94 protein-coding genes and 2 pseudogenes (1 of these 96 cut by a window edge) are annotated in these 115,343 nt (G+C 63.9%); 39 read left to right on the top strand and 57 right to left on the bottom strand.

Going from position 1 to position 115,343, the window contains the following annotated elements; translation table 11 throughout:
- The 15 genes from EA798_RS02050 to glnE all read right to left on the bottom strand — a co-directional run.
- Window positions 1-629 carry the 5' portion of a DUF6625 family protein gene (locus EA798_RS02050; protein ID WP_122097882.1) on the bottom strand. It extends 280 nt beyond the left edge of the window, so the window shows 629 of its 909 coding nt (coding positions 1-629); the start codon lies at window positions 627-629; its stop codon lies off the left edge, out of view.
- Between the two features lie 3 nt (window positions 630-632).
- Complete coding sequence (locus EA798_RS02045) at window positions 633-1,598, bottom strand: glycosyltransferase (protein ID WP_122097881.1); 966 nt, start codon at window positions 1,596-1,598, stop codon at window positions 633-635.
- The gene (locus EA798_RS02040; RefSeq protein ID WP_122097880.1) at window positions 1,591-2,427 is read right to left on the bottom strand and encodes a hypothetical protein; all 837 of its coding nucleotides are present in this window, start codon (window positions 2,425-2,427) and stop codon (window positions 1,591-1,593) included. The genes EA798_RS02045 and EA798_RS02040 overlap by 8 nt, the downstream gene beginning before the upstream one ends.
- Window positions 2,428-2,498: 71 nt before the next feature.
- On the bottom strand, window positions 2,499-3,389 hold the full coding sequence (locus EA798_RS02035; RefSeq protein WP_167462866.1) for an AarF/UbiB family protein: 891 nt from the start codon (window positions 3,387-3,389) through the stop codon (window positions 2,499-2,501).
- Window positions 3,390-3,426: 37 nt separating this feature from the next.
- Window positions 3,427-4,563, bottom strand: a complete 1,137-nt coding sequence (locus EA798_RS02030) for a glycosyltransferase (RefSeq protein ID WP_122097878.1) — start codon at window positions 4,561-4,563, stop codon at window positions 3,427-3,429.
- Window positions 4,550-6,304 (bottom strand): carbamoyltransferase family protein, encoded by a 1,755-nt coding sequence (locus EA798_RS02025; RefSeq protein ID WP_122097877.1) that lies wholly within the window; start codon window positions 6,302-6,304, stop codon window positions 4,550-4,552. Before EA798_RS02025 ends, EA798_RS02030 begins: the two co-directional genes overlap by 14 nt.
- Before the next feature lie 12 nt (window positions 6,305-6,316).
- Entirely contained in the window at window positions 6,317-7,762 is a 1,446-nt protein-coding gene (locus EA798_RS02020; RefSeq protein ID WP_122097876.1) for a BUD32 family EKC/KEOPS complex subunit, read from the bottom strand.
- A complete protein-coding gene (locus tag EA798_RS02015; RefSeq protein ID WP_122097875.1) occupies window positions 7,762-8,505 on the bottom strand; it encodes a lipopolysaccharide kinase InaA family protein in 744 nt (247 codons plus the stop codon). The genes EA798_RS02020 and EA798_RS02015 overlap by 1 nt, the downstream gene beginning before the upstream one ends.
- Window positions 8,502-9,236, bottom strand: a complete 735-nt coding sequence (locus tag EA798_RS02010; RefSeq protein ID WP_122097874.1) for a lipopolysaccharide kinase InaA family protein — start codon at window positions 9,234-9,236, stop codon at window positions 8,502-8,504. Before EA798_RS02010 ends, EA798_RS02015 begins: the two co-directional genes overlap by 4 nt.
- Window positions 9,236-10,042: a lipopolysaccharide core heptose(I) kinase RfaP gene (gene rfaP, locus EA798_RS02005; protein WP_122098169.1), complete on the bottom strand. Its 807-nt coding sequence runs from the start codon at window positions 10,040-10,042 to the stop codon at window positions 9,236-9,238. The genes EA798_RS02010 and rfaP overlap by 1 nt, the downstream gene beginning before the upstream one ends.
- A 40-nt stretch (window positions 10,043-10,082) precedes the next feature.
- Complete coding sequence (locus EA798_RS02000) at window positions 10,083-11,204, bottom strand: glycosyltransferase family 4 protein (RefSeq protein ID WP_122097873.1); 1,122 nt, start codon at window positions 11,202-11,204, stop codon at window positions 10,083-10,085.
- Window positions 11,204-12,205 carry a lipopolysaccharide heptosyltransferase I gene (gene waaC, locus EA798_RS01995; RefSeq protein ID WP_122097872.1) on the bottom strand — a complete coding sequence of 334 codons (1,002 nt, stop codon included), beginning with the start codon at window positions 12,203-12,205 and terminating at the stop codon, window positions 11,204-11,206. The genes EA798_RS02000 and waaC overlap by 1 nt, the downstream gene beginning before the upstream one ends.
- Window positions 12,206-13,240 (bottom strand): lipopolysaccharide heptosyltransferase II, encoded by a 1,035-nt coding sequence (gene waaF, locus EA798_RS01990; RefSeq protein ID WP_122097871.1) that lies wholly within the window; start codon window positions 13,238-13,240, stop codon window positions 12,206-12,208. It lies immediately after the preceding gene.
- A 78-nt stretch (window positions 13,241-13,318) separates the two neighbouring features.
- The gene (gene ilvE / locus EA798_RS01985; protein WP_003301609.1) at window positions 13,319-14,242 is read right to left on the bottom strand and encodes a branched-chain-amino-acid transaminase; all 924 of its coding nucleotides are present in this window, start codon (window positions 14,240-14,242) and stop codon (window positions 13,319-13,321) included.
- A 48-nt stretch (window positions 14,243-14,290) separates the two neighbouring features.
- A complete protein-coding gene (glnE, locus tag EA798_RS01980; protein ID WP_122097870.1) occupies window positions 14,291-17,236 on the bottom strand; it encodes a bifunctional [glutamate--ammonia ligase]-adenylyl-L-tyrosine phosphorylase/[glutamate--ammonia-ligase] adenylyltransferase in 2,946 nt (981 codons plus the stop codon).
- Window positions 17,237-17,502: 266 nt separating this feature from the next.
- Here glnE and aceE point away from each other — a divergent pair, with 266 nt between their 5' ends.
- Both aceE and aceF read left to right on the top strand, forming a co-directional pair.
- Complete coding sequence (gene aceE, locus EA798_RS01975) at window positions 17,503-20,148, top strand: pyruvate dehydrogenase (acetyl-transferring), homodimeric type (protein ID WP_106157410.1); 2,646 nt, start codon at window positions 17,503-17,505, stop codon at window positions 20,146-20,148.
- A 24-nt stretch (window positions 20,149-20,172) separates the two neighbouring features.
- On the top strand, window positions 20,173-22,179 hold the full coding sequence (gene aceF / locus EA798_RS01970) for a dihydrolipoyllysine-residue acetyltransferase (RefSeq protein WP_122097869.1): 2,007 nt from the start codon (window positions 20,173-20,175) through the stop codon (window positions 22,177-22,179).
- A gap of 106 nt (window positions 22,180-22,285) precedes the next feature.
- Here the strand turns inward: aceF and EA798_RS01965 are convergent, their stop codons facing one another.
- Window positions 22,286-22,774: a hypothetical protein gene (locus EA798_RS01965; RefSeq protein WP_122097868.1), complete on the bottom strand. Its 489-nt coding sequence runs from the start codon at window positions 22,772-22,774 to the stop codon at window positions 22,286-22,288.
- Window positions 22,775-22,923: 149 nt separating this feature from the next.
- On the opposite strand from EA798_RS01965, the gene EA798_RS01960 reads away from it, so the two are divergent.
- On the top strand, window positions 22,924-25,596 hold the full coding sequence (locus EA798_RS01960; protein ID WP_122097867.1) for a bifunctional diguanylate cyclase/phosphodiesterase: 2,673 nt from the start codon (window positions 22,924-22,926) through the stop codon (window positions 25,594-25,596).
- A 112-nt stretch (window positions 25,597-25,708) separates the two neighbouring features.
- Complete coding sequence (gene msrA / locus EA798_RS01955; protein WP_122097866.1) at window positions 25,709-26,356, top strand: peptide-methionine (S)-S-oxide reductase MsrA; 648 nt, start codon at window positions 25,709-25,711, stop codon at window positions 26,354-26,356.
- A gap of 415 nt (window positions 26,357-26,771) precedes the next feature.
- On the opposite strand, the gene EA798_RS01950 is transcribed toward msrA, so the two are convergent.
- The 9 genes from EA798_RS01950 to bioB form a co-directional block, all read right to left on the bottom strand.
- The gene (locus tag EA798_RS01950) at window positions 26,772-28,550 is read right to left on the bottom strand and encodes an acyl-CoA dehydrogenase C-terminal domain-containing protein (RefSeq protein ID WP_122097865.1); all 1,779 of its coding nucleotides are present in this window, start codon (window positions 28,548-28,550) and stop codon (window positions 26,772-26,774) included.
- A 137-nt stretch (window positions 28,551-28,687) separates the two neighbouring features.
- Window positions 28,688-29,977, bottom strand: coding sequence for a GGDEF domain-containing protein (locus EA798_RS01945; RefSeq protein ID WP_122097864.1), 1,290 nt, complete (start codon window positions 29,975-29,977; stop codon window positions 28,688-28,690).
- 150 nt (window positions 29,978-30,127) lie between these two features.
- Window positions 30,128-31,933: a phenylacyl-CoA dehydrogenase gene (locus EA798_RS01940; protein ID WP_106157403.1), complete on the bottom strand. Its 1,806-nt coding sequence runs from the start codon at window positions 31,931-31,933 to the stop codon at window positions 30,128-30,130.
- A 361-nt stretch (window positions 31,934-32,294) separates the two neighbouring features.
- Window positions 32,295-32,543, bottom strand: a complete 249-nt coding sequence (locus tag EA798_RS01935; RefSeq protein WP_106157402.1) for a hypothetical protein — start codon at window positions 32,541-32,543, stop codon at window positions 32,295-32,297.
- A gap of 64 nt (window positions 32,544-32,607) precedes the next feature.
- Window positions 32,608-33,315, bottom strand: a complete 708-nt coding sequence (gene bioD, locus EA798_RS01930; RefSeq protein ID WP_122097863.1) for a dethiobiotin synthase — start codon at window positions 33,313-33,315, stop codon at window positions 32,608-32,610.
- Between the two features lies 1 nt (window position 33,316).
- Complete coding sequence (bioC, locus tag EA798_RS01925; protein ID WP_122097862.1) at window positions 33,317-34,111, bottom strand: malonyl-ACP O-methyltransferase BioC; 795 nt, start codon at window positions 34,109-34,111, stop codon at window positions 33,317-33,319.
- Window positions 34,104-34,829 carry an alpha/beta fold hydrolase gene (locus tag EA798_RS01920; RefSeq protein WP_122097861.1) on the bottom strand — a complete coding sequence of 242 codons (726 nt, stop codon included), beginning with the start codon at window positions 34,827-34,829 and terminating at the stop codon, window positions 34,104-34,106. The genes bioC and EA798_RS01920 overlap by 8 nt, the downstream gene beginning before the upstream one ends.
- Window positions 34,822-36,000 (bottom strand): 8-amino-7-oxononanoate synthase, encoded by a 1,179-nt coding sequence (gene bioF, locus EA798_RS01915; RefSeq protein WP_122097860.1) that lies wholly within the window; start codon window positions 35,998-36,000, stop codon window positions 34,822-34,824. Before bioF ends, EA798_RS01920 begins: the two co-directional genes overlap by 8 nt.
- A 120-nt stretch (window positions 36,001-36,120) precedes the next feature.
- Window positions 36,121-37,179 (bottom strand): biotin synthase BioB, encoded by a 1,059-nt coding sequence (gene bioB / locus EA798_RS01910; RefSeq protein WP_058064937.1) that lies wholly within the window; start codon window positions 37,177-37,179, stop codon window positions 36,121-36,123.
- 93 nt (window positions 37,180-37,272) lie between these two features.
- Between bioB and EA798_RS01905 the strand changes: the two genes are divergently transcribed.
- Entirely contained in the window at window positions 37,273-37,977 is a 705-nt protein-coding gene (locus EA798_RS01905; protein WP_122097859.1) for a ComF family protein, read from the top strand.
- Window positions 37,978-38,048: 71 nt separating this feature from the next.
- The gene (locus EA798_RS01900; RefSeq protein ID WP_122097858.1) at window positions 38,049-39,023 is read left to right on the top strand and encodes a serine/threonine protein kinase; all 975 of its coding nucleotides are present in this window, start codon (window positions 38,049-38,051) and stop codon (window positions 39,021-39,023) included.
- 128 nt (window positions 39,024-39,151) lie between these two features.
- On the opposite strand, the gene EA798_RS01895 is transcribed toward EA798_RS01900, so the two are convergent.
- Window positions 39,152-39,991, bottom strand: coding sequence for a 23S rRNA (adenine(2030)-N(6))-methyltransferase RlmJ (locus EA798_RS01895; protein WP_106157395.1), 840 nt, complete (start codon window positions 39,989-39,991; stop codon window positions 39,152-39,154).
- Window positions 39,992-40,126: 135 nt separating this feature from the next.
- Here EA798_RS01895 and EA798_RS01890 point away from each other — a divergent pair, with 135 nt between their 5' ends.
- Together EA798_RS01890 and EA798_RS01885 are read left to right on the top strand one after the other, a co-directional pair.
- Window positions 40,127-41,170: an NAD(P)H-dependent flavin oxidoreductase gene (locus tag EA798_RS01890; protein ID WP_122097857.1), complete on the top strand. Its 1,044-nt coding sequence runs from the start codon at window positions 40,127-40,129 to the stop codon at window positions 41,168-41,170.
- An 82-nt stretch (window positions 41,171-41,252) separates the two neighbouring features.
- The gene (locus tag EA798_RS01885) at window positions 41,253-41,738 is read left to right on the top strand and encodes a sterol desaturase family protein (RefSeq protein WP_122097856.1); all 486 of its coding nucleotides are present in this window, start codon (window positions 41,253-41,255) and stop codon (window positions 41,736-41,738) included.
- Between the two features lie 7 nt (window positions 41,739-41,745).
- Here EA798_RS01885 and EA798_RS01880 read toward each other — a convergent pair whose 3' ends face one another.
- From EA798_RS01880 to fni, 5 genes are read right to left on the bottom strand one after another with little or no spacing between them, the layout of a single operon-like run.
- Window positions 41,746-42,672, bottom strand: a complete 927-nt coding sequence (locus tag EA798_RS01880; RefSeq protein WP_106157392.1) for a phytoene/squalene synthase family protein — start codon at window positions 42,670-42,672, stop codon at window positions 41,746-41,748.
- Window positions 42,669-44,174: a phytoene desaturase gene (locus EA798_RS01875; protein ID WP_122097855.1), complete on the bottom strand. Its 1,506-nt coding sequence runs from the start codon at window positions 44,172-44,174 to the stop codon at window positions 42,669-42,671. The genes EA798_RS01880 and EA798_RS01875 overlap by 4 nt, the downstream gene beginning before the upstream one ends.
- The gene (gene crtY / locus EA798_RS01870; protein WP_122097854.1) at window positions 44,171-45,340 is read right to left on the bottom strand and encodes a lycopene beta-cyclase CrtY; all 1,170 of its coding nucleotides are present in this window, start codon (window positions 45,338-45,340) and stop codon (window positions 44,171-44,173) included. The genes EA798_RS01875 and crtY overlap by 4 nt, the downstream gene beginning before the upstream one ends.
- The gene (locus EA798_RS01865) at window positions 45,330-46,616 is read right to left on the bottom strand and encodes a glycosyltransferase (RefSeq protein ID WP_122097853.1); all 1,287 of its coding nucleotides are present in this window, start codon (window positions 46,614-46,616) and stop codon (window positions 45,330-45,332) included. Before EA798_RS01865 ends, crtY begins: the two co-directional genes overlap by 11 nt.
- A 19-nt stretch (window positions 46,617-46,635) precedes the next feature.
- A complete protein-coding gene (fni, locus tag EA798_RS01860; protein WP_122097852.1) occupies window positions 46,636-47,676 on the bottom strand; it encodes a type 2 isopentenyl-diphosphate Delta-isomerase in 1,041 nt (346 codons plus the stop codon).
- Window positions 47,677-47,834: 158 nt separating this feature from the next.
- Here fni and EA798_RS01855 point away from each other — a divergent pair, with 158 nt between their 5' ends.
- From EA798_RS01855 to selO, 5 genes are all read left to right on the top strand, one after another.
- Window positions 47,835-48,725, top strand: a complete 891-nt coding sequence (locus tag EA798_RS01855; protein ID WP_122098168.1) for a polyprenyl synthetase family protein — start codon at window positions 47,835-47,837, stop codon at window positions 48,723-48,725.
- 102 nt (window positions 48,726-48,827) lie between these two features.
- Window positions 48,828-50,630, top strand: coding sequence for an acyl-CoA dehydrogenase (locus tag EA798_RS01850; RefSeq protein ID WP_122097851.1), 1,803 nt, complete (start codon window positions 48,828-48,830; stop codon window positions 50,628-50,630).
- Between the two features lie 135 nt (window positions 50,631-50,765).
- Window positions 50,766-52,511 (top strand): potassium/proton antiporter, encoded by a 1,746-nt coding sequence (locus EA798_RS01845; protein ID WP_106157386.1) that lies wholly within the window; start codon window positions 50,766-50,768, stop codon window positions 52,509-52,511.
- 126 nt (window positions 52,512-52,637) lie between these two features.
- A complete protein-coding gene (gene mscK / locus EA798_RS01840; RefSeq protein WP_122097850.1) occupies window positions 52,638-55,928 on the top strand; it encodes a mechanosensitive channel MscK in 3,291 nt (1,096 codons plus the stop codon).
- Window positions 55,929-56,016: 88 nt separating this feature from the next.
- Window positions 56,017-57,477 carry a protein adenylyltransferase SelO gene (gene selO / locus EA798_RS01835; protein WP_122098167.1) on the top strand — a complete coding sequence of 487 codons (1,461 nt, stop codon included), beginning with the start codon at window positions 56,017-56,019 and terminating at the stop codon, window positions 57,475-57,477.
- 38 nt (window positions 57,478-57,515) lie between these two features.
- Here the strand turns inward: selO and EA798_RS01830 are convergent, their stop codons facing one another.
- The 5 genes from EA798_RS01830 to EA798_RS01810 form a co-directional block, all read right to left on the bottom strand.
- Window positions 57,516-58,706, bottom strand: a complete 1,191-nt coding sequence (locus EA798_RS01830) for a hybrid sensor histidine kinase/response regulator (RefSeq protein ID WP_122097849.1) — start codon at window positions 58,704-58,706, stop codon at window positions 57,516-57,518.
- A 2-nt stretch (window positions 58,707-58,708) separates the two neighbouring features.
- Entirely contained in the window at window positions 58,709-59,311 is a 603-nt protein-coding gene (locus tag EA798_RS01825) for a chemotaxis protein CheB (RefSeq protein ID WP_106157383.1), read from the bottom strand.
- Window positions 59,308-60,126: a CheR family methyltransferase gene (locus EA798_RS01820; protein WP_106157382.1), complete on the bottom strand. Its 819-nt coding sequence runs from the start codon at window positions 60,124-60,126 to the stop codon at window positions 59,308-59,310. The genes EA798_RS01825 and EA798_RS01820 overlap by 4 nt, the downstream gene beginning before the upstream one ends.
- Before the next feature lies 1 nt (window position 60,127).
- The gene (locus EA798_RS01815) at window positions 60,128-63,637 is read right to left on the bottom strand and encodes a response regulator (protein WP_122097848.1); all 3,510 of its coding nucleotides are present in this window, start codon (window positions 63,635-63,637) and stop codon (window positions 60,128-60,130) included.
- Between the two features lie 202 nt (window positions 63,638-63,839).
- Window positions 63,840-63,998: a YqaE/Pmp3 family membrane protein gene (locus tag EA798_RS01810; protein ID WP_015275395.1), complete on the bottom strand. Its 159-nt coding sequence runs from the start codon at window positions 63,996-63,998 to the stop codon at window positions 63,840-63,842.
- Window positions 63,999-64,432: 434 nt separating this feature from the next.
- Between EA798_RS01810 and EA798_RS01805 the strand changes: the two genes are divergently transcribed.
- Window positions 64,433-65,425, top strand: a complete 993-nt coding sequence (locus EA798_RS01805; RefSeq protein ID WP_122097847.1) for an SDR family oxidoreductase — start codon at window positions 64,433-64,435, stop codon at window positions 65,423-65,425.
- A 5-nt stretch (window positions 65,426-65,430) separates the two neighbouring features.
- Here EA798_RS01805 and EA798_RS01800 read toward each other — a convergent pair whose 3' ends face one another.
- Both EA798_RS01800 and EA798_RS20860 read right to left on the bottom strand, forming a co-directional pair.
- Window positions 65,431-65,628, bottom strand: a complete 198-nt coding sequence (locus tag EA798_RS01800; protein ID WP_122097846.1) for a hypothetical protein — start codon at window positions 65,626-65,628, stop codon at window positions 65,431-65,433.
- A gap of 86 nt (window positions 65,629-65,714) precedes the next feature.
- Window positions 65,715-65,810, bottom strand: a pseudogene (locus EA798_RS20860) (MBL fold metallo-hydrolase); the annotation flags it as partial.
- A 187-nt stretch (window positions 65,811-65,997) separates the two neighbouring features.
- On the opposite strand from EA798_RS20860, the gene EA798_RS01790 reads away from it, so the two are divergent.
- The 4 genes from EA798_RS01790 (at window position 65,998) to EA798_RS01775 (ending at window position 70,212) form a co-directional block, all read left to right on the top strand.
- Entirely contained in the window at window positions 65,998-67,377 is a 1,380-nt protein-coding gene (locus EA798_RS01790; protein ID WP_122097844.1) for an NfeD family protein, read from the top strand.
- Window positions 67,367-68,125 carry a slipin family protein gene (locus tag EA798_RS01785; RefSeq protein ID WP_106157376.1) on the top strand — a complete coding sequence of 253 codons (759 nt, stop codon included), beginning with the start codon at window positions 67,367-67,369 and terminating at the stop codon, window positions 68,123-68,125. The genes EA798_RS01790 and EA798_RS01785 overlap by 11 nt, the downstream gene beginning before the upstream one ends.
- A complete protein-coding gene (locus EA798_RS01780; RefSeq protein WP_106157375.1) occupies window positions 68,126-68,629 on the top strand; it encodes an LEA/WHy family protein in 504 nt (167 codons plus the stop codon).
- A 311-nt stretch (window positions 68,630-68,940) separates the two neighbouring features.
- Complete coding sequence (locus EA798_RS01775; RefSeq protein ID WP_122097843.1) at window positions 68,941-70,212, top strand: OprD family porin; 1,272 nt, start codon at window positions 68,941-68,943, stop codon at window positions 70,210-70,212.
- Between the two features lie 104 nt (window positions 70,213-70,316).
- Here EA798_RS01775 and EA798_RS01770 read toward each other — a convergent pair whose 3' ends face one another.
- The 10 genes from EA798_RS01770 to kdgD all read right to left on the bottom strand — a co-directional run bounded on the left by EA798_RS01770 (window position 70,317) and on the right by kdgD (window position 82,353).
- Window positions 70,317-70,646 (bottom strand): DUF3325 family protein, encoded by a 330-nt coding sequence (locus EA798_RS01770; RefSeq protein ID WP_122097842.1) that lies wholly within the window; start codon window positions 70,644-70,646, stop codon window positions 70,317-70,319.
- Window positions 70,643-72,169 carry a PepSY-associated TM helix domain-containing protein gene (locus EA798_RS01765; RefSeq protein ID WP_122097841.1) on the bottom strand — a complete coding sequence of 509 codons (1,527 nt, stop codon included), beginning with the start codon at window positions 72,167-72,169 and terminating at the stop codon, window positions 70,643-70,645. Before EA798_RS01765 ends, EA798_RS01770 begins: the two co-directional genes overlap by 4 nt.
- Window positions 72,166-72,462, bottom strand: coding sequence for a DUF3649 domain-containing protein (locus EA798_RS01760; RefSeq protein WP_122097840.1), 297 nt, complete (start codon window positions 72,460-72,462; stop codon window positions 72,166-72,168). The genes EA798_RS01765 and EA798_RS01760 overlap by 4 nt, the downstream gene beginning before the upstream one ends.
- A 49-nt stretch (window positions 72,463-72,511) precedes the next feature.
- Window positions 72,512-74,632 carry a TonB-dependent siderophore receptor gene (locus EA798_RS01755; protein ID WP_122097839.1) on the bottom strand — a complete coding sequence of 707 codons (2,121 nt, stop codon included), beginning with the start codon at window positions 74,630-74,632 and terminating at the stop codon, window positions 72,512-72,514.
- A 151-nt stretch (window positions 74,633-74,783) separates the two neighbouring features.
- Window positions 74,784-75,674, bottom strand: a complete 891-nt coding sequence (locus EA798_RS01750; RefSeq protein ID WP_122097838.1) for an aldose 1-epimerase — start codon at window positions 75,672-75,674, stop codon at window positions 74,784-74,786.
- Between the two features lie 133 nt (window positions 75,675-75,807).
- Window positions 75,808-76,737 (bottom strand): 2-hydroxyacid dehydrogenase, encoded by a 930-nt coding sequence (locus EA798_RS01745; RefSeq protein WP_122097837.1) that lies wholly within the window; start codon window positions 76,735-76,737, stop codon window positions 75,808-75,810.
- A 93-nt stretch (window positions 76,738-76,830) separates the two neighbouring features.
- The gene (gene garD / locus EA798_RS01740) at window positions 76,831-78,384 is read right to left on the bottom strand and encodes a galactarate dehydratase (RefSeq protein WP_122098166.1); all 1,554 of its coding nucleotides are present in this window, start codon (window positions 78,382-78,384) and stop codon (window positions 76,831-76,833) included.
- Window positions 78,385-78,494: 110 nt separating this feature from the next.
- On the bottom strand, window positions 78,495-79,835 hold the full coding sequence (gudD, locus tag EA798_RS01735; protein WP_122097836.1) for a glucarate dehydratase: 1,341 nt from the start codon (window positions 79,833-79,835) through the stop codon (window positions 78,495-78,497).
- 93 nt (window positions 79,836-79,928) lie between these two features.
- Entirely contained in the window at window positions 79,929-81,371 is a 1,443-nt protein-coding gene (locus tag EA798_RS01730; RefSeq protein WP_122097835.1) for an aldehyde dehydrogenase family protein, read from the bottom strand.
- Between the two features lie 70 nt (window positions 81,372-81,441).
- Complete coding sequence (kdgD, locus tag EA798_RS01725) at window positions 81,442-82,353, bottom strand: 5-dehydro-4-deoxyglucarate dehydratase (RefSeq protein ID WP_042921940.1); 912 nt, start codon at window positions 82,351-82,353, stop codon at window positions 81,442-81,444.
- A 440-nt stretch (window positions 82,354-82,793) separates the two neighbouring features.
- On the opposite strand from kdgD, the gene EA798_RS01720 reads away from it, so the two are divergent.
- From EA798_RS01720 to EA798_RS01705, 4 genes are all read left to right on the top strand, one after another.
- The gene (locus tag EA798_RS01720; protein WP_122097834.1) at window positions 82,794-84,185 is read left to right on the top strand and encodes an enolase C-terminal domain-like protein; all 1,392 of its coding nucleotides are present in this window, start codon (window positions 82,794-82,796) and stop codon (window positions 84,183-84,185) included.
- Window positions 84,186-84,213: 28 nt separating this feature from the next.
- Window positions 84,214-85,194: a tripartite tricarboxylate transporter substrate binding protein gene (locus EA798_RS01715; RefSeq protein WP_122097833.1), complete on the top strand. Its 981-nt coding sequence runs from the start codon at window positions 84,214-84,216 to the stop codon at window positions 85,192-85,194.
- Between the two features lie 67 nt (window positions 85,195-85,261).
- Complete coding sequence (locus EA798_RS01710) at window positions 85,262-85,759, top strand: tripartite tricarboxylate transporter TctB family protein (RefSeq protein ID WP_122097832.1); 498 nt, start codon at window positions 85,262-85,264, stop codon at window positions 85,757-85,759.
- Window positions 85,760-85,769: 10 nt separating this feature from the next.
- A complete protein-coding gene (locus tag EA798_RS01705) occupies window positions 85,770-87,290 on the top strand; it encodes a tripartite tricarboxylate transporter permease (protein ID WP_122097831.1) in 1,521 nt (506 codons plus the stop codon).
- A 34-nt stretch (window positions 87,291-87,324) separates the two neighbouring features.
- Here EA798_RS01705 and EA798_RS01700 read toward each other — a convergent pair whose 3' ends face one another.
- Complete coding sequence (locus EA798_RS01700) at window positions 87,325-88,467, bottom strand: L-talarate/galactarate dehydratase (RefSeq protein ID WP_122097830.1); 1,143 nt, start codon at window positions 88,465-88,467, stop codon at window positions 87,325-87,327.
- Window positions 88,468-88,572: 105 nt separating this feature from the next.
- Between EA798_RS01700 and EA798_RS01695 the strand changes: the two genes are divergently transcribed.
- Window positions 88,573-89,487 carry a LysR family transcriptional regulator gene (locus tag EA798_RS01695; RefSeq protein WP_122097829.1) on the top strand — a complete coding sequence of 305 codons (915 nt, stop codon included), beginning with the start codon at window positions 88,573-88,575 and terminating at the stop codon, window positions 89,485-89,487.
- Between the two features lie 34 nt (window positions 89,488-89,521).
- On the opposite strand, the gene EA798_RS01690 is transcribed toward EA798_RS01695, so the two are convergent.
- Complete coding sequence (locus EA798_RS01690; protein WP_020305722.1) at window positions 89,522-90,079, bottom strand: thioesterase family protein; 558 nt, start codon at window positions 90,077-90,079, stop codon at window positions 89,522-89,524.
- A 107-nt stretch (window positions 90,080-90,186) separates the two neighbouring features.
- Between EA798_RS01690 and EA798_RS01685 the strand changes: the two genes are divergently transcribed.
- The 9 genes from EA798_RS01685 (at window position 90,187) to EA798_RS01645 (ending at window position 98,475) form a co-directional block, all read left to right on the top strand.
- On the top strand, window positions 90,187-91,173 hold the full coding sequence (locus EA798_RS01685) for a GlxA family transcriptional regulator (protein WP_167462864.1): 987 nt from the start codon (window positions 90,187-90,189) through the stop codon (window positions 91,171-91,173).
- Window positions 91,174-91,349: 176 nt separating this feature from the next.
- Window positions 91,350-92,066, top strand: a complete 717-nt coding sequence (locus EA798_RS01680) for an AzlC family ABC transporter permease (protein ID WP_045159822.1) — start codon at window positions 91,350-91,352, stop codon at window positions 92,064-92,066.
- Window positions 92,056-92,364, top strand: coding sequence for an AzlD family protein (locus EA798_RS01675; RefSeq protein WP_122097827.1), 309 nt, complete (start codon window positions 92,056-92,058; stop codon window positions 92,362-92,364). Before EA798_RS01680 ends, EA798_RS01675 begins: the two co-directional genes overlap by 11 nt.
- A 381-nt stretch (window positions 92,365-92,745) precedes the next feature.
- Entirely contained in the window at window positions 92,746-93,561 is an 816-nt protein-coding gene (locus EA798_RS01670) for an NAD-dependent epimerase/dehydratase family protein (RefSeq protein ID WP_122097826.1), read from the top strand.
- A gap of 39 nt (window positions 93,562-93,600) precedes the next feature.
- Window positions 93,601-94,491, top strand: a complete 891-nt coding sequence (locus EA798_RS01665) for an SMP-30/gluconolactonase/LRE family protein (protein ID WP_122097825.1) — start codon at window positions 93,601-93,603, stop codon at window positions 94,489-94,491.
- Window positions 94,492-94,568: 77 nt separating this feature from the next.
- Window positions 94,569-95,540, top strand: coding sequence for a TRAP transporter substrate-binding protein (locus tag EA798_RS01660; RefSeq protein WP_003282654.1), 972 nt, complete (start codon window positions 94,569-94,571; stop codon window positions 95,538-95,540).
- Window positions 95,541-95,598: 58 nt separating this feature from the next.
- A complete protein-coding gene (locus EA798_RS01655) occupies window positions 95,599-96,126 on the top strand; it encodes a TRAP transporter small permease (protein ID WP_122097824.1) in 528 nt (175 codons plus the stop codon).
- Entirely contained in the window at window positions 96,126-97,406 is a 1,281-nt protein-coding gene (locus EA798_RS01650; protein WP_122097823.1) for a TRAP transporter large permease, read from the top strand. Before EA798_RS01655 ends, EA798_RS01650 begins: the two co-directional genes overlap by 1 nt.
- Window positions 97,407-97,569: 163 nt before the next feature.
- A complete protein-coding gene (locus EA798_RS01645; RefSeq protein WP_122097822.1) occupies window positions 97,570-98,475 on the top strand; it encodes an EamA family transporter in 906 nt (301 codons plus the stop codon).
- Between the two features lie 61 nt (window positions 98,476-98,536).
- Here EA798_RS01645 and EA798_RS01640 read toward each other — a convergent pair whose 3' ends face one another.
- The 3 genes from EA798_RS01640 to EA798_RS01630 all read right to left on the bottom strand — a co-directional run bounded on the left by EA798_RS01640 (window position 98,537) and on the right by EA798_RS01630 (window position 101,774).
- Window positions 98,537-99,289 carry a FadR/GntR family transcriptional regulator gene (locus EA798_RS01640; RefSeq protein ID WP_106157352.1) on the bottom strand — a complete coding sequence of 251 codons (753 nt, stop codon included), beginning with the start codon at window positions 99,287-99,289 and terminating at the stop codon, window positions 98,537-98,539.
- Between the two features lie 116 nt (window positions 99,290-99,405).
- Complete coding sequence (gene treF / locus EA798_RS01635) at window positions 99,406-101,010, bottom strand: alpha,alpha-trehalase TreF (RefSeq protein ID WP_122097821.1); 1,605 nt, start codon at window positions 101,008-101,010, stop codon at window positions 99,406-99,408.
- Window positions 101,007-101,774 carry an SDR family NAD(P)-dependent oxidoreductase gene (locus tag EA798_RS01630; protein WP_122097820.1) on the bottom strand — a complete coding sequence of 256 codons (768 nt, stop codon included), beginning with the start codon at window positions 101,772-101,774 and terminating at the stop codon, window positions 101,007-101,009. Before EA798_RS01630 ends, treF begins: the two co-directional genes overlap by 4 nt.
- A gap of 204 nt (window positions 101,775-101,978) precedes the next feature.
- On the opposite strand from EA798_RS01630, the gene rarD reads away from it, so the two are divergent.
- Window positions 101,979-102,869, top strand: coding sequence for an EamA family transporter RarD (rarD, locus tag EA798_RS01625; protein ID WP_122097819.1), 891 nt, complete (start codon window positions 101,979-101,981; stop codon window positions 102,867-102,869).
- A gap of 16 nt (window positions 102,870-102,885) precedes the next feature.
- On the opposite strand, the gene EA798_RS01620 is transcribed toward rarD, so the two are convergent.
- Entirely contained in the window at window positions 102,886-103,410 is a 525-nt protein-coding gene (locus EA798_RS01620) for a glycine cleavage system transcriptional repressor (RefSeq protein ID WP_106157348.1), read from the bottom strand.
- Window positions 103,411-103,628: 218 nt separating this feature from the next.
- Between EA798_RS01620 and EA798_RS01615 the strand changes: the two genes are divergently transcribed.
- From EA798_RS01615 to EA798_RS01590, 6 genes and pseudogenes are all read left to right on the top strand, one after another.
- Complete coding sequence (locus EA798_RS01615; protein ID WP_122097818.1) at window positions 103,629-105,809, top strand: malate synthase G; 2,181 nt, start codon at window positions 103,629-103,631, stop codon at window positions 105,807-105,809.
- 553 nt (window positions 105,810-106,362) lie between these two features.
- Window positions 106,363-107,631: pseudogene (locus EA798_RS01610) on the top strand (methyl-accepting chemotaxis protein); the annotation flags it as partial.
- 19 nt (window positions 107,632-107,650) lie between these two features.
- A complete protein-coding gene (locus EA798_RS01605) occupies window positions 107,651-108,832 on the top strand; it encodes a porin (protein ID WP_122097817.1) in 1,182 nt (393 codons plus the stop codon).
- A gap of 11 nt (window positions 108,833-108,843) precedes the next feature.
- Window positions 108,844-109,248: a phosphate ABC transporter substrate-binding protein gene (locus EA798_RS01600; RefSeq protein ID WP_122097816.1), complete on the top strand. Its 405-nt coding sequence runs from the start codon at window positions 108,844-108,846 to the stop codon at window positions 109,246-109,248.
- Between the two features lie 181 nt (window positions 109,249-109,429).
- A complete protein-coding gene (locus tag EA798_RS01595; protein ID WP_106157343.1) occupies window positions 109,430-111,364 on the top strand; it encodes a putative nucleotidyltransferase substrate binding domain-containing protein in 1,935 nt (644 codons plus the stop codon).
- Complete coding sequence (locus tag EA798_RS01590; protein WP_106157342.1) at window positions 111,361-112,068, top strand: 3'-5' exonuclease; 708 nt, start codon at window positions 111,361-111,363, stop codon at window positions 112,066-112,068. The genes EA798_RS01595 and EA798_RS01590 overlap by 4 nt, the downstream gene beginning before the upstream one ends.
- Before the next feature lie 177 nt (window positions 112,069-112,245).
- Here EA798_RS01590 and EA798_RS01585 read toward each other — a convergent pair whose 3' ends face one another.
- From EA798_RS01585 to EA798_RS01575, 3 genes are all read right to left on the bottom strand, one after another.
- The gene (locus EA798_RS01585) at window positions 112,246-112,764 is read right to left on the bottom strand and encodes a hypothetical protein (protein WP_015275352.1); all 519 of its coding nucleotides are present in this window, start codon (window positions 112,762-112,764) and stop codon (window positions 112,246-112,248) included.
- Window positions 112,765-112,860: 96 nt separating this feature from the next.
- A complete protein-coding gene (locus tag EA798_RS01580) occupies window positions 112,861-114,630 on the bottom strand; it encodes a sodium:solute symporter family protein (RefSeq protein ID WP_106157341.1) in 1,770 nt (589 codons plus the stop codon).
- A 3-nt stretch (window positions 114,631-114,633) separates the two neighbouring features.
- The gene (locus EA798_RS01575) at window positions 114,634-114,897 is read right to left on the bottom strand and encodes a DUF4212 domain-containing protein (protein ID WP_003282672.1); all 264 of its coding nucleotides are present in this window, start codon (window positions 114,895-114,897) and stop codon (window positions 114,634-114,636) included.
- Window positions 114,898-115,343: the final 446 nt, after the last annotated feature.

The following is a 115,343-nucleotide window of genomic DNA, read 5'->3' as shown; positions in this document are numbered from 1 at the left end:
GTACTGAATGCCTCCTTAAATTCACTACATCTGCGCCAAGGATTGAGCTTACCGACAAGATTGAATAGAGGCTTCGGGAAATTCTTACGCCAAATAAATATTCGGCTAAACGCTCCTTCGTCCAACGCGTGATGCTGCTGGTCAGCCAGCCGCTCGCGCCAGTTTGGAATAAGCATAAAGGCCTCACGCATGCGCGTGTTGTTTTTTAATAAGCACAAATGACCGGAAACGCGACGCGCATGCGTAGATAAAAGCTCGTATCGAGCCAAGCGATCAAAATTAAAGTATTCACGCAAACGCCCGTAAACGACGTCTATATCTCCAAACGCCCAAAAGTCATATCCATCGAGATCTTCGCAATGAATATAACCTAAAGCTTGTTTAATATCACAAAGCTTGTAAGGGTTTTCAGGAGAAAATCGTATTCCTAAGCGTTCACTGACCAAAGCACAGTAATTGGAGTAGCTAATCTCTTTCACACGCACGTTGGCAGGTAGATTTTCAGGCACTCCGCAATCACTGAAAAACAACCAATCAATATCTGAGTTTTCTGCGCAACTGCGAATAAATAAATGCATCCAAAATGGCCAACGACCAAAATAGGGGATAATAAAAAGAATCGAAGGCATTCCTTATATCCCCCAGCGCAATCGTTGGCGTTGCAACCAGCCTATATGACACCAAGGCCGTAAAGGCGCCTGCATTGCATGTACAACCTCACGCCCTAACAGATCAAAGCTAAAACGGCGCTGAACCAACTCTTGTCCACGACAAGCAATTTCATTTGCTAACTGCTCATTCTCGCGCAACAACGCCAACTTTTTTCGAAACTCGTCCAGATTCCGATAAAGTACCAAGTTATTCATATCTATAAAACCTAAGGCTCGGCTCTCCTCTTCCCCTTGATCGTATGCAAAGAGCACACAACCACAAGCCATAGCCTCAAAGTTCTTAATCATATATTCGCCCATACCAACATCGGCGCTAACGAAAAAACGTATGCGGTTAAGCGTATGTAAATAGGCGTCACCTGAATTGGTTCGCATGACCTGCAACGGCTCCACTGCGCCAATAGCATCCAACATCGCCTTGCGGCCGCTATACGCCACGCTTTTTGTGCTACCGACGAAAGCCAGTTCAATATCACGGGCAAGCTTTAAATCACGTAGCTTCTGATCATATCCTTTGGCAACAAAAACTGCGTCAACTCCCTCGGAACGCAACCTTTCCGCGACTTTAAAACCCGACGAAATCACACGTACCCACGGCAGTTGACGGTAATGCTTAGAAAAGAGCCCTGCATACTTGCATTTTATATAATTCTGATACGCATCATGCTCAAGAATTACAATATTTGGGAGCGTACGGAGAAACGCAACCTGGCGTATTTCTTGCTTAAAACGCAAAAAAAACAGGATCCGATCATATTTTTCAATCTGCACATGTCGTGAAAAATAGCGTTTCAGATTAGCCTGCTCATCTCGCCCGAGCCATCGAATATCGCAATCGCAGTTCTGGGCGATCGCATCATATAAACTATCCAGAATAACTCGCTGATCTTTTTGCACTAGAAACAAAACTTTAAGTCGGCTACTCATGCATGCTCCTGCGGAGCGCGGAACTCCAGCCATAATGAAAATGATCTATGCAAGCGCGCATCCGTGCCAGAGGCAACGCCAGACGATTCTCTCTCCGCCCCATTGAGCGCTTTGAGGAAAACGACTCTTCCACTATCTCTCCGCCAACTCTAACCCTGGACGCGCGCATTTCCAGAGTGCGTATTTTCGCGCCTGCTTGTGTCATGGCGAAGCGGAGCAGACGCTCGGAATGGAGTCCTCGGCCCAAGACTTTGCAGAATGGTAGAACTTGCTCAATGCGTCGACCATAGGCCCCGTAGACCGCGCGCCCACAAATAGCGAAACGATCATTCAACCCATTCCACCATTGCCAGTGCGGTATATAAATGGCGTTCGGCCGTGCCAGTACGGCTGGTAGCACAAAATCTGGCAGTGCATCATGATATAAAAGGTCGGGACGAAGAAAAATCACAACATCGGGTTCATAGTCGTCGACGCGACTCGTCACGGCGTGAAGCGAGTTGAGCTGATGCACGAGGTTAGAGAGCGATTTGAATTCGTCCCCCCAAACATCGCCATAGGATTTAATACGTTCGAAATCCCAACGTTCCAGGCACTCGCCAGTCACTTCGAGAATGCCAAGCATGTCATTGAATGCGCGATAGTTTTCTTCTCCAAGAACCCCAAGCTCTCTTGACCTAGGATTGTTAATTAGGAGCGGTTCATAGAAATGATAGAACGACTCAACTTGTGCGCCTGAGGGTAAGCGCCGATAGATGTTTTTTTCAATTGAAGGAAAGCAAACAGACGAGTTCCGCGGCAAACCAAAATACGCAAGTGCAATTCTCATATAGCCCTGCAAACTTAACCCAATCTAAGAACGTTATCCGCAGTAGGCCTGCCGACCGATCAAGTCACGCTTTAACCGAGCTGATTTGCGGCTCGCATGGACCCATCAGCAGTTTCCTTTAATTTCTGCATGATCTCACCGGAAATTACAATACCGTGCTCAAACCGCCTTCTAAATTTATTGTTAACCAGCGCCTCGAAACGCTCCTTGCGACTTACCTTTGCTGTCTTGAAGCGTTGATAGATACGCAAGAATCGCTCATCAAGAGGAAAACCCTTCCGCTTGGCCACCAAGCCCAGCACCCATTCATCATATATCTGCTCATCAACGAAATGCGAAAACCAAAAATGAAAAAAGTATCCCAGAGAAAATGCGAGAGCAAAGCATGGGTCACTATTGTCAAAGGCACAGCACTCAAGGTCAATAAACCGCGCATTTTCTTGTTGATCTCCTAACATGATATTGCTTGGATGGGGATCCATATGTATGAAGCCTGAATCAAGCATGCGATAGAAGAGATCAACTACCTGAGAGGCTACCCACTCGCCGGCCCCTGGAGTTTTTACCATTATTTCGTCAACCGTGCGCATTCCGGAAAGGAACTCAATCAACAAATACTCGTCTCGCGCTAAGCTGCGGCGCCCATAGCCGAATCCATAGACCTTGGGCACCAGCCCGCTACCATTAAGGCGACTAAGATTAAGAAACTCATTGCTCAGACAATAATCACCAGTCGGAACAATTCCAAGCTTACGGCGGACTAGTCTTTTCCACCCTTGTAGACGATTACATTTAAGGACGGCCGGCTTGCTATTGATCAGATAAAGCGCTCTATAGCCTTTTGGGTCCTCCAATAATAGAGCATTTTCGTTTCCTTTAAGGAAGGACTCTACCCACTCTCGCTCTGATAGCAAGTCGGAGCTGTAATGAAACACATGCTTCGAATAGACTACCTTATCCATTTTCTTTAATAGTCGACTAAGGCTAATCATAGTTTCCCTAAATGATGCCTAGTCTACGGATCCAGCGCTGGAATATTTCTTGGGCCTTGCCATAGGAGAATTCTTGGGTGAGTTTTCTCCTTGTATAATCTTTATATTGCTCGAGCAAATCGTGTTGCTTGCAGCTTTTGGAAAGATAAGTAGCGAGACATTCCGCGTCCCCTAGACGAAACAGTTGTGCGCAGCTGCCAACAACTTCACGCGCGCCTCCGCTATCGCTGCAGATTACCGGCACCCCGGCTACCATGGCCTCCAGCAGCACCATGCCGAATGGCTCATGGTCGGATGTCAGAGCAAAAACGTCGAACGCTTTGAAATAGCGTCGGCCATTTGGTACTTGGCCAAGAAAGCACACTACTTCGCTGATGCCCAGCTCCACCACCAGCGCCTTGAGCTCTGCTTCCAGTCGACCGCTGCCCATAATCGCCAAGAGGCTATTTCCCCGCAGCTGGGGCAACGCGAGCGCGAAGCCCCGAATAAGCGTCGCCTGATCCTTGTCAGGATGCAGACGCCCCACGTTCCCAACCACCCAAGCATCGCGGGGCAACCCCAAGGCTTCCCGGGCCTCTTCACGTGACACCTGCTCCGCTTGCACCGTCTCTACATCAATACGGTTGTAGAGCGTCTCGATGCGCTCAGCCGGCCAATCAGGGAGGCACGCACGAATATCGTCGCGTACGGCATTAGAGACGCCTAGCAAAGCCAAACGCTTTCGAAAGAAGTTCGCAAATACTTGACGCGAACGCCGCCGGTAGTCACCGAAAGCATGATGAACACCAATTACTGGCAACGCGGTGCCCAGCAAAGCTCCATATATTGGCTTGAAGCGATGGGCGATACAGAAGGCAAATTTACGTGTTGCGGCGATCCTGTGAATATCGCGAATTGCCCGCAGCTTCAGACCGCGAACCTCGCGACTGCTGTAATTGAGGAAGATCACCTCATCCGAAGCCGAGCCTCGCACAACTTCATCGCTTGGTGCCCCGGTTAGATAGACGGTACAGACTTTGTACTGCGTCTCAACGAAAAGCGCGGCGTATTGCCGCGCGCAATCGAGAAACGGGCCGTCATAGCCGTGGCAGAACTGCAGCACCCATCGCTGCGCCTGATCAGGTAGCCGTTTAGTTGTCGTCATACCAATCCTTACCGTCCTTGACCACGAGGATGTCCTCCATGATCAGGTACTGCAGGTCCGAGCCGTAGAACATGTTCAGCGCATCGGTCGGCGAGCAGATCATCGGTTCGCCGCGGCGGTTGAGCGAAGTGTTCAGCGACACGCCGTTGCCGGTGAGTTTCTCCAACTCCAGCATCAGGTCGTACCAGCGCGGATTGAAGCGGCGCTCCAACACCTGGGCACGCGAGGTGCCATCCTCGTGCACCACTTCGCCCACACGCTCCTTCCACTCCTCGTTCACCTCGAAGGTGAAGGTCATGAACGGGCTCGGGTGATCCACCTTGAGCATCTTCGGCGCCACGGTGTCGAGCATCGACGGGCAGAAGGGTCTCCAGCGCTCGCGGAACTTGATCTGCTCGTTGATGCGGTCGGCGACGCCCGGCACGCTCGGACAGCCAATGATCGAGCGACCGCCCAGCGCACGCGGGCCGAATTCCATGCGCCCCTGGAACCAGGCCACCGGGTTGCCGTCGACCATGATCCTGGCGATGCGCTCGGGGGTGTTGGCGATCTGCTTGAACACCGGCTTGTTCGGATGCCGGGCACAGGCAGCGATGACATCTTCGTTTGAATAAGACGGGCCGAGGTAGACGTGCTCCATCTTCTCTACCGGAACGCCGCGCTGCACCGACACATAGGCCGCCGCACCGACAGCGGTTCCAGCATCACCGGAGGCGGGCTGGACGAACAGCTCCTTGACCTCCTCACGGGCGATGATCTTCTGGTTGAGTTTGACGTTGAGCGCGCAACCGCCGGCAAAGGCGATCTTGCCGGTCTCGCGGATGATGTCACCGAGGTAGTAGTCCATCATCTCCAGCGCAAGCTTCTCGAACAGCGCCTGCATGCTGGCCGCGTAATGAATGTACGGGTCGTCGGCGATATCGCCTTCGCGCTTGGGTCCCAGCCACTCGATCAGCTTGGGCGAGAAGTAGTAGCCCTTGCCCTTCTCCTTGTAGCGACGGAAGCCGATGACGTTGGCGTATTCGGTATTGATGGTCAGCTCGCCGTTCTCGAAGGTCGCCAGGCGCGAGAAATCGTACTTGGCCGCGTCACCGTACGGCGCCATGCCCATGACCTTGAACTCGCCATCGAGCATCTCGAAGCCGAGGTATTCGGTGATCGCGCCATACAGTCCGCCCAAGGAGTCCGGGTCGTAGAATTCCTTGATCTTGTGGATCTTGCCGTTCTCACCCCAGCCGAAGAAGGTGGTGGCGTACTCGCCCTTGCCATCGATGCCGAGAATCGCGGTTTTCTCGGTGAAGCCGGAGCAGTGATAGGCGCTGGCGGCATGCGCCAGGTGATGCTCGACCGGTTGGATCTTGACCTTCTTCAGGTCGAAGCCCAGCTGCTGGAGACACCATTCGATGCGTTTCTTGTAGCGGTAATAGCGGCGGTTGCCCATGAGAATGGCATCCAGCGCGCGATCCGGTGCGTACCAGTAACGCTTGGCATAGTGCCAGCGCGCCTTTTCGAAGATGCTGATGGGGGCGAACGGGATCGCCACCACATCGACGTCGGACGGTTTGATGCCGGCCTGCTCCAGGCAGAACTTGGCTGACTCGTAGGGCATGCGATTCTTGGCATGCTTGTCGCGCACGAAGCGCTCTTCTTCGACGGCGGCGATCAGCTTGCCGTCGATATACAGGGCGGCGGAAGGATCATGACTGAGGGCGCCGGAAAGGCCGAGAATCGTCAATGCCACGGGTATTGCCTCTTAATCTTCGATGCTGGTGCCGGGCACCGCGGGTAAACGTTGGTCAAGCAGCCGGTACAGGGCGCTGTCGGTCGGCCAGTTGCGCAGGAATCGCGCACGGTCCTTGGCATACGCCCGAGCGAAGCTGGCATCGCCGCCATGCTGCTGCACGGCATCCAGGTCGATTAACGACCAGCGATCATGCTCCCAGAACAGGTTGTGCCCTTTGAGATCACCATGACTGATTCGCTCGCGGATCAGTGCCGCGAACAGCCGGTCCAGGGCAACCAATTCCTGCTCTGGAGGACAGCCATCCAGATATGGCTGAAAACGCGCAATTATATCTTCTCCGCGCAGCAATTCGGTAATCAGCCACGCCGGCCCGCGCATCCACAGCCAGCGGCGCTCGATCACGGCCAGCAAATGAGGAGTGGCGATCCCGAGAAAATCGAGCCGATTACCCTCGACCCAGCTGTGCCAGGCGCGGCTCGGCCGCCAGAAGCGCTTCAACCAATGCAGCGGATTCTTGATGTTGTAGCGCTTGATAAGCAGGGCCCGGCCGCCCAGTTCGCATTGCGCAACTGTAGCTGCACCACCGGTTTTGAAAAGCCGGCCCTGGGCGATGCAAGCGTCCGGATCAGCCAACAGCGAGTGCAGCGCGGCCGCCTCTTCACGCCTAACCACCTGCGCCCCGAACGGGCCGATACGCGCACTGAAGAGACTGCAGTCTCGGGCGATCTTCTTCAGAAAATCGTTTAGCCGCCAGTTACGAGTCTTGTGAACCTGCTTGAGCAACGCCTCCAGCGGCAGGGCGTGCTCGCTGTTGGTCAGCAGATAAGGCACCAGCAGCTCTTCGATGAACGGCTCGATCTCTGCCGGTAGCTGAGCGAAGAAGACGCCAAGATTCTCCAACACCCGCTCGCGCGACAGAGGGCGCCCGGGCGTCTCCGCCTTTACACCGCCGCCGTCGACCACGTAGAGCTGACCGTCGGCCTTGAGGAAGTTGTCAAGATGCAGATCCGCCTGCCAAAGGCCTTGCGCATGCATCCTGGCGATCAGCTCAAGCGCCTCACCGAGCACGCTACGCTGCCCGTCCGTCAGCACAGGCTCCGCCTCGACGGAGCGCCAGCTCTCCCACAGACTTTCGGCGGAATCGAGCCAGTCGAACAGCAGCCAGCCACCCTCACCCTCGTGCCAGCCCTGCCCCACCAGCTCAGGAGTTGGCAAATGCTGGTCGATCAGCAGCTTCGCACCAGCCAGCTCACGCCGGTAATGACGCTGCGCCTTACCACCCACCATCAGCTTGGCAAGGACCTGGCGACCGCTCCAACGCGCGCGACCGACATAGCGCTGGCCGGGCAGGATGCGCAGCCACGAATCGACATGCAGACTTGCCTCACCCGATAGCTCGACGAGCGCAGGGCAGGCTGGCTCGCGACCCGCGACCGCCAGATCAGCCAGCCTCATCAGTGCCCCTCCTTGGCTTCGCGCCGGCGCTGCAACTGCAGCAGCCATGGCTCGACCAGGCGAGGATCGTCCAGATAGACACTCAGCAAGTGCCGCACGCCCTGCTCACCGATGCAGCTTGCACGCCGCAGGAGCGGTTCCAGATCCTTGATCCGGTCGCGCCGCCCCAACAACAGAGGACGGGTTTTTTCCAGGTCGATCAGGCAAGCCTGCCAATGTCCGTCCTGCTCACGGAGAAAGATGTGCTTGGGATAGAAGCAGCCATGCATCTGACCGGCCTGATGCAACGTGTGCGCCAGCGCACCGACCGCACCGATGATGGCTTGGCGTCGAGATTCACTCAGCTCGGGCCATCGTTTCAGCCAGCCGTCCAGATCCGCCCAGCCATCCAGCGCACGCGTCAGGAGAATTGCACGCCTTTCGCCATCAATCTTGCGCTGCCCGAAGAAGCTGGCCTGAAGCGCCGGCACGCCAAGCTGCGCATAACGACGGATATTGCGGAACTCCCGGGCAAAGGTCGGCTCACCGAACGGGTGCGCCAGGGTGCGGGTCAGATGATTGCTCTGCCGCTTGAGGTAGAACGCCGAATCATCGAGCTCCAGCCTGAAAACACAGCTCCAGCCGCCGCGCTCGACATTGGGCTCATCCACCGCCGTCAGCTGCACCGACCAGAGCGCATCGAAACTCGCCAGGCCATGGCGCTCGAGTGTCGGACGGTCAGCCTGCGCAATGAAATCGTTCATTCCCGCCCCTGGAAATAATTCAGAATCTGCCGGATGCGCGGCTTGTCCTTGTCAACCAGTCGCTTTCGCTGGCAATACTGCAGATAGAACCGCAGGCGCTGGGTTCGGCTGAGCTGGTACTTGGCCACCTTGTCCAGACATGCCAGGTCTTTGACGATACGCCGCTGCAGAAACGGACCATGCCAGAAGGCACCCGTAGGGCAGTCGATCAGATACAGACGACGCTGCGGATCGACGAGCAGGTTGCGCCACTTGAGGTCATTATGGGCAAAGCCCCGATCGTGCATCGCTCGTGTCGAGCGCGCCAATTGCAGGCTGACCTCCTGCACCCAGCGCGGATCGCGGAGACGGGCATCGTGAGTGGCCGCCAGCAAAGCCAGATCATCGGTTTGCTCCAGCTCACGCGTTATCAGGGCGCCACGGAGAAAAGCACCGCCGCGCCGCTCCATGCCATAAGCCACGATCGGCGCAGTGGGGATGCCCCAACGGCGAAAAAGCATCAGGTTCTGCCACTCCGCCTTGACCCGCGGGCGCCCGAGGTAACGCCGCAGGCCTTTGCCCGCACCGGAATAGCGTTTCACGTAATAGCGCACCCCGTTGCGCTCGACACGAATGACTTCTGAAAGTGGGTCCTTGGTAAGCCGTTCACCTTCCAGCGCGAACACGCTTGCGAGACTGCCGAAATCATCATGCAGGTCGGCGTACGCAGGGTCCAGCGTCCAACCGGCCATCAAAGCGCATCCCCGTAGCGCTGCTTACGATCCAGTAGCTTTTCCGCCCTGCGCTGCAGCCACGCCAGCAAGGCAGCCTCGTCGCGCAGGACTTCACGCAGCGGCCGCTGGAAGTAATCACGCAGAAAGCGCAGCTTGTCACCTCGGGTCAGGCCGATCTCGAGGGCCGAGAAGTACAGCCCGGCCAGGTCCTTGTTGCGCCAGCGAACAGGTGTGTGAGTGCGAGTCTGGGCGCGGTGCAGGTCGATCAGCGACAGGCGGAAGTCACTTGCTGTCACCGGCCTGTCTGTATGCAGCAGAAAGTGGCAGATGTAGAAATCGCGGTGGTTGACCCCGGCGCGGTGCATGGTGCCGGCCATGCGGGCGACTTCGGCGATCAGGGCGCGCTTGAGTGCCGGCCGTGGCGGCTGGTCGCGCCAGTTAGCCGAGAAATCCTCGAGGCTGACAGTCGGCGCCAGCTCTTCCGTGATGATGAACGAGTGCTGGCTGGCCGGATTGCCCCCGCGTTCGCCGTAAGCCACCGCGGTCATGGTCGGCACACCCACTTCTTGCAGCCGCTGGATCGCTCGCCACTCTTGGCCCGCACCAAGCACGGGCGCCTTGGCCGTGAGCAGGTTCTTGGCAATCTCGCCCCAGCCGATGCCGCGATGAATCTTGACGAAGTAACCGCGCCCGGCAACCTCGGTACGCAGCGTGCGGCGACCTTCCAGTTCCCGGTAGACCTGGCCCTGCAGACGCTCGACCTCTTCGAAGGGGTCCTTGCCCTGCCACAGGCTTTCGAACGGCTCTGTCAGCATCAGGCGCATGGTGCCCCCAATGACGGCGCCCGCAGGAGACACACGACGCTCATGCGTTTTCCCCGAGAATCACGTCGGCGGCCTTCTGCGGCATCGAGTAGAGATCGGCCGTCTCGGCAAAGGCCAGCGCGTTGCGGCTCCAGGCCGAGCGCTGCGCGTCATCGGCGAGCATCTGCGCCAGCATCAGGTCGAGCATCTGCTGCTCGAAGGGGCTGGGCACCACGCGACCGCAATCGGCATCGGCGATGTAGTGGGCATAGCCGCACACATCGCTGACCAGCACCGGCAGCCCGGCGACCAGCGCCTCGAGCAACACGGTGCCGGTATTTTCGTTATAGGCCGGATGGATCAGCAGATCGGCACCGAGCAGAAAGCGCGGAATGTCGCTACGCCCCTTGAGAAACTCGACCATGCCGGAAACGCCCAGCGCCTTGGCCTGCAGCTTGAACGGCTTGGGATCGTCCTGACCGATCACCAGCAGCCGGGTGCGCTGGCTCAGTTCGCGCGGCAATGCGGCAAGCGCTTTGAGACTGCGGTCCAGACCCTTGGTCTTGAAACCTGAACCGATCTGCACCAACAGCAGCTCCTCGGGCCGCACTTCGAACTCCTCGCGGAACTCGGCACGGATCTGCGCGGCATTGGCCGGCGCGCGGCGATCCTGGGCGATGCCCGGCGGCAACAGGTGAAAGCGTTCGGCGGGTGTGGCGTAGTGCTTGACGAACAGCGACTGCTGCACCTCGGAGATCATCAGGATTTCGGTCTTCGCCTCGGGCGCGAACACCGCGCGCTCGTACTCGGCGAAGTGTTTGTAGCGCCCCCAGCGCCGATAGATCGGGTTGCGCAGCGTCTGCGCCTTGTCCTCGAAGCAAGGGTCGGCGGCGTAGTACACATCGAGCCCGGGCATCTTGTTGAAGCCGATCACGCGGTCGACCGGCCGCTTGGCCAGATCCGCCTCGACCCAGACAGTGAAGCGCTCGTTGCGGGTGTGGTTGAACAGCGCCTTTACCGGGACGATCAGTACCTCGAAGCCTTCAGGCACGTCACCTTCCCAGATCATCGCGTAGACGCGGATCGAGTGGCCGCGACGCTGGCATTCGAGGGCAATGCGCATGAAATCGCGCTGCAGCCCGCCAAAGGGAAAGTACTTGTAGAGAATGAACGCCAGTTGCATCAGACGGACTCCGGGGCCCGCAGCAGGGCTTTCAGTTCGGTGACGACGCGCTCGGGGCGCAAATCGTCGAAACAGGGCTTATGCCGATCACCGCGACCGGCATTCGGCCCGCTCGCGCACAGGTGCACCTGAGAGCGCCCATAGGCGCCGACTCGCCCGGGCAGGGTCGGACCATAAAGCGAAATGCTCGGCACATCCAGCGCCGCGGCCAGGTGGCCGAGACCGGTGTCCACCGCGACGCAGGCGCGTGCACCGGCGATGACCCGGGCGACACCGGCAAGATTGAGCTTCGGCAGCACCGCGGCGTTGGCTATGCCGCTGACGATGCGTTCGGCCCGCGCCTTCTCCTCGGCATTGCCCCACGGCAGGCGGATCGCCCAGCCGAAATCGCTCATGCGCTCGGCCAGCTCGCGCCAATAGGCTTCCGGCCAGTGCTTGCTCGGCCAGGTGGTGCCGTGCAGAAACAGCAGGTAGGGCTGGGCGCTGGGCGCCGCCATCTGCTCGCGATCGAGCCCGTAGTCGGCAACATCCTGCGGCAGCGCATAAGCGAGCGCCTGAGCGAACAGCTGACGCACCCGCTCCAGCGCATGCTGGTCACGCGGCACTGCGTAGCATCGGTCATAGAAGCGTGCGGCGATGGGCTCACGCGCGGAGTCCCGGTCCAATCCGGCGACCGGAGCCTTGACGTAGCGGGTCAGCCAGGCGCTTTTCAGCAAGCCCTGGGCATCGATCACCAGGTCGTAACGGCCTTCCCGCAGGCGTGCCTTGAAGCGCTGCCATTCACCGTTGCGCAGGGTCTGCAGCGGGTGCTTGCGCCAGCGACGAATCGCTACCGGGATCACCTGGGCCACCGCCGGATGCCAGGCCGGAATCTCGGCGAAGCCCTCCTCCACCACCCAGTCGAACTGGATGCCGGGCAGCGCCCGCTGCGCATCGGTCAGGGCCGGCAGGGTATGCACGACATCGCCCAGCGACGAGGTCTTGACCAGCAGGACCTTCAATCAGCGTACCTCGACCGACTGCGGGACCAGACGATCCAGCGCCTCGATCACCGCGCGCGGCTTCAGCTCGCGCATGCAATTGTTGTGGCCGAAGCGGCAGGTGCGCTCGAAACAGGGGCTGCAGTCGAGCCCCAGGCGCACCACTTCGACCTGCTCGGAAAGCGGCGGGGTGAAGGCTGGCGAGGTGGAACCATAGACCGCCGCCAACGGCCGGCTGAGCGCTGCGGAGACATGCATCAGACCGGAGTCGTTGGACACCACGGCATCGGCGCAGGACAGCAGATCGATCGCCTCGGCCAGACTGGTCTGCCCGGCGAGGTTCACCGCCTCTTCGCGCAACCCCGGAATCAACCGCTCGAGAATCTGCTCGCCGACCGGGTGATCGTTCTTAGAGCCGAACAGCCAGACCTGCCAGCCGTCCCGGATTTTCAGCTCGGCCACCTTGGCGAAGTGTTCCGCCGGCCAGCGTTTGGATTCACCGAACTCGGCACCGGGGCACAGCGCCAGCACCGGCCGGTCCAGACTCAGGCCGAAACGTGCCAGAGCGGCATCGCGAGTCGCGGTGTCGATGCGCAGCGAGGGGTTCGGATACGGCTTGGGCAGCTCGGCGCCCGGCTCGAAGGCCAGCGCCATGAAGCGCTCGATCATCAGCGGGTAGCGCTGCTTGTCGAGCTTGCGCATGTCGTTGAGCAGGCCGAAACGCATCTCGCCGCGCCAGCCCGTGCGCTTGGGGATACCGGCGAAGAACGGCACCAGCGCCGACTTCAGGGAGTTGGGCAGCAGGATCGCCTGCTGGTACTGACCGCGCAGGCTCTGCGCAACCTTGCGCCGGGTCGCCATGTCGAGCACGCCGTGCCCGACCGGAAAGGTCAGTGCCTGGCGTACCTCGGGCATGCGCTCGAGAATCGGCCGGCTCCACTCGGGCGCCAGCACGTCGATCTGGCAGTCGGGATGGCGCTGTTTCAGGCAGACGAACAGCGTCTGCGCCATCACCATGTCGCCAACCCAGCTGGGTCCTACGATCAGTATGTTCATAAGCTCTAAGCCATAAGCTGAGGGGCTGGAAGCGTGGCCGGCAAGCGAGTCATGCGTTGCCGGCTTCCAGCGCCAGGCTTACTTGACCAGGGTCCGCCATTCGGCGTGGGCATCAGTCTTGCCGGTGACCAGATCGAAGTAGGCTTTCTGCAGCTTCTCGGTGATCGGGCCGCGACGGCCGATACCAATGGCGCGGCCGTCCACTTCGCGGATCGGCGTGACTTCGGCGGCGGTACCGGTGAAGAAGGCTTCGTCGGCGATGTACACCTCGTCGCGGGTGATGCGCTTCTCGACCACCTTCAGGCCGTGTTCGGCGGCCAGGGTCAGCACGGTGCCGCGGGTGATGCCGTTCAGGCAGGCGGTGACTTCCGGGGTGTAGATCACGCCATCCTTGATGATGAAGATGTTCTCGCCCGAGCCCTCGGCCACGTAGCCTTCGGGGTCCAGCATCAGCGCTTCGTCGGCGCCGCCGGAAATGGCTTCCTGCAGGGCCAGCATCGAGTTGATGTAGGCACCGTTGGACTTGGCGCGGGTCATGGTGATGTTGACGTGGTGGCGGGTGAAGGAACTGGTGCGCACCTTGATGCCCAGCTCAAGCGCCTCGTCGCCCATGTAGGCGCCCCAGTGCCAGGCCGCGACGATCACGTGCACCTTCAGACCGCTGGCGCGCAGGCCCATGCCTTCGCTTCCGTAGAACACCATCGGGCGGATGTAGGCGCTTTCCAGGTTGTTCTCGCGCACTGCGGCGCGGGTCGCCTCGTTGATCTCTTCCTTCGAGTACGGCATCGGCATGTTCATGATGTGCGCCGAATCGAACAGGCGGTCGGTGTGCGCCTGCAGGCGGAAGATCGCCGTGCCGTCCGGGGTGTTGTAGGCGCGAACACCTTCGAACACGCCCATGCCGTAGTGCAGGGTATGGGTCAGCACATGGGTGGTCGCATCGCGCCACTGCACCAGTTCGCCGTCATACCAGATGACGCCATCACGATCGGCCATCGACATCTTGCCAGCTCCTCAGAATTCGATATTGCTCGGTAGCCCGACGCGGGCTCAGCTGAGCCCCAGCTCGCGCCAGATCCGCATGACTGCGCGACGCTCGTCGTGGAATTGATCCCCACTCACCACTCCGGGCTGCTTCTGCAGTGATTGCCGGTGGGCCGCGGCACGGTACGCCTTGTAGGCGTCCTGCAGCAGCCGCACCTCATCGCCGGTCATCAACCCGGCCTGCTCCAACCCATCGAGAATGCGGATGTTATCGGTATAGCGCAGCAGTTCGGGATGCTGGTGCGACCACGCCAAAGCCGCGTATTGCACCATAAATTCGATATCCACGATACCACCGGCGTCCTGCTTGAGATTGAACTCGGCAGCGGCGTCGAAAGCCTGCTCGGCGGTTCCCGCGTGCGTCGCGCGGGTACCGAGGTTGTCGCGCATCTTCGCGCGCATCTCGCTGACCTCGCGGCGCAGCGCCTCGAGATCGCGTTCGCGACCCAACACACCGGCGCGCACCCGCTCGAAGTCGGCCGTCAGCTGCGGGCAGCCGACCAGCACCCGCGCGCGCACCAACGCCTGGTGTTCCCAGGTCCAGGCCTCCTGGCTCTGGTAGCGCTCGAAGGCGCCCAGCGAGCTGACCAGCAGCCCGGAAGCGCCGGACGGGCGCAGGCGCATGTCCACTTCGTAGAGCTGGCCGGAGGTGGTCTGAGTCGTCAGCAGATGGATGATGCGCTGGCCCAGACGAGTGAAGAACTGCGCGGTGTCGATGGGCTTGGCACCATTGGTCTCGGCGGCGGGGTCGCCGTCGTGGATGAACACCAGATCCAGATCCGAACCATGCCCGAGCTCGATGCCACCGACCTTGCCGTAACCGACGATGACGAACGCCGGATCGCAGAGCGTGCCATCGCTACGCTGCGGCTGGCCATGACGCGCGACGGTGTGGCGCCAGGCGAGGGTCAACACTTCCTGCAGGATCGCCTCGGCCAGCCAAGTCAGGTAGTCGCTGACCTTCATCAAGGGCAGCGTCCCGGCGATTTCCGAAGCGGCGACCCGCAGCCGGTGCGCCAGCTTGAAATGCCGCAGCGCCTCCATCTGCTGCTCCAGGTCATCCTCGGGAATGCGCATCAGCCGTTCGCGCAACTCAGCCGCCAGTTCCGGCGCCAGCGGCGGGCTGTACAGACGACCGGCGTTGAGCAGCTCGTCGAGCAACAGCGGGAAGCGTGCAATCTGCTCGGCGATCCACGGGCTGGCCGCGCAGAGCTCGAGCAGTCGCTGCAGCGCCCCAGGGTTTTCGGTCAGCAATACGAGATAGGCCGAACGCCGGGCGACCGCTTCCACCAGCGGCAGCACACGCTCGAGCACGAGATCGGGGTCGGCCTGCTCGACAGTCTGCGCCAGCAGCCGAGGAATGAAGGCATCCAGACGCTCGCGACCGAGGCGCTGCATGGTGCGTACCTGGCTGGCGTTGCGCAGCGCGGCGAGCCGCTGGCAGGCGCCCTGGCCGTCGCGAAAGCCCGCCTCGGACAACTGGCGGCAGGCGAATTCCTCGTCCCAGTCCTGCTCCCACAGCGGCAGCCACTCACCACCGACCAGCGCATCGCCTTCGGCAGCTTCATCCTCGTCTGGGTCGGCAATCACCTGATGGAAATGCCAGTCGATGCGCCCACGCCAGTGCAGGAGTCGCTCGTGAAAGGTCTGCCAGCTGTCGAAGCCGAGCATGAAGGCGACGCGCGCGCAGTCGACTTCGCTTTCCGGCAGCATCTGCGTCTGCCGATCGGCGATGGCCTGCAGCGCATGCTCGGTGTAGCGCAGGAACTCGTAGCCTTCGCGCAGCTCGGCGACCGCCGCGGCCGGCAAATAGCCCTGCCCTTCGAGGGTGGCCAGCACGCCGAGCAGAGGCCGTTGCTGCAGGCTGAGATCACGCCCGCCATGGATCAACTGAAAGGCCTGAGCGATGAACTCGACTTCACGGATACCACCGGCACCGAGCTTGATATTGGCGGCCATACCCTTGCGCCGGACTTCCTGCTGGATCAGCTGCTTCATCGTGCGCAACGCTTCGATCGCCGAGAAATCCAGGTAGCGGCGATAGACGAAGGGCCGCAACATCTCCAGCAGCTCCTTGCCGGCCTGCTGATCGCCGCCAATGACGCGCGCCTTGATCATCGCGTAGCGTTCCCAGTCGCGCCCCTGATCCTGGTAGTACTGCTCCAGCGCATTGAAGCTGTAGACCAGCGGCCCGGACGAGCCGTACGGACGCAGGCGCATATCGACGCGGAAGGCAAAGCCATCGACGGTGATTGCATCCAGCGCCTTGATCAGCCGCTGACCAAGGCGGACGAAGAATTCCTGGTTGTCCAGCGAGCGCTTGGCGCCGACGGTCTCACCGCCCTCCGGATAGCCGAAGATCAGGTCGATGTCGGAAGAGAGATTCAACTCGTGGGCGCCCAGCTTGCCCATCCCCAGGATCACCATATGCTGCGGGTGGCCGCTGCGCCGCCCGGTCGGCACGCCGAACTGATCGCAATGACGTACGTACAGCCAGTGATAGGCCAGATCGACGGAGGCATCGGCGAGATCGGAGAGATCGCGGCAGGTTTCAGCAAGATCGGCCCGGCGAGTCAGGTCGCGCCAGATGATGCGCACCTGCTGGCGATTGCGAAAGCGGCGCAAGGTAAGCGCCAAGGCGTCTTCGTTGTCGCAGGCACCGACCAGCTCGCTCAGCGCTTCGCGCATCTCGCCAGCCTCCAGCGACCGTTCCAGCCAGCCCAGCTCGGCCAGCTGCAGCAGCATCTGCGGATCTCGACTAACCTGTTCGCTGACGAAGTCGCTCGCTGCACAGACCCGACTGAACGCCTCACGCTGCTCAGCCAACCAGACGTGACAACGTGCCGCAAGCGCTTCCGACAGGCTGCCGGCAGCAGCGAGGAACGACTCTTCGGCTCGACTGACAAAAGGCAGGAGCGAGGACGGCAATGCAACCAGCGGGGGCAGACTCATTGTGGTTTCCTTCACGACAGCAGTACGGTAGACCGCGATCCAGAGCCTCGCATAAGCCTTTTTCAGGAAAATGCCAGCGCCGCTGATCTGTAGTTTTACTACTAAAGAGTATTTCAGGGGGCTGATCCCGGCGCGTTTTTGTAGTAAAACTACAGGCGCCCGGTCCTACCCCCGGCATTCGTCCAAGAACATTACACGCACCGGCCCACAAAGCCGGTAGCGAACAGGCGACCGATTCTGGAAGCCTTTCCGCCATGGAGCAAGCCATGCAAGATCTCGATCCCGTCGAAACCCAGGAATGGCTGGACGCCCTCGAGTCCGTCCTCGACCGCGAGGGTGAAGACCGCGCTCACTACCTGATGACCCGGATGGGCGAACTGGCCACACGTAGCGGCACTCCGCTGCCCTACGGCATCACCACGCCGTACCGCAACACCATCCCCGTCACCCGTGAAGCCAAGATGCCCGGCGACCTGTTCATGGAGCGTCGAATCCGCTCCCTGGTCCGCTGGAATGCCCTGGCCATGGTGATGCGTGCGAATCTGAAGGATCCGGACCTGGGCGGCCATATTTCCACCTTTGCCTCCAGCGCCACGCTCTACGACATCGGCTTCAACTACTTCTTCCAGGCACCGACCGAAGAGCATGGCGGCGACCTGATCTACTACCAGGGCCACGCCTCCCCCGGCATTTACGCCCGCGCCTTCCTGGAAGGCCGCCTGACCGAAGAGCAGATGCTCAACTTCCGCCAGGAAGTCGATGGCAAGGGTCTGTCGAGCTACCCGCACCCGCACCTGATGCCGGACTTCTGGCAGTTCCCGACCGTCTCCATGGGCCTCGGCCCGATCACCGCGATCTACCAGGCGCGCTTCATGAAGTACCTGGAGAACCGCGGCTTCATTCCGAAAGGCAAGCAGCGTGTCTGGTGCTTCATCGGCGACGGCGAGTGCGACGAGCCGGAAACCCTCGGCGCGATCTCCCTGGCTGGCCGTGAGAATCTCGACAACCTGGTATTCGTCATCAACTGCAACCTGCAGCGTCTGGACGGCCCGGTTCGTGGCAACGGCAAGATCATTCAGGAACTGGAAGGCGTGTTCAAAGGCGCCAACTGGAACGTCAACAAGGTCGTCTGGGGCCGCCTGTGGGATCCGCTGTTCGCGGTCGACGAGGATGGTCGCATGCAACGCCGCATGGACCAGGCGATCGACGGCGAATACCAGAACTACAAGGCCAAAGACGGCGCCTACGTGCGCAAACACTTCTTCGGCGCCGACCCCGAGCTGCTCAAGCGCGTCGAGAGCATGTCCGACGAAGAGGTCTGGAAGCTCAACCGCGGCGGCCACGACCCCTACAAGGTCTATGCGGCCTATCACCAGGCCGTGCACCACAAGGGCCAGCCGACCGTCATCCTGGCGCATACGATCAAGGGCTACGGCACCGGTGCCGGTGAGGCGAAGAACATCGCCCACAACACCAAGAAAGTCGATATCGACAGCCTGAAGAAATTCCGCGATCGCTTCGACATTCCGGTCAACGACTCGCAACTCGAGGAGCTGCCGTTCTATCGCCCGGCCGAAGACAGCGCGGAAATGAAGTACCTGCGCAAGTGCCGCGACAAGCTGGGCGGGCATCTGCCGCAGCGCCGGCCGAAGAGCTTCAGCATCCCGACACCGCCGCTGGATACCCTCAAGGCAGTGCTCGACGGCTCCGGTGACCGCGAGATTTCCACCACCATGGCCTTCGGCCGCATCCTCTCGCAGCTGGTCAAGGACAAGGATCTGGGCAAGCGTATCGTGCCGATTCTCGCCGACGAGGCGCGCACGTTCGGTATGGAAGGCATGTTCCGCCAGCTGGGCATCTACTCGCCGGTGGGGCAGCTGTACGAGCCGGTCGACCGCGACCAGGTGATGTACTACCGCGAAGAGAAAGACGGCCAGATCCTGCAGGAAGGTCTGAACGAAGCCGGTGCGTTCTCCTCATTCATTGCCGCAGGTACCGCCTACAGCAACTACAACCAGCCGATGCTGCCGGTCTACATCTTCTACTCGATGTTCGGCTTCCAGCGGATCGGTGACCTGGCCTGGGCGGCCGGCGATGCCCAGACCCGCGGCTTCCTGCTGGGCGGCACTTCCGGGCGCACCACGCTCAACGGTGAAGGACTGCAGCACGAGGACGGCCACAGCCACATCCTCGCCAGCACCATCCCCAACTGCCGCAGCTATGACCCCACCTACGGCTACGAGCTGGCGGTGATCATGCACCACGGCATGCACGAGATGATGGAGCAGCAGAAGAGCGTCTATTACTACATCACCGTGATGAACGAGAACTACCAGCAGCCGGCCATGCCGCAGGGTGTCGAAGACGGCATCATCAAGGGCATGTACCTGCTCGAAGAAGCCAAGGGCGACTTCAAGCACCGCGTGCAGCTGCTGGGTTCGGGCACCATCCTGCGCGAAGTCCGCGCCGCGGTGGACATCCTCGCCAAGATGGGCGTGGGCGCCGACGTCTGGAGCGTGACCAGCTTCAACGAACTGCGCCGTGACGGCCTGGCGGTAGATCGCTGGAATCGTTTGCACCCGACCGAGGAGCCGCGCAAGAGCTACGTCCAGCAGTGCCTGGAAGGCCGCGAAGGCCCGGTCATCGCCTCGACCGACTACATGAAGCTGTTCGCCGACCAGATCCGTCAGTGGGTGCCGTCGCGCGAATACCAGGTGCTCGGCACTGACGGCTTCGGCCGCAGCGACTCGCGCGCCAAGCTGCGTGATTTCTTCGAGGTCGACCGTCGCTGGGTGACTGTGGCCGCACTCCAAGCACTCGCCGATCGCGGCGCCATCGAACGCACCGTGGTGGCCAACGCCATCACCGAGTTCGGTATCGACCCCGAGAAGCGCAATCCGCTGGATTGCTGATGCGTGCGCACAGGAGAACCTATTGTGAGTGAAACCATACGCGTACCCGACATCGGCAGCGGTGAGGGTGAAGTAATCGAATTGTTCGTCAAGGTCGGCGACCGTATCGAAGCCGACCAGAGCATTCTGACGCTCGAGTCCGACAAGGCCAGCATGGAAATTCCAGCGCCCAAGGCGGGCGTGGTGAAGAGCCTGAAGGTCAAGCTCGGCGATCGCCTGAAAGAAGGCGACGAGCTGCTGGAGCTGGAAAGCGAAGAAGGCCAGGACAGTGCGGCTCCGGCACAGGCTGCAGCCGAACCCGCTGGCGCGGCGACCGGCGGCCCGACAGATGAAGCCGAAGCGCCGACGCCTCCGGGCGACGACGATGCTTCGGCCTCGGCCGGCGAAGGCGAGACACAGGAGATCAAGGTTCCTGATATCGGCTCCTCGGGCAAAGCCAGCGTGATCGAAATCGCGGTCAAAGCCGGCGATACCATTGCCGCTGAACAAGCGTTGATCACGCTCGAGTCGGACAAGGCCAGCATGGAGATTCCGTCTCCTGCCGCCGGCGTGATCGAGAGCATTTCGGTCAAGGTGGGCGACGAAGTCGGCACCGGCGATCTGATCCTGATTCTCAAAGGCGCAGCGCCCAGCAAGCTGGCGCCAGGCACGGCGCCAGCGAGCCAGGCCGCAAGCGCTCCGAAGCAAAAGCTCAGCGAGCCGGCAGCTGAAGAGCCTGCCGAAGCCGCCGGCGAATCCGTGGAAGAAGTGCGTATCCCGGACATCGGCTCCAGCGGCAGCGCCAATGTCATCGAAGTGATGGTCAAGGCCGGGGACAGCGTCGAGGCGGATCAATCGCTGATCACGCTGGAATCGGACAAGGCCAGCATGGAGATCCCGGCGCCCAAGGCCGGTATCGTGGAATCGCTGTCGATCAAGGTCGGCGACGAAGCCAAGACCGGCGATCTGATCCTGACCCTAAAGGTCCAAGGCACCGCACCGGCGAAGAAACCCGCTCCCAAGGCGGAAGAGGCTGCGCCGCAGCAGCAGGCCGTCGCACCGAACAAGCAAGGCGTTCCCGAGGCGAAGGCTGCCGCGACGCCCGCTCCGGCGGTCAGCGGCCCGAGCAAGGCTGGCACCAAGGTGCATGCGGGGCCGGCGGTACGCATGCTTGCACGCGAGTTTGGCGTAGAACTGGCTGATGTTCCGGCCACCGGCCCGAAGGGACGCATCCTCAAGGAAGACGTTCAGGCCTACGTCAAGAACATGCTGCACAAGGTCAAGCAGGCTCCTGCCGAAGGTACTACCGGCGGTGCGGGCATTCCGCCGATCCCGGTGATCGACTTCAGCAAGTTCGGTGAAGTCGAAGAGGTGCCGATGACCCGCCTGATGCAGGTCGGTGCCGCCAACCTGCATCGCAGCTGGCTCAACGTACCGCACGTGACCCAGTTCGAGTCGGCCGACATTACCGAGCTGGAAGCTTTCCGCGTTGCGCAGAAGGCGATCGCCGAGAAGGCTGGGGTCAAGCTCACCGTGCTGCCGCTGTTGCTCAAGGCGTGCGCGCACCTGCTCAAGGAACTGCCGGACTTCAACAGTTCGCTGGCCCCGAGCGGCAAGGCGCTGATCCGCAAGAAGTATGTGCACGTAGGGTTCGCCGTCGACACGCCGGATGGCCTGATGGTCCCGGTGATTCGCAACGTCGACCAGAAGAGTCTGCTGCAACTGGCTGGCGAGGCTGCGGAGCTGGCGGAGAAGGCCCGCACCAAGAAGCTTTCTCCGGATGCGATGCAGGGCGCGTGCTTCACGATCTCCAGCCTCGGCCACATCGGCGGCACCGGCTTCACGCCGATCGTCAATGCGCCGGAAGTGGCGATCCTCGGCGTCTCCAAGGCGGCCATGCAGCCGGTGTGGGATGGCAAGGCCTTCCAGCCACGTCTGATGCTGCCGCTGTCGCTATCCTATGACCACCGCGTCATCAACGGTGCGGCGGCGGCGCGCTTCACCAAGCGCCTATCCGAGCTGCTGGCGGATATTCGTACGATGCTGCTGTAAACGGCTGCACCCAAACAAGAACGCCGCGTCCTCTCACGAAGATGCGGCGTTCTTGTTTTCCACCGTAGCGGAATCCCGTCCGCGCAAGAGAAATGGTGCCCTTCTGTCAGCCCTTTTGCAGGTTACGGATCAGAAATGACAATGCCTTGGCGAGCTCTTCGGCGCCCTTGGGATCGCGCAGGATGACCACCAACGGCAGACCGTCGACCGGGCTGTTGATGATGCAACTGGCGCCCTGAGGAGGACACTGGTATTGCAGGTAGGGATCGAGACCGAACACCGACAGGCTGCGATTGCGAACGGCTACGCCGCCGCTGCTGCCACGCACCTCCTCACGGATGCGCAATTCGCCCGGCGCGGTGACGCTCAGCTCGTAGAGAAAATCCTGGGGGTTGGTCTGCCCGACCTGGTAACCGGCACGCAATGCGTAGGTATCCAACAGGCTATTGCTGTGCGTCAGCAGCGCCGTACGATCGCTCGAGGTGAGATAAAGCTTCTTCAGTTCGGTCAGGTAACGGGTCGATTCGTCAGAACCGAATTCGATTGGCTCAGCCGCCATCAATGGTGTGCCGATCGCGCAGAAAACCGAGACCATCACTAACTTTGCAAGTCGACTTGTCAGTCCCTGTCGCATGATGCACCCTTGCCGAAATTAATATTATTTAGCCATCGTCCTTCGCTGGAACGGTGCCTGGAGCCCGAGCCAGCCCGACTCCGTGGAGCATACTGGAAGCCAACCGCTCGATGAAAATACATACCGATGCCGCCAGCCGCCTGGCGACCGAGGTTGTGACGCAGTTGCCAGTGCCTTCGCGGCTCGGCATGCTGCGTTTCGAGCGGCTGAACGAGTCCAGCTGGACGCTGCTTTTTCTCGACCCGGCCTGTGAGCGCCTGCTCGGCGTATCTGCCGGCGACCTGTGCTCACTGATCGACGCTCCTTACGCCAGCCTGATGGAGCCCAGCGCCCGCCTTCAGCTGCATGAAGATATCCAGCAGCAGCTGAGCGCGCGCAACCATTACTCCGTCAATTACCGGCTTCACACACCTGACGGAGTGCTGGATATCACCGAACTGGGCGAAGTCTGCCAGCAGTACGGTCGTGAATTGCTGCGGGGCTATCTGATGGCGGGCCGAAGGCCAGAGTCGGATCAAGACCTCCGATCCCAGAACGCCCGTCTACGCACCTCGCTGCAGCAGCACCAGCATACGCAGGACGAACACATCGAACACATGCTGCGCTCACGTACGCAGCAGGGACTTATCGTTAAACTGGCGCGACACCGGTACAGCTCCGCCAATCCACAGCAGGAAGCAGCGCAACTGATCACGCAGGCCGCCTGTGAAGTCTATGACGTCGACCGCGCAACCATCTGGCACCTGAACGGCACCCGCCTCGAGCCGATTGCTTGCTACAGGCTCGGCAGCGACAACTATGAAACGCTGCCGGAAGTGGATCTGGCACCCTTCCCGCGCTATCTGCAAGCTCTGCAGAGCGGACGGGCCGTCGATGCGCAGGACGTGTCGCAGGACCATCGAACCAGTGCATTAGGCGAGCAGCTCCATCGTCCGCAAGGCATTCGCTCGATCCTCGATGCCAGCATCCGGGTCGGTGGTGAGGTGATTGGCGTGTTGAGCCTGCAGCACGCCGGTCAGCCGAGGGCATGGCAAGCTGACGAGGTCGCCTTCGCCGGAGAACTGGCCGACCAGTACGCGCAAGTGCTGGCCAACCAGCAGCGCCTCAGCGCGACCCATATGCTTGGCCTGTTCCAGCGCGCCGTGGAACAGAGCGCGAGCGCCTTCATCCTGGTCGACCGTGACGGTCGCGTGGAGTACGTCAATCCGGCCTTCACCAGCATCAGCCAGTTCTCCGCGACCGAGGTGCGCGGCCAGCGCCTGACCGACCTCAAAGCCCTGGAAAATCTCAGCGAGCTGTTGTTCGATACCTCATCGGTACTCGCCCACAGCAACAGCTGGCAGGGCGAGTTCCGCTCCCGTCGCAAGAATCTGGAGCCCTATTGGGGCCAGCTCTCGATCTCCAAGGTGTTCAACGACGAAGGCGTGCTGACTCATTACATCGGCATCTACGAAGACATCACCCGCAGCAAGCTGGCCCATCAGCATATTGAGCGACTGGCCTATACCGATAACCTGACCAACCTCGGCAACCGGCCATATTTCATCCGTAGCCTCGAGGAACGCTTTGCTGCAGGTGCCGAGCCTCGGCTCTGCCTGCTGCTGGTGGATATCGACAACTTCAAGCGAATCAACGACAGCCTCGGTCACCAGACCGGCGACAAGCTGCTTACCAGCCTGGCGCGCCGACTGCGCAACGGCCTCAGTCAGCAGAGCGTGCTGGCACGTTTCGCCAGCAACGAGTTCGCCCTGCTGTTCGACGACATGGAGCTGGATGAGGGACTGCGGCTGGCCGATCAGGTTCTGCGCGTCCTCGACAAGCCACTGTTCGTCGACAAGCAGCTGATCAGCGTCAGCGCGTCGCTGGGTCTGGCCTGCTCGCCGCAACACGGACGTGATCCGGAAACACTGATGAAGCATGCGGGGCAAGCGCTGCACAAGGCCAAGGCCAACGGCAAGAATCAGGTGCAGATCTTTACCGAGGCCCTGCATGCCGAGGCCAACTACAAGCTGTTCGTCGAGAACAACCTGCGCCGCGCACTCACCCAGAACGAGCTTGAAGTCTTCTATCAGCCGAAGCTTTGCCTGCGTAGCGGACAGCTGCAGGGACTGGAGGCGCTGTTGCGCTGGAACCATCCGGAGAAAGGGATGATCCGCCCGGACCAGTTCATCAGTGTCGCCGAAGAGACGGGTCTGATCATCCCTATCGGCAAATGGGTCCTGCGCGAGGCATGCCGCATGGGCGTCAGACTGTCGGCACTGGGCCATGGCAAACCACAGATCGCAATCAACCTGTCTCCCAAGCAATTCTCCGATCCGGATCTGCTTGGCTCGATTGCCGCCATTCTTCTGGAAGAGCAGCTTCCTCCGGGCCAGCTTGAACTGGAGCTGACCGAAAGCCTGCTGCTCGACGCAACCGAAGAAACCCGGCAGCAGCTGATCGGCTTGAAAGCACTGGGGCTGACCTTAGCCATGGATGACTTCGGCACGGGATATTCCTCGCTCAGTTACCTGAAGAAATTCCCCATTGACGTGATCAAGATCGATCGCAGCTTTATCAAGGACATCCCCGATAACCAGGACGACATGGAGATCACGTCCGCGGTGATTGCCATGGCGCGCAAACTGCACCTGAAGGTGGTCGCCGAAGGTATCGAGACAGCCGAGCAATTGAAGTTCCTCCGCCATCATCGCTGCGATATCGGCCAGGGCTACCTCTTCGACAAACCGATTCCCGGCAACATCCTGAGCGACGCCTTGCGCCGCTATCCCCATTGGCGCTAAGCGCCGACAACCACTTTCGCCAGGATCGGCGACGCGCGGTCACCATCAAGCTTTCACTGTTACGCCCGCTTTTGTAGCCTAGCTGTCCGCCCCCATTTCGTCCGAGGCAACCATGTCGCTACGCTCGCAGATACTGGTCAACAAACAGGCACTGCCAACTGCCGAGCAGGCGCTGCCCGGCCGCTCGACGGCCGTACCGGTACCACCGGCCCATTATGTGAACGGCAACCCTTTGCAGCCGCCCTTTCCGGCCGGCTTATCCCAGGCCATATTCGCCATGGGGTGCTTTTGGGGAGCAGAGCGCCGCTTCTGGGAGTTACCGGGTGTGTGGACCACAGCCGTAGGCTACTCCGGCGGCTTGACACCGAACCCGACCTACGACGAAGTCTGTTCCGGCCTGACAGGCCATACGGAGGTGGTGCTGGTGGTTTTCGATCCTCGGCAGATCGATTACGCCACCTTGCTGCGCACGTTCTGGGAGGCGCACAACCCAACCCAGGGGATGCGCCAAGGCAACGATATCGGCAGCCAGTACCGCTCGGCGATCTATTGCACGGACGCGCAGCAGCGCAGCGAGGCGGAGGCCAGCCGGGAGCGTTTTCAGCAGCGTCTGAGCGATGCTGGGTTTCCGGCAATCACTACGGAGATAGCCGACGCACCGACGTTCTACTATGCGGAGGCTTACCACCAGCAGTATCTGGCTAAAAATCCGGGTGGCTATTGCGGGCTGGGCGGCACAGGTGTCTGCATGCCGGACTGAGGCAAATAAGGCGAAAGGGTTAAGTCCGAAGCGTCAATGTCAGCCTGAATGCACGGGATTGAAGCGGAGAACTAAGCAGAAAAGAAAAACCCCGCCGAAGCGGGGCTCTGCAGACTGAATCCTGACATCCATGATCGCGCGCCATCCTGGCGCCGCTCCCTGAGTGGTCCGTATTGTTGATTCGCGCTTTCCATGCGCCACGTCCCTATGCAGTAGATTACTGCCTGCCCTCGCGGACCTGTAGTAGCCATTGTGCATCACGCCTTGTAAGCCTTTTCCTACATCGCGTCATCCATGACACAGAGCTGTAAGTCGAAGCTTACATTGCGCGGTTTTTATGACCGAAGGGCCGGCTTAATCGTTCCACGTCATGGCCAAATAATTTCATATTGCCTTTAGATTAAGCCGCAGCTTCTCAGAATTGAGCAGCGTCGAGCAGGTACAGCGACTCGCTACCCGCCTTGACCGAAGCGCTCAGCGAATGGATCCGCGGCAGCAGCCGCGCGAAATAGAAACGCGCAGTACCGAGCTTGCTCTGGTAGAAATCGCCTTCCGCCCGCTTGGCAAACGCAACAGCGGCCATGCGCGCCCACATGTAGGCGTAGGCGGTATAGCCGAACACATGCAGGTACTCCACCGAGGCGGCGCCGATTTCGTTCGGATTGGCCTTGGCCTGATCGATGACCCACGCAGTCAGCTCGTCCAGGTTGTCCAGGGCGCCCTTGAGCGGCTCGGCAAACTCTTTCAGCTCGGGCCCCGCATCGGCGATGAATGCGCGGATCTCGTCGACAAAAGCCTGGTACATGGTGCCGCCGCTGCCGACGATCTTGCGACCGACCAGATCCAGCGCCTGGATGCCATTGGTACCTTCGTAGATCTGCGTAATGCGACAGTCGCGCACCAGCTGCTCCTGCCCCCATTCACGGATGAAGCCGTGACCGCCGAATATCTGCTGACCATGTACGGTGGTTTCCAGCCCCATATCCGTGAGAAAGGCCTTGGCAACGGGCGTCAGCAGTGCGACATGCGCCTCGGCGCGCTGCCGGGCCTCGTCGTCATCGCTGAACTTGGCAATGTCGAGCTGCAGCGCGACGTAGCTGGAGAATGCCCGGCCACCCTCGTTCAGTGCCTTCATGGTCAGCAGCATGCGACGCACGTCGGGATGCACGATGATCGGATCGGCAGCCTTGTCCTGAGCGACAGGCCCGGTCGGTGCGCGACTCTGGATACGATCACGGGCGTACTCGATTGCGCTCTGATAGGAACGTTCGCCAGTCGCCAGGCCCTGAATGCCGACGCCCAGGCGCTCGTAGTTCATCATGGTGAACATCGCCGCCAGGCCCTTGTTCGGCTCGCCGACCATCCAGCCGGTGGCGCCATCGAAGTTCATCACGCAGGTAGCCGACGCCTGAATGCCCATCTTGTGCTCGATGGAGCCGCACGACAGCGAGTTGCGCTCGCCCAGCGTACCGTCTTCGTTGACCAGCACCTTGGGCACAAGGAACAGGGAGATCCCGCGGGAACCGGCCGGCGCATCCGGCAGCTTGGCGAGCACCAGATGGATGATGTTTTCGGTCAGATCATGCTCGCCGCCGGTAATGAAGATCTTGGTTCCGCTGACCTTGTAGGAACCGTCTGCCTGGGGTTCTGCCTTCGTGCGAATGATGCCCAGATCCGTGCCGGCATGAGGCTCGGTCAGACACATCGAGCCGGACCATACACCGGCATACATGTTCGGCAGGTACTTCTGTTTCAGCTCTTCGCTGGCATGGGCGTAGATCGACAGGCAGGCACCGGAGGTCAGCATCGGATACAGACCGAACGCCAGGCTGGCAGAGTTCATCATCTCCTCCACCTGCGCCGAGATCACCTTGGGCATACCCATGCCACCGAATGCCGGATCACCACCGACGCCGACCCAGCCACCCTCGGCATACAACTGATAAGCCTCGCGGTAGCCGGCGGGCGTCGAAACCGCCCCGGCGTCCCAACGGCAACCTTCTTCATCGCCGCTGCGGTTGAGCGGCGCGATGCTGTTGGCGGTGATCTTGCCTGCCTCCTCGAGGATGGCGTCGGCCGTCTCGGCATCGACCACCTCGGCGAGCGCTGGCAGCGTCTGCCAGAGCTTCGGCGCGTCGAAGACTTCATTCAGGACAAAACGCATGTCGCGCAGCGGCGCTTGGTAGTCAGCCATGGCAAGGTTCCTCGCAAGACACTGGGTTGCGGCACTGAGGGCCGTTTCCAGCGAGTCTAACCGAATAACGAAGACAGGATTAAGCGTCTTTTTGTGACCGAATGGTTTTTAATGGTCACAATAAGCACCTCTCAAGCTTAATGCGAATGCCCGTTCATGCGCACCGCGCCGCGCCCGCTGCCATGTACGCGCACGCAGTTTCGACCGGCCTTCTTGGCGCTGTAGAGAGCTTGGTCGGCCGCCTTGATGACTTCGCCCGGGACGCGCTGCTCGCCCTGCCGCTCGGCCACACCGATGCTGATGGTCACCGATACCTGCGTCGCCGACGTCTTGCCTCGCGCCATGCGACCCTGACGGTCATCCTTCGGGCGGCTGCTCGCGTCGCGCAACTGCAGCGCATAGCTCTCCACGGACTGGCGTACCGCCTCGAGATGCGGCAGGCACTCTTCGACGCTGCGGCCGGGAAACACCAGGGTGAACTCCTCGCCGCCATAACGATAGGCGCGTCCGCCACCGCCTATCTTGCGCAGTCGGCTGGCCACCATCTTCAGAACCTGATCGCCGACGTCATGCCCATGGGTATCGTTGAAGCGCTTGAAATGATCCACATCCGCCATGGCCACTACGTACTGGCGACCCAGGCGCTGTAGCCTCTCGTTCAATGCGCGACGTCCGGGCAAGCCGGTCAGCTCGTCACGGAAGGCCATGAGATAGGCCTCATGGGCGATCGCCGCTACCAGCATCAACAACACGTGGCTGCTCAGAACATTCAACGCCGCGCCGCGGCTGAAGGTTTGCGGGAGCAACAGCAGCACGCCAGCCAGCCCGACGAGCTGCGCAGCATGGGAGGGCCTCGGCTGACGCAGGTACTGCACCGTCAACAACACCAGCGCGGCAAGAAAAGCCGGATACGCCAGCTGGATGAGTTGTAGCCAGTCGGCCTGCAGGGCCGGCCAACGGATCACCACCAGCCAGGCATGCAGCGCATCCGGAAATCGCCTCGCCAATGCCAGGGCCACGATACCGACGGCAAAGAGTACCGCCGCACGCGCCAAGCCTTCCTGGGCGAGATGGCTGCGCTCGCGCCATACCCCGAACAGGCCATAAAGCAATGGCAGCAGCAGGCTGCACAGATGGAATGTCAGGGCTGCGTCATCCAACAGCCTGCCATGATCGCGGTAATGGTCAGCATGCGTGTCGAGCAGGAAATAGACGAGATACACGCAGAGCAGCAGGAAGCACTCCCGGATGCGACCGTACATCAAGCAAAGCGCACCACCGAGCAAGAGCAGCACGGTCGGCAGGACGTTATAAAGCGAAGTGAAGAACTCGTTGAGCGATACCTGGCGTGCAATGACCTCACCACCGACCAGCAAGGCTAGCGGCGCTACGAAGTGATTGAAACGAGGCGAGACGGCACGCGACACAAAGGCTCCGGCAACCCACAAGAAAAGCAGGCATTGTGCCTCTACACACACGAACATGCAGCCAATTGCTGGTTAGAAGGCGCAAATACGTGGCCGACGAGCAAAAAAAAGCCGCTGCAGAGCAGCGGCTTCGTTTACAGCCTCACACCATCAATAGCCAAGCGCGAAATCCGCTTCGGCCATGTCCATCAGATTATCCGCGCCGGACAGCATGGCTTCCACGTGAGTGCGGGTACGCGGCAGGATGCGAGCGAAGTAGAAGCGCGCAGTCTGCAGCTTGGCCTTGTAGAAACCTTCTTCCTCGGTGCCGGCGGCCAGCTTCTCCGCGGCAACGCGCGCCATGTCGGCCCAGAAGTAGGCGAGGCAGGCGTAGCCGGAGTACATCAGGTAGTCCACCGAAGCAGCACCGACTTCCTCGCGGTTCTTCATTGCGGCCATACCGACCTTCATGGTCAGCTCGCCCCACTCCTTGTTCAGCTTGGCCAGCGGCTCGACGAATTCCTTGACGGTATCGTTGCCTTCGTTGGCCTGGCAGAACTTGTGCACGATCTTGGTGAAGCCCTTGAGCGCTTCGCCCTGGGTCATCAGCACCTTGCGGCCCAGCAGGTCCAGCGCCTGGATGCCGGTAGTACCTTCGTAGAGGCAGGAGATACGGCTGTCACGCACGTTCTGCTCCATGCCCCACTCGGCGATGAAGCCGTGGCCACCGTATATCTGCACGCCGTGGTTGGCCGCTTCAAAACCGACTTCGGTCATGAACGCCTTGGCGATCGGGGTGAGGAAAGCCAGCATGGCGTCAGCGGCCTTGCGCTGCTCTTCGTCCTGGCTGCGCTGCATCACGTCGACCTGCTTGGCAGCGAAGTAGAGCATGGCGCGGTTGCCTTCGGCGAAGGCCTTCATGGTCAGCAGCATACGGCGCACATCGGGGTGCACGATGATCGGGTCGGCGGCCTTTTCCGGCGCCTTCGGCCCGGTCAGCGAACGCATCTGCAGGCGCTCACGGGCATAGGCGATACCGCCCTGGAAGCCGATCTCGGCATGGGCCAGGCCCTGCAGAGCGGTGCCCAGACGCGCCGTGTTCATGAAGGTGAACATGCAGTTCAGGCCCTTGTTCGGCGGGCCGATCAGGAAGCCGGTGGCGCCGTCGAAGTTCATCACGCAGGTGGCGTTACCGTGGATACCCATCTTGTGCTCGATGGAACCGCAGGAGACACCGTTGCGCTCACCCACTTCGCCTTCGGCGTTAGGCAGGAACTTCGGCACGATGAACAGCGAAATACCCTTGGTACCTTCCGGCGCATCGGGCAGACGGGCAAGGACGATATGGACGATGTTCTCGGCCATGTCGTGCTCACCTGCGGAGATGAAGATCTTGGTACCGGTGACCTTGTAGGTGCCATCGGCCTGAGGCTCGGCCTTGGTGCGCAACATGCCCAGATCGGTGCCGCAATGCGGTTCGGTCAGGCACATGGTGCCGGTCCACTGGCCGGATACCAGCTTGGTCAGGTAAGCCTGCTGCTGCTCAGGAGTGCCGTGCTCATGCAGGGTATTCATCGCGCCATGGGACAGGCCGGGATACATGCCCCAGGACCAGTTGGCTTCGCCGATCATTTCGCTGATCGCCATGCCCAGCGACTCCGGCAGGCCCTGGCCGCCGTGCTCGACGTCATGGGCCAGGCTCGGCCAGCCGCCCTCGACGAACTGCTGATAGGCCTCTTTGAAGCCGGCAGGCGTCTTCACGCCGCTTTCGCTCCAGGTACAGCCCTCAATGTCACCCACACGATTCAGAGGGGCGATGACCTGCTCACAGAACTTGGCGCCTTCTTCGAGAATGGCGTTGACCATGTCCGGGGTGGCGTCTTCACAACCCGGAAGGCTCTGATAGTGCGCTTCGTAGCCGAGCAGTTCGTCACGTACAAAGCGGATATCGCGCAAGGGGGCCTTGTAGTCAGGCATAGCGTAAACCTCAGCGGTAGGTTCTTGGTTCAGGTGACTGATGATCAGCCACGCTTGATTATGAATTGGACCATCCGGCATCGCCCCGGCAGGTCAAACAGGCGTTTGAAACATACGTTTCGACCTGTGCGATGTCAAGCGAAGGAACACGCCGGCGTTGCATAGCCAGAAGCCATCGCTCCGCCTGTCAGGTGTAGCACCTGAGCGGAACATTGATGGCCGGGCGGAGGGTAGTGAAACGAGCTGTTGCAAATGCGGCAGGCGGGCGCGCGACGCAATGGAGCGGACGGAAAGATCGACTGGCGGGCGCCGAGGGGCGGCAACGGAAAGCGTGCGAACGTTGTGGAACCAGGCCGGACGATCAGGCCTGGGTGTCGATCAGCGTACCGAGCACTTCATCGGCGCTCTGGATCATGCGGGCGCCGAGCTTGGCGCTGTGCTCACCGACTTTCAGCTGAATCAGCTGCTCGGTGATTTCGGCGACGGCCTGAGAGTTGCCCAGGGCGGGCGCACTGGCCGAGGCAATGCCGGATGCGGCCTGCTCGACGCGCTGCTGACCGTTCTGGAAGGCACTCAGTCCGGCGCCCATGAGGCTGTTGGTGATCTGCATGGTTCGCTCCACGCGCTATCAGGTTGCCAGCATTCAAGCAGATGCCGGTTGCGCCGGCAAGGCGCTATTTCGTGGAACCTCGACCGCTAGGCAGTTGCAGGGCACCGAGCGACAGATGGAGGGCGACCTGCTGCGCAGCTGGCTGGTCGAGGCGCGGCACACGGCCGAGACAGGGTGCTGGCAGCAGCTCGGCCAGCGTCGCCAGATTCTCCTCCAGCCGCGAGGTCGCCGGATCGACGATGTTGGCCACCCAGCCAGCCAGCCTCAGACCATCGCGGGCAATCACCTCGGCACTGAGCACCGCGTGATTGATGCACCCCAGCCGCACGCCGACCACGAGGATCACCGGCAAGCCCAGTGCCTGCACAACCGCCGAAAGACTTTCCCGCGCATTGAGCGGCACGCGCCAGCCCCCTGCACCTTCCACCAGGGTGAAATCGGCCTGCCGCGCCAACACCGGCCGTATCACCTGAACGAGGCGCTCGGCGCTCAGCTCGACACCGGCTTCGCGCGCGGCGATATGCGGGGCGATGGCCGGTGCGAAGGCGAACGGGTTGACCGTCGCATAGTCCAGCGCCGGGTTGCACTCGGCCAGCAGCGCCAGCGCATCGCTGTTGCGCAGGCCGTACCCGGTCAGCTCGCAGCCGGAGGCGACCGGCTTGATCGCCGCAGTGGACATCCCCTGCGCGCGGGCGGCATGCAGCAGACCGGCGGCGATGGTGGTCTTGCCCACGTCGGTATCGGTGCCGGCGATGAAGAAAGAGTGGGCCATATCACGAGTCCTTGCGCAGAACGCCATAGACCACCTGATAGGTGGCCGGCAGGCCCGCGGGCTGACGGAAACCTTCATAGGCATCGATCAGTGCACGGATGCGGGCACGCCCGGTCAGCCCGCCGGGGCGTCCGGGGTTGAGGTTGTGTGCGCCGAGCGCCTTGAGCTCACCGGTCAGCTGGCGTAGCTCAGGGAAATGCAGAACCTCCGGCCGTACATCCAGGCTCACCAGGGCCATACCGCTGTCGCGGCATAGCGCCTGATAGGTAGCCAGCGAGCGGAAACGGTTGACGTGGGCAAAGCCGTCCACCATCTGCCAGGCGTCGCGCAACTCCTGCAGCGTGCCCGTGCACAGGCTGCTGAAGGCCAGGGTGCCGCCAGAGCGCAAGACCCGCCGCGCTTCACGCAGTACGCAGGCGAAGTCTTCGCACCATTGCAGAGCCAGGCTGGAATAGATCAGATCGACGCTGCCATCACGCAACGGCAGACGCTCCGCATCGCCCGCCACGAAGTGCAGCGCACCGCCCTGCGGCCGGGCGTGACGCAGCATGCCTTCGGCGATATCCAGCGCAATGCCTTCGGCGCGCGGAAAATTCGCTGCCAGTGCGCGCGAGAAGTGGCCGGTACCGCTGCCAAGATCCAGCCAGCTTAACGGCTCTGCAGCGGCCGGCAGACGCGCCAACAGCTGGCTGCCCACCTGCCGCTGCAGGGCAGCAACACTGTCATAGGTCGCCGCGGCGCGGGAAAAGGACGCGGCGACCTGGCGCTTGTCGGGCAGCAGGGCGGCGTCAGTCATCCTCGCCCTCACCCATGAACGCCAGCATGGCGGTCGCCACGTCGTCGGCGCGCTCCAGCGGCAGGCCGTGGCTGGCACTGGCCAGCACATCGACTTCCACATCCGGCAGACAGGCCAGCAGCGCCTCCGCGGCAGCCGCAGGGACCAGCGCATCGCTGCCCGCGAACAGGTGTAGCTGCGGCCCAACGTAACGCTGCAGCGACTCGCGTCCATCCAGATCGGCAAGCAGGCGCAAACCGGCGGCCGCGACGGCCACAGGCTGGTCGAGCAGGCTGACCTGCAACTGCCGGGCAAGCGTGCGCGGATCGTACGCACCGCGGCTGCAGAGCAAACTGAAGCGTTTGAGCGTGTCCTCCGGTCCCATCTGGAATGCCGCATCGAAGGCATCGAAGACTTCGGCTGGCATGGCCGTCGGCCAGTCGTCGCGGCTGCGGAAGCAGGGGTTGCTACAGATGGTGATCAGCCCAGGGCAGTTGTCGCCACGGCGCGCTGCCAGCTGCGTGGCCAGCATTCCGCCCAGGGACCAGCCCGCTATCCAGCTGTCGACGGGCAGCCGTGCATCCAGCTCGTCGAGCCAGGCAGCTGGTCGCTCCAGCGCCGGCAGCGGGACAATGTCGACCTGCAGCCGCGGCTCACGATCACGCAACAGCTCGGCCAGGGGCTCCAGAGCAGCCGGGCCGAACGCCCAGCCTGGCAGAAGAATCAGTCGATCACGCATCGTCGCTCTCCTTGGGCAACAAGGCCCAGCACTCGGCCAGCGCCTCCAACAGGCGCCCGAGCTGCGCATCGCTGTGGCTTGCGGTGAAGGTGATCCGCAACCGTGCGCTGCCGGCCGGAACGGTCGGCGGGCGAATGGCGCCGACCAGGATGCCGCGTTCGCGCAGCAATGCCGACAGCCTTAACGCCCGTTCGCTGCTGCCCACCAGCACCGGCTGGATCGGCGTCGGGCTGTCCATCAGCGTCAGCCCGATCTGCTGCGCGCCCTCGCGGAAACGCACGACCAACCGGTTCAGATGCTCTCGGCGCCAGCCTTCGCTGCGCAGCAGCTCCAAGCTTTTGAGTGTGGCACAGGCCACCGCCGGCGGCTGGCTGGTGGTGTAGATGTAGGGCCGGGCGAACTGGATCAGCGTTTCGATCAGCGCCTCGCTACCGGCGACAAAGGCACCCGCGGTGCCGAACGCCTTGCCGAGGGTGCCGACCAGCACCGGGACGTCGTCCATGCTCAGACCGAAGTGCTCGACGATGCCGCCGCCCGTCGCGCCCAGCGGACCGAAGCCATGGGCATCGTCGACCATCACCCAGGCGCCACGCTGCTTGGCCGTGGCGCAGATCGCCGGCAGGTCGGCGAGATCGCCGTCCATGCTGAATACGCCATCGGTCACCACCAGGGTATTGCCGCTGGCCTTCTCCAGGCGCTTGCCGAGGCTCTCGGCGTCGTTGTGCAGGTAGCGCGAGAAACGCGCGCCGGAGAGCAGACCGGCGTCGAGCAGGGAAGCGTGATTGAGGCGATCCTGCAGCACCGTATCGCCCTGCCCGACCAGCGCCGTCACCGCGGCCAGATTCGCCATGTAGCCGGTGGAAAACAGCAGGGCACGCGGGCGGCCGGTGAATTCGGCGAGGGCTTCTTCGAGCTGGTGATGCGGCGTGCTGTGGCCGATCACCAGATGCGAGGCGCCGCCGCCCACGCCCCACTTCGCGGCGCCCTGGTGCATGGCTGCGATCACCTCGGGATGGCTGGCCAGTCCCAGGTAGTCGTTGGAGCAGAACGCCAGCAGCCGCTGCCCATCGACCATCACTTCCGGCTGCTGCGGCGTTTCCAGCAACGGGCGTTGACGATAGAGATGGGCCGCGCGGCGCTCGGCAAGACGGGCGGAGAGATCGAAAGTCATGGACTCGGATACCGGCGAATGGTGGATAACCGCAAGCGGGTTATCCACCTTACGAAGAGTCGCGTTAAGTGTCGGGGGAATCGGGGCGCAGTTGGCGCCTCCATCCACCGAAACGAATCATCAGGCTGAAGCGGCGTTGTAGAACAGCTTGCTGTCGCGCTGCTCGATCAGCGCCTGCTCGATGGCCGCCTGGTGAACTTCGTCGGCGTGCTCGTGGCGCTCTTCCGGCTTGATGCCCAGGCGCGCGAACAGCTGCATGTCCTTGTCCGCCTGCGGGTTGGCGGTGGTGAGCAGTTTTTCACCATAGAAGATCGAGTTGGCGCCGGCGAAGAAGGCCAGGGCCTGCATCTGCTCGTTCATCTGCTCGCGACCGGCGGACAGCCGCACATGGGATTTCGGCATCATGATCCGCGCCACGGCGAGCATGCGGATGAAGTCGAACGGATCGACGTCCTGTTCCTCGGCCAGCGGCGTGCCCTTGACCTTGACCAACATGTTGATCGGCACCGATTCCGGGTGCTCCGGCAGGTTGGCCAGCTGGATCAGCAGGCCGGCGCGATCGTCCAGCGACTCGCCCATGCCGAGAATGCCGCCGGAGCAGATCTTCATGCCCGCCTCGCGCACGTAGCTCAGCGTCTCCAGACGCTCACCGTAGGTGCGGGTGGTGATGATGTTGCCGTAGTACTCCGGCGAGGTGTCGAGGTTGTGGTTGTAATAGTCCAGCCCCGCCGCCGCCAGCGCCTTGGTCTGCTCCTGATCGAGCTTGCCGAGGGTCATGCAGGTTTCCAGGCCCATGGCCTTGACCCCTTCGACCATCTTCAGCACGTAGGGCATGTCCTTGGCCGACGGATGCTTCCACGCCGCACCCATGCAGAAACGCGTCGAGCCGATGGCCTTGGCTTCGGCCGCCGCCTCCAGCACCTTCTGCACTTCCATCAGCTTCTCTTTATCGAGGCCGGTGTTGTAGTGCCCGGATTGCGGGCAGTACTTGCAGTCTTCCGGGCAGGCGCCGGTCTTGATCGAGAGCAGCGTGGAAACCTGCACGCGGTTGGCATCGAAGTGCTGACGGTGCACGGTCTGCGCCTGGAACAGCAGGTCGTTGAAGGGTTGCTCGAAGAGCGCCTTGACCTCGGCAAGAGTCCAATCGTGGCGGGTAACGGAAGCGGAGGTGGCGCTCATGGGCATTCCTTGTAATTAATAGCGGCTCGGCGGCCTGGCACGGATGCGGAATGGTTAGCCAAGCTCGAAACGCTGTCAACCAGGAAAGGAATCATGGTTTACAACTGGTCAATTAATAAACAGCAATGTTTATTGTGCGATGAGCCTTGCGAAGGCCATCCACTGTGTATCCCGTGCGAAGCGGAACTGCCCTGGCTCGATGGCCAGTGCGCAGTCTGCGCCGTGCCGCTGCCGACCCGGGGGCTGATCTGCGGCGAGTGCCTGAAGCGGCCACCGAGCTACGACCATGTCGAAGTGCCCTGGCGCTTCGCCTTTCCCGTCGACACGCTGATCACCCGCTTCAAGCATCAGGCGCGCTGGCCATTCGGCCGCCTGCTTGGCGAGCGCCTGGCACTGCATCTGCAACATGCCTTCACCGACGGGCTGCCGCAGCCTGATCTTCTCGTGCCGGTGCCGCTGGCCCGCCGACGCCTGCGCCAGCGCGGCTTCAATCAGGCGCAGATGCTGGCGCAGTGGCTGGCCGCCGCACTGAAACTGCCGGTCGATGAGCGCCTGCTCGAGCGGATCGTCGATACGCCACCGCAGCAGCAGCTGGACGCTGCCACGCGACGGCGCAATCTGCGCCAGGCGTTCCGCGTCGCACCCGCAGCCAACATCGAGGGCCTCCATCTGGCGCTGATCGACGACGTGCTGACCACCGGTGCGACCGCCGAAGCGCTGGCGCAACTGCTCAAGCGTGCGGGTGTGGTGCGAGTGGACGTCTATTGCCTGGCGCGCACGCCCAAGCCGGGCAACTGATCGCGGCGGACGCGCGGTTGTTTAAAAGCCCGGGTGCAATACACTGATCGGTCTATCCTGCGGAGCCGGTCATGTCTCATCCCTTCGATACACTCACGCCGGACCTGGTCCTCGACGCCGTGGAAAGCATCGGTTATCTCAGCGATGCCCGCGTGCTGGCGCTCAACAGCTACGAGAACCGCGTCTATCAGGTGGGCATCGAAGACGAAACACCACTGATCGCCAAGTTCTATCGCCCCGGCCGCTGGAGCAACGAGGCGATTCTCGAGGAGCACCAGTTCAGCCTGGAGCTGGCTGAGCACGAGGTGCCGGTGGTGGCACCGCTGCAGCGTAACGGCACGACGCTCTTCGAGCATGCCGGTTTCCGCTTCGCGCTCTTTCCACGCCGCGGCGGTCGCGCGCCGGAGCCGGGCAATCTCGACCAGCTCTATCGCCTCGGCCAGCTATTGGGACGCATGCATGCGATCGGTGCAAACCGGCCGTTCGAGCATCGCGAAACCCTGGGCGTACAGAATTTCGGCCACGACTCGCTGAACAGCTTGCTGGACGGTGACTTCGTGCCCAAAAGCCTGCTGCCTGCCTACGAGTCGGTGGCGCGCGACCTGCTCAAGCGGGTCGAAGACGTCTTCGCCAGCACCAACTTCACCCCGATCCGCCTGCATGGCGATTGTCACCCGGGCAACATCCTCGCCCGCGACGACGCCTTTCATCTGGTCGATCTCGACGACTGCCGCATGGGCCCTTGTGTCCAGGACCTGTGGATGATGCTCGCCGGCGAACGCCACGAGCGGCTCGGCCAGCTGGCCGAACTGGTGGACGGCTACAACGAATTCCACGATTTCGCCCCCCGCGAGCTGCCGCTGATCGAGGCACTGCGCGCGTTGCGGCTGATGCACTACAGCGCCTGGCTCGCCCGCCGCTGGGACGATCCGGCCTTTCCGATGAGCTTTCCCTGGTTCGGCAGCGAGCGTTACTGGGGCGACCAGGTGCTGATCCTGCGCGAACAGATATCGGCGCTGCAGGAAGAGCCGCTCAGGTTGTTCTGAGGCATGGTGTGGCTGCGGACCCGTGACGGTGGATGTGAAAAGCGACATCCACCCTACGGTTGATCACGCAGCGTAGGGTGGATCGCGCTTTATCGATCCACCGGGTGGCGGTCCACCGGGGGCGATGCTCAAGCCTCTTCGATCAGCCAGTCGAGGCGCCAGCTGCCCTGGCTCTGCGCCAGCTGCTCGGCCAGCCACGGCAACAGCGCACGCAGTTCGTCCTCCAGCCCCCACGGCGGGTTGACGATGGCCAGGCCCGAACCGCTCAGGCGGCTGGCATCGTCGGCCGGGTGGACGAACAGTTCGGCACGCAGCAGTTTCGGTGCGCCGCTGCGCGCGAGGTCCTGATAGAAGCGCTTGAGCTGGCGCTCGTCCTTGATCGGATACCAGATCACGCCGATGGTCTGGCGCATGCGGCCAAGTGCTTCCTTCATTGCAGTCACGCAACGGCTCAGTTCGTCGGCCTGTTCGAACGGCGGATCGATCAGCAGTACCACGCGCTTTTCCTGCGTCGGCATCAACGCCCGCGGCACATGCCAGCCCTCGCCCCGGTGCACGGCCACGCGGCGGTCGCCGGCCATGTTGTCCTTGAGCAGGGCGCCATCCTCGGGGTGCTTCTCGTTGAGCTGCAGCCGATCCTGCTCGCGGGTCAGCTGCCGCGCCAGTTCCGGCGAGCCCGGGTAATAACGAAGCGCGCCGTCCGGGTTGAGCTGGCGGATCACGCCGAGGTAGTCATCGAGCAACGCCGGGTGCGGCTCCGCCTGCCAGATGCGGGCGATGCCCTGCAGCCACTCGCCGGTACGGCTGGCCTGGTCGCCGGCCAGGTCGTAGAGGCCGACGCCGGCATGGCTGTCGAGGTAGGCGAAGGGCGCCTCCTTGCGCGACAGCAGGGCGAATATCCGGCTCAGCACCAGGTGTTTGAGCACATCGGCGTGGTTGCCGGCGTGGAAGGCGTGGCGGTAGTTCATCTGATCCTCCTCGAGAGCCGCGCAGTTTACCCGTCCGCCTTGCGCAGCGCAGGTCCGGCATGACCAGCGTCGTTTTCCCCGGCCACCGACACGGGCTACAGTGGCGCCCCACGACGACTGAACGGAGCTGACCTCATGGACCTGCGCGATCTCTTCGGCATCGAGCACCCGATCATCCAGGCGCCCATGGCCGGCGCGCAGAATCACCTGCTGGCCGCGGCGGTGTGCGAGGCCGGCGGGCTGGGTTCGATCCCGGCCGGCATGCTCAATGCCGAGGCGCTGGACGCCGAACTGACCGCCATCGAGGCGCTGACCGACCGGCCCTACAACGTCAACTTCTTCTGCCACCAGACGCCGGCTGCCGACCCGACGGCCTTCGACGCCTGGCACCGGATGCTCGCACCCATGTTCGCCGAGTTCGCCATCGACCCGGCGAGCATTCCCACCGGCGCCACCCGCCAGCCGTTCGATGCGGCAATGGCCGCGGTGCTGGAGCGGCACAAGCCGGCGCTGGTCAGCTTCCACTTCGGCCTGCCGGCGCCCGATCTGCTGCAACGCGCCCGCGCCACCGGGGCGAAGATCGCCTCCAGCGCGACTACGGTCGCCGAAGGCCTCTGGCTGCAGCAGCACGACGTCGACCTGGTGATTGCCCAGGGCCTGGAAGCCGGCGGCCACCGCGGCATCTTTCTCAGCGAGGACCTGACCACCCAGCTCGGCACCTTTGCCCTGCTGCCGCAACTGGTCGCCGCGCTGAACGTGCCGGTGGTCGCCGCCGGCGGCATCGCCGATGCCGGGGGCGTGGCTGCAGCGCAGACCCTCGGCGCGGCTGGTGTGCAACTGGGCACCGCCTACCTGCTGTGCCCGGAGAGTCGCACCAACGCGCTGCATCGCGCCGCGCTAAAGAGCCCGCAGGCGGTACATACGGCGCTGACCACCCTGTTCAGCGGGCGCCCGGCGCGCGGCATCGTCAACCGCATCATGCGCGAACTGGGTCCGCTGCCCGAAGGCGTGCCGCCCTTCCCGCTGGCCGGCAACGCCATTGGCGCGTTGCGCGCCCAGACCGAGAAGCAGGGCCTGGATCACTGCACGCCGCTGTGGGCCGGGCAGAACGTCAGCGGCTGCCGGGAGATCCCGGCCGGCCAGCTGACCCGTGAACTTGCGGCCGGCTGGCGGGCCTGAGTCATTACGCAGTCCGTCGCGGCGAGCCCTGGGCCGCTGCGACGGGGCGTAGAATCGACCGCACGTCACACGGAACGCCGCCATGAGCCCACTGACCAACACGCTCGTCTTCCTGGCCACCCTGGCCGGCATGGAAGTCTTTGCCTGGTGGGCGCACAAGTACGTGATGCATGGCTGGGGTTGGGGCTGGCACAAGTCGCACCACGAGCCACGCAGCGGCTGGTTCGAGAAGAACGACCTGTATGCGGTGGTGTTCGCCGGCGTGGCGATTCTGCTGATCGCCATGGGTACCGCCGGTTATCACCCGCTGGAATGGATCGGCGCTGGCATGACGGCCTACGGCTTTCTCTATTTCGTCGCCCACGACGGCCTGGTGCACCACCGCTGGCCGCTGCGCTACGTGCCGCGCAACGGCTACCTCAAACGGCTGTATCAGGCGCATCGCATGCACCATGCGGTCGAGGGCAAGGAGCGCTGCGTGTCATTCGGCTTTCTCTACGCGCCACCGCTGCCGGTGCTCAAGCGCCAGCTGCGCGAGCTGCACGACGGGCCGTTGCGCAAGCACTAGGGTGCATCTAGCGAGGACGCCTCCAGAGATCGACAGGACGCGGCCTGACCTGCATCCGCCGCGAGGCCAGCGCCAGCACACCACCCCCCAGCAGAAACTGCAGCTTCTGCCCTTTGCTGGTCGACACCCGCGCATCCCAGGCCGCCGCGCCGCGTGCCTTCACCTCGACGCCGATCTGCCGGTAGACGCCATGGGCCGTGGCAATCGACCAGGCCGAGCGCAGCGGCAGGTCGCGCAGGCCCTGCGACGCAGAGCGATAGTAGGGCTCGGCCAGATCCACCAGCCGCGCCGCCAGCGTCGCCAACGCGGCACGATGCCCAGGCAGTGCGATTTCATCTTCGGGAATGCCCACTTCAGCCAGCCACTCGGCCGGCAGGTAGACGCGGCCGATCTGCGCATCCTCGACGATATCGCGGGCAATGTTGGTCAGCTGAAAGGCCAAGCCCAGATCACAGGCGCGATCCAGCGTCGGCTCCGCTTCGGCGCCCATCACCCGCGCCATCATCAGGCCGACCACGCCGGCAACCCGGTAGCAATACAGCAGGGTGTCGTCGAGGGTCTGGTAGCGATAGCCCTGCACATCCATGCGAAAACCCGCCAGATGCTCCAGCGGATGGGCCTTGGGAATCCGGTGACGCTGGATCACCTGCTGGAAGGCCGCGAACGCCGGATCGGCCATCGGCTCGCCGGCATAGGCGCGCTCGGTGAGATCGACCAGCTCGGCCAATCGCGCTTCGCCGGTGGAACGATCGCCCTCGACCTGGCCATGCCCGAGGGTCTGACCGTCGATCACGTCGTCGCAATGGCGGCACCAGGCGTAGAGCATCACCGCACTCTGGCGGGTGCGCTCGTCGAACAGCTTCGCCGCCGCGGCGAAGCTCTTGGAGCCGACATTGATCGCCTGAGTGGAGTGATCGATGACCCGGTCGTTCATCCGGCCTGCTCCTTCAACATGAAGTCCTCCAGCATCAGCCCGGCGGTGGCCTTGGCCGAACCGACGACCCCCGGCACGCCGGCACCGGGGTGAGTGCCGGCGCCGACGATATAGAGGTTGGGGATCACGTCGTCGCGGTTGTGTGGGCGGAACCAGGCGCTCTGGGTAAGGATCGGCTCCAGCGAAAACGCCGAGCCCAGATGGGCGTTGAGCTCGTCGCGGAAATCATGCGGCGTGAAGATCCGGTGGGTGACGAGATCGCCGCGCAGCCCCGGCATGTAGTGCCGCTCCAGGTATTCGAAGATGCGATCGCGGTACTTCGGCCCCTCCTCCGCCCAGTCGATATCCGCCGTGCCCAGGTGCGGCACCGGCGCCAGCACGTAATGACTGGCGCAGCCTTCCGGCGCCAGCGAGGGATCGGTGACGCAGGGCGCGTGCAGGTAGAGGGAGAAATCATCGGCCAGCGTCTCGCGCTTGAAGATTTCATCGATCAGCTCGCGGTAGCGCGGGCCGAAACATACCGTGTGGTGCTGCAGGTGCTCATGGCGGCGCTTGAGGCCGAAATGGATGACGAACAGCGACATGGAGAAACGCTTGCCGGAGAGCCGTTTGGCCTCGTCGCGACCACGTTGCTCATGCCCGAGCAGTTGCTTGTAGGTGTTGACCACATCCGCGTTGGACGCCACCGCATCGGTGTCGAAGCGGCGACCGTCACCCGTGATCACGGCCTTCGCGCGCCCGCCCGCCAGCTCGATCCGCGCGACCTCGGCGTTCAGCTCCAGCTTGCCGCCCAGATCCTCGAACAGCCGGACCATGCCCTGCACCAGCGCCCCGGTGCCGCCACGGGGAAACCAGACACCACCCTGGCGCTCCAGCGCGTGGATCAGCGCATAGATGGACGAGGTCTCGAACGGATTGCCGCCCACCAGCAGCGAGTGAAAGGACAGCGCCTGGCGCAGCCGGTCGTTCTCCACGAACTTGGCCACCATGCTGTACACGTTGCGCCAGGCCTGCAGCTTGGTCAGCTGCGGGGCGACGCCGATCATGCTGCGAAACGACAGGAAGGGCACGGTGCCGAGCTTGACGTAGCCCTCCTCGTACACCGCCCGCGAATAGGCGAGAAAGCGCTGGTAGCCGGCCACGTCACGAGGGTTTAGCGCGTGGATCTGCCGGTCCAGCTCGACCTGATCGTTGACGTAATCGAAGCTGTAACCGTCCTCCCAGCACAGCCGATAGAAGGGGCTGACCGGCAGCAGCTCGACGTAGTCGGCCATGCGCTTGCCGGCGCCGCTGAAGAGTTCTTCCAGTGCCGGCGGATCGGTGATCACCGTCGGCCCGGCGTCGAAGGTGAAGCCCTGGTCGTGATAGACGTAGGCGCGGCCACCCGGCTTGTCGCGCTTCTCCAGCAGGGTGGTCTGGATGCCGGCACGCTGCAGCCGGATGGCCAGCGCCAGCCCGCCGAAGCCGGCGCCGATTACCACCGCTCGTTTAGCTTGGTTCATCGGTAATCCTTGCGATGCAGATCATGGGCGGCGATGGCGCGCAGCGCTTCGCCGAGCGGAACAGGAGGCTTGCCCGAGACGATGCGCAAGCGGTCGCGGGTGGTCAGATTGGCCGCGTAGAAACGCTGGATCAGCGGTTCGCGCAGGCGATAGAAACGCTGCATCACCGCCCAGCGGCGATCCGCCGGACCGGCCATGAACAGCATGCGATTGAGCAGTCGGAAGAAACCGCGCTGGCGCCACTGCGCCAACGAGTAATCGCGGATCGCCTCGAACAGGCTGGCGGCATCCCAGCGATCCAGCGCGATCAGGTGATCGGCCAGACGCACCGCGTCAGGCAGCGAGTAGCCGGTGGTGGGATGGAACAACGCCGCGGACAGCCCCGTCTGCGGCACGCCACGCGCCTCGCCCCAGAAGGCTGCGATGTCGCCGGACAGCACGATGGGCAGCACGCCCTGCTCCTCGCGCAGCACCTCGCGGATCGCCCAGCCGCGGCCCTCGGCGTAGCGCTCGATATTGGCGCGCAGTGTCTCCGGCGCTACCGCGTCGCCGTCGGCGTAGTAGGTGTCTTCGATCAGCAGACTGTCGATGCTGAGCGGCAGCACATAGACGAAGCGATAGCCGTCGCGCTGCGCGACGCTCGCGTCCATGATGATCGGCTCCTGCAAGCCGTGCGGCTGCTGCAGGCGCAGTTCCTGGCCGAGAAACTTCTGAAAGCCGAGGGCCAGCTGATCGGTCCGGCGCACGCCGCGTCCATCGATCACGGCGCCGGCCTGCAGGATGTCCCCCGAGCCCAGACGCACCCTGTGTGGCTCCACGCTTGCAACGGTGGTGCGCAGACGCACGCCATCGCTCAGTTCGGGCATCAGGTACTGGTGAAAGCGCTCCGAGAAGATACTCGCGTAACCGCTGCCCAGCCGGCGCTGCAGGTCGGGAAAGATCACTTCATAACCGGGCCAGCGCTTGCCCACCATGGGCTCCAGCCAACGCTGCTGAGCCGGCGTCAGATCGTGCTGGTGAAACGACCAGGTGTGATTGCCGCCCAGGACGTCGCCCTGCTCGACGATCAGCAGGCGCAGATCGGGTCGCTGCTGACGCAGGCGCAGGGCCAAGAGGCCGTTGGCCAGCCCGCCGCCAACCAGGATCAGGTCCGCATCAAGCGCCACGTGCCACCTCCAGCCGTTGCCCATCTGTCCCGAGCGCCGTCTCGATCAGGTCGGCGGCACGCACCACACCGCCGGCCTGACGTACTTCCGCCCCGAGCTGTGCCGCGCGCCGGCGAAACGCTGGATCGCTCAGCAGCTGCTCCAGCGCACGACTGATCCGCGCCGGGCTCGCCAGTTGCGGCTGCAAACGCAGGCCGACGCCGGCATGTTCGATACGCGCGGCGACACCCGGCTGATCGAAGGCAATCGGCAGTGCCAGCATCGGCACGGCGGCCTCCAGCGCATCGAGCACGGTATTCAGCCCGGCATGGGTGATGACCGCCGAGGCTCTGGCCAATGCCGCGCGCTGGGGCGCGAAGTCGGTGACCCAATGCGCGCCCTCCTGGCGCAGCCGCGCCGCTTGCGCGGCATTCAGCCCGCCACAATGGGCAATCAACAGCTGTACGCCGAGCGGCTTGCAGGCGCGGGCGATAGTGCGCAGCAAGGTATAGCGATTTCCCTGCAGGGTGCCCAGCGAGGCGAAGACGAACGGCCGCGCCGGGTCGATTGGCAGGTTCAGCTCGGCTTCGTTTTCCAGCGGACGCCGCAACGGCCCGACAGCATGAAAATTCGCCGGGAGCTGGCGGCGCGGAAAGTCGAACCCGGGCACCGTCTGGCTGATCTGCAGCAGCGGCGACAGGCATTCGCTCAGGGTCGAGCGCGGCGCCAGTCCGAACGTCTGGCAATAGTGCTGGATCACATTGGCATGGGGCCGCATCAGGCGGTCGTAGACACGGCTACTGTGCAGGTTGAGCTGCTCGCCCCAGTCGGTCGTCCGGTAGCGCCAGGGCATCACTGGCAAGGGCACCAGCGGCTCGCGGTTGAACGGCAAGGCACAGGCGATGGATACGAACGGCAGATCGAGATGTTCGGCCACCAGCGCCCCGGCCGGCTCCATCTGGTCGGCCAGCACGGCGTCGACCTTCAGCGAACGCAGCACGCCCGGCGCCTCGCGACAGAACAATGCGGTACTCGCCGCCATGTCGGCGATGACCCGGCGGATGCCGAACGGCCCCGGCTGCGCGGCGCGGCGGACCACCGCAGCCAATGTGCCCGGCGGATGGGACTCGGCGCCGATGGCGACGAATCCGGCGTCGGGCAGCGCCAGCAGCGCAGCGACATCGGCTTGCTGAATAAACGTCACCCGATGGCCGCGCTGGATCAGTTGCCAGGCGACCGCTTCGAAGGCGCGCAGATGGCTGAGAAATGGCGGGGCAATTGCCGCGAAATGGGTCATCTGGCGGCTCCCCCGGGCTTCAGTTGCCGGAGACTTGCAGCAGCCGCGCCTGCCGCAGCTCGGCCAGGCCGGCCGAACCTGTACAGAAGCAGGCGATGCGCAGCTGCTCGATCAGCACTTCGAAGTGCTTGACCACCGCATCACTGCTGAGCATCGCGGCCTGTAGTACGCCCGCTGCCTGGCCGACCAGGTCGGCGCCCAGGCAGATCGCCTTGGCTGCCTCCACACCGTCGCGAATGCCGCCGGAAGCGATCAACGGCGTATCCGGGCAGGCCTTGCGCACCGCCTGCAGCGCCTGTGCGGTGGGGATGCCCCACTCGGCGAAGGCCTGGGCGATCGCGCGCTGGCTGACATCAGTGGCGCGTTCGGCTTCCACCGCGGCCCAGCTGGTGCCGCCGGAGCCCGCGACATCGATGGCGGCGACGCCGGCGTCGACCAGCTGGCGTGCCACTGTCGCGGATATGCCGGCACCGACTTCCTTGATCACCACCGGCACCGCCAGGCGGCTGGCCAGCGCTTCGATCGCCCGCAGCACGCCTCGCCAATCACGGTCGCCGCCCGGCTGCACCGCTTCCTGCAGCGGGTTCAGGTGCACGATCAGCGCATCGCCATCGATCATCTCGACCGCACGCCGAGCCTCGTCCACGCCGTAGCCGCGTACCAGCTGGGCGGCACCGAAGTTGGCCAGCAAGAGGATGTCCGGGGCCAGCTGGCGCAACTGGCCCGTCAGGCCCTGATCGCCCGCAGTCTCGAGCGCGACCCGTTGCGACCCCACCGCCATCGCGATACCCAGGTGCTGCGCAGCTTCCGCCAGGTGCGCGTTGATCGCGGCCGAGCGCGCGGCGCCGCCGGTCATCGAGCTGATCAGCAGCGGAGCACGCAGCTGGCGGCCGAACAGCCGGGTGTGCAGCTCGATCTGGTCCAGGTGCAACTCGGGCAGGGCGCAGTGCTCAAAGCGAAATGCGCCAAAACCGGTACCTGTCGCACCGGCCGCCCGCGCCGGATCGAGAACGATGTCCAGATGATCGTTTTTGCGGCTGACCAACGATTGCTTGCTCATGGAAATCGGCTCCCGGGAAGACTTGTTTGGACGTGGCGCCCTGAAAAAAGTGCTGTGCGATGGCAACGAGTTGTACAGGTTTTTGTCATAACGTCCAATCGTTGTACAACATTGCGCAACCCGGCTGCTCGCACTGGGGCGCCAGCGAGGGCACCGCCATGCAAACGCAGAATTCCTCCGTCCCGCTCCCGCAACGCGACAGCCTGCTGCGCCTGCGCCGGCAGGTCGATGAGCGCCTGGCGCTGCGCCTGCCATATCCCGAGTCGGAGCTGGACAAGGTCAGCCTGGCCTTGCGCGAGGGCACCCTGGCACCGGGCAAGCGACTCAGACCGCTGCTGTTGCTGCTGGCGCTGAATGATCTGGGTGTCGACCCGGATATCGGCCTGGACCCGGCCTGCGCGCTGGAAATGATCCACGCCGCCTCGCTGTTTCTCGACGACATGCCATGCATGGACAACGCCAGCCTGCGCCGTGGGCAGCCGACCATTCATCTGCGCTTCGGCGAAGACGTCGCCGTGCTCGCCTCGGTCGCCCTGCTCAGCCATGCCTATGGCATCACCGCCACCGCGCCCCGGCTGACGCCACGGCAACGCAACGATGCGGTGGCCATCCTTGCGCGCTCGGTCGGTGCGCAAGGCCTGGTACGTGGGCAATTCCGCGACCTGCATGGTGCACAAGAAGCACAGCAGCTCGACGCGGTAATCGCCACCAACCAGTTGAAAACCGCCTCGCTGTTCACCGCCGCGCTGGAAGTTGCGGCCCTGCTTGCCGGCGCGGAGCGGACGCGGACACGCCACCTGCAAGGCTTTGCCAACGAACTGGGCCTGGCCTTCCAGCTGCTCGACGATATCGCCGATGGCCTGACGCCGGAGCAGACCGGCAAGGACTGTCAGCAGGACCGGGCCAAGGCGACCGTGGTTTCCTTGCTCGGTCAGCAGGCGGCCGAGCAGCAACTGGCAATGCACCGAGAGGCCGCGCTCAGCCATCTGGATGCCGCCGGTCTGGCCGATGGCGAGCTGACCGCGCTGATGCGTCAGCTGTTCGGCTGAATGGAGCGACCCCGTGTTGACGCTTCATCAGTGCAATGGATGAAGCTAGGCAACGGAAAACCGCGGTCCTTAGACTCGGGCCGATTAAAATGGAGGTTGACCATGACCGAGACCCTGCTCTGCCCGCGTAACCTGGCATTCGAACTCTACGAAGTGCTGGACGCCGAGGCCCTGACCCGCCGCGAGCACTTCGCCGATCACAGCCGCGAAACCTTCGACGCCGCCATCGGTACCGCGCGCACCATCGCCGAAAAATACTTCGCGCCGCACAACCGCAAGTCCGACGAGCACGAGCCGCAGTACGTCAACGGCGAAGCGGTGCTGATTCCCGAGGTCAAGCCGGCGGTGGACGCCTTCATCGAGGCGGGTTTCCACAATGCCCAGCGCAGCTTCGACGACGGCGGCATGCAGCTGCCGAACCTGCTGTCGCGGGCCTGCTTCGCGCATTTCCAGTCCGCCAACATCGCCACCAGCTCCTACCCGATGCTGAGCATGGGCGCCTCGCACCTGATCGAAGCTTTCGGCTCGGAGGAGCAGAAGCAGCGCTTCCTGCAGCCGATGCTCGAGGGGCGCTTCTTCGGCACCATGGCGCTCACCGAGCCGCATGCCGGCTCCTCGCTGTCGGACATCCGCACCCGCGCCGAACCGGCCGGTGACGGCAGCTATCGCCTCAAGGGCAACAAGATCTTCATCTCCGGCGGCGACCATCCGCTGTCGGAAAACATCGTGCACATGGTGCTGGCCAAGCTGCCGGACGCGCCGCCCGGGGTGAAGGGCATCAGCCTGTTCATCGTGCCGAAGTTCCTGGTCAACGACGATGGCTCGCTGGGCGAGCGTAACGACGTGCTGCTCGCCGGCCTGTTCCACAAGATGGGCTGGCGCGGCACCACCAGCACCGCGCTGAACTTCGGCGACAACGGCAACTGCGTCGGCTACCTGGTAGGCGAGCCGCACAAGGGCCTGGCCTACATGTTCCAGATGATGAACGAAGCACGCATCGGCGTCGGCATGGGCGCGATCATGCTCGGCTATGCCGGCTACCTCTACTCGCTTAACTACGCCCGCGAGCGTCCGCAGGGTCGCCTGCCGGACGGCAAGGACCCGGCTTCGACCCAGGTGCCGATCATCGAGCACACCGACGTCAAGCGCATGCTGCTGATGCAGAAAGCCTACGTCGAAGGCGCCTTCGATCTCGGCCTGTACTCGGCACGCCTGGTGGACGACGAGCACACCGCTGAAAGCGACGAGGAGCGGCGCAATGCCAGCGAGCTGCTCGATCTGCTGACGCCGATCGTCAAATCCTGGCCGTCGGAGTACTGCCTGAAGGCCAACGAGCTGGCCATCCAGATTCTCGGCGGTCATGGCTACACCCGCGAATATCCGGTGGAGCAGTACTACCGCGACAACCGACTCAACCCGATCCACGAAGGCACCCACGGTATTCAGTCGCTGGACCTGCTCGGCCGCAAGCTGATGCAGAACAAGGGCGCCGGCCTGCGCCAGCTGCTCGGACTGATCCAGACCAGCTGCGCACGCGCCGCCGAATACGACTCGCTGACCGCCCTGCGCCAGCCGCTGGAGCAGCACATCGCCCGCCTCACCAGCGTGACCCAGGCTTTGCTCGGCGATCTGGCTGCCGGCAAGGTGAACCAGGCGCTGGCCAACTCGGCGCTGTATCTGAAGGTGTTCGGTCATGCGGTGATCGGCTGGCGCTGGCTGGAGCAGGCCCTGCGCGCCGAACGGGGGCTGGCCGCGGGCAATCCGGCGGATGCTGACTTCTACCGCGGCAAGCTGCAGGCAGCGCGTTACTTCCTCACCTGGGAAGTGCCGGCTTGCGAGCACGAGCTGGCCATTCTCGACGCACGCGACGACACCTGCCTGACCATGCAGGACGCCTGGTTCTAGGGCATCGCATACACCACGTTCCAGCGCCCCGCTCATGCGGGGCGTTTTTTTGACAGCCTGTCAAATCATCAGGTTAGAATCGCTGGCATATCCCGTGCATGAGCGCGAGGCGGCATTCTCTGACGGAGACCTGATTTGGACCTCGGCAACCTCAACCACCTGTTCTTTATCGGTGCCTTGTTGGTGGCTGCGAGCATCCTGATGAGTTCACTGTCGAACCGACTCGGCGTACCGATTCTGGTCATCTTCCTTGCCGTGGGCATGCTCGCCGGCGTCGACGGCGTCGGCGGTATCGTCTTCGGCGATTACCAGCTGGCCTTCATCATCAGCAACCTGGCGCTGGCGGTGATCCTGCTCGACGGCGGCATGCGCACCCGCACCGCCACCTTCCGTGTCGCACTGAAACCGGCCTTTTCCCTGGCCACCCTCGGGGTCGCCATCACCTCGGGCCTGACCGGGCTGGCCGCCGCCTGGCTGTTCGACCTGCCGCTGCTGCAGGGCCTGCTGATCGGCGCCATCGTCGGCTCCACCGATGCCGCGGTGGTGTTCAACCTGCTCAACGGCAAGGGCCTGAACGAGCGGGTCGGCTCGACCCTGGAGATCGAATCGGGCAGCAACGATCCGATGGCGATGTTCCTCACCGTCGCGCTGATCGACATGCTGCTCGCCGGCCGCACCACCTTCGGCTGGGATTTCCTGCTCACCCTGTTGCAGCAGTTCGGCATCGGCACCGTGCTCGGACTGGTCGGTGGCTGGCTGCTGCTGCAACTGATCAACCGTCTTTCGGTGGCCGACGGCCTCTATCCGCTGCTGGCAGTGGCCGGCGGCCTGATGATTTTCGCGCTGTCCGGCGTCATCGGCGGCAGCGGCATCCTGGCGATCTACGTCTGCGGCCTGTTGCTGGGCAACCGGCCGATCCGCAATCGCCACGGCATCCTGCACATGTTCGACGGCCTGGCCTGGCTCAGCCAGATCAGCATGTTCCTCGTGCTCGGCCTGCTGCTGACACCCAGCGAACTGCTACCCATTGCGCTGCCAGCCCTGGCCCTGTCGTTGTGGATGATTCTTTTCGCCCGACCGCTGGCGGTGTTCGTCAGCCTGCTGCCGTTTCGCAGCTTCCATCTGCGCGAGCGCCTGTTCATTTCCTGGATCGGCCTGCGCGGTGCGGTGCCGGTGATCCTCGCGGTGTTCCCGCTGATGGCCGGGCTGGAGAACGCCCAGCTGTTCTTCAACGTCGCGTTCTTCATCGTGCTGGTGTCGCTGCTGCTGCAGGGTTCGACCCTGGCCTGGGCGGCGAAGAAGGCCAAGGTGGAGGTCCCCCCATCGCCGATGCCGGTTTCGCGGAGCGGCCTGCAGGTGCACACCACCAGCCAGTGGGAGATGTTCGTCTATCGCCTGAGCGCCAGCAAATGGTGCGTCGGCGCCGCGCTGCGCGAGCTGAAGATGCCACCGGGCACACGTATCGCCGCACTCTTCCGAGGCAAGGAACTGCTGCACCCCTCGGGCAGTACGCGGCTGCAGGTCGACGACATTCTCTGCGTGATCGGCCATGACGAAGATCTGCCTGCGCTCGGCAAGCTGTTCAGCCAGGCGCCCACGCGCGGCCAGGACCTGCGTTTCTTCGGTGACTTCATCCTCGAAGGCGACGCTCGGCTCAGCGACATCGCGGCGCTCTACGGCCTCAAGCTCGGCGAGGTGGATGGCAACCAGACGATCGGCGCCTTCATGGCCGAGCAGGTCAGTGGCAATCCCGTGGTCGGCGACCAGGTCGAATGGAACGGCCTGACCTGGACCGTGGCGGCGATGGAGGCCGGCGAAGTGCGCAAGGTCGGCCTCAAATTCCCGGAGGGCGACAAGCCCGGTCCGCAGCTGATGTTCTAGCGGCATCCCGCCCGCGAGCGGCGCCGACAACCGCCCGTCCGTCGGCCAGTTGCGCGGTACTCGCGCAGAACTGGCGCAGCCCGTAGACTTTCGCCCTCTCTGGTCATCCGCCTACGTCACGCCCCCATGTCACTTCTGCGCACCCTGCTGTTCTCGACGATCTGCCTGTTCGTCGCTCCCCTGCACGCCCAATCGCTGGAAAGCCTGACTGGCACGCCGCCGGCCGCCGAAGGCGAGGCGAAACCTGCGCAACTGTCGCTGGGCGAGCAGACCCAACGCATGGTTCAGCAGACCGAAACCAGCAACAAGCGCGCCGAGGACCTGAAGGCGCTGCTGGCCCAGGCCCCCAAGGAAATCGCCGAGGCCCAGCGCGAACTGGCCAAGCTCAAGGCCAGTCCCGATGAAGACCCGGCACAGCGCTATGCCAAGCAAACGGTCGAAGCCCTGGAGCAGCGTCTGAGCGCGCGGGTCGAAGAGCTCTCCGAATGGCAGAAGCAGTTCAGCGCTGCCAACAGCATGATCATTACTGCGCAGACCCGCCCGGAGCGCGCCCAGGCGCAGATCAGCACGGCGCAGACGCGCATCCAGGAAATCAACAATCTGCTCAAGAGCGGGCGCGAGTCAGGCAAGCCGCTGAGCGAAGAACGTCGGGCACTGCTGGACGCCGAGATCGTCTCGCTCACTGCGCAGATCGACCTGCGCCGCCAGGAGCTGGCCGGCAACAGCCTGCTGCAGGACCTGGGCAAGGCACGCCGTGACCTGCTGGCCGAGCGCATCGCCCGCGCCGAGCAGGACACCCAGGCGCTGCAGGGCCTGATCAACGAGAAGCGCCGCGCCGAATCGGAACAGACCGTCGCCGAGTTCTCGGCACGGGTGCAGCAGGCCGGCTCGGACAAGCTGCTTGCCGCCGAGAGCGCCGAGAACCTCAAGCTGTCCGACTACCTGCTGCGAGCCACCGAGCGCCTCAACCGCCTCAACCAGCAGAACCTCAGGACCCGCCAGCAGCTCGACACCCTCAACCAGACCGACCAGGCACTGGAAGAACAGATCGCCGTGCTCGAGGGCAGCCTGCTGCTGTCGCGCATTCTCTACCAGCAGAAGCAGGCCTTGCCGAGCCTGCAACTGGACAAGAATCTCGCCGACGAGATCGCCGATATCCGCCTCTATCAGTTCGAACTCAACCAGCGCCGCGAGGCCGCCGGTAACCCCGCGGCCTACGTCGAACAGCTGCTGGCACAGCAGAAGGAAGAGGAAATCACGCCTGAACTGCGGCGCACGCTGATGGACCTGGCGACCACCCGCAGCGAACTGCTCGATCGTCTCAACCGGGAACTGGACGCCCTGCTCAACGCCTCGATCACGCTGCAGCTGAATCAGAAACAGTTGCAGGACACCGCCCGCACCCTGAGCGATACCCTCGACGAGCAGATGTTCTGGATTCCGAGCAACAAGCCGCTGGATCTCGGCTGGCTGCAGGGATCGGTACAGCGACTGAAAATGCAGCTGGCGGCGATGCCCTGGCTGTCGGCGATCCAGGAACTGGGCGCTGGTCTCAAGGAACGCCCCCTGTTCTTCCTGCCGCTGCTGCTGCTGATTGCCGGGCTGCTCTGGTGGCGCAAGACCATCGACGCCAAGCTCAGCTCGCTGAGCGAGCAGATCGGCCACTTCCGCAACGACAGCCAGCTGCATACCCCGCTGGCGCTGCTGCTCAACCTGTTGCTGGCGCTGCCCGGCGCACTGTTCCTTGCGCTGTGCGGCTATCTGCTGCAGATGGACGCACGCGGGCAGAACTACGTGCTTGGCGCTGCGCTCTACGAAATGGCCCAGGCCTGGCTGGTGTTCTACAGCGCCTACCGCATGCTTTCACCCGGGCGCGTGGCCGAGCTGCACTTTGGCTGGTCGCGACCGCAGGTGGCGTTCCTGCGTGACGAGATTCGCCGGCTGGGCATGATCGTCATGGCCCTGGTCGCGGTCGTCAGCGTGGCCGAACACCAGCCGGCGCGGCTGGCCGACGATGTGCTCGGCATCCTCGTGGTGCTGGCCTGCTTCGCCCTGATGAGCTGGCGCCTCAACCGCCTGCTGCTCAAGGGGCCGTCGAGCCAGAACGCGCCACCCCTGCGCCTGATGATCGGCCTGCTGTTCAGTATGTTGCCGATCGCGCTGATCGTCGCGGTGGGCTTCGGCTACTACTACACCGCGCTGAAGCTCACCGACCGCCTGATCGATACGCTCTATCTGCTGATGATCTGGATCGTCGTCGAGGCCGCGCTGATCCGCGGACTGACGGTGGCCGCACGGCGTCTGGCCTACAAGCGCGCACTGGCCAAGCGTCAGGCGCAGACCGAAGAACCCGGCGACACGGTGGAAACCCAGGGCGAGCCCGGGCTGGATATCGAGCAGGTCAACCAGCAGTCGCTGCGACTGACCCGCATGACCATGTTCGGCGTGTTCCTGGTGGCGCTGTACTGGGTCTGGTCGGACCTGATTTCGGTGGTGTCCTATCTGGACAACATCACCCTCTACGAATACACCAGCGGCAGCGGCGATACCCTGACCACCGCGGCGATCAGCCTGAACAATCTGCTCGGCGCGCTGCTGATCATTGCCGTCACCGTGGCCCTGGCGCGCAACCTGCCCGGCCTGCTGGAAGTCATGGTGCTGTCCAAGCTGCGCCTGGCCCAGGGCAGCGCCTACGCGACCACTACCCTGCTGTCCTATGCGCTGGCCGGCTTCGGCATCGTCGCCACGCTGTCCACCCTCGGCGTCAGCTGGGACAAGCTGCAGTGGCTGGTGGCAGCACTCTCGGTGGGCCTGGGTTTCGGCCTGCAGGAGATCTTCGCCAACTTCATTTCCGGCCTGATCATCCTCTTCGAGCGCCCGGTACGCATCGGCGACGTGGTCACCATCGGCAACCTGTCGGGCACGGTCAGCCGGATCCGCATCCGCGCCACCACCATCACCGACTTCGACCGCAAGGACATCATCGTCCCGAACAAGACCTTCATCACCGGCCAGCTGATCAACTGGTCGCTGAGCGACACCGTGACCCGTGTGACGCTGAAGGTCGGCGTGGCCTACGGCTCGGATCTGGAGGCGGTGCGCAAGCTACTGCTGCAAGCCGCCCGGGACAACCCGCGCGTACTCAAGGAGCCGGAGCCACAGGTGCTGTTCCTCAACTTCGGTGAAAGCACCCTGGATCACGAGCTGCGCATCCACGTGCGTGACCTCGGCGACCGCAACCCGGCCACCGACGAGATCAACCGCTTCATCGACCGCGAGTTCAACAAGGCCGGCATCAACATCGCCTTCCGCCAGGTCGACGTGTTCCTGAAGAACTTTGCCGGCCAGCAGCTGCAATTGAGCGCCACGCCCAAGCCCGCCGACGAACAGAAGCCGTCGACCGACGATCGCGGCTGAGGAACGCTCTGCCAGGTCGCAGCCTCCAACGTCCTGAACACGCCCGGCACCGGCCGGGCCATTGCTGCTGTACGCCGCCGGAGGCATCTTGAAAAGCCTGACCCAACTGACCTTCGACAACCGCTTCGCCCGTCTCGGCGACACCTTTTCCACCGAGGTGTCGCCGCAGCCGCTGAGCGATCCGCGCCTGGTGGTTGCCAGCGAAGCGGCGATGGCGTTGCTGGATCTGGACCCGACCGAAGCCGAGCAGCCGCTGTTCACCGAGCTGTTTTCCGGGCACAAGATCTGGTCCACGGCCGAACCACGCGCGATGGTTTATTCCGGTCACCAGTTCGGCAGCTACAACCCGCAGCTGGGCGATGGCCGCGGACTGCTGCTCGGCGAAGTGATCAACGAAGCGGGCGAATACTGGGACCTGCACCTCAAGGGCGCCGGGAAGACGCCGTACTCGCGCATGGGCGACGGTCGCGCGGTGCTGCGCTCATCGATCCGCGAATTCCTTGCCAGCGAACACCTGCATGCGCTGGGCATTCCCAGCTCCCGTGCGCTGTGCGTCACCAGCTCGGATTCACTGGTCTACCGCGAGCGCCCGGAGCGCGGCGCCATGCTGATGCGCCTGGCGCCCAGCCATGTGCGCTTCGGCCACTTCGAGTTCTTCTACTACACCCGCCAGCACGCCGAACTGAAGCAGCTGCTTGAGCACGTCATCGCGGCACACTTCAGCGAGCTGCTGGAACACCCCGAGCCGTTCCATGCATTCTTCCGCGAAGTGCTCGAGCGCACCGCTGCGCTGATTGCCCGCTGGCAGGCCTACGGCTTCTGCCATGGGGTGATGAACACCGACAACATGTCGATCCTCGGCATCACCTTCGATTTCGGTCCCTACGCCTTCCTCGATGACTTCGATGCACGCTTCATCTGCAACCATTCCGACGACAGCGGCCGCTACTCCTTCGAGAATCAGGTGCCCATCGCCCACTGGAACCTGGCGGCACTGGCCCAGGCGCTAACGCCTTTCGTCGAGGTGAAGGTGCTGCGCGAAACCATGGAGCTGTTCCTGCCGCTGTACGAAGCCCAATGGCTGGACCTGATGCGCCGGCGCCTGGGTTTCAATCAGGCCGAAGCTGTTGACGAGACACTGGTACGCCGCCTGCTGCAACTGATGCAGGCCAGTGCCGTCGACTACACGAATTTCTTCCGCGAGCTCAGCGAGAGCCCTGCCGAACAGGCGGTGCGCCGTCTGCGCGAGGACTTCGTCGATCTGCAGGGCTTCGATGCCTGGGCGGCGGATTACTGTGCACGTACGGCCCTGGAGGGCGGCGATCCCGCCGAGCGCCAGGCGCGGATGCAGGCGGCGAACCCGAAGTACATCCTGCGCAATTACCTGGCGCAGCAAGCCATCGAGGCGGCGGAAAAAGGCGACTACGCGCCGGTGCGCGAACTGCACGCCGTGCTCAGTCGGCCGTTCGAAGAGCAGCCCGGCAGGCAGCGTTACGCCGAGCGCCCACCGGAATGGGGCAAGCATCTGGAAATCAGCTGTTCGTCCTGAGGATGGACGGCCGATAAAGCCTGGCTGACAGGCTTCGGCTATTCGCCCAGCGGCAGCAGGACGCGGAACTGCGAACCCTGCCCCTCCTCGCTCTGCACCTGGATGCGGCCGTTGTGCGCGCGGACGATCTGGTCGGCGATGAACAGACCCAGCCCCAGGCCTGCGCTGCCTTCGCTGCCCTCGGCGCGCTCGAACTGGCAGAAGATGCGCTCCAGGCTCTGCGGGCTGATGCCGATGCCATGGTCGCGAACCTCGATGCAGGCGCCATCGGCGCATGAGGTGACGCTGACCCACACCGGCTTGCCGGCACCGTAGCGCATGGCGTTGGTGAGCAGATTGGCCAGCACCTGTTCGATGCGGAACGCGTCCCAGACACCGATGATCGACTCGGCTCGCTCCAACCGCAGCTCGCAACCGCAGGCTTCCATCTGCGCTGCGAAGCTTTCCACCACGTTGCCCACCAGCTCGGCGAGATCGGTGCGACTCGGGCGGATCGACAGCTTGCCGGTACGGATGCGCGAAACATCGAGCATGTCGTCGATCAGTCGAATCAGGCTCTGGACCTGCCGCTCGTCCTTGTCGACCATGTTGCGCAGCCGCTCTTCGCTGAAGGCTGCGAGGTTGTTGCGGCTGAGCTGCAGCTTGCGCAGCTGGACCTCCAGAATCAGCGTGTTCAGCGGCGTCTTCAGCTCATGGGAGACGATCGACATGAAGTCGTCGCGCATGCGCACCGCATCTTCCAGCTCGGCCTTGGTCTGCCGCAGTTCGTCGAGCAGCACCTCCTGCTCGCGGCGACTCTGCTCCAGCGCCTCGAGCTGACGGGCCAGGCGCTTGCGGCTGCGGTACAGGTCGACAAACACGCTGACCTTGCTGCGCACTGCATGGGCATCCAGCGGCTTGTGCATGAAATCCACCGCACCGCTCTCGTAGCCCTTGAAGGCATAGTTGAGTTCGCGGCCGGCCGCGCTGACGAAAACGATGGGGATCTGCTTGGTCCGCTCGGTGCCGCGCATCAGCTCGGCCAGCTGGAAGCCGTCCATGCCGGGCATCTGCACGTCTAGGATGGCCAGGGCGAACTCATGGCGCAGCAGCAGTTCGAGCGCCTGCTCGGCCGACTCGGCCTGATGCACCCGCACGCCGGGCGCCTGCAACAGGGCATCCAGCGCCAGCAGGTTCTCCGGCAGGTCATCGACGATCAGCAGATTCACCTCGTCGGCACGGTCGGGCATGGTCACTCCAGTTCTCGCAACAAACGGTGGATGTCGCGCAGTGGCAAGATGAAATCCGGTGCGAAGCGCTGCAGGGCGGCGCGTGGCATGGTCGGCACCGCCGCTTCGGCGGGGTCCTGGATCACGGTCAGACCGCCGCAGCGATGAATCGCCTCGAGACCGGCAGCACCGTCCTCGTTGGCGCCGGTCAGCAGAACACCGGCGACCTGCGCGCCCCAGGTATCGGCTGCCGATTCGAACAGTACGTCGATCGAAGGGCGGGAGAAATGCACCGCATCGTCCTGGCTCAGCGACAGGCTGCGGTCAGCCTCGACCAACAAGTGATAACCGGGTGCGGCAAAGTACAGCATTCCGGAGCGTAACTGGTCCTTGTCGTCCGCTTCCTTGACCTGCAGCTGCGTTCTGCGAGCGAAGATCTCGGCCAGATGAGTGGGCCCGCTGGCAGGTATGTGCTGGACCACCAGAATCGGTGGGCGATAGCCGCCGGGCAGGCCTTCGAGCACCATGCCGAGCGCCTCCAGCCCGCCGGCGGAAGCACCGATCACCACCGCCTCGATGGGCGGCTGGCGTCTCGCCTGAAGAAGCGCCTGCGCAGAGCTGCTCATAGCTTGCGGAAGATCCTTTCCGATTTGTCGAACGGCTCGTAGTAACTGGCGTAGCCGGAAAACTCGACGGTTTCCTTGCTGCCGAGACCGAGAAAGCCCCGATGGCAGAGCGATTCGTGAAACAGCCCGAAGGCACGATCCTGCAGCGGCTTGTTGAAATAGATCAGCACGTTGCGGCAGGAGATCAACTGCGTTTCGGAAAATACGCTATCGGTCGCCAGGCTATGGTCGGCAAACGTAACCTTTTCTTTCAGCGACTTGTCCATGATCGCCGCGTCGTAGGCGGCGGTGTAATAGTCGGAAAAGCTGCGCGTGCCGCCGGCCTGCTGGTAATTGGCCGTGTACTGGCGCAGGTGGTCCATGGCGAAAATGCCCTGGCGCGCCTGCTCCAGCGAACGCGGGTTGATGTCGGTGGCATAGATGATCGAGCGCTCCAGCAGGCCTTCCTCCTTGAGCAGGATGGCCATGGAGTAGACCTCTTCGCCGGTGCTGCAACCGGCGATCCAGATCTTCAGCGACGGATAGGTGCGCAGCACCGGCACCACATGCTCGCGCAACGACCGGTAGTAGCTCGGGTCGCGGAACATCTCGCTGACCGGAATGGTGAGGTACTGCAGCAGGTCCATGAAGGCCTGCGGGTCGTAGAGGATCTTGCGCTGCAGTTCCGAGATGCTGTCGCAGTTCAGCTGCTTGAGCGACAGCAACACGCGGCGCTTGAGCGAGGCGCCGGAGTAGTCGCGAAAATCGTAGCTGTACTTGAGGTAGATGGCCTCGATCAGCAGCTTGAGTTCGATCTCGATAGTACGGTCGGGCATTTCACAGCAGCTCCACTTTCGGCAGCCAGACACGGATCAGCGAGAACAGCCGGTCGAGGTCGATGGGTTTGGCCAGGTAGTCGTTGGCGCCCGAGCGCAGGCAGCGATCCTGATCGTCCTTCATCGCCTTGGCAGTCACCGCGATGATCGGCAGCTTGGCGAAGCGCGCGTCCTTGCGGATTTCCTGCATGGCGGTGAAGCCGTCCATCTCCGGCATCATGATGTCCATCAGCACCAGATCGATGTCGGCTGCATGCTGCAGCTTGTCGATCGCTTCCAGGCCGTTGCGGGCGATTTCCACCAGCGCGCCCTTCTGCTCAAGCGCGCTGGTCAGGGCGAAGACATTGCGCACGTCGTCGTCCACCACCAGGATCTTGCGGCCCTCGAAGGCCTTCTCGCGGCTGCGCGCGCTCTTCAGCATCTTCTGCCGCTCCGGCGGCATGTCCGACTCGACCTTGTGCAGGAACAGCGTGACCTCGTCGAGCAGCCGCTCCGGCGAACGCGCACCCTTGATGATGATCGAGCGCGAATACTTGAGCAGCGCCGCTTCTTCGTCGCGGGTGAGGTTGCGCCCGGTGTAGACGATCACCGGCGGGAAGGAGCAGATGTCCTCCTTGGCCATGCGCTCGAGCAGTTCGCTGCCGTCCATGTCAGGCAGCTTGAGGTCGATGATCATGCAGTCGAATACCGTATCGCGCAGTTGTTCCAGCGCCTGCGCGCCGAACTCGACGGCGGTGATCTCGATGTCGACGTCCTCGATCAGCCGCGACATGCTTTCGCGCTGCAGGGCGTCGTCCTCGACCAGCAGGATGCGTTTGACCTTCTGCGCCAGCTTGGCTTCCAGACGGCTGAACACGTCCTTCAGTTCTTCGCGGGTGGTCGGTTTCATCGCATAGCCCACCGCGCCCATCTGCATCGCGGCCTCCTTGCGGTCCTCCACGGAGACCACGTGGACCGGGATATGCCGCGTCGCCGGGTTTTCCTTGAGGCGCTCGAGCACGGTCAGACCGGAGTGGTCCGGCAGGCGCATGTCGAGCAGGATCGCGTCCGGCTTGTACTGCACCGCGGTATCGAAGCCGTCGTCGGCGTTCTGCGCCAGCAGGCAGCTGTACTGCAGTTCATGGGCGAGATCATGGAGGATGCGGGCGAACTGCGGCTCGTCCTCGATGACCAGCACGCAGCGCTCCTTGAACGGGAATTTGTCGCGGTCATCCGGCAGCCGTTGCGGCGGCGCCGTGATCGCATGGCGCGGCGCTTCCGGCTCGGTGCGGCGCTGCGGCGCTGCGACCGGCCGGCGCGGCAGAGACGGGCTGCTGCTCGGTTCCACCACTACCGGCCCGGCAACGCGTGCTTCGCTGTAGCTCTGCGGCACGATCAGGGTAAAGGTGCTGCCCGCCCCTGGCGCGCTCTGGACCTCGATCTGGCCGCCGAGCAGGTTGGCCAGCTCGCGGGAAATCGACAGGCCCAGGCCGGTGCCGCCGTAACGGCGATTGGTGGTGCCGTCGGCCTGGCGGAACGCCTCGAAGATCACCGCCTGCTGCTCCTGCGCGATGCCGATGCCGGTGTCACGCACGGCAAAGGCCAGCAGGTCGTCATCGCGAGGCTCCACACGCAGCGTCACCGAACCCTTCTCGGTGAACTTGAAGGCGTTGGCCAGCAGGTTCTTGAGGATCTGCTCCAGCCGCTGGCGGTCGGTGAACAGGCTGGCCGGCAGGTCGTCGGCCAGTTCGACGCTGAACTGCAGCGAGCGCTCCATCGCCTGGGGCAGGAACAGGTTCTTCATGCCGTCGACCAGGCGGGTCAGGATGGTCAGCTCCGGATGCACCTCGAGCTTGCCGGCTTCCACCTTGGAAATGTCGAGAATGTCGTTGATCAGTGTGAGCAGGTCGTTGCCCGCTGAGTAGATCGAGCGGGCGAACTGGACCTGCTCGTCGCTGAGATTGCCGGCCGGGTTGTCGGCCAGCAGCTTGGCCAGGATCAGCGAGCTGTTCAGCGGCGTGCGCAGCTCGTGGGACATGTTGGCGAGGAATTCGGACTTGTAGCGGCTGGCGCGCTGCAGCTCGTCGGCGCGCTGTTCGAGCATCAGCTGCGCCTCGTTCAGGCGCTGATTCTTCTCGTCCATCTGATCGCGCTGACGGGCCAGGGCCTCGGTCTGCTCGGCCAGCTGTTCGTTGGTCTGCTCGAGTTCGGCCTGCTGCTCTTCCATGTGCGCCTGGGACTCGCGCAGGGCGTTGGATTGCTCTTCCAGCTCTTCGTTGGCGGCGCGCAGCTCTTCCTGCTGCACCTGCAATTCCTCGTTGAGCTGCTGAGTCTCGGCCAGCACCTTCTGCAGGCGCTGGCGGTAGCGCGCGGCTTCGATGGCCGAGCCGATGCTCGGCGCGATGCGCCGCAGCAGTTCGCTGTCCTGCTCACGCAGCGGCCGCAGGAAGCCGAGCTCGATCACGCCGTTGAGCATGCCGCTGTCTTCCACCGGCACGATGAGTACCGAGCGCGGCGCGGTGTCACCCAGCGCCGAGGTCACCTTGAGATAGTCCGCCGGCAGGTCTTCCAGCGCCATCACCCGGCGTTCGAGCGCTGCCTGGCCGACCAGGCCAGTACCGACGTTGAGCGTACGGGCACTCTGCAGGTGGTCCGGGTCGTAGGCGTATTCGGCGACACGCTGCAGCTTGCCGTCCTGCACCACGTAGAGTGCGCCGACCGCCGCGTCGATGTAACGCGAAAGGAAGTTCAGCACGCCCTGGCCCAGCGCCGGTAGCGCCAGCTCGCCGATGATCGATTCGCTGAGCTGGGTCTGCCCGGTGCGGTACCAGGCCTGTTTTTCCAGCGCCTCGGCATGAGCCTGCTGGCGCTGCAGCGATTCCGAGTAGCTGGTGGAAAGCGAGGTCAGGTCACGACGACCGAGGTACACCAGCAAACCACTGAAGATCAGGCTGAACAGCAGGAAGCCACCGATCAGTGCAGTGGTGACGACTTCCGAAGCATCGGTGCGCTGGCCACGCAGCTGGCGCTCCTCTGCAATGAACTCATTGAGCAGGTTGCGCCGCTGGTTGGTCAGCTCGAGGCCACGGCGGGTACGTACATAATCGACCACCGGTTCGCCAGCCGCCCGCCGAGAGATGCCCTCTTCGGCAAACGCCAGCCAGAGACGGTGGGCTGCCTCGATTTTTTCGAGGCGCGAAAGCTGCAGCGGATCGCTGCCGGCGTAAACCTTGAGCGCGTCCAACTCGCGCTCCATGTGCCCCAGCCCCTGGCGGTAGGGATCGAGAAACGGCTCCTCACCGGCGATCAGGTAGCCGCGCAGACCGGTTTCCAGGTCGGCGACCAGGCGCAGCGCCTCATGGGCGTGAGCGACACCCTTGACCGATTGCTCGACCCAATGGCTGACGCTCAGCAGGTAATAGACGATGGCGCTGAAGAAGAAGGCGCTGAGGAAACCGAAACCCAGTGGCACGGCCACGTTACGGTTGAGAATCCGTCTGAAATTGCTCTGGTCGATGAAGGACTCGCTCATGGTTTCCTTTCCGTATGCCCGGGGTGGGCTGAACGCGTATGGAGGTGCAGACGCCGGCCATCAGCAAGGGTTGATGGTGCTTGGTTTCCAGCGTTTTCTTGAGTGTTTCGCGCGTAATAGGTTCCGCAACGCAGAAGGCGCGACTCTACACGGGCAGGGAGAGGAGTTCAAAAACGGCCCGGCAGAAGCCGGGCCGGGACGATCAGCGGCGCGCGATGATCCAGACGGCGTGGATGATGCCGGGAATGTAGCCGAGCAGCGTCAGCAGGATGTTCAGCCAGAACGCGCCAGCGAAGCCGACCTGGAGAAAGACGCCAAGCGGTGGCAGCAGAATCGCAACGATGATGCGGATAAGGTCCATCAGGGTCTCCGTCAGTCAGGGGTGGCCGTTAAGGGGCCTACTGAATCGACCTGATCGGCGCAGACGGGTTCCTTGCTGTGGGGCGGGATGCCCGCTGCCGCTGGGCAGCGGGTAGAAAAGTCCGCAGGCGACCGGATAAGCCGCCGAGGGCATCGGATGGATGCACAGAGAGGGAAGACGCAGCCACCTCGAGTGGCATCGTGCGTCATGCCGCTTCGCCTTTTGAGCAAAGGGGCGGCGCCAGCTTTCACTTAGCCTGCTAACCATCCCAGACCAAAGGCGTAGCCGCCATTGGCCATTGGTCGATAGCCGAGCAATTCGGTAGGGAACAACCCCGGCGTCGGCGTCGGAACTCGTCACGGCTTGCACGGGTCGTCTAACCACAGCTTGCGTGCCAATACGCGCCTTCCCATGCATCAACCAGAGGGTTTCCCATGCCTGAACCAACCGCGGTGATCTGTGGTGCGACCGCCGGAGTCGGCCGTGCGACCGCCGAGGCATTTGCCAAAGCCGGCTACCGGGTCGCGCTGATCGCGCGCGGCGAACAGGGTCTGCGTGACACCCAGGAGCAGCTCGAAGCGCTCGGCGCGACGGTTCTGTCGATATCTGCAGACGTCGCCGATGCCGCTGCGCTGGATGCCGCAGCCACTCGCATCGAAGCGGAACTCGGCGCCATCGATGTCTGGGTCAACGCGGCGATGGCCACGGTGTTCGGTCCATTCGCAGCGCTGACCGCGGAGGAGATCCGTCGCGTCACCGAGGTGACCTATCTCGGCAGCGTGCATGGCACCCTCGCCGCGCTGCGCCACATGCGCCCGCGCAACCGCGGCACCGTCGTCCAGGTCGGCTCGGCGCTGGCCTACCGCGCGATACCGCTGCAGTCCGCCTATTGCGGCGCCAAGTTCGCCATCCGCGGTTTCATCGACTCGCTGCGCTGCGAGCTGATTCATGACAACAGCGCCATCCGCCTGACCATGGTCCAGCTGCCGGCGCACAACACCCCGCAGTTCGAATGGGCGCGCAACAAGGTCGGCTGGCGTGCGCAGCCGGTGCCGCCGATCCACACGCCGGAGGTCGCCGCCCGCGCCATCCTGCGCGCAGCACAGGAAGCGCCACGGGAATTATGGGTCGGCACTGCCAGCCTGAAGGCGATCATCGGCACGCTGTTCATGCCCGGCCTGCTCGACCGGATGCTCGCGCGGCAAGCCTGGGACGGGCAGCTGATCCCCGAACGCGCGCCTGAGGGCCGACCCGACAACCTGTTCGAGCCCGTCGAGGGTCTGCATGCCACCGAGGGCCGCTTCAGCGATCAGGCGCAGTCACATGCGCTGACCATCAGCGCAGCGAGCGTCGGCAAGCTCGCCCTGGGCGCCGGCGCGCTACTGGCGCTGGGCGCCGGCTGGGCACTGGGCAGACGCGGACGCTGACGCATTCAGCTGCGGGGCGGCTGCGCCCCGCGCTTGCGGCGGATATTGATCCAGGAGAGCACCGCCAGCGCCAGCATCGCCCCGACCATGGTGTAGTTACCGATCGCTGCATAGCCGACGGCGGCGAGCGAACAGGCAGCGAAGCCGATCCAGCGCACCGCGGCCATCATCGTCTCGACCGCCTTGCTGCGTGATGCCGGCATCAGTGCGCCCAACCCTGCAGGCGCGCCAGTTCCCGCGCGTCGTGCCCGCCGCACCGCGTCACCCCGTCGCGATGCTCCGGCGACAGGCAGGCGAGCGGTGCCGCCTGGCCTTGGCTGAAGTCATCGAACACGGCCCCACCGTGCGGACACATGCAGCCACAGTTCAGATGATGGATGGGCATAAGGACTCCTTGATCAGCATGCAGGCCGCGGAGGCCTGCCCCTACTGGCTCTGAGGGCATTGCCACGACCGGAGTTCAGCCCGGTCGGCGGATACGCGGCGTCCTGCCTCGCCGCGCCACCACGGTGCTGGTCTAAGCTGCCAGCAAGGGCACGACTGTGCCGTGCCGTCGCCAGAGGACATTCGCCATGCCTCGCCACCCCCTTCGCTGGCTGCTTTTTCTGCTCTGCGTGCTGGCGGTGCAGGGCGCAAGCGCCGCGGCGCCGGTGACACTGCTGCGGGTGGATGGCGCCATCGGTCCGGCCAGCGCCGATTACATCCTGCGCGGTCTGCAACACGCCCGCGACGAGGGCGCACAACTGGTGGTGCTGGAGCTGGACACCCCCGGCGGGCTCGACGTCTCCATGCGCGCCATCATCAAGGCGATCCTCGCCAGCCCGGTCCCCGTTGCCACCTATGTCACCCCCAGCGGTGCCCGTGCGGCCAGCGCCGGCACCTACATGCTCTACGCCAGCCACGTCGCGGCCATGGCGCCCGGCACCAATCTCGGCGCGGCAACGCCGGTGCAGATCGGCGGTGGAATGCCTGGCGCTCCGCCCGAGCAGCCGAAGGGCGAGAAAGATGAGGACGCGCACAAGCCCGCCGATGCCATGAGCCGCAAGCAGATCAACGATGCGGCGGCCTATATCCGCGGCCTCGCCCAGCTGCGCGAGCGCAATGCCGAGTGGGCCGAGCAGGCGGTGCGCGAGGCGGTCAGCCTGTCGGCCAGCGAAGCACTGGAACTCAAGGTGATCGATTACCTGGCGCGCGACGTGGCCGACCTGCTGCGCCAGCTCGATGGCACCAGCCTCGCCACCATCGCTGGCGACGTCAGCCTGAACACCGCCGATGCCCAACTGATCGAACATGCACCCGACTGGCGGGTACGCCTGCTGGCGGTGATCACCAACCCGAGCGTGGCGCTGATCCTGATGATGATCGGCATCTACGGGCTGATCCTCGAATTTTCCAGCCCGGGCATGGGCGGTGGCGGCGTGCTCGGCGGCATCTGTCTGATCCTCGCGCTGTATGCGCTGCAACTGCTGCCGGTGAACTACGCCGGCGTCGCGCTGATCCTGCTCGGCATCGCCTTCATGGTCGCCGAGGGCTTTCTGCCCAGCTTCGGCATGCTCGGCATCGGTGGCGTTGCCGCGTTCGTCACCGGCGCGGTGATCCTGATCGACACCGACGTGCCCGGCTTCGGCATACCCCTGTCGCTGATCGTGCCGCTGGGAGTCGTCAGCGCGCTGCTGGTGTTCGCCCTCGTCGCCATGGCCTTGAAGGCACGGCGCCAGCGGCTGGTCAGCGGCGACAGCGCGCTGATCGGCAGCCTGGTACTGGTCGACGCAGTGCCACCACAGAACCCGCACAGCGGCTGGGTGCACCTGCAGGGCGAGAACTGGCAGGTGCGCAGCGCCACCGCGCTGCAGGTCGGCCAGCAGGTGCGCGTGATCGCCCGGCACGGCCTGCAACTGGAAGTCGCACCACCATCTGCAACCAATCGAGAGGAGCTGAACCATGGCTTATGAAATGAGTTTTCTGGTGCTGCTGGTCCTGCTGGTGGGGGTGCTCGCCTCGGCGTTCCGCATCCTGCGCGAGTACGAGCGCGGCGTGGTGTTCATGCTCGGGCGCTTCTGGAAGGTCAAGGGACCCGGGCTGATCCTGATCATCCCGGGCGTGCAGCAGATGGTGCGGGTCGACCTGCGCACCCTGGTGCTGGACGTGCCGACGCAGGACGTGATCTCCCGCGATAACGTTTCGGTGAAGGTCAATGCGGTGGTGTACTACCGCGTGCTGGACGCGCAGAAGGCGATCATCCAGGTCGAGGACTACCACTCGGCGACCAGCCAGCTGGCGCAGACCACCCTGCGTGCGGTGCTCGGCAAGCACGAACTGGACGACATGCTGGCCGAGCGCGAACAGCTCAACAGCGACATCCAGCAGGTGCTCGATGCACAGACCGACGCCTGGGGGATCAAGGTGTCCAATGTCGAGATCAAGCATGTCGACCTCGACGAATCCATGGTCCGCGCCATCGCGCGCCAGGCCGAGGCGGAACGCGAGCGCCGAGCCAAGGTCATTCATGCAGAGGGCGAACTGCAGGCGTCGGAGAAGCTGATGCAGGCCGCCGAAATGCTCGGCCGGCAATCGGGCGCGATGCAGCTGCGCTACATGCAGACGCTGAGCAACATCGCCGGCGACAAGAGCTCCACCATCGTCTTCCCGCTGCCCATCGAACTGCTGCAGGGCATCAAGAACCTCGACAGGAAACCCTGAGTGCACATACTTGCCACGCTTCACCGCCCGCTGCGTCTGCTGCTGATCGCCCTGCTTGCCTCGGCACTCGGCGCCTGCGCAGCGTTTTCGCCACGCGACCCGCTGAACGTTCAGGTCGCCGGCATCCAGCCGCTGCAGGGCGAAGGGCTGGAGTTGCGCTTCATGGTCCGGCTGCGCCTGCAGAACCCCAACGAGGCCGCCATCGATTACAACGGCGTCGCCCTCGATCTGGAGGTCAACGGTCGCCGCCTGGCCAGTGGCGTCAGCGACCAGCGCGGTACGGTGCCGCGCTTCGGCGAAAGCGTGCTCAGCGTGCCGGTGACCATCTCGGCATTCTCCGCGGCACGTCAGGCGCTGGGCCTGGCCGAGCACGTCGGGCTCGACGAGGTACCCTACGTGTTGCGCGGCAAGCTCGCCGGCGGTCTGTTCGGCACCCAGCGCTTCGTCGAGAAAGGCACCTTCGATCTCTCTCCGGCAACAACCTCACCCTATCGTCGCCCGTGAGTCATACGATCACTCAACCAAAACCAATGATCCCCTGCGCAGGTATCCGATGATTGGCATCGTGCATTTCCGTGCGCCACACTGACGTCCTATCGGCGCTCACGGCGCCTACCCGGGCTTAAAACCCGCCTTCCAGCTCTACTGACCACCCTTGCGTTAGACCTTAGGCGACGTTGACAAGGACGAAGTCATGCCCATAATGCGATTAGTCATATGACAACTGACGTCATTAGACTTGCCATCAGGCATAGACCACCGCCCCCACGGTGGCCACACCGGGGCGGCCCATCAAGCAAGGGAGCACAACAATAATGACCCCACGCACCCCCTCGTCCGTCGCGCTGTTCGCTGGCGGCTGCATGACCCTGGCATCGCTCGGCTTTGCCGCCAGCGCGCAAGCCGAAGGCTTCATCGACGACTCGAAGCTTTCACTCAACCTGCGCAACTTCTACATCAACCGCAATTTCGTCGACCCCGACTACGCCCAGAGCAAGGGTGAGGAGTGGACACAGAGCTTCATCCTCAACTTCCAGTCCGGCTACACCCCCGGCCCGATTGGCTTCGGCGTGGATGCACTGGGTCTGTTGGCGGTCAAGCTCGATGGCGGTGGCGGCACCTACGGCACCGGCCTGCTGCCGGTACATGGCGCACCGGGCGACCGGCATCCGCCGGATGACTTCGGCCGCCTGGCGGTTGCGGCCAAGGCCAAGCTGTCCGAGACCGAAGTGCGTGTCGGTGAGTGGATGGTGGTGTTGCCGATCCTGCGCTCGGATGACGGCCGCTCGCTGCCGCAGACCTTCCAGGGCGGCATGATCACCTCCAGGGAGATCAACGGCCTGGCGCTTTACGGCGGGCAGATGCGGCAGAACAGCCCGCGCGACGACGGCAGCATGGACGACATGTTCCTGCAGGGTTTCGCTGGCGTGACGTCCGACCGTTTCAACTTCGTGGGTGGCGAGTACGAGCTTGGCGCGAAGACCAAGGTCGGCGCCTGGCATGCCCGTCTGGAAGACATCTACCAACAGAACTACTTCCAGTTCCTGCACACCCAGCCGATCGGCGAAGGCATGGCGCTGACCGCCAACCTTGGCTATTTCACCGGCAAGGAAGAAGGCAGTGCGCGGGTCGGCGACCTGGACAACAAGACCTACTCCGGCCTGTTCGGCCTGCAGGTGGGCGGCAACACCTTCTACGTCGGCCTGCAGAAGGTCAGCGGCGACAATGGCTGGATGCGCGTCAACGGCACCAGCGGCGGCACCCTGGCCAACGACTCGTTCAACTCCGCCTACGACAACCCCAACGAGCGTTCCTGGCAGCTGCGCCATGACTACAACTTCGCCGGCATGGGCGTTCCGGGCCTGACGATCATGAACCGCTACATCAGTGGCGATCGCATCGAGGCCGGTGGCGTGGATGATGGCAAGGAGTGGGGCCGCGAGTCGGAGCTGGCCTACACGGTGCAGAGCGGTCCCTTCAAGAACCTCAACGTGAAATGGCGCAACTCCAGCATCCGTCGCGACTACAGCGCCAACGAATTCGACGAGAACCGCCTGATCTTCAACTACCCGCTGTCTCTGCTGTAAGCGGTAGCGCAGTACGCAACCCTCCTCGCTCCGGTTGCGGTAAATCTTTGGCCCGTCGTCTGACGGGCCTTTTTTCGTCTCTCGCGCCGGCCGGTGCCCAGTCGTTACGAAACGCCCTGCAAGAGACCGCCCAGCGCGAGTACCGGCACAGCCGGCAACACCCAGTGCGCACGCCAGGCCAACAGCAGTACCAGCAGCAGGGCCGACAGCATCACCAGACCAAACCATACGACCGTTCCGATCTCGCCGCCCTGGCTGGCGATGCCCTGCCACAAGGCGATGCCGAAACAGCCCGCGGCCAGCAAACGAAGGATCGTCGCGCCGGGCAGACGCGCATCGGCGCGCAGCAGCACGCCACGGTGGCGATTCATCGTCAGGCACAGCAGCACCATGCCCAGATAGGCCAGGGCAAAAGCCAGTAACAACACGTTCATGCCTCCTGTATTCGAGCCGCGCGGCCACGCGCCGCGGCAGCAGCCGGCGTTGTGTTCAGGCGCCAGGCGCTGGCCGCACAGACCAGCCCGGCGACCATCAGGAACAGATCGACCGAGGCCAGCACCCAGTCACCACGACCGAGACTCGCGATCAGGTGGCCATCGGAGGTCAGCGCGTTGATGATTGGCAAGCCGAGCGCAAGCACCGCACCAAGTAACAACTGCTCGCGCAGCAAACGCCGCCCCTGCTGACGCCGCAGCACGGACCAGAGCGCAACCAGCAGCCAGGCGCCGGCGAACACCCAGCCTTCGGCGACCGCCCGCTCGGCGAAGCCGGCCGGGATCAACCGGTTGCCCCACAGCAGCGCCAGGCTGGCCAGCGGCAGACCGGCGAACACCGAGGCGTTCAGCGCACGCACCCAGACCACGCTCGCATCACCGCGCTGCTCGCGTTTGGCCAGCCAGACCTGCAGCCCACCGACCAGCATGGCGCACCCGGCAAGCCCCATCAGCAGATAGAGCAGACGCACCAGCGTGCCGCCGAACTGCGCCATATGCAGCCCCGCCAGCCAGAGGTAGGCGCGATAGCCGGTGGAGGCATCCTGACGGTTGAGCAGTTCACCAGTGCCGGCGTCGTAGCTGAGGGTGTCCTGCGGCGAGCCGATCCGCGAACGGTCCCGGCGACGGACATCCACCACCGCCGACGCATCATCGGGATGATGCACGCTGACCCAGCCCGCCTCGCCACCGCCCCACTGCCGCTGCGACTCGACAATCAGCGCATCGAGGGACACCGGAGCCGGCGGCGGCTGGCCCACTTCTTCGCGCTCGAAGCTGCCCATCACCTCGCCGAAGTACTGCATGACGTTGCCGGAATAGCTCACCTGCGCGGCAGCCGGCATGTAGGACGCGACGAAGATCGCCACGCCGGTGTAGGCGAGCACCAGATGGAATGGAAAGCCGACCACGCCGAACAGGTTGTGCGCATCGAGCCAGGCACGCTGGCCGTTGGCCTTGGGCCGCAAGGTGAAGAAGTCCTTGAAGATGCGCCGGTGGATGATCACCCCCGACACCAGCGCGACGAGCATGAACATGCCGGCCAGGCCGACGATGTACATGCCGATGTCGCCGGCGTGCAGGTTGTAGTGCAGCTTGAAGAAGAACTCGCCACCCACCGTTTCCGCCATCGGTTCGGCCTGCGCGCTGCGCGGGTCGAAGGCGACATTGTGGATCGTCTTGGTGGCATCCACTTCCCAGCCCAGTCGCCAGTACGGTTCACGCTCGGTAGGGCCGTGCATCCAGAAGGCATGCAGCTCCTCGCTGACGTTCTGCTGCAACCAGCCGCGCACGTCATCGGCGCCCAGACTCGATACCACGCCGTCATGCAGCGCGGGGCGCATCCAGCGGGTGAGCTCCTTGTCGAAGCAGGCGACGGTGCCGGCGAAGATGATCACGAAGAGCAACCAGCTTGGCAGCAAACCGCCCCAGGTATGCAGGCCGGCCATGCTTTGGCGCAGTTTCATGGACGAACCCTCCAGTCGCCGGAAAGGAACGCGGCCAGGCACAGCACCGCGGTAACGCCGATGATCGGCAGCCATAGCCGCGTGGCACTGCGGGCGGCGAACACGTAGATCGCCACGGCGGTCCACACGGCAAAGCTGGCGAGGCTGGAAAACACCACACGATCAGGCCGTGCCAGCGGCAGATAAACCGCCAGAAAGGCGGTCACCGCATAGGCGACCGCGTAACCGCCGACCAGCGCCGCGAGCACGCGCGACGCGATGTTCCAGCGGTTGATGGATACATTGCGACTCACCTCGAGTCCTCCCTTGCAGGCCTGTGTGTGGTGCCTGGCTCAGCGGCGATCAAAAGCTGTAGCTCGCGGTCGCTGTCAGGGTGCGACGGTTGCCAGTGAAGCAGTCGCCGCGTGACAGGCAGGTGGTGTAGTAGGTTTCGTCTTCCAGGTTGGTGGCGTTGAGGGTGAGCGACCAGTCCTGGTAGGCGTAGCCGAGCATGGCGTCGAACAGCGTGGTCGACGGCGTCTTCAGGCTGTCGGTGCCATCCCAGCTGGCGCCGACATAGCGCACACCGGCGCCGGCACTGAAACCGGGAATGCCGGCGATGCTGAAGCGATGCTGCGACCACAGCGAGGCCATGTGCTCGGGCACGCTTTCGATTCGTTTACCTTGCGTCTCTGCTTTGCCCACGACCGTTTCGCTGTCGAGGTAGGTGTAGTTGGCGATCAGGTTCCACTCGGGCGTCAGTTCCACCAGACCTTCGAGTTCCAGACCTTTGATCTGCGTCTCGCCAGCCTGAGCGCTGCCTCGCGCCGTCGCTCCGGATATCTGGCGATTCTTCTCGCGCAGATCGAACACGGCCGCAGTCAGCAAGGTGTTGCTGCCAACTGGCTGGTATTTCACCCCGAGTTCCCACTGCTCACCCTCAACAGGCTTGTAGGACTGCTGGGTGTCCGGGTTCAGGCCGATGATTGGCGAAAATGACTCGCTGTAGCTGATATACGGCGCCACGCCATTGTCGAATAGATAGGTCAGCCCGACCCGACCGGTAACCGCATCGTCTTCTTGCCGCGCACCATTCTCGACTCGGGTGTCGGTCCAGTCCTTGCGCAGACCGAGCGTCATTAGCCAGTTCTGGTAACGGACCTGATCCTGCACATACAGGCCTTTTTGCCCAACGCGCTGTTGCGGTTGATCCACAAGGCTAACCACCGAGGGGTCGAAGGTGCCGTATACCGGCGAATAGAGATCCAACGGCGTCGCCAAACCGAATGCGGTCCGGCTGTCGGTTACCGAATGCTGGTAGTCGATACCTACCAGCGCGGTGTGTTGCAGTGCACCGGTGTCGAAGCGGGACTCTGCCTGGTGATCAGCATTCCAGATGGTGACTTCCGGTTTGCTGACCCAATAGACGCGGTTGATCGTGCGGCCATCCGAATTCAACCCGAACGAACTACCGTACATCGTCTGATAGCTGACCTTGCTCTTCTGCCAGCGCAGGTTCTGCCGCAGTGTCCAGTTGTCGTCCAGGCGCCAGGCCATCTGCGAGGTCAGCGCTTTCTGCTCGGCGTCGTATTCATCGAAGCCGGGTTCACTGACGAAGCGCTCACTACCGATGTGCCCGTACGGCGCGCCAAGCACCGTGCCACGGTGCGGCAGAAAAGAGCTGGTGGTGCCGCCGTCGTCCTTCTGCACGTTGGCCATCAGCGTCCATTCGAACTGCTCGTTGGGCCGCCAGGTCAGCGACGGCATGAACAGCAGGCGGTTGTCCTTGGTGTGATCGACCTGGGTCTGGCTGTCACGCTGGATCGCCACCACGCGATAGAGCAACGTGCCGTCTTCATCCAGCGGGCCGGTGCTGTCGAAAGCGACCTGCTTGCGGTCGAAACTGCCGTATTGCAGCTGCAGCTCGCTTCTCTGTTCAGCCTGCGGGCGCTTGCTGACGAAGTTGAGCAGGCCGCCGACCGGGCTTTGCCCGTAGAGCATCGAGGATGGCCCCTTCAGCACCTCGACACGCTCGAGGGTATAGGGATCGGTACGGGTGTTGCTGTAGTAACCAACACTCTTCTGCAGGCCATCCAGAAAGATGCCAGGCGTGGTGCCGCGTATCAGCGCCGAATCACCACGGCTGTCGAAACCATAGGCCTCGCCACGCATGCCCGCCACGTAGCGCAACGAGTCCTGGATGGTCAGCGAACCCTGGTCGCGGATGCGATCGGCGGTGATCACGCTGATCGACTGCGGCGTCTCGATGATCGGCGTGTCGGTCTTGGTTGCGCTGACGCTGCGCTTGGCGACGTAGCCGTCCACCGGGCCGTTGCCCCGCTCGGTCTCGCGCGGCGCGGTGATCTGCTGTGCCTCCAGCTCGACTGCCTCCTGCGCCTCGACGGCGAAGCAGGCAACCAGCATGGGCAGGCCCAGCACCAGCGGGCGCAACGAAAACGGAGGCGAAGCGACAACGAGACTCATGGCGTTCTTCCTTGTTACTTATGTAAACGCGCATGATATTGATAAATGTTTTCATTTAGAAGCTATGTTTTGTCTGATCATCGACGTAGCGGCTCTCAGCGGAGCGGTCTTGCACCGCTGATGGCGGGGGCCGACAGTCGCAGGCGCGGTATCAGCCCGACGTCGCGCCAAGCCGCAGCCGGCAGTGGCGAGTCAGGGTCTGCCCGGGCGCGAGGATTTCCAGCCCTTCTCCGCCACGATTAAGCGCGGCATTGGCGTGGGACACCGGCTCCACGGCGAGGAAACCCTGAGCGGCCGGCGGGGTGTAGACGATCAGGTGTTCGAGCCCGGGCCCGGCCTCGATCGCCAGGCTCAGCCGCCGCTCCGGCCAGCGGAGCCGGGCCTGACCATTCCAGCCGGTGAAATTGTTGTCCAGCCCCGGCTCGTTCACGGCGCGCAGCTGGCTGAAATCCCAGCCAGCCGGAATCGCCGCCTGGCGCAGCGGCAGCTGCTGCTCGTCGGCCAGCCAGACCGCCTCGGCAGCGAACTGCAGCTCGACACCGGCATGCCGTGGAAAGTATGGGTGCCAGCCGAGCCCCGCCGGCATCGGCCGGTTGTCGCGGTTGTGCAGCCGCAGCTCCAGTGCCAGGCCATCGTCCAACAGCTGCAGCCGCTGGCTGAGGTGGAAGGCGAACGGCCAGTGCGCGGCGTTCTCGCCCTGGTCTGGCTCGTGAGCCAGGCTCAGCAGCAGGTGATCGGCACCCTGCTCGTCCAGCTGCCAGGCCCGTTTCCAGGCCACGCCATGGATCGGCAAGGCGTGATCGGCCGAGTTGCGGCGCAGGTGATGGGCGCTGCCGTCGAAGTCGAAACGGCCCGCGGCGATCCGGTTGGAATATGGCGCCAGCACGAAGCAGCCCGTGCGCCGCACCTGTTCGCTGCCATCCCAGGGCCGCAGCAGATCGAAGCCCTCGAAGGCGAAACGGGTGATCGCCCCGCCCAGCGCCGGGCAGACCGACAGCTGCAAACCGGCACGACTGAGATGCAGTTCATCGAAGCAAGCCATGGCTTCACCCTTCCAGAATGTGCCGTGGCACCTGCAGAGCACTTGTGACGCTCCCGGGTGCTCGCAGCGAACGATCAAGCAATGACGACGGAAGCTTGTGACACCCGACGTGTACGCTGGGCGCCGGTCGTAGTCAGACCGGCGTCACCAGCTGCCCCTCGGCGAGGAAGCGCTGCAGATTGGCCAGCACCAGGTCCTCCATCGCACCGCGGGTTTCCCGGGTGGCGCTGCCGATGTGCGGCAGCAACACCACGTTGTCCATGCCCAGCAGCGCCTCGGGCACCTGGGGCTCCTGGTCGAACACGTCCAGCGCGGCGCCGCCGAGGCGGCCGGCCTGCAGCGCCTCGACCAGCGCTGGCTCGTCCACCACCGAACCGCGCGCGACGTTCACCAGCAGGCCCTCCGGGCCGAGCGCCTCAAGCACGTCGCGGCTCACCAGGCCGCGGGTCTGCGGGCCACCGACGCAGGTCAGCAGCAGCACATCGGCCCAGCGCGCCAGCTCTACCAGGCTGCCGGCGTACTCGTAGGGGCAGTCGGTAAGCGGTCGGCGGTTGTGATAGCGCACTGGCATGGCAAAGCCCTCGGCGCGCTTGGCTACCGCCTGGCCGATGCGGCCGAGACCGAGAATGCCGAGCCGGCTGCCGGTGACCCGGCGCGCCAGCGGCAGGTTGCCGTTCAGCCAGCCGCCGGCACGGACGAAGCGATCGGCGCGGTTCAGCTGCCGGCGGCCGTCGATGATCAGGCCCATGGCGAGGTCGGCGACACAGTCGTTGAGCACCTCCGGCGTGTTGCTGATGGCGATGCCGCGGGCCTGCGCCGCCGGCACGTCGATGGGGTCGTAGCCGACACCGAAGCTGACGATGGCCTTGAGCGCCGGCAGCCGCGCCATCAGCTCGGCCGAGCAGCCGAAGCGCGAACCGGTGACCATCACCTCGATCGCTTCGGCCAGCTTATCCAGGCGCGCGGCGGTTTCGGCCTGCCACAGCGGCAGGATGTCGTAGCGGCTGGCCAGTTCACGGTCGAGCCGCGCCGACAGCGGCGCGACCTGCAGCAGATAAGCCATGGTGTTCTCCTCGAAACGTGCTCCGTAGACCGCGCCTGATGTCAGTTCCGCAGTGTTTAAGTGTGCCAGCCCGATGCGGCCTTGCGGCGCCGGTCAGGTAATGGGCGCCGGGTTGAACAGCACCAGGTCGTTGTGCAGGCGGTGCTGCTCGGCCCAGGTCTGCTTCCGCCCGCTGGCGACGTCCAGGTAATAGTGGAACAGCTCCCAGCCGAGTTCCTCGATGCTCGCGCGGCCACTGGCGATGCGCCCGGCGTCGATATCGATCAGGTCAGGCCAGCGCTCGGCCAGCTCGGTGCGCGTCGCCACCTTGACCACCGGCGCCATGGCCAGGCCGTAGGGCGTACCGCGGCCGGTGGTGAACACGTGCAGGTTCATCCCGGCAGCCAGCTGCAGCGTGCCGCAGACGAAGTCCGACGCCGGGGTGGCGCAGAAGATCAGGCCCTTTCGCGCGACCCGCTCGCCCGGCCCGACCACACCGTTGATGGCGCCGCTGCCGGATTTGACGATGGAGCCCAGGGACTTCTCGACGATGTTCGAAAGTCCGCCCTTCTTGTTGCCCGGGGTGGTGTTGGCGCTGCGGTCGGCGGCGCCGCGCTCCAGGTAGCGGTCGTACCAGTCCATCTCGGCGATCAGCGCATCGGCGACCTCCGGCGTTTCGGCGCGGGCGGTGAGCATATACACCGCATCGCGCACCTCGGTGTTCTCCGAGAACATCACCGTGGCCCCGGCGCGCACCAGCAGGTCCGCCGCATAGCCCAGCGCGGGGTTGGCGGTAATGCCGGAGAAGGCGTCGCTGCCACCGCACTGCATGCCGAGGATCAGCTCGCTGGCCGGCACCGTTTCGCGGCGGCGCTGGTCGAGTTTTTTCAGCCGCGTTTCGGCCAGCGCCATGATCTGCTCGATCATCTCGCCGAAGCCGCTGTTCGACTCCTGCAGGCGGTACAGCCAGGGGTCACGCAGGTCCACCGAGGGATCGCCCTCGTGCATCACCTGCTCGGCCTGCAGCTTCTCGCAGCCGAGGCTGATGACCAGCGCTTCGCCGCCGAGGTTCGGGTTGCGCGCCAGGTTGCGCACGGTGCGGATCGGGATGTAGGCGTCGCGCGCGTTGATCGCCACGCCGCAGCCGTAGCTGTGGGTCAGGGCGACCACGTCGTCGACGTTCGGGTACTTGGGCAGCAGCTCGTCGCGGATGCGCTTGACCGCATGCTCCAGCACGCCGGTGACGCACTGCACCGTGGTGCTGATGCCGAGGATGTTGCGCGTGCCAACGGTGCCGTCGGCGTTGCGGTAACCCTCGAAGGTGTAGCCCTCGAGCGGCTCGAGCGCAGCCGGCACAGCGGTGGCACGCGGCAGGCTGTCCAGCGGTGGTGCGCTGGGCATCCGCAACTGGGTTTCCTTGACCCAGCTGCCACGGCGCAGGGGCTCGAGGGCAAACCCGATGATCTGCCCGTAGCGGCGCACCGGCTCGCCTATGCCGATGTCGACGAGCGCGACCTTGTGGCTCTGCGGAACGGCCTCGACCGTGACCAGCCCGCCCTCGAACTGCGCGCCGACCGGCACGCCGCCGTCATTGACCACCACGGCGACGTTGTCCGCCTCGTTCAGGCGGATGCAGCGCGGGGAATCCTGGTGGGGAATCAGTTGCACGGTTTCGCTCATGTCTGCTCCGGTTGGTCCGGTTGTTGTTCTGTGGGTGCGATCACTAGTCGTAGGGTGGATGGCCGAAGCCATCCACCGCCTCACCCGGCAAGCGTGGCTTATCGCACCATGCAGGGCTTCTTGTTGTTGAAGGTCCAGTTGGAGATCAGGTACTGCATGGCGATGGCGTCATCGCGGGCGCCCAGGCCTTTTTCCTTGTACAGCGCATGCGCCTTGCGCAAGGCATCCCAGTCCAGCTCGACGCCCAGCCCCGGCTTCTGCGGCACCGAGACCTTGCCGCCGACGATCTTCAGCGGCTCGAGGGTCAGGTGCTGCCCGTCCTGCCAGATCCAATGGGTGTCGATGGCGGTGACGCGACCCGGCGCGGCGGCTGCCACGTGGGTGAACATCGCCAGGGAGATGTCGAAGTGGTTGTTCGAGTGCGAGCCCCAGGTCAGACCGAAGTCGGCGCACATCTGCGCCACGCGCACGGACCCGGCCATGGTCCAGAAATGCGGGTCGGCCAGCGGGATGTCCACCGAGTTCAGCTGCACCGTGTGGCTCATCTGCCGCCAGTCGGTGGCGATCATGTTGGTCGCGGTGGGCAGGCCGGTGGCGCGGCGGAATTCGGCCATCACCTCGCGGCCGGAATAGCCGTTCTCGGCACCGCAGGGGTCTTCGGCATAGGCCAGCACACCGTGCAGGTCGCGGCACAGGCCGATGGCTTCGTCCAGCGACCAGGCGCCGTTGGGGTCCAGCGTCACGCGGGCGTCGGGGAAGCGCTGGGCCAGGGCGCGGATCGCCTCGACTTCCTCTTCGCCGCGCAGCACGCCGCCCTTGAGCTTGAAGTCCTTGAAGCCGTAGCGCTCGTAGGCCGCCTCGGCCTGGCGGACGATGCGCTCCGGCGTCATCGCCTCCTCGTTGCGCAGGCGGAACCAGGCGTCGTCGGCGCTGGATTCGTCGCGGTAGCCAAGGTCGGTCCTGTTGCGATCACCGATGAAGAACAGGTAGCCGAGCATTTCCACTTCGTCGCGCTGCTGACCATCGCCGAGCAGGGCGGCGACCGGCACCTCAAGGTGCTGGCCGAGCAGGTCGAGCAGCGCCGACTCCAGCGCGGTAACGGCATGAATGGCGATGCGCAGGTCGAAGGTCTGCAGGCCGCGGCCGCCGGCGTCGCGGTCGGCGAAGGCGCGGCGCGCACGGTTGAGCAGCGCGTTGTACTGGCCGATGGGTTCGCCGACCAGCAGGGCGCGGGCGTCTTCCAGGGTCTGGCGAATGGCTTCGCCGCCCGGCACCTCGCCGACGCCAATATGACCGGCGCTGTCCCTGAGGATGAGGATGTTGCGGGTGAACCAGGGCCCATGGGCGCCGCTGAGGTTCATCAGCATGCTGTCCTGCCCGGCGACGGGCACGACGGTGAGTTCGGTGATGCGGGGCGTGCCCGTTGCGGCAATGGTCATGGGTGTCCCTCTGTTGTTCTTGTCGGGGATGCGGCGCCCGCGCGGGGCGCCGTTACGCAGTTTCGCAGCGCGGCCTTTCGACCGGCTTTCACCTCAACCGATGTAGGTGGTCTTCACCGTGGTGTAGAACTCCTGGGCGTAGCGGCCCTGTTCGCGCGGCCCATAGGACGAGCCTTTGCGGCCGCCGAAGGGCACGTGGTAGTCCACCCCGGCGGTGGGCAGGTTGATCATCACCATGCCGGCCTGGGCGTGGCGCTTGAAGTGGTTGGCGTACTTCAGCGAGGTGGTGCAGATACCGGCGGACAGGCCGAATTCGGTGTCGTTGGCCATCGCCAGCGCCTCGTCGTAGTCCTTGACCTTCACCACGTTGGCCACCGGACCGAATATCTCTTCACGGCTGATGCGCATGCTCGGGTTGCTGTCGACGAACAGCGTAGGCGCCAGGAAGTAGCCCTCGGTGCCACATTTGACCCGCTCGCCGCCACAGGCCAGGCGCGCGCCTTCCTGCTTGCCGATCTCGATGTAGCGCAGGTCCTGCTCCAGCTGGGCCTGGGACACCACGGGGCCGACGTCCACGCCCTGCTCCAGCGCCGGGCCGACCTTGATCTTGCTGATGCGCTCGACCATCGCCTCGACGAAGCGGTCGTAGATGCCCTCGGTGACGATGATGCGGCTCGACGCCGTGCAGCGCTGGCCGGTGGAGTAGAAGGCGCTCTGGGTGCACAGCTCGACGGCGACCTTGAGGTCGGCGTCGTCCAGCACGATCTGCGGGTTCTTGCCGCCCATCTCCAGCTGCACCTTGGCGCCGCGCGCCACGCAGGCCTGGGCGATGCCGCGACCGACGCCGACCGAACCGGTGAAGGTCACGGCGTCGACGTCCCTGGCATTGACGATGGCCTCGCCGACTTCACGGCCGCGGCCCATCACCAGGTTGAACACGCCGGCCGGGAAGCCCGCGCGGGAGATGATTTCGGCGATGGCCCAGGCGCAGCCCGGTACCAGGTCGGCCGGCTTGATCACCACACAGTTGCCGAAGGCCAGCGCCGGGGCGATCTTCCAGGCGGGGATGGCGATGGGGAAGTTCCAAGGCGTAATCAGGCCAATCACGCCGAGGGGTTCGCGAGTCACTTCAACACCAACACCGGGGCGCACCGACTGCAGCGTCTCGCCAGCCTGGCGCAGGCATTCGCCGGCGAAGTACTTGAAGATGTTGCCGGCACGGGCGACTTCGCCGATGGCTTCCGGGAGGGTCTTGCCCTCTTCGCGGGCCAGCAGCGTGCCGAGCTCTTCACGGCGGGCGAGGATTTCCAGGCCGACCTTTTCCAGCGCATCGGCGCGCGCCTGGATGCCGAAGGTGGCCCAGGCCGGAAAGGCGCGGCGGGCGGCGGCGACGGCCTGCTCGACCTGCCCGGCATCGGCCTGGGCGTATTCGCCGATCACGTCAGAGAGGTCGGACGGATTGGTGTTGGCCTGGTAGCGATCCGAGCCGACCCACTGGCCGTCGATGTAGTTGTCGTAGCGTTGTACGTCAGCCATGCAAAGTGTCCTCTGATGATGCCCGGCGCAGCCATTGCGCAGGGCGGCGCCGGGGCGATTCCGGAAAGGCTTACTGGGCGCCCTGCTTCTCGATCAGCACCGCCAGACGCTCGTATTCGTCGGGCTTCAGCTCGGTCAGCGGCGCGCGCACCGGGCCGGCGTCGTAGCCGGAAATGCGGGCGCCGGCCTTGACGATGCTGACCGCGTAGCCCTTGCAGCGATTGCGGATGTCCAGATACGGCAGGAAGAAATCGTCGATCAGCTTGCCGACGGTTTCGTGATCCTCGCGGGCGATGGCCTTGTAGAAGTCCATGGCGGTCTTCGGAATGAAGTTGAACACCGCCGAGGAATACACCGGCACGCCTAGCGCCTTGTAGGCCGCGGCATAGACTTCCGCGGTCGGCAGGCCACCGAGATAGCTGAAGCGCTCACCGAGGCGGCGGCGGATCGACACCATCAGCTCGATATCGCCCAGACCATCCTTGTAGCCGATCAGGTTCGGGCAGCGCTCGGCCAGCTGCTCCAGGTGCGTCGCGGTCAGGCGGCAGACGTTGCGGTTGTAGACCACCACGCCGATGTTCACCGACTTGCAAACCTGCTCGACATGCAGGGCGACGCCTTCCTGGCTGGCCTCGGTGAGGTAGTGCGGCAGCAGCAGCAGACCCTTGGCACCCAGGCGCTCGGCTTCCTGCGCCATCTGAATGGCCAGGCGGGTCGGACCACCGACGCCGGCGAGAATCGGCACGGTGCCGGCGCAGGTATCAACGGCGGTCTTGATGATCTCGCTGTACTCGCGCGGCTCCAGCGAGAAGAACTCGCCGGTGCCACCGGCAGCGAACAGCGCCGAGGCACCGTAGGGGCCGAGCCATTCCAGGCGCTTGACGTAGCCGGCGCGATTGAAGTCGCCCTGCGCGTCGAAGTCGGTGACCGGGAACGACAGCAGGCCGGACGAGAGGATGGCCTTCAATTCTTGTGGGTTCATTATTCGAGCATCCTGAATGCGTGTTGTTGAGGTACAAGGGCATCAGCCTTGAGATACGTTATCGTACAACTAAAAATAGTCCAACCGTTTTTTCTGCGCATTTTCTTCAGTGCTGAAAGCGAAATGCCTTTCACTCGCCCGGCCAGGGCAATCTGTGCAAAGTCTGCTGCTTAAAGGCATAAGCAGCCACAGCCAACCCAGCTGAATGCACTGATGATTTCGTTTGACAGGTGACGTAGCGAACTGTAAAAAATCCTCCGTAGTCGTACGACGACCTATGACCACAATAACAATAGCGAGGCCCCGGACATGTTCCGCAATTGCCCGTCCCCTGCGCAGCCGCTGGCTGCCAACAACGCCATCCGCTGCGCTGCCTCGGCAGATGCGCGCACAGCGCCCACCCCGGTCGCTCGCCTCGCCTGCAGCGGAGGCCGCGCACAATGAGCCAGACGTTCAGTGCAACACCCCGCGTCCAGAGCATGCAGGTCATCCCGGTGGCCGGCCACGACAGCATGCTGCTCAACCTCTGCGGCGCCCACGCTCCCTACTTCACCCGCAACCTGGTGCTGCTCACCGACAATGCCGGCAACACCGGCATCGGCGAAGTGCCGGGTGGCGAAGGCATCCTCCAGGCGCTGGAGCGCTGCCGGCCGCTGGTCATCGGCCAGCCGATCGGCCTTTACAACCGCACGCTCAACAGCCTGCGCAGCGCCATCGCCGGCAACGCCGCCGGTACACCGCAAGCAACCCGCCACGAGGTGACCTCCGAAGCCGAGGCCGCCGTGCTGCGCCAGCCGCACGAGATCAACCTGCGCCTGGACAACGTCATCACCGCGGTCGAGGCCGCGCTGCTCGACCTGCTCGGCCAGCACCTGCAGGTGCCGGTAGCCGAGCTGCTGGGCAGCGGTCAGCAACGTGACGCGGTGCCGATGCTCGCCTACCTCTTCTATATAGGCGATCGCCAGCGCACCGACCTGCCCTATCTGGCCAGCACCGGTGAGGATTGGTACCACCTGCGCCATCAGCAGGCGCTGACCCCTGACGCGATCGCCCGTCTGGCCGAGGCCGCCGCAGCGCGCTACGGCTTCGCCGACTTCAAGCTCAAGGGCGGCGTGATGCGGGGCGCGGAGGAGATGCAGGCCATCGCCGCGATCAAGGCGCGCTTCCCCGATGCCCGCGTCACCCTCGACCCCAACGGCGCCTGGTCGCTGGACGAGGCCATCGCCCTGTGCAAGGGCCAGGGCCACCTGCTGGCCTACGCCGAGGACCCCTGCGGCCCGGAGAACGGCTATTCCGGCCGCGAAATAATGGCCGAGTTCAAGCGCGCCACCGGCATTCCCACCGCCACCAACATGGTCGCCACCGACTGGCGGCAGATGGGCCACTCGCTGCGCCTGGAGTCGGTCGACATCCCGCTCGCCGACCCGCACTTCTGGACCATGCAGGGCTCGGTGCGCCTGGCGCAGATGTGCGAGCAGTTCGGCCTGACCTGGGGCTCGCATTCGAACAACCATTTCGACGTCTCGCTGGCCATGTTCACCCATGCCGCGGCCGCTGCACCGGGCCGTATCACCGCCATCGACACCCACTGGATCTGGCAGGAAGGCCAGGAGCGCCTGACCCGCGAGCCACTGCAGATCGTCGACGGCCAGGTGCGCGTGCCCGAGCGCCCGGGCCTGGGTATCGAGCCGGACATGGACCGGATCATGGCCGCCCACGAGTTGTACAAGAAGGTCGCCAGCGGCGCCCGCGACGACGCCATGGCGATGCGTTACCTGGTGCCTGGCTGGACCTATGACCCGAAGAAACCCAGCCTCGGCCGCAATACCTGAACCCGCAGACCAAACCCGGAGAACTCCAATGAAAACAATATTCCGCGCCTCCCTGCTTTCCGCCCTCGTCGGCATCGCCGGTCTCGCCGCCGCCTCCACCACGATGGCCGCCGAGGTGAAATGGCCGACCCGCCCCGTGCAGGTGGTGGTGATCGCCAACCCCGGCGGCGACACCGACTTCAATGCCCGCACCATGGCCAAGTACTTCAACCAGATCACCGGCAAGAGCATGGTGGTGACCAATATCGCTGGCGGCGGCGGCACGCTGGCCGCCGAGCAGGTCAAGGGCGCGGCGGCCGATGGCAACACCATTCTCTTCACCCACCCGGGGCAGCTGATCGTCAACGAGGTCGCCGGCCTCACCGAGGACAGCTTTGATACCTTCGACGTGTCCTGCATCGCCGGCGTCGACAAGAGCACCGTGTTCGTCGCCTCCAAGCAGTCCGGCGTGACCAGCATGCAGGACCTGATCGACAAGTCGAAGGCCAAGCCGGGCAGCGTCACCTATGGCACCGAGATGGGCAGCTTCTCCCACGTGCAGGGGCTGATGCTGGAGAAGCTGACCGACACCAAGCTGAAGATGGTCGACGGCGGCACCGTGTCCGACCGCGTGGTGGGCATGCTCGGCGGTCGTCTCGACCTCGGCGCGATCACCTACGGCTCGGTGCAGGACTACGTCAGCGGCGGGCAGATGGTCGCCCTCGGCCAGCCCAACGACGAGCGCAACCCACTGCTCGGCGACGTGCCGACGCTAAAGGAGCAGGGCCTGGACATCACCATGGACAAGCCGTACGTGGTGGCCTTCCCGAAGGGCACCGACCCGGCCATCGTGAAGAAGATGGCCGACCTGATGAAGCAGATCACCGAAATCCCCGAGTACGCCGAGGACTTGAAGAAATTCAAGCAGCCGGTGGCCTACTACGGCACCGACGAAGCCAAGCAAATCCTGGCCAAGACCCGCGAGGACTTCATGCAGTTCAAGGACGAGCTGCGCAAGGCCAAGAAATAAACCCGACGCAGCGCCAGCCGGCTGTACGGGCCGGCTGGCCGCTCCTCTTCGCGTACGGAGGTTTGCCATGACCACTGCGAACAAGAAAGAACTGATCATCGGCGTGGCCATGCTCGGCGTCAGCGCCACCTACATGGTGATGGCCTATCGGCTGCCCGGCCACGAAGGCATCGATGCCGCCACGGTCCCCTTCCTGCTGGCCGCCCTGCTCTCCCTGCTCGGGGTCTTCCAGGTGGTCAGTGCCTTCGCCAGCAGAACCCAGCCGGCGAGTGATAGCAGCGCCGCCACGCAGGACGAACCCGCGCCCACCGTGATCGAGCCCGCCACGGTGCTCAAGACCCTTGGCCTGATCCTGCTTTACGTCGTACTGCTGGGCCCGGTGGGTTTTCCCATCATGACTGCGATCTACCTGTACCTGCAGTTCATCGTGCTGACGCCGGTGGATCGCAAGATCCGCCACCTGCCCTATGCCGGCATCGCGCTGGTCACGTCCATCGTCATCTATCTGCTGTTCCGCGAGGCCTTCGATCTGTTGCTGCCCGCCGGCCTGCTGAATTTCCTCTGAGGAATCGACCATGCTCGACTTACTGCAGCAAGGCTTCGGTGCCGTCTTCTCGCTCAACATCCTGATCCTGATGTTTCTCGGCGTCGCCGTCGGCATCGTGTTCGGCGCCGTGCCCGGTCTGTCCGCCACCATGGCCGTGGCGCTATGCCTGCCGCTGACCTTTACCATGGGGCCGCAGGCCGGCCTGTCGCTGCTGGTCGCCCTGTTCATCGGCGCCACATCCGGCGGCCTGATCTCGGCGATCCTGCTGAAGATCCCCGGTACGCCCTCGTCCATCGCCACGGTGTTCGACGGCGGCCCATTGATGGAGCAGGGCCTGGGCGTGAAGGCACTCGGGGTCGGCATCGTGTTCTCCTTTCTCGGCACCATCTTCAGCATCATCGCGCTGATGTTCATCGCCCCGCAGCTGGCCAAGGTGGCGCTGAGCTTCGGCCCGCATGAATACTTCGCCATCGCGGTGTTCTCCCTGACGCTGATCGCCACCCTGTCGGCCGGCTCAATGGTCAAGGGGCTGTTCGCCGGCACCCTCGGCATCGCCGTGTCCACCGTCGGCATCGCCCCGGTGGAGGCGGTGCGCCGCTTCACCTTCGGCCTCAGCGAACTGAACGGCGGCTTCTCCATGCTGACGGTGATGATCGGCATGTTCGCCGTCGCCGAGGTCATCAAGCTCGCCGAAACCGGGCGACACGCCGCGCGCAGCAAGGTCGGCTCGGTGAGCATGAAGCACATCAAGGGCTTCGGCTTCTCGCTCAGGGAGTTCCGCCAGGAGCTGCCCAACGCCAGCCGCTCGGGCCTGATCGGCCTGACAGTGGGCATCCTGCCGGGCATCGGCGCCGGCACCTCCAACCTGCTCTCCTACATCGTCGCCAAGAAGCGCGCCAAGCAGCCGGAAACCTATGGCAAGGGCAATATCGGCGGCGTGGTCGCCAGCGAGACGGCGAACAACGCCGGCATCGGCGGCGCCATGATGCCGCTGATGACCCTGGGCATTCCCGGCGACACCACCACCGCGATCCTGCTCGGCGGCTTTCTGATTCACGGCATCCAGCCCGGCCCGCTGCTGTTCGTCAGCCAGGGGCCGCTGGTCTACACCATCTTCGCCGCGCTGTTGGTGGCCTCGGTGATGATGCTGTTCATGGAGTTCTACGGCCTGCGCCTGTTCATCAAGCTGCTCGACGTGCCCAAGCACATCCTGCTGCCGATCATCCTGGTGCTCTGCGTGGTCGGTGCGTTCGGTCTCTCAAGCCGGCTGTTCGATGTCTGGTCGATCCTGCTGTTCGGCCTGCTCGGCTACGGCTTCGTCAAGGCGGGCATGCCGGTCGCGCCATTCATCATCGGCTTCATCCTCGGGCCGATGGCGGAGACCAACCTGCGCCGCGGCCTGATGCTCTCCGACGGCAACTTCGCCTCCTTCTTCACCAACCCCATCGCCGCGACCTTCCTCGGTCTGGCCCTGGCCTTCGTGCTCTGGCAGCTGTACAGCGCAATGCGGCCCAGGACCGGTGTTCTCGGCCAGGTGCTGCGCACCTGACCTGCGCCCCTCTGCGCCAGCAGAGGGGCTGCCGTCACGGCTTGGTGCCGAACGTCTCGCGCGCCAGTGTCCAACCCGCCACCTGCTCGCTGAGGCTCAGCCCCAGCCCGGGCCGGGTCGGTACCTGCATGCAGCCATCGCGGATCTCGAGTCGCTCCTGGAACAGCGGCTCGAGCCATTCGAAGTGTTCGACCCAGGCCACGTGTTCGTAGGCGGCCGCGAGGTGGATATGCAACTCCATGACGAAATGCGGCGCCAGCACCAGCCCACGTCGCCGCGCCGCCTCCGCCACCTGCAGGAACGGGGTGATGCCGCCGATACGCGGGGCGTCGTGCATGATTACATCCACCGCGCCGCGCTCGACGAAGGCACAGGCGTCGGCCGCACTGGCGAGCATCTCGCCGCTACCGACCGGGGTGACCAGCTGCGCGGCCAGGGCGGCATGGCCTTCCAGATCGTGGGCATCCAGCGGTTCCTCGATCCAGGTCAGCTCGAGTTCCTCCAGCGCCGTGCCCATGCGCGCCGCGGTGGTGCGGTCCCATTGCTGGTTGACGTCCACCATCAACGCGACCTCGTCACCGAAGTGCCTGCGCAGCGCCTCGACCCGGCGCAGGTCGGCGCGCCGGTCAGGCTGGCCGACCTTCAGCTTGATCCCGCCGATACCGCGCGCGCGGGAGGCCTCGGCCTTTTCGATGACCTCCTCGATGGGCGCCTGCAGGTAGCCGCCGGAGGTGTTGTAGCAAGGCACCTCGTCGCGATGGGCGCCGAGCAGCTTGGCCAGCGGCAAGCCGGCGCGGCGCGCCTTGAGGTCCCAGAGCGCGGTGTCGAAGGCGGCGATGCTCTGCACTGCCAGGCCGCTGCGCCCGATCGAGGCGCTGGCCCAGCTCAATCGGCTCCACAGGCGGGCAATGTCGTTGGGATCTTCGCCCAGCAGCAGCGGCGCCAGCTCCTGCGCATGGGCATATTGCGCCGGGCCGCCGGTGCGCAGGCTGTAGCTGAAGCCCAGCCCCTTATGACCCTGCTGCGTCTGCAGTTCGACAAACAACAGGCTGACCGACGCCAGCGGCAGCTGTCGCCCGGTAAGCACCTTGGCGTCGCTGACAGGCCGCTGCAGTGGCAACTCCACAGCACGCAGGCCAATCCAGCTGATGCGGTCCGCTTCGTAGAGGTCGCTCATTCGTGTGTCGCCGCCTCGCCAGTCAGGGGATGCGCTGGATAATCCGCCGGCTGATTGATACGGTCCAATTCATTAACGCTCTCGATTGATACCAGGAACGGATCAATGTTCGAACTCGCCCAGCTGCGCTGCTTCACCACCCTGGCCAGCGAACTGAATTTCCGCCGTGCCGCCGAGCGCCTGAACATGACGCAGCCGCCGCTGAGCCGGCAGATCCAGTTGCTGGAACATCAGCTCGGCGTCGCGCTGTTCACCCGCAGCACGCGCTCGGTGGCGCTCACTGCAGCCGGTCGTGCCTTCTTCGTCGAGGCGCAGGCGTTGCTCGACCAGGCCCACCGCGCGGCGCAAGGCGCGCGGCTGGCTGCACTGGGCGAGAGCGGCTCGCTGACCATCAGCTTCGTGGCCAGCGCGGTCTACGACTTCCTGCCGCGCGCGATCACACAGATACGCCGGGAACGGCCGGGCGTGGCCATCAACCTGCTGGAAACCACCACCTTCGAACAGCTGCAGGCTCTGCGCGGGCGCCGGGTCGACCTGGCGGTGGTGCGCGAGCCGTTGCAGCAGCCGAGGCTGGTCAGTGAATGCCTGCTGCGCGAGCCCTTCGTGCTGGCCACGCCAGCCGAGCACCCGCTGGCGCAGCATCCGGCGCCGACCCTGGCGATGCTCCACGGCGAGCCGTTCATCCTCTATGCCCATGGTGCCTGGCAGCCGTTCAACGAGCTGCACACCGGGCTGTTCCGCGCCTGCGGTATCCAGCCTGACTACGTACAGTCGCTGGGCTCGACGCTGACCATCCTCTCGCTGGTCAACGCCGGCCTCGGCCTGGCGCTGGTGCCACGCGGGGCCAGCGCGATCCGCTTCCAGCAGATGTGCTTTCGTGAACTGCCGCTGCCGCCGGGCATCTGCGCCGAACTGCACCTGGCCTGGCGCGATGACAACGACAACCCGGCGCTGGAGGCCGCGCGCGATGCCGTGCGCCAGGCGGCCGGCGACATTGCCCAGGGCCCGCCGCCGCTCTAGCCTTACCCGCGCTGAACCGCACAGGCGCTCTGCCTCATGGCGCCTGCTGCACCAGATCCTCCGCTTCGCGCAGCTGAATGCTGAGCCCATCGCAGCTCGCCGACCACTCGCGCAGCCATTGGGGCAAGGGCGGCGACTGCTCGTCCAAGCCAAGTTCCCGGGCGAACTCGCCAGGCGCAACGACACCCTTGCGCCCCCTGAACAGCCCGCGCATGACCACCACGGCGATTACCCGCTGGTCCTTGACGAATCGGTGCTCGACGAAACTCCATTTGGCGTCCCAGCCGAGCATCCGCGTGTGGATCTCGAAGCGCTCGAACAGCTTCAGTTCGCGGCGGAACTTGCCGCACACGTCACCCACGATCGGCAATGCGCGATGCCGAAGGGCCACACGATAAGCGCCGCTGCGAAGCACGTAGTCCATGCGACCGACATCGGCCAGGGTGAAATAGCGGCCATTGGTGACATGCCGGTTGAAATCCAGATCCAGAGGCCAGACACGCAGCCGAACGACGGTGGTGGCGAGGCCCGGTACCGGCTTTCGCCAGGGGCGGCGCAACAACATCAGCAGAAGACGAAACCACAGGTTCATGTGAGCAGATCCGGTTGGCATGACAGATGCCGCACTCTAGGTGGCGCGCTCGGGGTAAGGTAGATGCAGAAATGACCAATACCATGCGATTTACGCAACCACCTGCCATGCACATTACGCTTTTGCTTGCCGAGCACAGCTCCCAGGCCTCCGCCACGCTGGCGCTTGAAGTACTGGATGCAGCAAACCGCCTGGCCGCGCCCTCTGCGGTGCCGTTTGCGGTTGTTGTCGCGTCACTCGATGGGCTGCCGGTGAAAAACGCCCTGGGCCGTACGATGTCCGTGGACGTCGCCCTCGACGCGCTCGATCACACCGATCTGGTACTCGTTCCCGGTTTTCTGTTCAGCCTGCGCGAGGCGCTGCCCGCCTTCGGCCGATATCGCGACTGGCTGTGCCGCCAGCATCGGCAGGGCGCCTTCATCGCGTCGATGTGCACTGCCACCTTCATGCTCGCCGAAGCGGGGCTGCTCGACGGCGTGCAGGCCACCACCCACTGGGCCTTCGCCGACCTCATGCGCCGGCGCTATCCGGCGGTACGCCTGGACGAACGACGCATCCTCTGCGAGGACGGCCGACTGATCAGCAGCGCGGGCGCGAGCGCGGCCATGGATCTGCTGCTGCACCTGATCCGCCGCTTCGCCTCACGCGAACTGGCGCAGCAGTGCAGCCGCTACCTGCTGGTGGACGGGGTCCGCAGCGAGCAGTCGGTGTACATCAAGTGGTCGATGCCCCGCGATCATGCCGACGAGGCAGTAGCACGGGTCCAGGACTGGCTGGAGTCCAACTTCACCGCCCCCGTCGGCATCGACGAACTGGCTGAGCGCTTCGGTTTCGGTGCGCGCAACTTCAAGCGGCGATTCAAGGATGCCACCGGCTACACACCCCTCGCCTACCTCCAGGCTCTGCGCCTGGAAAGGGCCAAGCACCTGTTGGAAACCACGCGACTGGGGTTCGACGCGATCACCACCCGCGTCGGTTACGACGACGGCAACTCGTTCCGACGCCTGTTTTGCCAGCGGGTCGGCATCTCGCCGGCCGCTTTCCGCAAGCGGTTCCTGCGCCCCCCGTCCGCCCAGCTCGAGCCGAGCCGCTGACACCCCATCGCCCCCTGTTCCGGGGCGCAACGGCCCGGCCAGGGGCGTCGCGCGAATCTGTACCGCACGATCAGACGCCAACTGCGCTGTTCCGTCGCAGCAACACCCCCCTAATCTGGCTGGCTGGACATCGATTGACGTCGTCGATCCGGCGCTGCCACCTGGAGGACTCGTGCATGACTGACGCGGATAACGAGCTGCATCATTTCGACCGGCGCATGGTCTGGGCCGGTTTTCGCCAGCTCGCGCCGATTTCCATCTTCGTCACCCTGTTCGGTGCCGCCTTCGGCCTCGCCGCGGTGCAGACCGGGCTGGACGACTCGGTGATCCTGGCGATGAGCGCGCTGGTGTTCGCCGGCGCCTCGCAGTTCGCCGCGCTGGAACTGTGGGGCCCGCAGGTGCCTCTGTTCACCCTGATGGTCACGGTGTTCGCCATCAACGCCCGCCATCTGCTGATGGGCGCCACGCTCTACCCCTGGTTGCGCCAGTTGCCGCCCGGCCGGCGCTACGGGGTGATGCTGATCGCGTCAGACGCCAACTGGGCGATGGCCATGCAGGCGTTCAACCGCAACCGCCCGGGCTTCGGCCTGCTGCTCGGTGGCGGCCTGGCGCTGTGGTCGTTCTGGGTGGTCGGCAGCTGGCTAGGCATCCATTTCGGCAGCGCCGTCAGCGATCCGAAGCGCCTGGGGCTGGACATGGTGATGGGCTGCTTCCTGCTGGCGATGGTGGTGGGCGGCGAAAAGAACCTGCGCATGCTGGTGATCTGGAGCGTGGCGGCCGCCGCCTCGCTGCTCGCCTTTCGCTACCTGCCGGAGAACAGCCATGTGGTGGTGGGTGCCCTGGCCGGCGGCGCGACGGGGCTGCTGTGGAAGGAGCACGCACGTGAATCTTGATGCGACGGGCGCCGGCGCGCTGATCGTGGTGCTGGTCATGGCACTGGTAACGCTGGCGACGCGCTGGGGCGGCGTGATGGTCATGGCCTTCGTGCCCATCAGCGACCGCGTCCGGCAGTTCATCACCGCCATGTCCGGCTCGGTGCTGATGGCGATCGTTGCGCCGATGGCATGGGAGGGCGACAGCGGCGCCCGGCTGGCGCTCTTGGCCACGGCAGTGACCATGCTGGTGCTGAAGAAGCCGCTGCCGGCGATTGCCGCCGGTATCCTCGCCGCGGCGCTGGTCAGGCAGTTCTGAACAGCAGCGGCCAATCGCGGCCGCTCAGGGTACCCGCCCGGCAGTTTCCATAGCAGTCATCACGGTGTGCACCAGCAGCGCTTCGGCATTGCCCTGGCCGCGCGCTACCACATTGCGCACCCCGCTTTCGGATAGTCATCATACAACCATCAAAAATATTTCTGGCCGCGCCGCGCTTGCGTCAATCTGGACCCTCGCTGCTCTGAAGCCCTCTGCCGCAGCGCTTTAGCCTGGACAACTCTCCGCAAGTGCCGCTGATATGCGACATATCTCATCAACTACGACTTTAAGCGTGTTGACATTCACGCAGGCAGATGCTGATATTTACTGCATGTCATATGACAACAGATGACTCCAAGAACAATAACGACAGGCACCCCGATGACTACCACTCCGACACCCCCATTCGGCCGTCTTCTGCTCACTGGTGCAGCGGGCGGCCTCGGCAAGGAGCTGCGCGAACGCCTGCAGCCCTACGCCCGCATCATCCGACTGTCCGATATCGCGCCGATGGCACCGGCAGCCGGTGAACATGAGGAGGTCGTGCCTTGCGACCTCGCCGACAAGGCGGCTGTGCACGCCCTGTGCGAAGGTGTCGATGCCATCGCTCATTTTGGCGGCGTCTCCGTCGAGCGGCCGTTCGAGGAAATCCTCGACGCCAATATCCGCGGCACCTTCCACATCTACGAAGGGGCGCGCCTGCATGGCATCAAGCGTGTGGTCTTCGCCAGTTCCAACCACGTGATCGGCTTCCACCCGCAGTCCGAGACTCTGGATGCCCACGCTCCACGCCGCCCGGATGGCTACTACGGCCTGTCCAAGTCCTACGGCGAGGACATGGCGAACTTCTATTACGACCGCTACGGCATCGAGACCGTCAGCATCCGCATCGGCTCCTCGTTCCCCGAGCCGGCCAACCGTCGAATGATGAGCACCTGGCTCAGTTTCCGCGACCTCACCGAGCTGATGCGCTGCGCGCTGTTCACGCCTGCGGTCGGCCATACCGTGGTCTACGGCATGTCCGCCAACCGCGACGTGTGGTGGGACAACCGTCTGGCCACGCACCTGGGCTTCCATGCGCAGGACAGCTCCGAAGCGTTCCGCGACAAGGTCGAGCAGCAACCGCCGTACAGCGCCGACGACCCGGCCGGCATCTACCAGGGCGGCGCCTTCGTCGCGGCCGGCCCCTTCGACTGATCGCCCCCTTCGCCCGCGTACAACAACAAGAGAAACGCAATGGCCAGTGAAGCTGAACTCATCGCCGACCTGCGCTGCGCCACCGGCGAAAGCCCGGTCTGGGTCGCCGCCGAACAGGCGCTGTACTGGGTCGACATCCCCAATCGCGAACTGCTGCGCTGGAACGCTGCCGACGGTCAGGTTTCCCGCTGGCAGGGCGAGCAGATGCTGGCCTGCATCGCGCGCCACGGCGACGGCTGGGTGGCCGGCATGGAGAGCGGCTTCTTCACCCTGCAGACGCGCCCGGACGGCCGGCTCGACAGCCGCGCGCTGGCGATCATCGAGCACCAGCTGATGGACATGCGCATGAACGATGGCCGCTGCGATCGCCAGGGCCGTTTCTGGGCCGGCAGCATGGCGCTGGACATGGCCGCCGGGCATCCGGTCGGCGCGCTGTACCGGCTCGATGACTTGGCCGCGCGCGAGCCGCTGGTGCCGCAGCTGGACGGCTTTATCGTGCCCAACGGCCTGGCCTTCAGCCCGGACGGGCAAACCATGTACCTGTCCGATTCGCACCCCGGCGTGCAGAAGATCTGGGCCTTCGATTACGACCCCGACAGCGGCACGCCGACTGGCCGACGCCTGTTCGTCGACATGCTCGACTACCCCGGGCGACCGGACGGCGCCGCGGTCGATGCCGACGGCTGCTACTGGATCTGCGGCAACGATGCCGGACTGATCCACCGTTTCACGCCCGATGGCCGCTTGGACCGCTCGCTTGCCGTGCCGGTGAAGAAACCGACCATGTGCGCCTTCGGCGGCGCGCGTCTGGACACCCTGTTCGTCACCTCGATCCGCCCCGGCGGCGATCTCAGCGACCAGCCGCTGGCCGGTGGCGTCTTTGCCCTGAACCCCGGTGTTACCGGGCTGGAGGAACCCGCTTTCAACTGAAAAACCAGGGAAGGGCCGCTTGCCCGACCTCGCTTCTCGCAACGCTGCACACCAACAAAAACAAGATGGAGAGTGTCATGAACCTCAAACGCAAGTTGCTCGTTACCGCCCTTCCCTTCGCCTTCTGCATCAGCGGTCTGGCCCACGCCATGACACTGAAGATCGCCGAGATTCACCCGGCCGGTTACCCGACCGTGGTCGCCATGGAAAACCTCGGCAAGAAGCTGGAAGCCGCCACCAACGGCGAGATCAAATCGCGCATGTTCGCCGGTGGCGTACTCGGTTCCGAAAAGGAAGTGATCGAGCAGACCCAGATCGGCGCCGTGCAGCTGACCCGCGTCAGCCTCGGCTCGGTGGGCCCGGTGGTGCCGGCCACCAACGTCTTCAACATGCCCTTCGTGTTCCGCGACATCGACCACATGCGCAAGGTGGTCGACGGTGAGATCGGTCAGGAAATCCTCGACGCCATCACCAACTCGGACTTCAACATGGTCGGTCTGGCCTGGATGGAAGCCGGCAGCCGCAGCCTGTACACCAAGAAACCGATCCGCCGCATCGAAGACCTCAAGGGCATGAAGATCCGTGTGATCGGCAACCCGCTGTTCATCGACACGCTCAACGCCATGGGTGCCAACGGCATCGCCATGGACACCGGCGAAATCTTCAGTGCGCTGCAGAGCGGTGTGATCGACGGCGCCGAGAACAACTCGCCGACCCTGCTCGAACACAACCACTTCCGCGTCGCCAAGCACTACACCCAGACCCACCACCTGATCCTCCCCGAGCCGCTGCTGATGTCCAAGGACACCTGGAACAAGCTCAGCCCCGAGCAGCAGGAGACGGTGAAGAAACTGGCCAAGGAAGCCCAGCTGGAGGAGCGCGATCTCTGGGTAGCCAAGGAAACCGCCAGCAACGAGAAGCTCAAGGCCGAGGGTGTCGAGTTCATCGAGGTCGACACCAAACCTTTCTACGACGCCACCGCCCCGGTCCGCGAGAAGTACGGCGCGCAGTTCGCCGAGCTGATCAAGCGCATCGAAGCCGTTCAGTAACCCTCGTGCAAGCGCATCGCGGCGGCCCGTGCCGCCGCGATGCCACCGGTGGAGTCTCATGAAAAACCTGGTTCTGGGCGTCAACGACGCCATCTACCGTGCCTGTGTGATCGTCGCCGCCACGGCGATCGTGATCATGGCGACGATCATTCCCTGGGGCGTGTTCAGCCGCTACGCCCTGGGCCAGGGCCTCGGCTGGCCCGAGCCCATCGCCATCCTGCTGATGGTGCTGTTCACCTTTGTCGGTGCCGCCGCCAGCTACCGCGCCGGTGCTCACATGGCCGTACAGGTGCTCAGCGACCGCCTGCCGCCCATGGCTCAGCCGTTTCTCACCCTGTTCGTACGCCTGGCGATGGCCGCCATCAGCCTGTTCATGCTGATCTGGGGCTACAAGCTGTGCGTCGCCACCTGGAACCAGTACCTCAGCACCCTGACCTGGATGCGCGTGGGCATCAGCTATGCGCCGATCCCCCTGGGCGGCTTCATCACCCTGCTGTTCGTCATCGAGCAACTGCTGTACGGCGACCAGAGCAAGCGCCGGGTCGTCGATTACGAAGCCCGCGAAGAGTCCAAGGAGTCCGTGTAATGGATGCCGTCGTCCTGTTGGGCAGCTTCATCGTCCTCATTCTGCTACGCGTTCCGGTGGCCTATTCCCTCGGGCTGGCCACCCTGGTCGGTGCCTGGTGGATCGACATTCCCCTGCACGCCGTGATGATCCAGATCGCCGGTGGCGTGAACAAATTCTCCCTGCTGGCCATCCCCTTCTTCGTCCTGGCCGGCGCGATCATGGCCGAAGGCGGCATGGCCCGGCGCCTGGTCGCCTTCGCCGGAGTGCTGGTCGGCTTCGTCCGCGGTGGCCTGTCACTGGTCAACATCACCGCCTCGACCTTTTTCGGCGCCATTTCAGGCTCATCCCTGGCGGACACCGCCTCGGTAGGTTCGGTGCTGATCCCCGAAATGGAAAAGAAGGGCTACCCGCGGGAGTTCTCCACCGCGGTGACCATTTCCGGCTCGGTGCAGGCGCTGCTGACCCCGCCCAGCCACAACTCGGTGATCTATTCGCTGGCCGCCGGCGGCACGGTGTCGATCGCCGCGCTGTTCGTCGCCGGCATCGGCCCGGGGCTGCTGCTCAGCGCCACCATGGCGACCCTGTGCCTGCTGTTCGCCCGCAAGCGCAACTACCCGAAGGGCGAGGTGGTACCGCTGCGCCAGGCGCTGAAGATCTGCGTCGAGGCGCTCTGGGGCCTGATGACCATGGTCATCATCCTCGGCGGCATTCTCTCCGGCGTGTTCACCGCCACCGAGTCGGCCGCGGTCGCCGTGGTCTGGGCGTTCTTCGTGACCATGTTCATCTACCGCGACTACAAGTGGCGCGAACTGCCGCGGATGCTGCACCGCACGGTGCGCACCCTGTCGATCGTGATGATCCTGATCGCCTTCGCCGCGAGCTTCGGCTACATCATGACCCTGATGCAGATCCCGTCGAAGATCACCACCGCGTTCCTGGCACTGTCGGACAACCGCTATGTGATCCTCATGTGCATCAACTTCATGCTGCTGGTGCTGGGCACGCTGATGGACATGGCGCCGCTGATCCTGATCCTCACGCCGATCCTGCTGCCGGTAGTCGTTTCCTTCGGCGTCGACCCGGTGCACTTCGGCATGATCATGCTGGTCAATCTGGGGATCGGGCTGATCACCCCGCCGGTCGGTGCGGTACTCTTCGTCGGTGCTGCCATCGGCAAGGTCACCATCGAAAACACCGTGAAGGCCCTGCTGCCGTTCTACGCCGCGCTGTTCGCGGTGCTGATGGCGGTGACCTATATCCCGATGATTTCGCTGTGGCTGCCGAGTGTAGTGCTCTGAAAACAGGCCGACAGGGAACGAGGACGCCGCCCACCCGGGCGGCGTTTTACTTTGCCGCCAGACGAATTCGCGGACCAGGCATGCACTGGCCGCCACTTACCGAGATGAGCCGGTAACCGAACGCAACGCATTCTGTACAGGGTCTCAGAGGACTGGTTTATCCATGCAAACTGCTGCGCCATTTCCCCGCCATATCGCCGTGCTGATCCTGGCCACTCTGGCCTGTTCATTCGCCGCCAACCATATCGCCGCGCGGATCGCCTTCGACCATGGCACCGGCCTGCTACTGGCCATGCTCTGCCGCGCCGGGGTGACGCTGCTGGCGCTGGCTGCGCTGGTGTTCTGGCGTCGTGAATCGCTGCGCCTGAGCCCGGCCACCTGGCGCTGGCAGATCCTGCTCGGCCTGCTGATCGCGGTGCAGAGCTTCTGCATCTATTCGGCGGTGGCGCGCATTCCGGTGGCGCTGGCGCTGCTGGTGGTGAACCTGTCGCCGATTCTGCTGGCGCTGCTCACCTGGGTGCTCGGCGGGCCGCGGCCGACCCGCCAGGCGCTGGCGATCATGGGCCTGATCCTGTTCGGCCTGGTACTGGTACTGGATGTGCCAGGACGCCTGTTCAGCAGCGCGGCGCCGGATGGCCAGTGGACCGCGGGGATCCTGTTCAGCCTGACTGCCGCCGCGGTATTTGCGGTGGCGCTGTGGGTCACCGAGCACAAGCTGTCGAGCATGGCCGGTTCGGTGCGCAGCATGCTGACGCTGATCGTGGTGTTCGCTGCCTCCGCGCTGCTCGGCGCCAGCGACCTGATTCCGGGCGGTCTGGGCCTGCCCACCGCCACCGTCGGCTGGATCGCCCTCGCCTGCCTGGTGCTGCTCTACGGCGCGGCCTTCTCGACCCTGTTCATCTGCATGCCGCGGCTGAACATCGCGCGCAATGCGCCGGTGATGAACATGGAGCCGGTGGCCGGCATGCTGCTGGGCTGGCTGATCCTCGGTCAGGTGCTCGGGGCGATGCAGGTGGTCGGCGGCCTGATCGTGGTCGGCGGTATCGTGCTGCTGGCGTATCGCCGCTAGGCCTTGCCGAACGCCAGCCCGCCGCACGGCGTGGAGCGGCGGCTGACTGACGAGGCGCGGGTCAGCCGACCTTGCTCGCCTCCGCCTCCTCATGGGCCTGACGCAGCCGCTCGCGGCTGTTGGTCAGGTGCAGACGCATGGCAGCGCGCGCCGACTCCGGATCCTGTCGGGCGATGGCCTCGTAGATCTGCTCGTGCTCGCGGCCCAGGCGGGCCTGATAATGCTGCTGGTCGTCATGGGCCAGGCGCGCGGAGTTGACCCGGCTGCGCGGGATCAGCGTAGTGCCGAGGTGGCTCATGATGTCGGTGAAGTAGCGGTTGCCAGTGGCCTCGGCGATCTGCAGATGGAACTGGAAGTCCGACGCCACCGCGTCGCTGGAATGCGCCGCGCTCTGATTCAACTGATCGAGGAAGGCGCGCATCGCCGCCAGCTGCTCGGGCGTGCGACGCTGCGCGGCCAGCCCGGCCGATTCGACTTCCAGGCTGATGCGCAGCTCGAGGATCGCCAGCAGATCGCGCAACGTGCCGATGGTCGCCGGGTCGATGCGCAGCCCGGTGGTGCTTGGCGTATCCAGCACGAAGGTGCCGATACCGTGCCGCGTTTCCACCAGCCCGGAGGCCTGCAGACGGGAGATCGCCTCGCGGACTACCGTACGGCTGACGCCCTGGGCCTGCATGATGGCGGACTCGGTCGGCAGCTTGTCGCCACGCTTGATCAGGCCGTCGCGGATCTGTTGCGAAAGCTCGGCGACCAGTTCCTGGGCAAGGCTGCGGTGTTTGCGACGGGCGCGGGGCTGGGCGCTCTGGTTATCCATGGACGGCGATCTCTGAGAAGCGGAGGCAACCGTCATCATAGCCCAGCAGTTGTACGATAACTATTGATCCATTGCATTTGTAGGGAAATACAGCCCCACCTGTGCGCGTTGCTCAGCTACGTGGCCGTCCGACAGTGCCCGGCGCGGCAGCGGTTGGCCTCGTGATTGGGGTCTTCCTGCATCAGCTTGCGGGTCACGCCATTGGTCCAGCCGAAGCCGTCCTGCAGCGGATACTCGCCGCCGCCGGCGTGCTCGGTGCAGGGCCGCAGCACGTACTTTTCCACCAGTTTGCTTTCGCGCTCGAACAGATGACTGACGATGTTCAGCCAGCGCTCTTCGATCTCCAGCGCCAGTGCGTCATGGCCGTAGCGCTGCAGACCGCGAATGCCGATCCACTGCAGCGGTGCCCAGCCGTTGGGCCGGTCCCACTGCTCACCACTGCCACCGATTTCCGTCGTGGCCAAGCCACCCGGCGCCAGCAATCGTGCCTGTACGGTCATGGCAACGGCGGCAGCCTGCTCGGCGCTGGCCATGCCGACGAACAACGGGGCCAGCGTCGCGGCAGTGAGATTGTCGCGCTGCCGGCCGCGCTGCCAGTCGTAGTCGAAGTAGGCGCCAGCGCGGGAATTCCACAGGTACTGGTCGATGGCCGCCAGGCGCGCTTCGGCGTGGCGGGCGAAGGCTTCGGCACAGGCGTGCTGGTTCTTCACCGCAGACAGCTCGGCGATCTGCCGCTCCAGCTTGTAGAGCAGCGCGTTGAGGTCGATCGGCAGGATGCTGGTGGTGCGGATGGTCGCCAGCCGGTGGGCATCGTCGAGCCAGCGCGAGCTGAAGTCCCAGCCCGACTCGGCGCCGGCGCGCAGGTCGCGATAGACCTCATGCCGCGGCCGGCAGCTGGAGCGCGCGGTTTCCACATCCTCTCGATACGACTCCTCGCGCGGCGTGTCGCGCTCGTCCCAGTAACGGTTGAGCACCACGCCGTCGGCCAGGCAGACGCAGCGCCGGTGCCGCTCACCGGGGCGCAGCGCATCGGCACCCTCCATCCAGAAGGCATATTCCTTGTGCAGCTGCGGCAGGTAATCGCTGGCCCGGTGCACGCCGTTTTCCTCGAACAGCTCGGTCATCAGGGCGAACACCGGCGGCTGCGAACGGCCCAGGTAATAGGTGCGGTTGCCATTGGGCACATGCCCATAGGTGTCGATCAGGTAGGCGAAGTTGTCCGCCATGGCCCGCAGCAGGTCGCAATGCCCGCTCTCGTCCAGGCCAAGCATGGTGAAGTAGGAATCCCAGTAGTACAGCTCGGTGAAGCGCCCGCCCGGCACCACGTAATCGTGCGGCAGCGGCAGCAGCGAGGAATGCTCGGGATGGTCCTGCGGATGACGGGTGAGGATCGGCCAGAGCCGGTCGATATGCTCGGCCAGGCTGTCGTCGGGGTTGGCAACGAACTCCTTGACCGGCATTTCATACAGGCTGAAATGCTCGCGTACGAACGCGGCGAGGTCGAAGCCCGGCTCGCCGCAACGGCCGCGATAGTCCGCCAGGATCGCTTCGGGATGCCGCAGCGGGGCGCAGTCAACGAAGGTTTTGCTGTCGGGAAAGATGCGCTGCATCTGCACGGCGACAAACAACTCCTGATAGCGCTCGGCTGGGGTGAGGGTGTCCGCCAGCGATATGCTGCTGACGTCGTAAACGAATGGCTGGCACGGCGTGGTATCGGTCATTGTTCGCTGTAGTTCCATAGCAGGCCGCCGTCGACTACCAGGGTCGTCCCGGTGATGTATTCGGCATCCGGGGAGGCCAGAAAGGCGACGACGCCGGCGACGTCATGGGGGCGGCCGAGGCGGCCGGCGGGAATGTTCTGTAACAGGCTGGCGAGCTTTTCCGGCTGGTTCATCAGCTCGCGGTTGATCGGCGTTTCCACCGCGCCGGGCGCCACGTTGTTCACCGTGATGCCGAGTGGCGCAAGCTCGATGGCGATGTTGCGCATCAGCATCTTCAGTCCGCCCTTGCTCGCGCAGTAGGCGGTGAAGTTGGGATGCGGCAGCTCTTCGTGCACCGAGCTGTTGTTGATGATGCGCCCGCCACGGCCCTGCTCGCGTAAATGGCGGGCGAAGGCCTGGGCAAGAAAGAACGGCCCACGCAGGTTGACGTTCAGCACCTGATCGTAATCATCCGCCTGCGCGTCGAGAAACGCCGCGTGCCGCTGCACACCGGCATTGTTGACCAGGATGTCCAGCTGCCCCATCTGCGCGATGCTCTCGCGCACCAGCCGGTGGCACTGCTCGACGTCACCGACATCGGCGGCGATGAAGCACACCCTCCGGCCCAGGGCGCGGACCTGCTCGAGGCTCTCGCGGGCCTGTTCGTCGTTCTCGCGGCCGTTGATGACAATGTCGGCGCCCTCTTCAGCCAGGCGCACGGCAATGCCGCGGCCGATGCCCTGGGTGCTGCCGGTGACCAGAGCCACCTGATTCTGCAAGCGCATTGCCACCCTCCGCATGCGCCGATCCGCGCGCTGCCGTTTCGATTAGCGATGCAGATGAGACGAGTACAAGCCGCCTGGCGTTCCCCCATTTCTGACCAATCGGGCAGCCCGTCGCGCGGCCCCGCTCTGTTAGCTGACTAACCTTTCTCTCCTCTGGCCAAAGGCGCAAAATGGCCGGCTCTCCGCTGCTCGTCGAAGGACGTCATGGCTACCGCCAATCTGCGCAAGGGTTATCTGCTGGGGCTGGCCACCTTCAGCATCTGGGGCATGTTCCCGCTCTACTTCAAGGCACTCGAACAATACGGCGCGCTCGAGATCGTCACCCAGCGGGTGATCTGGTCGGCCGTGTTCGGCTCGCTGGTGCTGCTGGTCTGGCGTCATCCGGGCTGGTGGCGCGAACTGCTGGCGCATCCACGTCGCCTCGGCGTGCTCGGCATCTCCAGCGTGCTGATCGCGGCCAACTGGCTGATCTACGTCTGGGCGGTGAACCACGACCGGATGGTCGAGGCGAGCCTTGGCTACTACATCAATCCGCTGGTCAACGTGCTGCTCGGCATGCTCGTGCTGCGCGAGCGGCTGCGTCCGCTGCAGTGGCTGGCCGTGGCCATGGCTACCGTCGGTGTCAGCCTGCAGTTGCTGATGCTCGGCGAATTTCCTTGGATATCCATCGTGCTGGCGCTGAGCTTCGGCAGCTACGGGCTGCTGCGCAAGCTGGCACCGGTTGCCGCGCTGCCTGGGCTGGTGGTGGAAACCTGGATGTTGCTGCCGGTAGCGCTGGTCTGGCTGTTCTGGTTCAGCAGCGGCACCAGCACCGAACCTGAGTTCTGGACCAGCAGCGATGCGCTCTGGCTGATGGCCGCCGGACCCGTGACGTTGATCCCGCTGCTCGGCTTCAATGCCGCCGCACGCCACCTGCCGTACTCGACGCTGGGCTTTCTGCAGTACCTGACGCCGACGCTGCTGCTGATCCTCGCCGTCCAGCTGTTCGGCGAGCCGTTCCCGGTCGACCGCCAGCTGGCCTTCTTCTGCATCTGGGCGGGGCTTGCGGTGTACAGCCTGGACGCCTGGCGCGTGATGCGCAAAAGCGCCGGCTGAACATGCCGGCGGCCGACTAGGATTTCTCGGCAGGTTGCAGCTTGAGTTCGACCATCAGGTCGTCGGCCAGGGCTTCCAGACGCTGTTGCAGGACCTCCAGCGACAGCTCGCTCGGCACGGCCAGACGCACTTCGGCACGGAACAACAGCTCGCTGCTCATCGGTGCCGGCAACACCTCGGTATCCAGGCTTTCCAGATTGACGCCGTGCGTGGCCAGCAGATGGGTAATGTCGCGCACGATGCCGGGACGATCATTGCCGACCAGCTCCAGCTGGATTTCCTGCCAGCTCTCCACCGGCTCTGTACCACTGTGCGCCAGCAGTACGCGAATGCCCTGCGCCTCCAGCCCTTGTAGCGCGGCGGTCAGCTCGGCATGCGCCTGTTGCGGCACGGCCACCCGCAGGATGCCGGCGAACTGCCCGGCCATGCGCGACATGCGGCTCTCCAGCCAGTTGCCGCCATGCTCGGCGATGCACTTGGCCAGACGTTCGACCAGACCCGGCTGATCTTCGGCAATGACGGTAAGAACGAGGTGATCCATGGACTGCTCCTGTGCTGGGGAATCGCTCACGCGGTAGCGACGGCCCATTAGGTATAGCAGGCAGTCGCCTCAGCGGCAGCCCGCGACCCCGCCCCCGTCGTCGCAGGGGGCTCTTTAGGCGGACTGATTTTCCCCGACGCTTCATGTAGTATCCGGCGACCTCGGACTACAAAAAGCGAAACCGTCCGGCGAATTAGAAGAACCAAGTGAGGCGAGTAATGACTGAGCGCGTTCAAGTCGGTGGCCTGCAGGTCGCCAAAGTCCTGTACGACTTTGTGAACAACGAAGCGATTCCTGGTACCGGCGTCGATGCCGCCGCCTTCTGGGCCGGCGCCGACAGCGTCATCCACGACCTGGCGCCGAAGAATCGCGCGCTGCTGGCCAAGCGCGACGAGCTGCAGGCCAAGATCGACGCCTGGCACCAGGCCCGCGCCGGTCAGGCCCACGACGCCGTAGCCTACAAGGCTTTCCTGCAGGAAATCGGCTACCTGCTGCCGGAAGCCGAAGACTTCCAGGCCACCACCGAGAATGTCGACGAAGAGATCGCCCGCATGGCCGGCCCGCAGCTGGTAGTGCCGATCATGAACGCGCGCTTCGCCCTGAACGCCGCCAACGCCCGCTGGGGTTCGCTGTACGACGCCCTGTACGGCACCGACGCCATCTCCGAAGCGGACGGCGCCACCAAGGGCCCGGGCTACAACGAGATCCGCGGCAACAAGGTCATCGCCTACGCGCGCAACTTCCTCAATGAAGCCGCACCGCTGGCAACCGGCTCCCACGTCGATTCCATCGGCTACCGCATCGAAGGCGGCAAGCTGGTCGTTTCGCTCAAAGACGGCAGCACCACCGGCCTGAAGAACCCGGCCCAGCTGCAGGGCTTCCAGGGCGAAGCCAGCGCACCGATCGCCGTGCTGCTGAAGAACAACGGCATCCACTTCGAGATCCAGATCGACCCGGCCAGCCCGATCGGCCAGACCGATGCCGCCGGCGTGAAGGACATCCTGATGGAATCGGCGCTGACCACCATCATGGACTGCGAAGACTCCATCGCCGCCGTCGACGCCGACGACAAGACCATCGTCTATCGCAACTGGCTCGGCCTGATGAAGGGCGACCTGGTCGAGGAGCTGGAAAAGGGCGGCAAGCGCATCACCCGCGCGATGAACCCGGACCGCGTCTACACCAAGGCCGACGGCAACGGCGAGCTGACCCTGCATGGCCGCTCCCTGCTGTTCATCCGTAACGTCGGTCACCTGATGACCAACGATGCCATCCTCGACAAGGAAGGCAACGAGGTGCCGGAAGGCATCATGGACGGCCTGTTCACCAGCCTGATCGCGGTGCACAACCTCAACGGCAACACCAGCCGCAAGAACACCCGCACCGGCTCGATGTACATCGTCAAGCCGAAGATGCACGGCCCGGAAGAAGTGGCGTTCGCCACCGAGCTGTTCGGCCGCGTCGAGGACGTCCTCGGTCTGCCGCGCAACACCCTCAAGGTCGGCATCATGGACGAGGAGCGTCGTACCACGATCAACCTCAAGGCCTGCATCAAGGAAGCGCGCGAGCGCGTGGTATTCATCAACACCGGCTTCCTCGACCGCACCGGTGACGAAATCCACACCTCCATGGAAGCCGGCCCGATGGTGCGCAAGGCCGCCATGAAGGCTGAGAAGTGGATCAGCGCCTACGAGAACAACAACGTCGACGTGGGCCTGGCCTGCGGCCTGCAGGGCAAGGCGCAGATCGGCAAGGGCATGTGGGCCATGCCTGACCTGATGGCCGCGATGCTCGAGCAGAAGGTCGGCCACCCCATGGCCGGTGCCAACACCGCCTGGGTACCGTCGCCGACTGCTGCCACCCTGCACGCCATGCACTACCACAAGATCGACGTGCAGGCGCGTCAGGTCGAACTGGCCAAGCGCGAGAAGGCGTCCATCGACGACATCCTCACCATCCCGCTGGCACAGGACACCAACTGGAGCGAGGAAGAGAAGCGCAACGAGCTGGACAACAACTCGCAGGGCATCCTCGGCTACATGGTCCGCTGGGTCGAACAGGGCGTTGGTTGCTCCAAGGTGCCGGACATCAACGACATCGCGCTGATGGAAGACCGCGCCACCCTGCGCATCTCCAGCCAGCACGTGGCCAACTGGATGCGCCATGGCGTGGTGACCAAGGAACAGGTGGTCGAAAGCCTCAAGCGCATGGCGCCGGTGGTCGACCGCCAGAACCAGGGCGACCCGCTGTACCGCCCGATGGCGCCGGACTTCGACAACAGCGTGGCTTTCCAGGCTGCGCTGGAGCTGGTCCTCGAAGGCACCAAGCAGCCCAACGGCTACACCGAGCCGGTGCTGCACCGCCGCCGTCGCGAGTTCAAGGCCAAGAACGGCCTGTAACCTGCGAAGCAGCTGCACAAGAACCGCCCTACGGGGCGGTTTTTTTATGCCTCGAATCCGCCCGGCGGTCCTCAAGTTCACGCTGTTACAACCGATAACGTGACCCGAAAGGCATTTCCAGTCACAATATTATTGCGCGATAGCATTTGGCCATAAGCGCAACTCCCGCAGTACCTGCAGCCCGCCCTGGAGTCGATGCATGCTGAAGAACTTCTCGCTGACCGCCAAGCTTTCCCTGGTGCCGGCAGTAGCCCTGTTCGGGCTCGTGTTGTACGTCGGCTATACCTCGCTGCAGCTTTCGGCTACCGATTCGCGGCTGGTGTTTCTGGAGAACCGCGCCTATCCGACGCTGGAAAAGGCCGATGCGGTGATCTTTCAGTTCTCCCGCGTACCGGCGCTGCTGAACAATGCGGTGGCTGCGGGCGAACCCGGCGTGCTCGACGAGGCCCGGGAGGTGCTGCAGCAGATCGATACGCAGCAGCAATCCCTGGCGGCCCTGCTGAGCGATCAGCGCCAGCAGCACCAGGCCCTGGGTGACTGGCGCAAGGCCGTGCGCGACTACGCCGACAACGCGCTCGCCGCCTCGACCAAGCTGATCGACGGCAGCGCCTCGTTCGATGATCTGCGACCGAGCCTCGATCGCATGGCCAGCGATCTGGCCCAGGCACAGAAGCTGGGTGGCGATTTCCGCGCGCAGGCCTACGACAGCTTCCAGCAGACCCTGGTAGAAACCCGCGAAGCCAACGCCGGCACCACGCGGCTGGGCATCATCCTCAGCCTGGTACTGGTGATACTGGTCAGCCTCGGCGCCTGGCTGGTGATCCGCAGCGTGATGGTCAATATCCGCGGCGTGATCGCGTCGCTGCAGTCGATCGCCCGCGGCGATGGCGATCTGACCCAGCGCGTCAACGTCGAATCCAACGACGAGATCGGCGCGATGATCGAGCTGTTCAACAGCTTTCTCGACAAGCTGCAACGCACCATCCGCCAGATCATCGATGCCGCCACCCCGCTGGGCCAGGTTTCGAAGGAGCTGTACAAGCTGACACAGGGCTCGGAAGAAAACGCCAAGTCGCAACAGCACCACACCGACTCGATCACCCGCGACATCCTCACCATGACCGGCAGCATTCAGGAAGTGGCGCAGCGCTCGCAGCAGGCTTCCGACGAGGCCAACTCCGCAGCACGCCAGGCCGCCACCGCACGTGAGCATGTCGGCAGCCTGTCGACCGGCATCAGTGACCTGGGTGACAGCGTGATGGGCGCGGTCAAGGCCATGGAACAGCTCGAGGAAGAAACCCAGGAAGTCGGTTCGGTACTGACCGTCATCCGCAGCATCGCCGAGCAGACCAATCTGTTGGCACTCAACGCCGCCATCGAAGCCGCCCGAGCCGGCGAGCAGGGCCGCGGCTTTGCCGTGGTCGCCGATGAGGTGCGCAACCTGGCGCAGAAGACCGCCGCCTCCACCGCCGAGATCCAGCAGATCATCCAGCGCCTGCAGAACAGCGCCAACACCGTGCTCAACGTAATGACCAGCAATGGCGAGAAATCCCGCGCGAGCATCCAGCGCTCGGTCGAGGCCACACAGCTGCTGGAAACCATCGCCCGTACGGTCAACCAGATCGACGAACTCAACGCTGGCATCGCTCAGTTCACGCAAGAGCAGATCGGCCTGTCGAGTTCCATCCAACAAGAAACCCAAGTGTTGCAGCAGGACGCACAAGCAACCGCTAACGGCGCCGAAGCCACCGCCCGTCTTGGCGAGCAACTGGTGAGTACCGGAGACCACCTGCGCGCGGCTACGGGCCAATTCCGTGTTTAACGATTATTTGGAGCATCAAATGACTGCACTTCGTGTCGCCGGTCTGGCAGCTGTCTGCCTGGCCGCCACCCCTGCCTTCGCCCTGGAACAGGGTGAACATCGCTTCAACGGTTTTGGTACCGTCGGCTTCACTCACCTGGGCGGCGAAGATGATGGTCGCAGCTATGGCATTCAGGGCCAGACCAACGATTCCTGGCGCGGCGATCAGCTGTCCAAGTTCGGCGCCCAGCTGAGCTACGGCATCACCGACACCCTGGGCGTAACCGTCCAGGCGACGGCCAAGGCTCAGCAGGACGAATGGAAGGCCAACCTCGAGTGGGCCTATCTGTCGCTGCAGGCCAACGACCAGCTGATGCTCCGCGCCGGCCGCCTGCGCAGCCCGGTGTACATGTATTCCGAAAGCCTCGACGTCGGCTACAGCTATCCATGGCTGCGACTGCCCGACGAGGTCTACAGCCAGGTGCAGCTGACCAACTACGAAGGCATCGATGCGGTCTATACCGTACCGCTGTCGTACGGCTCGGTGACCCTCCAGCTGGCCGGTGGCCAGGCGAAGAACCGTGACTACTACGCCTACGACGAGCAGTTCGATATCGACTACGGCAACCTCTTCGGCGCCAGCATCAGCCTGGCTACCAATGATTTCGGCACGCTGCGCATCGGTTATGTCGAGGCGGATATCAAGACGGATATCACCGGAAACGTAATCAGTATCCTGCCCGTGCCGTTTGGCCCCGGAATCGGTGTTGCTGAGCAGCGCTCGCTGCTGGCGCTCGACAAGAGCAAGGGCAAGTTCACCTCGATCGGCTACCAGTACGACAACGGCACCTGGATCAGCAGCAACGAGTGGACCTCGCGCCTGATCGAGAACGACGGGATGGAAGCGATCGACTCCTTCTACCTGATGGGCGGCCGTCGTTTCGGCGATCTCCTGCCCCACGTCACCTATGCGCAGCTGGACGACAATGGGGGCCGCCAGAGTTCCTGGACCCTGGGCCTGAACTACCAGGCCACGCCGACCGTAGTGGTCAAGGGTGAGTACAAACGCGTCGACACCAAGAATGGCTTCGATGGCGTGTTCACTCGCAATGCACAGGAGCTGTACGAGAACGAAGTCTTCGAACGCACCGGCATGGCCGGCACTCCCGCCCGCAACTACGACGGCGACATCGTTTCCGTCGGCGTTGATTTCGTATTCTGAGGAGCGTCCCGATGAAAGCATCCACTCGCATCCTCTGTGGCGCCGCACTGGTCGGCATGGTGACCCTGGCGCAGGCCGAGGTCGCCGTAATCGTCAATCCCGCCGCAGCCAAGGCGCCGTCCCAGTCCGACGTCGCCAACATCTTTCTGGGCAAGGACAAGTCCATGAAAGGCGTCGACCAGGCCGGCTGGACGCCTGCCAAGGAAGCCTTCTATGCCGGCGTGACCAGCAAGAACGAATCCCAGCTCAAGTCCTACTGGTCCGGCCTGATCTTCACCGGCAAGGGCCAGCCTCTGCCCAGCGTCGCCGACGACGCTGCAGTAGTGGCCAAGGTCGCCGCTGAAGCCGATGCCATCGGTTACGTCGACAGCTCGGCGGTGAACGGGTCGGTCAAGGTGCTGTTCACCCTGCCCTGAGCCTCGCCAGCTACACAAGAAACCGCCCTACGGGGCGGTTTTTTTATGCCGCACTATCGCAACAGCCCGAAACATCAGCCTGACCCTGATCAGCTCCTGCCACGCCCGCTCTGACTAGACTTACGTCCAATTGGGTCCGAACGGCCCGCAGCACACCATTAACAAAAAATGGACGCCAAGCATGAGCACACCCGACGCCTTTTCTCAGGCTGGGAAGACGGCCGTACTGCAGAATATCCACGGCACCATGGAATTCCTGCGCAAGTACGCCCCGTTCAACCAGATGGAGCCGGCCCACCTGACCTTTCTGGTGGAGAACTGTGAGCTGCGCTTCTATGCCGAAGGCGATTGCATCATTTCCCCTGATGACGGTGTGGTGCAGCACTTCTATATCGTCAAGCAGGGGCGCGTTCATGGTCAGCGCCCACATACCGCCAAGCGTGGCACCGATACCACCTTCGAAGTCATCGTTGGCGAATGCTTTCCGATGGCGGCGCTCATGGGCGAACGCGCAACCCGCACCGCGCACCTGGCCGCTGAAGACACCTTCTGCTTCCTGCTGAACAAGCCCGCCTTCGTCAAGCTGGTCTCAAGCTCGCCGGTTTTCCGCGATTTCGCCATGCGCGGGGTCAGCAGCCTGCTCGACCTGGTCAACCAGCAGGCACAGATGCGCGCGGTGGAAAGCCTCGGCGAACAGTACTCACTGGAAACCAGCATTGGTGAGCTGGCGCTGCACCACCCCGTCTCGTGCCTGCCGTCCCGGCCGCTCAACGAGGCGGTGGCAATGATGCAGCAGGAAAACGTCGGCAGCATCGTCATCGTCGATGAAGACCTGCATCCCCAGGGCATCTTTACCCTGCGCGATCTGCGACGAGCCATCGGTACGGGCACCACCGACCTGAGCCAGCCGATCTCGCAGTTCATGACGCACGATCCGTTCTATCTGCCGCCGGACGCCACCGCATTCGATGCGGCCATCGCCATGACCGAGCGGCATATCGCCCATGTCTGCGTGGTCGAGAACGGCCTGCTGCAGGGGGTGATTTCCGAGCGCGACCTGTTTTCCCTGCAGCGCGTGGACCTGGTGCACCTGGCCCAGACCATCCGTCACGCCGATCGCGTCGACGCCCTGGTGGTCATCCGCAGCCGCATCAAGCAGCTGGTCGACAACATGCTGGCCCATGGCGCCTCGTCGACCCAGATCACCCACATCGTCACGCTGCTCAATGACCATACCGTGTGTCGGGTGATCGAGCTGGCCATCGAGCACATGGGTGACCCGGGCGTGCCCTTCACCTGGCTGTGTTTCGGCAGCGAGGGGCGCCAGGAGCAGACGCTCTACACCGACCAGGACAACGGCATTCTTTTCGAAGCCGCCGACGCGGCCGAAGCCGCGCATATCCGTGGCCGCCTGCTGCCACTGGCCGAGCGCATCAACCGCGACCTCGACACCTGCGGCTTCAGCCTGTGCAAAGGCAACATCATGGCGAGCAACCCGCAGCTGTGCCTGTCGCGCCAGGAATGGAGTCGCCGCTTCAGCTCGTTCGTTCGCGAAGCGACGCCGGAGAACCTGCTCGGCAGCACCATCTATTTCGATCTGCGCAGCATCTGGGGCCCTTCGGAAGGTTGCGAGCAGCTGCGCCGCGATCTGCTCGACGAGATCAAGGGCAACAGCCTGTTCCAGCGCATGATGGCCGACAACGCCTTGCGCCATCGCCCGCCAGTCGGCCGCTTCCGTGATTTCGTGGTGGCGCGCAAGGGCGAAGGCAAAGACACGCTGGACCTCAAGGTGCAGGGGCTGACGCCCTTCGTCGACGGCGCCCGCCTGCTGGCGCTGAGCAACGACATCGGCACCTGCAACACCCTCGAGCGCCTGCGCAAGCTGGTGGAAAAGGGCGTCATCGAGAAGAAGGATGGTGCGGCCTACGAAGAGGCCTATCATTTCATTCAGCAGACCCGTATGCAGCATCACCAGCAACAGGCGCGCGATGAGCTGCCCTATTCCAACCGCCTGGATCCGGATACGCTCAATGTGCTGGACCGTCGAATCCTGCGCGAGTCCTTCCGCCAGGCCCAACGTTTGCAGGCCAGTCTCGCGGTGCGCTATCAACTATGAGCATGTTCTGGTTCAACCCACGTGGCCCGAAGCTGCCCCCCGAGCAGCAACAGCGCATTGACGAGCTGCCGCGCCCCCATGCGCCGCAGACGGTCCCGCTGCGGCAACAGCGCCTGGTGGTGCTGGACCTGGAAACCACCGGCCTGCACCTCAAGCGCGATCTGGTCATCGCCATTGGCGCAGTCGTCATCGAAGACGGGGCCATCGACTATTCCCAGCAGTTCGAATGCACGCTGTGCCGCCAGGTGAAGGTTACCGAAAGCGTGCTCATCCACGGCATCGCGCCGAGTGAGCTGGCCAACGGCCTGCCTCCAGCCGAGGCGCTGCTCAGCTTCATGGAATTTGCTGCCGGCAGCGTGATCCTGGCCTTTCACGCGCCGTTCGACCAGCGCATGCTCGGCCGCGCACTGAAAAGAGAGCTGGGCTACACGATGGACCACACGTTCCTCGATGTGGCCGATCTCGCACCCATGCTGTTTCCCGAAGCGATGATCCATCGCGGCGGTCTGGATCACTGGCTCGACTACTTCAATATCCATATCCCGCAACGCCACAACGCATCCGCCGACGCCATGGCGACCGCAGAGATCGCTCTGATCCTGTTGCACCGCGCACAACGGGTGGGGCTGACCAGCCTCGACGAACTGGCTCAGCGGCTCAGATGCTGGCAACGCGCGCGCAAGGCCGCATTCAATTCGATCTGAGCGGGCGGGCCGGCCGTTGTCAGCCGCAGTGGAAAAGTTATCGCTGAACGATTCGATACTGCGGACATCAACTGCCAGTCACTGCAGCTGACTATTCGGCCCCCTTGCGGAACCGACCTTCCTGCTCACGGCGCGCATCAGGATTTGCTGATGCGCGGTATCCCACGTTGCCCCTCGTTACCGACGGGCCTCACAAATGGCCTGATACAACGGTGAATCGGCTTCCAGCTCGGTAAGCGTCTCGATCTTCGCCTGGCCGGCTTCGTTCAGCCTGAACATGGCCCTCTCGGTGCAGATCAGCTGATAACTGGCACTCTTCACGCTCGACATCAGGTGCTGCTTCTCGAAGCGGTACAGCACGAAACGGCCAAGGCGGCCTTGATCGGTGTCCTGCACCTGAGCGTTCGCGCCATCCAGTACGGTATAGGCCAACGGCATCGGATAGAGCATGGTCCACGGCCGCCAGAGCATCTCGCCCTCTTCACTCGCCACCACCAGCGAACCTTCCGGCAGACGCGCCTGCTTGGTCTCGAACCAGGTGTATTCGTAATGGATGGTGTAACTCAGCATGCCCAGACCGGCGAACACCGGAATGATCCATTTCGGCAGTCGCTTACGCGTCAGTGAGCGCAGCATCAGGCCGATGCCGGCTCCCGCCACACCAGCGACGATTGCCGCGATTAGATGCCAGAACATATACAACCCCCTAAAAAAATCGGGCTTCCAAATGGAAGCCCGACTTCTACTTCAACCTCGTGTCAGAGCAGGTCTGACGTCCGGCTGCATTATCAGTTAGTGGTCAAGCGCAACGCCAGCACCTTTCGGGGTACGAACGCTCTCGACCAGATCCTGAATTTCCTGCGGCGGAGCTTCGGTAGCCATCGACACAGCGTAGGCAACAGCGAAGTTCAGCATGGCACCCACGGCACCGAAGGCCTGCGGGGAGATGCCCATCCACCACTGATCAGGGGTGTTCGGAATGCTCGCAGTGCCAGGGATGAAGAACCAGCCCAGGTACAGGAAGATGTACACCGCGGTGGAAATCACACCGACCAGCATACCGGCGACCGCACCCTTGCTGTTCACGCGCTTGGAGAAGATACCCATCATCAGCGCCGGGAACAGGCTCGCTGCCGCGAGACCGAACGCCAGTGCCACTACCTGCGCCGCGAATCCGGGAGGATTCAGGCCCAGCCAGGTAGCCAGCAGGATCGCCGCCGTCATGGAAAGACGAGCAGCCAGCATCTCGTTCTTCTCACTGATCTTCGGATTGATGAGTGTCTTGATCAGGTCGTGACTGATTGCCGAGGAAATCGCCAGCAGCAGCCCCGCAGCTGTCGACAAGGCTGCCGCAATGGCACCCGCAGCGATCAGACCGATGACCCAGCCCGGCAGGTTGGCAATTTCCGGGTTGGCCAGAACGATGATGTCATTGTTCACAGTCAGCTCGTTGCCGTTCCAGCCACGCTCTGTAGCGGTCGGGGTGAAGTTGGCGTTAGCGTCGTTGTACATCTGCACACGACCGTCGGCGTTCTTGTCTTCCCACTTGATCAGGCCAGTACGTTCCCAGGTCTGTACCCATTCCGGACGATCTTCGTAACGCATCGCTTCGGCCTGCGGGCCTTCCGGATAGATGGTGTTAACCAGGTTCAGGCGTGCCATCGAGGCAACGGCCGGAGCAGTGAGGTACAGCAGGGCGATGAACACCAGAGTCCAGCCAGCGGACCAGCGAGCATCAGCAACCTTCGGTACGGTGAAGAAGCGAATGATTACGTGCGGCAGACCAGCAGTACCGATCATCAGCGACAGGGTGAACAGGAACATGTTCAGCTTGTTGTCGACGTCAGCGGTGTAGGCAGCGAAGCCCAGATCGGTAACGACCTGATCCAGCTTGTCCAGCAGCGGCACGCCGGAGTCGACGTGGGTACCGAACATCCCGAACATCGGGATCGGGTTGCCAGTCAGCTGCATGGCGATGAACACGGCCGGAATGGTGTAGGCGATGATCAGAACGATGTACTGAGCCACCTGGGTGTAGGTGATGCCCTTCATGCCGCCGAATACAGCGTAGGCGAACACGATTGCGGCAGCGATCCAGATACCGGCGGAGTTGCTCACTTCCAGGAAGCGGGAGAACGCCACACCAGCACCCGCCATCTGACCGATTACATAGGTAACGGAGATCAGGATGAGGCAGACAACTGCAGTCAGACGAGCACCGCGGCTGTAGAAGCGGTCACCGATGAAGTCCGGCACGGTGAACTTGCCGAACTTGCGCAGGTAGGGAGCCAGCAGCATAGCCAGCAGCACGTAGCCACCGGTCCAGCCCATCAGGTAAACGGAAGTGGCATAACCGCCGGAAGCGATCAGACCGGCCATGGAAATGAAGGAAGCGGCAGACATCCAGTCTGCTGCGGTCGCCATACCGTTGGTAACGGGGTGAACACCACCACCGGCAACGTAGAATTCCTTAGTCGACCCAGCGCGAGCCCAGACCGCGATCCCGATGTACAGCAGGAACGAGGCGCCCACGAACAGCATGTTGATCCAATATTGGCTCATGGCTTACTCCTCAACCCCGAATTCCTTGTCCAATTTGTTCAACCGCCACGCGTAGTGGAAGATGATCGCAATGAACGTGATGATGGAACCCTGTTGAGCGAACCAGAAGCCCAGGTCAGTTCCCCCGACGGGGATGCCGGCTACCAGCGGACGCAGGAGGATACCGAAACCGTATGAGACAAGAGCCCAGACCACTAAGCTCCAAGTGATAAGGCGAACATTCGCCTTCCAGTACGCAGCAGCATTTTCTTTATCGTTGTCGGCCATTGACGTTCTCCGCCTTATTTTTATTACGTGTGAAGGGAACCCACATGCTGAATTTAACAGGGGTGCCTTTCTGAATGAAAGCCCCGACTTTAGTCTGACGAACAACACGCGAAGACCAATCCAGGTACTGAAAAGCCCCTGAAGAATGCCGCCCGGGGTGGCCAGGAGCTATCAAGCAAGCTACTCGCCGTAACCTTCGTGGCAGACGGTTTTGACGCCGCCTCGTGCGGCGAGCTGACGCGGCACCTCGCCCGCCGAGTTCGCCCCGCCCGCCGGGGCAATCTCAATACCGACCAGTCACAATTAATCCGGCCGCATCGCCAACTAACAAACAGCAGCCAAACAACAAGGCTTTAATTAAAAGAGCCGTCTTAGATATAAAAGATATTCAGACTTATATATATCAACACACATCAGACATTTAAATTAAACCCGTTATATTGCCT

The sequence above is a fragment of the Pseudomonas songnenensis genome, from assembly GCF_003696315.1.
Taxonomy (GTDB): domain Bacteria; phylum Pseudomonadota; class Gammaproteobacteria; order Pseudomonadales; family Pseudomonadaceae; genus Stutzerimonas; species Stutzerimonas songnenensis.
The sequence above is the reverse complement of the archived record's forward strand: the minus strand, read 5'-3'. Positions and strand labels throughout refer to the sequence as shown.

Bases quoted from the DNA above. Each gene is read 5' to 3' on its own strand.
- EA798_RS01590 (WP_106157342.1), top strand. From the start codon at position 111,361: ATGAGCATGTTCTGGTTCAACCCACGTGGCCCGAAGCTGCCCCCCGAG.
- EA798_RS01720 (WP_122097834.1), top strand. From the start codon at position 82,794: ATGAGCCAGACGTTCAGTGCAACACCCCGCGTCCAGAGCATGCAGGTC.
- EA798_RS01755 (WP_122097839.1), bottom strand. From the start codon at position 74,632: ATGAGTCTCGTTGTCGCTTCGCCTCCGTTTTCGTTGCGCCCGCTGGTG.
- EA798_RS01880 (WP_106157392.1), bottom strand. From the start codon at position 42,672: ATGAACGACCGGGTCATCGATCACTCCACTCAGGCGATCAATGTCGGC.
- glnE (WP_122097870.1), bottom strand. From the start codon at position 17,236: ATGAGTCTGCCCCCGCTGGTTGCATTGCCGTCCTCGCTCCTGCCTTTT.
- EA798_RS01660 (WP_003282654.1), top strand. From the start codon at position 94,569: ATGAACCTCAAACGCAAGTTGCTCGTTACCGCCCTTCCCTTCGCCTTC.
- bioD (WP_122097863.1), bottom strand. From the start codon at position 33,315: ATGGCCCACTCTTTCTTCATCGCCGGCACCGATACCGACGTGGGCAAG.
- EA798_RS02015 (WP_122097875.1), bottom strand. From the start codon at position 8,505: ATGAACGATTTCATTGCGCAGGCTGACCGTCCGACACTCGAGCGCCAT.
- EA798_RS01810 (WP_015275395.1), bottom strand. From the start codon at position 63,998: ATGGACCTTATCCGCATCATCGTTGCGATTCTGCTGCCACCGCTTGGC.
- EA798_RS01710 (WP_122097832.1), top strand. From the start codon at position 85,262: ATGACCACTGCGAACAAGAAAGAACTGATCATCGGCGTGGCCATGCTC.
- EA798_RS01905 (WP_122097859.1), top strand. From the start codon at position 37,273: ATGGTTTACAACTGGTCAATTAATAAACAGCAATGTTTATTGTGCGAT.
- rfaP (WP_122098169.1), bottom strand. From the start codon at position 10,042: ATGCGCCTGATGCTGACAGAGCCGTTCGAAAGCCTGTGGCAGGGCAAG.
- EA798_RS01585 (WP_015275352.1), bottom strand. From the start codon at position 112,764: ATGTTCTGGCATCTAATCGCGGCAATCGTCGCTGGTGTGGCGGGAGCC.
- EA798_RS01600 (WP_122097816.1), top strand. From the start codon at position 108,844: ATGAAAGCATCCACTCGCATCCTCTGTGGCGCCGCACTGGTCGGCATG.
- EA798_RS01690 (WP_020305722.1), bottom strand. From the start codon at position 90,079: ATGAACCTGTGGTTTCGTCTTCTGCTGATGTTGTTGCGCCGCCCCTGG.
- EA798_RS01705 (WP_122097831.1), top strand. From the start codon at position 85,770: ATGCTCGACTTACTGCAGCAAGGCTTCGGTGCCGTCTTCTCGCTCAAC.
- EA798_RS01875 (WP_122097855.1), bottom strand. From the start codon at position 44,174: ATGAACCAAGCTAAACGAGCGGTGGTAATCGGCGCCGGCTTCGGCGGG.
- EA798_RS01645 (WP_122097822.1), top strand. From the start codon at position 97,570: ATGCAAACTGCTGCGCCATTTCCCCGCCATATCGCCGTGCTGATCCTG.
- EA798_RS01580 (WP_106157341.1), bottom strand. From the start codon at position 114,630: ATGAGCCAATATTGGATCAACATGCTGTTCGTGGGCGCCTCGTTCCTG.
- EA798_RS01815 (WP_122097848.1), bottom strand. From the start codon at position 63,637: ATGAGCGAGTCCTTCATCGACCAGAGCAATTTCAGACGGATTCTCAAC.
- EA798_RS01640 (WP_106157352.1), bottom strand. From the start codon at position 99,289: ATGGATAACCAGAGCGCCCAGCCCCGCGCCCGTCGCAAACACCGCAGC.
- EA798_RS01920 (WP_122097861.1), bottom strand. From the start codon at position 34,829: ATGCGTGATCGACTGATTCTTCTGCCAGGCTGGGCGTTCGGCCCGGCT.
- aceE (WP_106157410.1), top strand. From the start codon at position 17,503: ATGCAAGATCTCGATCCCGTCGAAACCCAGGAATGGCTGGACGCCCTC.
- EA798_RS01790 (WP_122097844.1), top strand. From the start codon at position 65,998: ATGCCTCGCCACCCCCTTCGCTGGCTGCTTTTTCTGCTCTGCGTGCTG.
- EA798_RS01685 (WP_167462864.1), top strand. From the start codon at position 90,187: ATGCACATTACGCTTTTGCTTGCCGAGCACAGCTCCCAGGCCTCCGCC.
- EA798_RS02035 (WP_167462866.1), bottom strand. From the start codon at position 3,389: ATGGATAAGGTAGTCTATTCGAAGCATGTGTTTCATTACAGCTCCGAC.
- EA798_RS02040 (WP_122097880.1), bottom strand. From the start codon at position 2,427: ATGAGAATTGCACTTGCGTATTTTGGTTTGCCGCGGAACTCGTCTGTT.
- EA798_RS01595 (WP_106157343.1), top strand. From the start codon at position 109,430: ATGAGCACACCCGACGCCTTTTCTCAGGCTGGGAAGACGGCCGTACTG.
- EA798_RS01770 (WP_122097842.1), bottom strand. From the start codon at position 70,646: ATGAACGTGTTGTTACTGGCTTTTGCCCTGGCCTATCTGGGCATGGTG.
- EA798_RS01895 (WP_106157395.1), bottom strand. From the start codon at position 39,991: ATGAACTACCGCCACGCCTTCCACGCCGGCAACCACGCCGATGTGCTC.
- EA798_RS01680 (WP_045159822.1), top strand. From the start codon at position 91,350: ATGACTGACGCGGATAACGAGCTGCATCATTTCGACCGGCGCATGGTC.
- EA798_RS02000 (WP_122097873.1), bottom strand. From the start codon at position 11,204: ATGCAACTGGCGTTCATTCTCTACAAGTACTTTCCCTTTGGCGGGCTG.
- bioB (WP_058064937.1), bottom strand. From the start codon at position 37,179: ATGAGCGCCACCTCCGCTTCCGTTACCCGCCACGATTGGACTCTTGCC.
- EA798_RS01775 (WP_122097843.1), top strand. From the start codon at position 68,941: ATGACCCCACGCACCCCCTCGTCCGTCGCGCTGTTCGCTGGCGGCTGC.
- EA798_RS01605 (WP_122097817.1), top strand. From the start codon at position 107,651: ATGACTGCACTTCGTGTCGCCGGTCTGGCAGCTGTCTGCCTGGCCGCC.
- EA798_RS01960 (WP_122097867.1), top strand. From the start codon at position 22,924: ATGAAAATACATACCGATGCCGCCAGCCGCCTGGCGACCGAGGTTGTG.
- gudD (WP_122097836.1), bottom strand. From the start codon at position 79,835: ATGACCATTGCCGCAACGGGCACGCCCCGCATCACCGAACTCACCGTC.
- EA798_RS01885 (WP_122097856.1), top strand. From the start codon at position 41,253: ATGAGCCCACTGACCAACACGCTCGTCTTCCTGGCCACCCTGGCCGGC.
- EA798_RS01850 (WP_122097851.1), top strand. From the start codon at position 48,828: ATGACCGAGACCCTGCTCTGCCCGCGTAACCTGGCATTCGAACTCTAC.
- fni (WP_122097852.1), bottom strand. From the start codon at position 47,676: ATGAGCAAGCAATCGTTGGTCAGCCGCAAAAACGATCATCTGGACATC.
- EA798_RS01615 (WP_122097818.1), top strand. From the start codon at position 103,629: ATGACTGAGCGCGTTCAAGTCGGTGGCCTGCAGGTCGCCAAAGTCCTG.
- bioF (WP_122097860.1), bottom strand. From the start codon at position 36,000: ATGACTTTCGATCTCTCCGCCCGTCTTGCCGAGCGCCGCGCGGCCCAT.
- mscK (WP_122097850.1), top strand. From the start codon at position 52,638: ATGTCACTTCTGCGCACCCTGCTGTTCTCGACGATCTGCCTGTTCGTC.
- EA798_RS01745 (WP_122097837.1), bottom strand. From the start codon at position 76,737: ATGGCTTATCTGCTGCAGGTCGCGCCGCTGTCGGCGCGGCTCGACCGT.
- EA798_RS01695 (WP_122097829.1), top strand. From the start codon at position 88,573: ATGTTCGAACTCGCCCAGCTGCGCTGCTTCACCACCCTGGCCAGCGAA.
- EA798_RS01890 (WP_122097857.1), top strand. From the start codon at position 40,127: ATGGACCTGCGCGATCTCTTCGGCATCGAGCACCCGATCATCCAGGCG.
- EA798_RS01715 (WP_122097833.1), top strand. From the start codon at position 84,214: ATGAAAACAATATTCCGCGCCTCCCTGCTTTCCGCCCTCGTCGGCATC.
- msrA (WP_122097866.1), top strand. From the start codon at position 25,709: ATGTCGCTACGCTCGCAGATACTGGTCAACAAACAGGCACTGCCAACT.
- EA798_RS01935 (WP_106157402.1), bottom strand. From the start codon at position 32,543: ATGCAGATCACCAACAGCCTCATGGGCGCCGGACTGAGTGCCTTCCAG.
- EA798_RS02010 (WP_122097874.1), bottom strand. From the start codon at position 9,236: ATGGCCGGTTGGACGCTGGACCCTGCGTACGCCGACCTGCATGATGAT.
- EA798_RS01730 (WP_122097835.1), bottom strand. From the start codon at position 81,371: ATGGCTGACGTACAACGCTACGACAACTACATCGACGGCCAGTGGGTC.
- EA798_RS01630 (WP_122097820.1), bottom strand. From the start codon at position 101,774: ATGCGCTTGCAGAATCAGGTGGCTCTGGTCACCGGCAGCACCCAGGGC.
- EA798_RS02030 (WP_122097878.1), bottom strand. From the start codon at position 4,563: ATGACGACAACTAAACGGCTACCTGATCAGGCGCAGCGATGGGTGCTG.
- EA798_RS02020 (WP_122097876.1), bottom strand. From the start codon at position 7,762: ATGAGGCTGGCTGATCTGGCGGTCGCGGGTCGCGAGCCAGCCTGCCCT.
- EA798_RS01825 (WP_106157383.1), bottom strand. From the start codon at position 59,311: ATGAGCAGCTCTGCGCAGGCGCTTCTTCAGGCGAGACGCCAGCCGCCC.
- EA798_RS01820 (WP_106157382.1), bottom strand. From the start codon at position 60,126: ATGCCCGACCGTACTATCGAGATCGAACTCAAGCTGCTGATCGAGGCC.
- treF (WP_122097821.1), bottom strand. From the start codon at position 101,010: ATGACCGATACCACGCCGTGCCAGCCATTCGTTTACGACGTCAGCAGC.
- waaF (WP_122097871.1), bottom strand. From the start codon at position 13,240: ATGAACATACTGATCGTAGGACCCAGCTGGGTTGGCGACATGGTGATG.
- EA798_RS01800 (WP_122097846.1), bottom strand. From the start codon at position 65,628: ATGCCGGCATCACGCAGCAAGGCGGTCGAGACGATGATGGCCGCGGTG.
- bioC (WP_122097862.1), bottom strand. From the start codon at position 34,111: ATGACTGACGCCGCCCTGCTGCCCGACAAGCGCCAGGTCGCCGCGTCC.
- EA798_RS01655 (WP_122097824.1), top strand. From the start codon at position 95,599: ATGAAAAACCTGGTTCTGGGCGTCAACGACGCCATCTACCGTGCCTGT.
- EA798_RS01670 (WP_122097826.1), top strand. From the start codon at position 92,746: ATGACTACCACTCCGACACCCCCATTCGGCCGTCTTCTGCTCACTGGT.
- rarD (WP_122097819.1), top strand. From the start codon at position 101,979: ATGGCTACCGCCAATCTGCGCAAGGGTTATCTGCTGGGGCTGGCCACC.
- EA798_RS01620 (WP_106157348.1), bottom strand. From the start codon at position 103,410: ATGGATCACCTCGTTCTTACCGTCATTGCCGAAGATCAGCCGGGTCTG.
- EA798_RS01785 (WP_106157376.1), top strand. From the start codon at position 67,367: ATGGCTTATGAAATGAGTTTTCTGGTGCTGCTGGTCCTGCTGGTGGGG.
- EA798_RS01650 (WP_122097823.1), top strand. From the start codon at position 96,126: ATGGATGCCGTCGTCCTGTTGGGCAGCTTCATCGTCCTCATTCTGCTA.
- EA798_RS01950 (WP_122097865.1), bottom strand. From the start codon at position 28,550: ATGGCTGACTACCAAGCGCCGCTGCGCGACATGCGTTTTGTCCTGAAT.
- EA798_RS01940 (WP_106157403.1), bottom strand. From the start codon at position 31,933: ATGCCTGACTACAAGGCCCCCTTGCGCGATATCCGCTTTGTACGTGAC.
- EA798_RS01700 (WP_122097830.1), bottom strand. From the start codon at position 88,467: ATGAGCGACCTCTACGAAGCGGACCGCATCAGCTGGATTGGCCTGCGT.
- EA798_RS01765 (WP_122097841.1), bottom strand. From the start codon at position 72,169: ATGAAACTGCGCCAAAGCATGGCCGGCCTGCATACCTGGGGCGGTTTG.
- EA798_RS01805 (WP_122097847.1), top strand. From the start codon at position 64,433: ATGCCTGAACCAACCGCGGTGATCTGTGGTGCGACCGCCGGAGTCGGC.
- EA798_RS01750 (WP_122097838.1), bottom strand. From the start codon at position 75,674: ATGGCTTGCTTCGATGAACTGCATCTCAGTCGTGCCGGTTTGCAGCTG.
- EA798_RS02045 (WP_122097881.1), bottom strand. From the start codon at position 1,598: ATGAGTAGCCGACTTAAAGTTTTGTTTCTAGTGCAAAAAGATCAGCGA.
- EA798_RS01900 (WP_122097858.1), top strand. From the start codon at position 38,049: ATGTCTCATCCCTTCGATACACTCACGCCGGACCTGGTCCTCGACGCC.
- EA798_RS01575 (WP_003282672.1), bottom strand. From the start codon at position 114,897: ATGGCCGACAACGATAAAGAAAATGCTGCTGCGTACTGGAAGGCGAAT.
- EA798_RS01830 (WP_122097849.1), bottom strand. From the start codon at position 58,706: ATGCCCGACCGTGCCGACGAGGTGAATCTGCTGATCGTCGATGACCTG.
- EA798_RS01665 (WP_122097825.1), top strand. From the start codon at position 93,601: ATGGCCAGTGAAGCTGAACTCATCGCCGACCTGCGCTGCGCCACCGGC.
- EA798_RS01855 (WP_122098168.1), top strand. From the start codon at position 47,835: ATGCAAACGCAGAATTCCTCCGTCCCGCTCCCGCAACGCGACAGCCTG.
- EA798_RS01965 (WP_122097868.1), bottom strand. From the start codon at position 22,774: ATGGTCTCGGTTTTCTGCGCGATCGGCACACCATTGATGGCGGCTGAG.
- ilvE (WP_003301609.1), bottom strand. From the start codon at position 14,242: ATGTCGATGGCCGATCGTGATGGCGTCATCTGGTATGACGGCGAACTG.
- EA798_RS01865 (WP_122097853.1), bottom strand. From the start codon at position 46,616: ATGACCCATTTCGCGGCAATTGCCCCGCCATTTCTCAGCCATCTGCGC.
- kdgD (WP_042921940.1), bottom strand. From the start codon at position 82,353: ATGAACCCACAAGAATTGAAGGCCATCCTCTCGTCCGGCCTGCTGTCG.